The 115,343-nt window shown below is 49.6% G+C and carries 111 protein-coding genes and 1 riboswitch (1 of these 112 running past the window's edge); of the genes, 81 read left to right on the top strand and 30 right to left on the bottom strand.

Annotation, left to right across the window (positions count from 1 at the left end; translation table 11 throughout):
• Window positions 1-144 precede the first annotated feature (144 nt).
• Together BTA51_RS13840 and BTA51_RS13845 are read right to left on the bottom strand one after the other, a co-directional pair.
• Window positions 145-537: a DUF4288 domain-containing protein gene (locus BTA51_RS13840; protein ID WP_094708512.1), complete on the bottom strand. Its 393-nt coding sequence runs from the start codon at window positions 535-537 to the stop codon at window positions 145-147.
• Window positions 538-952: 415 nt separating this feature from the next.
• Window positions 953-1,246, bottom strand: a complete 294-nt coding sequence (locus BTA51_RS13845) for a hypothetical protein (RefSeq protein WP_094708150.1) — start codon at window positions 1,244-1,246, stop codon at window positions 953-955.
• Between the two features lie 392 nt (window positions 1,247-1,638).
• Between BTA51_RS13845 and BTA51_RS13850 the strand changes: the two genes are divergently transcribed.
• Window positions 1,639-2,286 carry a hypothetical protein gene (locus BTA51_RS13850; protein ID WP_094708152.1) on the top strand — a complete coding sequence of 216 codons (648 nt, stop codon included), beginning with the start codon at window positions 1,639-1,641 and terminating at the stop codon, window positions 2,284-2,286.
• A gap of 30 nt (window positions 2,287-2,316) precedes the next feature.
• Window positions 2,317-2,712: a hypothetical protein gene (locus BTA51_RS13855; protein ID WP_141215597.1), complete on the top strand. Its 396-nt coding sequence runs from the start codon at window positions 2,317-2,319 to the stop codon at window positions 2,710-2,712.
• A gap of 187 nt (window positions 2,713-2,899) precedes the next feature.
• Here BTA51_RS13855 and BTA51_RS13860 read toward each other — a convergent pair whose 3' ends face one another.
• The 3 genes from BTA51_RS13860 to BTA51_RS13870 all read right to left on the bottom strand — a co-directional run bounded on the left by BTA51_RS13860 (window position 2,900) and on the right by BTA51_RS13870 (window position 6,065).
• The gene (locus BTA51_RS13860) at window positions 2,900-3,553 is read right to left on the bottom strand and encodes a hypothetical protein (RefSeq protein ID WP_094708156.1); all 654 of its coding nucleotides are present in this window, start codon (window positions 3,551-3,553) and stop codon (window positions 2,900-2,902) included.
• 260 nt (window positions 3,554-3,813) lie between these two features.
• Window positions 3,814-4,500 carry a hypothetical protein gene (locus BTA51_RS13865; protein WP_094708158.1) on the bottom strand — a complete coding sequence of 229 codons (687 nt, stop codon included), beginning with the start codon at window positions 4,498-4,500 and terminating at the stop codon, window positions 3,814-3,816.
• 251 nt (window positions 4,501-4,751) lie between these two features.
• Window positions 4,752-6,065: a D-serine ammonia-lyase gene (locus BTA51_RS13870; RefSeq protein WP_094708160.1), complete on the bottom strand. Its 1,314-nt coding sequence runs from the start codon at window positions 6,063-6,065 to the stop codon at window positions 4,752-4,754.
• A 126-nt stretch (window positions 6,066-6,191) separates the two neighbouring features.
• Between BTA51_RS13870 and BTA51_RS13875 the strand changes: the two genes are divergently transcribed.
• The 5 genes from BTA51_RS13875 (at window position 6,192) to BTA51_RS13895 (ending at window position 9,202) form a co-directional block, all read left to right on the top strand.
• Window positions 6,192-7,091, top strand: coding sequence for a LysR substrate-binding domain-containing protein (locus tag BTA51_RS13875; RefSeq protein ID WP_246841039.1), 900 nt, complete (start codon window positions 6,192-6,194; stop codon window positions 7,089-7,091).
• Window positions 7,092-7,281: 190 nt separating this feature from the next.
• Window positions 7,282-7,602 carry a hypothetical protein gene (locus BTA51_RS13880; RefSeq protein WP_094708164.1) on the top strand — a complete coding sequence of 107 codons (321 nt, stop codon included), beginning with the start codon at window positions 7,282-7,284 and terminating at the stop codon, window positions 7,600-7,602.
• 79 nt (window positions 7,603-7,681) lie between these two features.
• Window positions 7,682-8,260: a hypothetical protein gene (locus BTA51_RS13885; protein ID WP_094708166.1), complete on the top strand. Its 579-nt coding sequence runs from the start codon at window positions 7,682-7,684 to the stop codon at window positions 8,258-8,260.
• 239 nt (window positions 8,261-8,499) lie between these two features.
• Window positions 8,500-8,976, top strand: a complete 477-nt coding sequence (locus BTA51_RS13890; RefSeq protein ID WP_094708168.1) for a hypothetical protein — start codon at window positions 8,500-8,502, stop codon at window positions 8,974-8,976.
• Window positions 8,969-9,202 (top strand): hypothetical protein, encoded by a 234-nt coding sequence (locus BTA51_RS13895; protein WP_094708170.1) that lies wholly within the window; start codon window positions 8,969-8,971, stop codon window positions 9,200-9,202. Before BTA51_RS13890 ends, BTA51_RS13895 begins: the two co-directional genes overlap by 8 nt.
• 313 nt (window positions 9,203-9,515) lie before the next feature.
• On the opposite strand, the gene BTA51_RS13900 is transcribed toward BTA51_RS13895, so the two are convergent.
• On the bottom strand, window positions 9,516-10,925 hold the full coding sequence (locus tag BTA51_RS13900) for a tetratricopeptide repeat protein (RefSeq protein ID WP_094708172.1): 1,410 nt from the start codon (window positions 10,923-10,925) through the stop codon (window positions 9,516-9,518).
• 338 nt (window positions 10,926-11,263) lie between these two features.
• Window positions 11,264-12,154, bottom strand: coding sequence for an AraC family transcriptional regulator (locus tag BTA51_RS13905; protein ID WP_094708174.1), 891 nt, complete (start codon window positions 12,152-12,154; stop codon window positions 11,264-11,266).
• A gap of 197 nt (window positions 12,155-12,351) precedes the next feature.
• On the opposite strand from BTA51_RS13905, the gene BTA51_RS13910 reads away from it, so the two are divergent.
• On the top strand, window positions 12,352-13,308 hold the full coding sequence (locus BTA51_RS13910) for an aldo/keto reductase (protein WP_094708176.1): 957 nt from the start codon (window positions 12,352-12,354) through the stop codon (window positions 13,306-13,308).
• A 496-nt stretch (window positions 13,309-13,804) separates the two neighbouring features.
• Complete coding sequence (locus BTA51_RS13915) at window positions 13,805-14,974, top strand: glycoside hydrolase family 5 protein (protein WP_094708178.1); 1,170 nt, start codon at window positions 13,805-13,807, stop codon at window positions 14,972-14,974.
• A 78-nt stretch (window positions 14,975-15,052) separates the two neighbouring features.
• Here the strand turns inward: BTA51_RS13915 and BTA51_RS13920 are convergent, their stop codons facing one another.
• On the bottom strand, window positions 15,053-15,853 hold the full coding sequence (locus BTA51_RS13920; protein ID WP_094708180.1) for a hypothetical protein: 801 nt from the start codon (window positions 15,851-15,853) through the stop codon (window positions 15,053-15,055).
• Window positions 15,854-16,180: 327 nt separating this feature from the next.
• Between BTA51_RS13920 and BTA51_RS13925 the strand changes: the two genes are divergently transcribed.
• Window positions 16,181-16,486 (top strand): hypothetical protein, encoded by a 306-nt coding sequence (locus tag BTA51_RS13925; protein ID WP_141215598.1) that lies wholly within the window; start codon window positions 16,181-16,183, stop codon window positions 16,484-16,486.
• 47 nt (window positions 16,487-16,533) lie between these two features.
• Entirely contained in the window at window positions 16,534-18,408 is a 1,875-nt protein-coding gene (locus BTA51_RS13930; protein ID WP_094708184.1) for a hypothetical protein, read from the top strand.
• A 379-nt stretch (window positions 18,409-18,787) separates the two neighbouring features.
• Here the strand turns inward: BTA51_RS13930 and BTA51_RS30850 are convergent, their stop codons facing one another.
• The 4 genes from BTA51_RS30850 to BTA51_RS13950 form a co-directional block, all read right to left on the bottom strand.
• Entirely contained in the window at window positions 18,788-20,251 is a 1,464-nt protein-coding gene (locus BTA51_RS30850) for a trypsin-like serine protease (RefSeq protein WP_094708186.1), read from the bottom strand.
• Between the two features lie 362 nt (window positions 20,252-20,613).
• Window positions 20,614-21,039 carry a hypothetical protein gene (locus BTA51_RS13940; RefSeq protein ID WP_094708187.1) on the bottom strand — a complete coding sequence of 142 codons (426 nt, stop codon included), beginning with the start codon at window positions 21,037-21,039 and terminating at the stop codon, window positions 20,614-20,616.
• A gap of 172 nt (window positions 21,040-21,211) precedes the next feature.
• Window positions 21,212-21,631 carry a hypothetical protein gene (locus BTA51_RS13945; RefSeq protein WP_094708189.1) on the bottom strand — a complete coding sequence of 140 codons (420 nt, stop codon included), beginning with the start codon at window positions 21,629-21,631 and terminating at the stop codon, window positions 21,212-21,214.
• A gap of 79 nt (window positions 21,632-21,710) precedes the next feature.
• Window positions 21,711-24,143 (bottom strand): AAA family ATPase, encoded by a 2,433-nt coding sequence (locus BTA51_RS13950; protein WP_210404835.1) that lies wholly within the window; start codon window positions 24,141-24,143, stop codon window positions 21,711-21,713.
• Between the two features lie 846 nt (window positions 24,144-24,989).
• Here BTA51_RS13950 and BTA51_RS13960 point away from each other — a divergent pair.
• Window positions 24,990-25,670 (top strand): RNA polymerase sigma factor, encoded by a 681-nt coding sequence (locus tag BTA51_RS13960; RefSeq protein ID WP_168188172.1) that lies wholly within the window; start codon window positions 24,990-24,992, stop codon window positions 25,668-25,670.
• 126 nt (window positions 25,671-25,796) lie between these two features.
• Here BTA51_RS13960 and BTA51_RS13965 read toward each other — a convergent pair whose 3' ends face one another.
• A complete protein-coding gene (locus BTA51_RS13965) occupies window positions 25,797-28,958 on the bottom strand; it encodes a hypothetical protein (protein ID WP_094708197.1) in 3,162 nt (1,053 codons plus the stop codon).
• 11 nt (window positions 28,959-28,969) lie between these two features.
• A complete protein-coding gene (locus tag BTA51_RS13970; RefSeq protein WP_094708198.1) occupies window positions 28,970-29,482 on the bottom strand; it encodes a type III secretion system chaperone in 513 nt (170 codons plus the stop codon).
• 217 nt (window positions 29,483-29,699) lie between these two features.
• Here BTA51_RS13970 and BTA51_RS13975 point away from each other — a divergent pair, with 217 nt between their 5' ends.
• The 21 genes from BTA51_RS13975 (at window position 29,700) to BTA51_RS14080 (ending at window position 44,722) form a co-directional block, all read left to right on the top strand.
• Entirely contained in the window at window positions 29,700-30,146 is a 447-nt protein-coding gene (locus tag BTA51_RS13975) for a CesT family type III secretion system chaperone (RefSeq protein WP_094708200.1), read from the top strand.
• A 65-nt stretch (window positions 30,147-30,211) separates the two neighbouring features.
• Window positions 30,212-32,062, top strand: coding sequence for a type III secretion system outer membrane ring subunit SctC (gene sctC, locus BTA51_RS13980; RefSeq protein WP_094708202.1), 1,851 nt, complete (start codon window positions 30,212-30,214; stop codon window positions 32,060-32,062).
• Between the two features lie 202 nt (window positions 32,063-32,264).
• A complete protein-coding gene (gene sctD, locus BTA51_RS13985) occupies window positions 32,265-33,452 on the top strand; it encodes a type III secretion system inner membrane ring subunit SctD (protein WP_094708204.1) in 1,188 nt (395 codons plus the stop codon).
• 2 nt (window positions 33,453-33,454) lie between these two features.
• On the top strand, window positions 33,455-33,703 hold the full coding sequence (locus BTA51_RS13990; RefSeq protein ID WP_094708206.1) for a hypothetical protein: 249 nt from the start codon (window positions 33,455-33,457) through the stop codon (window positions 33,701-33,703).
• 94 nt (window positions 33,704-33,797) lie between these two features.
• Window positions 33,798-34,001, top strand: coding sequence for a hypothetical protein (locus BTA51_RS13995; protein ID WP_094708208.1), 204 nt, complete (start codon window positions 33,798-33,800; stop codon window positions 33,999-34,001).
• 109 nt (window positions 34,002-34,110) lie between these two features.
• Window positions 34,111-34,491: a hypothetical protein gene (locus BTA51_RS14000; protein WP_094708209.1), complete on the top strand. Its 381-nt coding sequence runs from the start codon at window positions 34,111-34,113 to the stop codon at window positions 34,489-34,491.
• A 3-nt stretch (window positions 34,492-34,494) separates the two neighbouring features.
• Window positions 34,495-34,914 carry a hypothetical protein gene (locus BTA51_RS14005; RefSeq protein ID WP_094708211.1) on the top strand — a complete coding sequence of 140 codons (420 nt, stop codon included), beginning with the start codon at window positions 34,495-34,497 and terminating at the stop codon, window positions 34,912-34,914.
• A 14-nt stretch (window positions 34,915-34,928) separates the two neighbouring features.
• Window positions 34,929-35,735, top strand: a complete 807-nt coding sequence (sctJ, locus tag BTA51_RS14010; RefSeq protein WP_246841040.1) for a type III secretion system inner membrane ring lipoprotein SctJ — start codon at window positions 34,929-34,931, stop codon at window positions 35,733-35,735.
• The gene (locus BTA51_RS14015; protein WP_094708213.1) at window positions 35,732-36,415 is read left to right on the top strand and encodes a SctK family type III secretion system sorting platform protein; all 684 of its coding nucleotides are present in this window, start codon (window positions 35,732-35,734) and stop codon (window positions 36,413-36,415) included. The genes sctJ and BTA51_RS14015 overlap by 4 nt, the downstream gene beginning before the upstream one ends.
• Window positions 36,394-37,020, top strand: a complete 627-nt coding sequence (locus BTA51_RS14020; RefSeq protein ID WP_094708215.1) for an HrpE/YscL family type III secretion apparatus protein — start codon at window positions 36,394-36,396, stop codon at window positions 37,018-37,020. The genes BTA51_RS14015 and BTA51_RS14020 overlap by 22 nt, the downstream gene beginning before the upstream one ends.
• Before the next feature lie 289 nt (window positions 37,021-37,309).
• Window positions 37,310-37,993, top strand: coding sequence for a hypothetical protein (locus tag BTA51_RS14025; RefSeq protein WP_094708217.1), 684 nt, complete (start codon window positions 37,310-37,312; stop codon window positions 37,991-37,993).
• Window positions 37,994-38,276: 283 nt separating this feature from the next.
• Window positions 38,277-38,909 carry a hypothetical protein gene (locus tag BTA51_RS14030; protein WP_141215599.1) on the top strand — a complete coding sequence of 211 codons (633 nt, stop codon included), beginning with the start codon at window positions 38,277-38,279 and terminating at the stop codon, window positions 38,907-38,909.
• A 562-nt stretch (window positions 38,910-39,471) separates the two neighbouring features.
• A complete protein-coding gene (locus BTA51_RS14040; RefSeq protein ID WP_168188173.1) occupies window positions 39,472-39,915 on the top strand; it encodes a hypothetical protein in 444 nt (147 codons plus the stop codon).
• A 65-nt stretch (window positions 39,916-39,980) separates the two neighbouring features.
• Window positions 39,981-40,376, top strand: a complete 396-nt coding sequence (locus BTA51_RS14045) for a hypothetical protein (protein ID WP_094708225.1) — start codon at window positions 39,981-39,983, stop codon at window positions 40,374-40,376.
• Between the two features lie 48 nt (window positions 40,377-40,424).
• Entirely contained in the window at window positions 40,425-41,132 is a 708-nt protein-coding gene (locus BTA51_RS14050; RefSeq protein ID WP_094708226.1) for a hypothetical protein, read from the top strand.
• 6 nt (window positions 41,133-41,138) lie between these two features.
• Window positions 41,139-41,360 (top strand): hypothetical protein, encoded by a 222-nt coding sequence (locus BTA51_RS14055; RefSeq protein ID WP_141215600.1) that lies wholly within the window; start codon window positions 41,139-41,141, stop codon window positions 41,358-41,360.
• Between the two features lie 454 nt (window positions 41,361-41,814).
• A complete protein-coding gene (locus BTA51_RS14060) occupies window positions 41,815-42,255 on the top strand; it encodes an HNH endonuclease (RefSeq protein WP_094708230.1) in 441 nt (146 codons plus the stop codon).
• A gap of 388 nt (window positions 42,256-42,643) precedes the next feature.
• A complete protein-coding gene (locus BTA51_RS14065; protein ID WP_094708232.1) occupies window positions 42,644-42,943 on the top strand; it encodes a hypothetical protein in 300 nt (99 codons plus the stop codon).
• A 468-nt stretch (window positions 42,944-43,411) separates the two neighbouring features.
• A complete protein-coding gene (locus tag BTA51_RS14070; RefSeq protein ID WP_094708234.1) occupies window positions 43,412-43,630 on the top strand; it encodes a hypothetical protein in 219 nt (72 codons plus the stop codon).
• A 287-nt stretch (window positions 43,631-43,917) separates the two neighbouring features.
• Entirely contained in the window at window positions 43,918-44,367 is a 450-nt protein-coding gene (locus BTA51_RS14075; RefSeq protein ID WP_094708236.1) for a DUF695 domain-containing protein, read from the top strand.
• A gap of 67 nt (window positions 44,368-44,434) precedes the next feature.
• Window positions 44,435-44,722 (top strand): hypothetical protein, encoded by a 288-nt coding sequence (locus BTA51_RS14080; RefSeq protein WP_094708238.1) that lies wholly within the window; start codon window positions 44,435-44,437, stop codon window positions 44,720-44,722.
• A 437-nt stretch (window positions 44,723-45,159) separates the two neighbouring features.
• Here the strand turns inward: BTA51_RS14080 and BTA51_RS14095 are convergent, their stop codons facing one another.
• The 4 genes from BTA51_RS14095 to BTA51_RS14110 form a co-directional block, all read right to left on the bottom strand.
• Window positions 45,160-46,050, bottom strand: a complete 891-nt coding sequence (locus tag BTA51_RS14095; RefSeq protein WP_094708244.1) for a hypothetical protein — start codon at window positions 46,048-46,050, stop codon at window positions 45,160-45,162.
• A gap of 187 nt (window positions 46,051-46,237) precedes the next feature.
• Entirely contained in the window at window positions 46,238-47,140 is a 903-nt protein-coding gene (locus BTA51_RS14100) for a sterol desaturase family protein (protein WP_094708246.1), read from the bottom strand.
• An 11-nt stretch (window positions 47,141-47,151) separates the two neighbouring features.
• A complete protein-coding gene (locus BTA51_RS14105) occupies window positions 47,152-47,712 on the bottom strand; it encodes a hypothetical protein (RefSeq protein WP_094708248.1) in 561 nt (186 codons plus the stop codon).
• A gap of 47 nt (window positions 47,713-47,759) precedes the next feature.
• Complete coding sequence (locus BTA51_RS14110) at window positions 47,760-48,941, bottom strand: Rieske 2Fe-2S domain-containing protein (protein WP_168188174.1); 1,182 nt, start codon at window positions 48,939-48,941, stop codon at window positions 47,760-47,762.
• A 124-nt stretch (window positions 48,942-49,065) separates the two neighbouring features.
• Here BTA51_RS14110 and BTA51_RS14115 point away from each other — a divergent pair, with 124 nt between their 5' ends.
• The 4 genes from BTA51_RS14115 to BTA51_RS14130 all read left to right on the top strand — a co-directional run bounded on the left by BTA51_RS14115 (window position 49,066) and on the right by BTA51_RS14130 (window position 51,411).
• Window positions 49,066-49,620, top strand: a complete 555-nt coding sequence (locus BTA51_RS14115) for a TetR/AcrR family transcriptional regulator (protein ID WP_094708252.1) — start codon at window positions 49,066-49,068, stop codon at window positions 49,618-49,620.
• A 68-nt stretch (window positions 49,621-49,688) separates the two neighbouring features.
• A complete protein-coding gene (locus tag BTA51_RS14120) occupies window positions 49,689-50,210 on the top strand; it encodes a hypothetical protein (protein ID WP_094708254.1) in 522 nt (173 codons plus the stop codon).
• Window positions 50,211-50,572: 362 nt separating this feature from the next.
• Entirely contained in the window at window positions 50,573-51,109 is a 537-nt protein-coding gene (locus BTA51_RS14125; RefSeq protein WP_094708256.1) for a hypothetical protein, read from the top strand.
• A 53-nt stretch (window positions 51,110-51,162) separates the two neighbouring features.
• Window positions 51,163-51,411: a hypothetical protein gene (locus BTA51_RS14130; RefSeq protein WP_094708258.1), complete on the top strand. Its 249-nt coding sequence runs from the start codon at window positions 51,163-51,165 to the stop codon at window positions 51,409-51,411.
• A gap of 49 nt (window positions 51,412-51,460) precedes the next feature.
• Here BTA51_RS14130 and sctU read toward each other — a convergent pair whose 3' ends face one another.
• The 8 genes from sctU to sctN form a co-directional block, all read right to left on the bottom strand.
• Window positions 51,461-52,510 (bottom strand): type III secretion system export apparatus subunit SctU, encoded by a 1,050-nt coding sequence (gene sctU / locus BTA51_RS14135; RefSeq protein WP_094708260.1) that lies wholly within the window; start codon window positions 52,508-52,510, stop codon window positions 51,461-51,463.
• Window positions 52,507-53,286 (bottom strand): type III secretion system export apparatus subunit SctT, encoded by a 780-nt coding sequence (gene sctT / locus BTA51_RS14140; RefSeq protein ID WP_246841041.1) that lies wholly within the window; start codon window positions 53,284-53,286, stop codon window positions 52,507-52,509. Before sctT ends, sctU begins: the two co-directional genes overlap by 4 nt.
• Window positions 53,287-53,297: 11 nt before the next feature.
• Complete coding sequence (sctS, locus tag BTA51_RS14145) at window positions 53,298-53,570, bottom strand: type III secretion system export apparatus subunit SctS (RefSeq protein ID WP_094708264.1); 273 nt, start codon at window positions 53,568-53,570, stop codon at window positions 53,298-53,300.
• Window positions 53,567-54,214 (bottom strand): type III secretion system export apparatus subunit SctR, encoded by a 648-nt coding sequence (gene sctR / locus BTA51_RS14150; RefSeq protein ID WP_094708266.1) that lies wholly within the window; start codon window positions 54,212-54,214, stop codon window positions 53,567-53,569. Before sctR ends, sctS begins: the two co-directional genes overlap by 4 nt.
• The gene (gene sctQ / locus BTA51_RS14155) at window positions 54,207-55,205 is read right to left on the bottom strand and encodes a type III secretion system cytoplasmic ring protein SctQ (RefSeq protein ID WP_094708268.1); all 999 of its coding nucleotides are present in this window, start codon (window positions 55,203-55,205) and stop codon (window positions 54,207-54,209) included. Before sctQ ends, sctR begins: the two co-directional genes overlap by 8 nt.
• 41 nt (window positions 55,206-55,246) lie before the next feature.
• A complete protein-coding gene (locus BTA51_RS14160; protein ID WP_094708270.1) occupies window positions 55,247-57,952 on the bottom strand; it encodes a hypothetical protein in 2,706 nt (901 codons plus the stop codon).
• Between the two features lie 96 nt (window positions 57,953-58,048).
• On the bottom strand, window positions 58,049-58,522 hold the full coding sequence (locus BTA51_RS14165) for a type III secretion protein (RefSeq protein WP_094708272.1): 474 nt from the start codon (window positions 58,520-58,522) through the stop codon (window positions 58,049-58,051).
• 3 nt (window positions 58,523-58,525) lie between these two features.
• Window positions 58,526-59,845 carry a type III secretion system ATPase SctN gene (gene sctN, locus BTA51_RS14170; RefSeq protein ID WP_094708274.1) on the bottom strand — a complete coding sequence of 440 codons (1,320 nt, stop codon included), beginning with the start codon at window positions 59,843-59,845 and terminating at the stop codon, window positions 58,526-58,528.
• Between the two features lie 114 nt (window positions 59,846-59,959).
• Between sctN and sctW the strand changes: the two genes are divergently transcribed.
• The 11 genes from sctW (at window position 59,960) to BTA51_RS14225 (ending at window position 68,267) form a co-directional block, all read left to right on the top strand.
• Window positions 59,960-61,093 carry a type III secretion system gatekeeper subunit SctW gene (gene sctW / locus BTA51_RS14175; protein WP_168188175.1) on the top strand — a complete coding sequence of 378 codons (1,134 nt, stop codon included), beginning with the start codon at window positions 59,960-59,962 and terminating at the stop codon, window positions 61,091-61,093.
• Window positions 61,094-61,200: 107 nt separating this feature from the next.
• On the top strand, window positions 61,201-61,578 hold the full coding sequence (locus BTA51_RS14180) for a hypothetical protein (RefSeq protein ID WP_094708278.1): 378 nt from the start codon (window positions 61,201-61,203) through the stop codon (window positions 61,576-61,578).
• Window positions 61,578-61,874, top strand: coding sequence for a hypothetical protein (locus BTA51_RS14185; RefSeq protein ID WP_094708280.1), 297 nt, complete (start codon window positions 61,578-61,580; stop codon window positions 61,872-61,874). Before BTA51_RS14180 ends, BTA51_RS14185 begins: the two co-directional genes overlap by 1 nt.
• On the top strand, window positions 61,871-62,248 hold the full coding sequence (locus tag BTA51_RS14190) for a hypothetical protein (RefSeq protein WP_094708282.1): 378 nt from the start codon (window positions 61,871-61,873) through the stop codon (window positions 62,246-62,248). The genes BTA51_RS14185 and BTA51_RS14190 overlap by 4 nt, the downstream gene beginning before the upstream one ends.
• 4 nt (window positions 62,249-62,252) lie before the next feature.
• Window positions 62,253-62,609 (top strand): M48 family metallopeptidase, encoded by a 357-nt coding sequence (locus BTA51_RS14195; RefSeq protein WP_094708284.1) that lies wholly within the window; start codon window positions 62,253-62,255, stop codon window positions 62,607-62,609.
• Window positions 62,606-64,681: a type III secretion system export apparatus subunit SctV gene (sctV, locus tag BTA51_RS14200; protein WP_094708286.1), complete on the top strand. Its 2,076-nt coding sequence runs from the start codon at window positions 62,606-62,608 to the stop codon at window positions 64,679-64,681. Before BTA51_RS14195 ends, sctV begins: the two co-directional genes overlap by 4 nt.
• Before the next feature lie 276 nt (window positions 64,682-64,957).
• Window positions 64,958-65,254 (top strand): hypothetical protein, encoded by a 297-nt coding sequence (locus tag BTA51_RS14205; protein WP_094708288.1) that lies wholly within the window; start codon window positions 64,958-64,960, stop codon window positions 65,252-65,254.
• 34 nt (window positions 65,255-65,288) lie between these two features.
• On the top strand, window positions 65,289-65,840 hold the full coding sequence (locus tag BTA51_RS14210; RefSeq protein WP_094708290.1) for a hypothetical protein: 552 nt from the start codon (window positions 65,289-65,291) through the stop codon (window positions 65,838-65,840).
• A gap of 58 nt (window positions 65,841-65,898) precedes the next feature.
• Window positions 65,899-66,417, top strand: a complete 519-nt coding sequence (locus BTA51_RS14215) for a SycD/LcrH family type III secretion system chaperone (RefSeq protein ID WP_094708292.1) — start codon at window positions 65,899-65,901, stop codon at window positions 66,415-66,417.
• Complete coding sequence (gene sctE, locus BTA51_RS14220) at window positions 66,398-67,420, top strand: type III secretion system translocon subunit SctE (RefSeq protein WP_094708294.1); 1,023 nt, start codon at window positions 66,398-66,400, stop codon at window positions 67,418-67,420. Before BTA51_RS14215 ends, sctE begins: the two co-directional genes overlap by 20 nt.
• A gap of 10 nt (window positions 67,421-67,430) precedes the next feature.
• Window positions 67,431-68,267 carry a hypothetical protein gene (locus tag BTA51_RS14225; protein WP_094708296.1) on the top strand — a complete coding sequence of 279 codons (837 nt, stop codon included), beginning with the start codon at window positions 67,431-67,433 and terminating at the stop codon, window positions 68,265-68,267.
• A gap of 215 nt (window positions 68,268-68,482) precedes the next feature.
• Here BTA51_RS14225 and BTA51_RS14230 read toward each other — a convergent pair whose 3' ends face one another.
• Together BTA51_RS14230 and BTA51_RS14235 are read right to left on the bottom strand one after the other, a co-directional pair.
• Complete coding sequence (locus tag BTA51_RS14230; RefSeq protein ID WP_210404836.1) at window positions 68,483-68,977, bottom strand: thioesterase family protein; 495 nt, start codon at window positions 68,975-68,977, stop codon at window positions 68,483-68,485.
• A 27-nt stretch (window positions 68,978-69,004) separates the two neighbouring features.
• Window positions 69,005-69,316 carry a putative quinol monooxygenase gene (locus BTA51_RS14235; protein WP_094708298.1) on the bottom strand — a complete coding sequence of 104 codons (312 nt, stop codon included), beginning with the start codon at window positions 69,314-69,316 and terminating at the stop codon, window positions 69,005-69,007.
• An 89-nt stretch (window positions 69,317-69,405) separates the two neighbouring features.
• Between BTA51_RS14235 and BTA51_RS14240 the strand changes: the two genes are divergently transcribed.
• On the top strand, window positions 69,406-70,395 hold the full coding sequence (locus BTA51_RS14240) for a GlxA family transcriptional regulator (protein WP_210404837.1): 990 nt from the start codon (window positions 69,406-69,408) through the stop codon (window positions 70,393-70,395).
• Between the two features lie 108 nt (window positions 70,396-70,503).
• Window positions 70,504-70,692 carry a hypothetical protein gene (locus BTA51_RS14245; RefSeq protein WP_094708300.1) on the top strand — a complete coding sequence of 63 codons (189 nt, stop codon included), beginning with the start codon at window positions 70,504-70,506 and terminating at the stop codon, window positions 70,690-70,692.
• 33 nt (window positions 70,693-70,725) lie between these two features.
• Here the strand turns inward: BTA51_RS14245 and BTA51_RS14250 are convergent, their stop codons facing one another.
• Window positions 70,726-71,418, bottom strand: coding sequence for a hypothetical protein (locus BTA51_RS14250; protein ID WP_094708302.1), 693 nt, complete (start codon window positions 71,416-71,418; stop codon window positions 70,726-70,728).
• Window positions 71,419-71,907: 489 nt separating this feature from the next.
• Window positions 71,908-72,115: riboswitch (cobalamin riboswitch) on the top strand.
• 34 nt (window positions 72,116-72,149) lie between these two features.
• Here BTA51_RS14250 and BTA51_RS14260 point away from each other — a divergent pair.
• From BTA51_RS14260 to bluB, 20 genes are all read left to right on the top strand, one after another.
• Window positions 72,150-72,335: a CbtB domain-containing protein gene (locus BTA51_RS14260; protein WP_094708306.1), complete on the top strand. Its 186-nt coding sequence runs from the start codon at window positions 72,150-72,152 to the stop codon at window positions 72,333-72,335.
• A 152-nt stretch (window positions 72,336-72,487) separates the two neighbouring features.
• Window positions 72,488-73,405, top strand: coding sequence for a CbtA family protein (locus tag BTA51_RS14265; RefSeq protein WP_094708308.1), 918 nt, complete (start codon window positions 72,488-72,490; stop codon window positions 73,403-73,405).
• A 10-nt stretch (window positions 73,406-73,415) separates the two neighbouring features.
• On the top strand, window positions 73,416-75,152 hold the full coding sequence (locus tag BTA51_RS14270) for an AAA family ATPase (protein WP_094708310.1): 1,737 nt from the start codon (window positions 73,416-73,418) through the stop codon (window positions 75,150-75,152).
• A 19-nt stretch (window positions 75,153-75,171) separates the two neighbouring features.
• Window positions 75,172-75,813 carry a cob(I)yrinic acid a,c-diamide adenosyltransferase gene (gene cobO, locus BTA51_RS14275; RefSeq protein ID WP_094708312.1) on the top strand — a complete coding sequence of 214 codons (642 nt, stop codon included), beginning with the start codon at window positions 75,172-75,174 and terminating at the stop codon, window positions 75,811-75,813.
• Window positions 75,813-77,402: a cobyrinate a,c-diamide synthase gene (locus BTA51_RS14280; protein WP_094708314.1), complete on the top strand. Its 1,590-nt coding sequence runs from the start codon at window positions 75,813-75,815 to the stop codon at window positions 77,400-77,402. Before cobO ends, BTA51_RS14280 begins: the two co-directional genes overlap by 1 nt.
• Complete coding sequence (locus BTA51_RS14285) at window positions 77,392-78,015, top strand: hypothetical protein (protein ID WP_094708316.1); 624 nt, start codon at window positions 77,392-77,394, stop codon at window positions 78,013-78,015. Before BTA51_RS14280 ends, BTA51_RS14285 begins: the two co-directional genes overlap by 11 nt.
• A 45-nt stretch (window positions 78,016-78,060) precedes the next feature.
• Window positions 78,061-79,215, top strand: coding sequence for a cobalt-precorrin-5B (C(1))-methyltransferase (locus tag BTA51_RS14290; RefSeq protein ID WP_094708318.1), 1,155 nt, complete (start codon window positions 78,061-78,063; stop codon window positions 79,213-79,215).
• Window positions 79,208-80,047, top strand: coding sequence for a precorrin-6A/cobalt-precorrin-6A reductase (locus BTA51_RS14295; RefSeq protein ID WP_246841042.1), 840 nt, complete (start codon window positions 79,208-79,210; stop codon window positions 80,045-80,047). Before BTA51_RS14290 ends, BTA51_RS14295 begins: the two co-directional genes overlap by 8 nt.
• 37 nt (window positions 80,048-80,084) lie before the next feature.
• Complete coding sequence (locus BTA51_RS14300) at window positions 80,085-81,110, top strand: sirohydrochlorin chelatase (protein ID WP_094708320.1); 1,026 nt, start codon at window positions 80,085-80,087, stop codon at window positions 81,108-81,110.
• A gap of 86 nt (window positions 81,111-81,196) precedes the next feature.
• Window positions 81,197-81,838: a precorrin-8X methylmutase gene (locus BTA51_RS14305; protein WP_094708322.1), complete on the top strand. Its 642-nt coding sequence runs from the start codon at window positions 81,197-81,199 to the stop codon at window positions 81,836-81,838.
• Window positions 81,835-83,163, top strand: a complete 1,329-nt coding sequence (cbiE, locus tag BTA51_RS14310) for a precorrin-6y C5,15-methyltransferase (decarboxylating) subunit CbiE (RefSeq protein WP_094708520.1) — start codon at window positions 81,835-81,837, stop codon at window positions 83,161-83,163. The genes BTA51_RS14305 and cbiE overlap by 4 nt, the downstream gene beginning before the upstream one ends.
• Window positions 83,150-83,908 carry a precorrin-2 C(20)-methyltransferase gene (cobI, locus tag BTA51_RS14315; protein ID WP_094708324.1) on the top strand — a complete coding sequence of 253 codons (759 nt, stop codon included), beginning with the start codon at window positions 83,150-83,152 and terminating at the stop codon, window positions 83,906-83,908. Before cbiE ends, cobI begins: the two co-directional genes overlap by 14 nt.
• Window positions 83,909-83,975: 67 nt before the next feature.
• The gene (locus BTA51_RS14320; RefSeq protein ID WP_094708326.1) at window positions 83,976-84,767 is read left to right on the top strand and encodes a cobalt-precorrin 5A hydrolase; all 792 of its coding nucleotides are present in this window, start codon (window positions 83,976-83,978) and stop codon (window positions 84,765-84,767) included.
• 103 nt (window positions 84,768-84,870) lie between these two features.
• Window positions 84,871-85,680 carry a precorrin-3B C(17)-methyltransferase gene (gene cobJ, locus BTA51_RS14325; protein ID WP_094708328.1) on the top strand — a complete coding sequence of 270 codons (810 nt, stop codon included), beginning with the start codon at window positions 84,871-84,873 and terminating at the stop codon, window positions 85,678-85,680.
• Window positions 85,677-86,465 carry a precorrin-4 C(11)-methyltransferase gene (gene cobM, locus BTA51_RS14330; RefSeq protein WP_094708330.1) on the top strand — a complete coding sequence of 263 codons (789 nt, stop codon included), beginning with the start codon at window positions 85,677-85,679 and terminating at the stop codon, window positions 86,463-86,465. Before cobJ ends, cobM begins: the two co-directional genes overlap by 4 nt.
• An 18-nt stretch (window positions 86,466-86,483) precedes the next feature.
• The gene (gene cobW, locus BTA51_RS14335; protein WP_094708332.1) at window positions 86,484-87,620 is read left to right on the top strand and encodes a cobalamin biosynthesis protein CobW; all 1,137 of its coding nucleotides are present in this window, start codon (window positions 86,484-86,486) and stop codon (window positions 87,618-87,620) included.
• A complete protein-coding gene (gene cobN / locus BTA51_RS14340) occupies window positions 87,620-91,606 on the top strand; it encodes a cobaltochelatase subunit CobN (RefSeq protein WP_094708334.1) in 3,987 nt (1,328 codons plus the stop codon). The genes cobW and cobN overlap by 1 nt, the downstream gene beginning before the upstream one ends.
• A complete protein-coding gene (gene cbiB, locus BTA51_RS14345; protein ID WP_094708336.1) occupies window positions 91,603-92,529 on the top strand; it encodes an adenosylcobinamide-phosphate synthase CbiB in 927 nt (308 codons plus the stop codon). Before cobN ends, cbiB begins: the two co-directional genes overlap by 4 nt.
• Entirely contained in the window at window positions 92,526-93,707 is a 1,182-nt protein-coding gene (gene cobD, locus BTA51_RS14350) for a threonine-phosphate decarboxylase CobD (RefSeq protein WP_094708338.1), read from the top strand. The genes cbiB and cobD overlap by 4 nt, the downstream gene beginning before the upstream one ends.
• Complete coding sequence (gene bluB, locus BTA51_RS14355; RefSeq protein WP_094708339.1) at window positions 93,704-94,468, top strand: 5,6-dimethylbenzimidazole synthase; 765 nt, start codon at window positions 93,704-93,706, stop codon at window positions 94,466-94,468. The genes cobD and bluB overlap by 4 nt, the downstream gene beginning before the upstream one ends.
• A 100-nt stretch (window positions 94,469-94,568) precedes the next feature.
• On the opposite strand, the gene BTA51_RS14360 is transcribed toward bluB, so the two are convergent.
• Window positions 94,569-95,483, bottom strand: coding sequence for a LysR substrate-binding domain-containing protein (locus BTA51_RS14360; protein WP_094708341.1), 915 nt, complete (start codon window positions 95,481-95,483; stop codon window positions 94,569-94,571).
• Between the two features lie 266 nt (window positions 95,484-95,749).
• Between BTA51_RS14360 and BTA51_RS14365 the strand changes: the two genes are divergently transcribed.
• From BTA51_RS14365 to BTA51_RS14415, 11 genes are all read left to right on the top strand, one after another.
• Window positions 95,750-96,748 (top strand): TRAP transporter substrate-binding protein, encoded by a 999-nt coding sequence (locus BTA51_RS14365; RefSeq protein ID WP_094708343.1) that lies wholly within the window; start codon window positions 95,750-95,752, stop codon window positions 96,746-96,748.
• A gap of 39 nt (window positions 96,749-96,787) precedes the next feature.
• A complete protein-coding gene (locus BTA51_RS14370; protein WP_094708345.1) occupies window positions 96,788-97,648 on the top strand; it encodes a CoA ester lyase in 861 nt (286 codons plus the stop codon).
• Between the two features lie 7 nt (window positions 97,649-97,655).
• The gene (locus BTA51_RS14375) at window positions 97,656-98,054 is read left to right on the top strand and encodes a VOC family protein (RefSeq protein ID WP_094708347.1); all 399 of its coding nucleotides are present in this window, start codon (window positions 97,656-97,658) and stop codon (window positions 98,052-98,054) included.
• Window positions 98,055-98,615: 561 nt separating this feature from the next.
• Complete coding sequence (locus BTA51_RS14380) at window positions 98,616-99,752, top strand: CaiB/BaiF CoA-transferase family protein (RefSeq protein WP_094708349.1); 1,137 nt, start codon at window positions 98,616-98,618, stop codon at window positions 99,750-99,752.
• Between the two features lie 17 nt (window positions 99,753-99,769).
• A complete protein-coding gene (locus BTA51_RS14385) occupies window positions 99,770-100,609 on the top strand; it encodes a MaoC family dehydratase N-terminal domain-containing protein (RefSeq protein ID WP_094708522.1) in 840 nt (279 codons plus the stop codon).
• A gap of 63 nt (window positions 100,610-100,672) precedes the next feature.
• On the top strand, window positions 100,673-101,104 hold the full coding sequence (locus BTA51_RS14390) for a hypothetical protein (protein ID WP_094708350.1): 432 nt from the start codon (window positions 100,673-100,675) through the stop codon (window positions 101,102-101,104).
• Between the two features lie 850 nt (window positions 101,105-101,954).
• On the top strand, window positions 101,955-102,785 hold the full coding sequence (locus tag BTA51_RS14395; protein WP_094708352.1) for a class I fructose-bisphosphate aldolase: 831 nt from the start codon (window positions 101,955-101,957) through the stop codon (window positions 102,783-102,785).
• The gene (locus BTA51_RS14400; protein ID WP_094708354.1) at window positions 102,757-104,475 is read left to right on the top strand and encodes a class I adenylate-forming enzyme family protein; all 1,719 of its coding nucleotides are present in this window, start codon (window positions 102,757-102,759) and stop codon (window positions 104,473-104,475) included. Before BTA51_RS14395 ends, BTA51_RS14400 begins: the two co-directional genes overlap by 29 nt.
• A 55-nt stretch (window positions 104,476-104,530) precedes the next feature.
• Window positions 104,531-104,971 (top strand): OsmC family protein, encoded by a 441-nt coding sequence (locus BTA51_RS14405; RefSeq protein ID WP_094708356.1) that lies wholly within the window; start codon window positions 104,531-104,533, stop codon window positions 104,969-104,971.
• Between the two features lie 82 nt (window positions 104,972-105,053).
• A complete protein-coding gene (locus BTA51_RS14410) occupies window positions 105,054-113,387 on the top strand; it encodes a non-ribosomal peptide synthetase (protein ID WP_094708358.1) in 8,334 nt (2,777 codons plus the stop codon).
• Window positions 113,384-115,343, top strand: the start of a protein-coding gene (locus BTA51_RS14415) for an SDR family NAD(P)-dependent oxidoreductase (protein ID WP_094708360.1). 2,582 nt of this gene lie beyond the right edge of the window; only the first 1,960 of its 4,542 coding nucleotides appear in the window; its start codon is at window positions 113,384-113,386; its stop codon lies beyond the right edge, outside the window. The genes BTA51_RS14410 and BTA51_RS14415 overlap by 4 nt, the downstream gene beginning before the upstream one ends.

Raw genomic sequence — 115,343 nt, forward strand, 5'->3', positions numbered from 1 at the left:
CGAAGAAATGGACGATGCCGATCAGGAATTGGAAGTCAGCGCTGAACCGATTTATGATCGAGTTCGAAGATCGCTTAACGGAGCATCTTTAATAACCAGGCAGATACACAGAATTATTTACAGGGTCTCTGTCCTCTTTGTTCGTTATTCATTGGAAAATACTTCCAATTCCGATTTGCTTTTTACCATAGATTTAATAGTTTTTATGGCTTTATTCTCATGTTCAGTCCACATGATTTCTGAACCATGTTCGAGCTCTTCGTATATGGGTAACAAAGAAGTTAAGCCTTCAAAAACAAACTGAATCATTTCACCATCCGAGTTTTCGTAGGGTTCTCTACCTATATTTGCTTCTTCTATTGCTTTTTCGTACGCCTCATCAGGATTCGATGCTTTAATAAGAATTGTATTTTCCCATGCAACACAACGCTTATTCTCGTTGGCGTCATCTTCACCAACATACTTAGATCTCTCGATGTAAGAGGCAACATACCAACCAACTGAGCTTACATCTTTGTTACGGTATTTCTTTGGCATGTTACCCTCGTTTAAATTTAACGCCGCATTCTCGCGCAGCAGGCGAATCTGCAACGGAAAAGCTATCGCAGTGATTGGTCTTGTTAACTCTTTATAGAATTCTACGACTACCTGGCTGTTGATCGCTTATTGCTTCATTCCGAGAAATTAGGCCGAGAAGCATCATAGATTCTTTCGCTTTCTCGGATTCACTTGCATCCTCTAATGCGCTGAAAGCATCAAGTATGGGTGCGAAGGATTTGCTTAGAAACAACGTATTCCGTCTTAACTACTTCTGACTTTGCGCATAATTAAGAGAAGAGATTATCAAACGCAGTTGACCACGTCACAGTTAGATCTAAAGATTGCTGTAACCATTTATCGGTAGCCGTTCCCATGAGCCTCTCCAGTTTGAGATCAAAGTTACTCGCGTCGCTCATGATTCTTCTTCGGGGTACCAGGTTAAGCCCTGGTCTGGAGTTTCGATTCCGCCGAAATTGTCCATTTCTATAATTTCCTCTGCGTAGATCATTGGCGGATTTTCTCTCTCATTTTTTACTGAGTAAGACAGTGTTTTATTTTGTCGCAGCATTTCAACTGCTTTTTGCTCAGCATCGTTTTCGTTTTCAGCCTCCACAAATATATTTGAGAGAAAACCGAATCTGCCGATTTTACCTTCAAGTTCAACTAAAAAGTTCTGCCCGTTTAAAAGCACTTTATACTTGTTCATTTCTCACTCAATTTGATCAAATATTTTTAACTAACATTATTTGTATAACGCGCATGCGCATATATCCTATCCACTTGGCCCCGTTATTTAAATGGACCTGTATGTACAACCAAATGGACACCAGCCATCTATTAGAGAGGAAGGTGGGTGATTTTTTTGTGCGTCATTGTCTGTAGACCTCGGTGGGCGGACACATAGGTCCGCCCCTACAAGCTGCGGAATGAAACGGATCGAATTGATAGCCAGCAGTATTGGAGCGAGAGATTTATCTGAGGAAAAAATGTGGGAGTCATCTATTTCAGCTTTTATAAGTGCATAATAAATTGTGTCGCTTGAAAGCCGTAAAATGTGCCAGTTCTCTCTGGCCTTACTTTTCGATAAGGATAAAAAATATGGGGGCTAAAACCTGGATGCTGGTTTGTTCGGATGATGCTGAACCTTCCCGGATATTGAAACAAGTACCGAATCTAAATCGAGAAAAGACAGATGAATTGGTTAAAGAGCTTTTCCCTAAAGATAAGCTTGAGCCGATAGAGGATGGTAGTCTTTCTTATACGAACCCTCCTGATGACATTTTATATGCGGGTTGTTTTGAAGGGGTGACGGTACTCGCTGCAAAGGAATTTGCATTGGATTTTCCAACGAAATTGGATGCTCGTTTTGTTGGTGGTGCTTTGGGAAGGTTTGCATTCTCACATGCGATGCATAGCGCTGTTGATTGGTTAGCTTTCTCGAAATGGGAAAATGGCAAATTATTGCGTGCTTTGAGCCTCTCACCCGATAGTGACATTCTTGAAGATGTCGGTGAAAGACTTCCATTTGAAATTCCCTTTTGGGAAGGTAAGCATCCTGCTACAGATCCGGAAGATGATGAAGCCGACTACCCTTTTGCATTCCATCCTCTTGAGCTAGGGGAGGAGGCCCTTAAGGCATTTTTTGGCTATCAGCTAGAGGGTTATATTGATGAAAGCTTATTGGAACCTGAGGAAATTCCGTTAGTAGGTTATCGTCGAGTAAAGAAAAAGTGGAAGCTGTGGTGAAACATAGCCGTTTACTCAGATTCTCCAGTCATGGAATCGTTGTGGCAGATCATGAACCGTAGCCCAGATAGAGTAGAATTGAAAAAGTGTTTAGATGATTTGGCATCTGCCATGAATTTGGAGCAGATGGCCGAAGAACTTAGCCTCAGTGTAATTGATCATGTTCTGTACGATTTAGAGCTCAACGGAATCAGAGGTAAGAATGGGTGGGAGTGTTGTGCGAAAGGGCTTATCACCGAAAGAGAATTAAGAAATCTGACCATGGCTCATGCTGTATCAAAAATATCTCGCTCTAATGGTGTTAAAGAACCAGCATTCAATACTTACGCTTCTAAACATCTTTGTGAGGCATTTGAAAGATCATTGCTAGGTAGGCCGGCAATCTTAAAAGAAAGCGACGTTTTAGATCCCTGGGAAAAAAAGTAAGAAGAAAAATGGACAGCCTTCCATTGCATCGGCTAGAGAGGTGAGGGGGGCTTGTATCTGCTCTTAATGAAGGTTTTTCTTTGTGTTTTGTCTGCAAACCGCGCTGGGCGGACACATAGGTCCGCCCCTACAAGTTACGGATTGAAAGGACATTCAGCGATAGTTATATGGATGTCCCGTTAGTAATTTATGTGGAAGGCTTTACTTCTTTATTGGGCATGTGCCTTAGCGACCAGCCGAGAATTATTGAACCAAACAATCCAACAGCAGACCATCCGACCACCCATGCAGTTGAAAAAGGCGCTTGTGCAGATAATAAACCCATGCCTATAGCAAAGCCCAATGTTCCTGCGACTAGCCAGGCTATTACATTAGCTGGCACCCAAAAGTACGCTCGATTACGTTCTCGTCGCAAAACAACCCATTGAAGGATCCCAACGGCGAAACCTACCGCTGACCAACCTAAATATCCCGGTGCCTGAGCAGCTTGAAAGATAGACCAAACTGACCACCCCAAAGCACTAGCGACTGCCCAAAAGGGTCCGAAATTATTGTATCGTTTAAGAACAATCCACTGGGCAATGCCGATCGCCACACCGAAAACACTCCAATTACCGACACCCCCCGGTGTATTCAGTCCAATGAGTCCGAGAACACCACTGAGAAATCCTCCTACTCCCCCGGCAATCGTATGAGCGACACACCATCTTGTCCAAGGAAAAGCAGATACCAGATCTGTACCCGCGCCACTCTCTTGCTTTCCTTTAGCCAGCAAATGATCAAGTAGTTTTGGAACAATCCAAGCTATAATTGCTCCAATTACTGCTTGTATCAATTCCATGTTGCCACCTCCTCATCTGTGAATAGGCTTTTTTTCAGCATATAACATTTGTGTATCGCGCATGCGTGTTTTTCTTATTTTAGTTTCTGAAGATACATTCTCCTGAGGAATAAAAGGAGGAGGTGAGGAATAAAAGGACATCCTGTCGTTGTCTGTAAACCCCGAGGGGCGGACACATAGGTCCGCCCCTACAAAAGAATTGGACACCCGGCAATTATTGCAGGGTTTAGAGCAGACTCCTACAGAGCTATTTCGTCAGGTTAGATAATTTTTGTCACGACGGACCATCCTTTCATGGCCAGTTGCTTCTGTATGCTGTTTCCTCCCAAGTGGGAGAGTCCAACAGGTAGCACGGTTACGCTGGGTCCTTTGGCGCTTGAGGCTGCGCGTATCAAATGGGCGGCAATTCCCGGATTTCGTTCGTCTGACTTGGCCGCCAGATCCTGTTCGACGACTTCAACGGTATTTTCCCCTTCGGCAATGACCACGTCTTTCAAGAGCGTTGCCTTGTAATAAAACAAAGAGTGATTGATCGATCCGAGGTTTTTATCGTCAGTACCGGAAATGACAAGCTTCTCCATCTTAGTCAGTCCAGCTCCTGATCCAACGATGAATCCATTCTTGATGGGAAGTTCGATCGCTGCAATGGTCGTATGTTTGCTAGCAACTTTGCCGATGGCCGTGACCACTGCTTTGGCACCTGCAATCATCAAAGCCTGATCACTGGGTTCAAGCGGCACCACCGTATCCGTACTATGTTGTTCACCAAGCAAGACGATGAAGTTGCTATCTTTCTTTAGAATAACCCCCAGCGGCATGTCAGGATCAGGCAACATAAGCCCGATACCGTCGACAGTTAACCCTTTCTTGTTTAAAGGCAGATAATTTATCTTATAGGCGTTTAGTACCGCATCCGCGTGATTTTTCGCCTCTAACTCTCCAGACATAAGAACTCCTTCCTTTTGTCGATTCAGATATGTCTTCCACCGAATTGTTTTTTGAAAATAGCGCCAGTGGGATCACCCGTAATCTTCCTGAACGTCTGTGATACTTCGGTGAACTTATTGCCATGTTCATCATACTAAATATATCTGAAATGCCCATCACTAAATCTGACCGTTATTTTAGGGAGGGACTTCCAGTTTGGTATCCAGTCTATATACGCGGCCGGACCATGATGAGAGCCTCTATATCGTTTTCAAGTAGAGAGTTTTACAGCTTTTGCGAGATAACGTTGGTACTCCTCATCAGGAACAAAAGAGCCTCCCGTCAGCCAGGGAATATGCACGCTATTTTCCAGGCGATGGGTGAGGTGATGGGATTCTAAATACTTCTGTCCAGCCTCGGTCATCAGCATTGCCGGACCGAGGCAGCCGATGGCCGCAGAGGGTTCAACTTCGATATTTTCCAGGGTTTTTAGCAGGTATAGCTGTTGGTAAAGCTGCTCGTCTGTCGCCGTATACACACCTGACAAGAGGTTCCGCGTGGCGTCGCACACCCACTGTGATGCGGTGCCGACAGCCAGCCCATCAGCATCTGTGTCGTTCTTTAAACCGAATTCGTAGATGGATGTGGGAGCGGTATCCGGTTCACCGGCCATACCCAGCAGCATGCAGGGTGCCTGTACCGGCTCAGCAAAGAAGCAGTGAACATTGTCATTGAAAATCTTTTTAAGACCGTAGGTTATGCCGCCTGGTGCGCCGCCCACACCGGCGGGTAGATACACAAATAGGGGATGGTCGGCATCCACCTTAATGTTTAGAGCTTCCAGCTGTGCCTGGAGGCGTTTGGCCGCAACGGCGTACCCCATGAAAAGGTTGGGAGATCGTTCGTCATCAATAAAATAGCTGTTCGGGTCAGCATTGGCCTCAAGGCGCCCGGCCTCTAGCGCAGCGCCATAATCGGTGTTGTGCTCAACGACCCGTACCCCACGCCTTCTAAGACGTTCCATTTTCCATTGTTTTGCATCCGATGACATGTGTACGACTGTCTTAAAGCCCAACGCAGAGCCTATGATGCCGATGCTTAGACCCAGGTTGCCGGTACTGCCCACCGTGACGGTGTATTGTGAAAACAGTCCGCGAGCTGGCTCGGAGGCGAGCACACAATAGTCACTGTCTTTGTTCTCAAGGATTCCATGCTTTAGTGCCAGTGCTTCAGCAAAGCAAAGTACTTCATGAATACCACCGCGGGCTTTGATGGAGCCTGCCACCGGCAGGTCATGGTCAGCTTTCAGGAACAGCGAACCGCCCAGTGGATTGATCTTGCTGTTGAGTCGATCGGCTTTTATCAGTGAAGACTCAATAAGCCCGTGGCTGGGTTCGAGTTCGGGGAACAGTCTCTGTAGCAGCGGTGCACATCGCTTGAGGCGAGCTTCTGCCTCGTAGAATTCATCTACTTCCGGTGTGGCAGAAGCCGAAACAGGATTTTGATAATTTTCGTTTAGCCACACTATAGGCTGGCTACTCTGGATGATTTTACGTTCGTCTTGGGTGATACTGAGAGTTCTCATTGCTTATCCAAACTAGCTGTCATTTGTATTAAGAAGCTATGGAAATTCTGGGTTGCTGTTGCTCAGAAAGCAAACGATAGAATCTCAATAGCTGTTTAGTCTGGCTAAACAATAATTGGATGGATAATGATGTCAGGACTCGGTGTGCGTACCTTTTCCATGCTGATCTATTTTGAGGCCTGCGGCAGACTGTTAAGCTTTTCCGCTGCCGCCAGAGAGCTATATGTCACTACGGGTGCCGTGAGCCAACAAATTCGTAAGTTGGAAGAGCAGCTCGGAATTAAGCTGTTCGAGCGTCGCCCATCAGGTATCCGGTTGACAGCCAAAGGAAACGAGTTATTGACCGTGACACGGCAATCGATTGAGGCCATCAGGCAGACGGTTGAGCGTCTACAGGTGAATTCTATTGATACCGCCGTCAGGCTTACATCTACGCCTTCATTTGTTTTTAAATGGCTGATTCCTATGCTCAAGGAATTCAATCTCAACAATCCCGATATAAAGATTGAAACTTATGCAGAGGCTGCGTTGCTTAATCTGAGTACGGCGAGCTTTGACCTGGCCATTGATTACAGCAAAGGCGAGTATCAGAACTTTGATGCGACGTTGCTGGTGGAAGAAATCTTGTTGCCGGTCATCAGTCCTGAGTACATGAAGGGGGCTAACTGGCAAGACCCCAAAATCTGGGATAGCGTTTCGTTATTACATGATGCGATGCCCTGGTCAGATGCACCACGAGACGCAGAGTGGCGGTACTGGCTGGACCAGTCAGGATTGACGGATGTATCCAGCCGGCAGGGACATTATTTTAATCGGTCTGATATGGCCATAGCGGCTGCTGATGCAGGCCTTGGAGTAGCGCTTGCGCGAGGTTCCCTGGTAAAAGAAGAACTGGCCAGCGGTCGCCTCATCGCTCCACTTCCTGCGGTGCCTTCCTGTTGCAACTATTACCTGGTCACCCCTAAGGGCAAAGCGATCAGCCATAGTGTCGGCGTGTTGAGAGACTGGTTGTTGAGCAAAGTGTAGTTGCTGCTGCCACTTCAGCTTCCCGAATTGAGTGAGAATGCATGGTCAATTTTGCAAGTCAGCAGGTAGCTGAGAGCTTGCTTAGTATAAGGGGGCTTGTACTCTGTCATATAACAAGCTGCCTTATTTGTGTACGGGTGGAAGGGTAGTATTTGGATATCCCGTTAATATTTTTGGTGTCTAAAAGATTATGAATCCAGCAATAGAAAACCTAACCAGCTATCTACAACAGCTTGAGCAAATTGAAGAATTTGATTCGCTTGAAGCTAAGGCGGAGCATATCGGCAAAATCAATCTCATCAAAAATGCTATTGGCCAGCTACATTTATGCGAAATGTATGGCATCAACTCTGGGTCGCTTGTTAGTGTATTACCAGAAACGGAGAATCCAAATTTTTGCTATTTGGTGGTTCACGAAAATGAGTCTTCTAATCCTGCAGATTGGGAGGAAGTAAGGTTTGATGGGCGGCAGGTATCGCTGGCCGGAGGCGACCTTATTATTCGCAAGTAGTAAATCACAGACAGGAAGGTGTTGGGGCCTTTGCCCCAATGCTAGAGGCGTTATGCCATTACATCTAAAGGAGACAAAGATGAATTTCCCCCCACGAACCAGAGCCAGTGATGCAATTATCAGAAACTTGCATGCGCAACTGACAGCAGCAGGAGTTGCTAGTGGAGGAGCCAATCGATGCATGATAACGGTCGTTGTCACTGGAGACGTCGATGTGCCTCGGAGAGCCATTATTTCAACTTCTGGACCTAGAGTTGTTCAAGGGGCGCTTAGAACGGCCATTAATAATTTGGCTGGTCATGGTATATACGGCGGCGTGGCTTATACCATTGTTCATTTTTCCGGAGCCAATGGAGTGGTGAATCCTCTCAACTCAGGGATGGCCACACAAGATCATTATCATGTGCAGGGTGGGCGCCATTGCGCAGAACCTAAAGCTTTAGAGGCAGCCTCTGGATTTGGCGATAGGATGACTGGCATGAGCACGATATGGTGGGGAAATAATGCCAACCCATATCCCGATCCGAGCAATAACCCTGCCGGTATATTTGCCCTGCCTTGTGAAGTCTGCCAAACCAATGAAGTATGGTTTATGAAACGGGTAGAGGAGCGTCGTATGGTTAGCAAAGGTGCAGCACGAAGGGCGTTTGATATTTAAAGTGGAAAGTTGAAAAAATCTTGGGTCATCCCTCTGTATTAGAGTGAGATATAGTCAGAAGTGGTTGAGGAGGCATTCCTCAACCATTCACCAGTTTGACTGGCCAGTTATATGGATGTCCCCTTAGTATGTATGAGGCATCTTCTATGCTTTTGCAAAGCATAATGGTGAGGTAATACTCGATGCCTATGACTACGTGCGTTGAGGCACCACCACTACTAACACTAAGGAGAGTGAAAATGAAGACCATCGAAAATTTGTTGATATCAAGAGGGCAACTGGATCGGATATATGTCGGTAGTCTAAAGCTTTATCTATGGCGGTCACTTCACAAGAGCTCCAAAAGCAGGAATCCATTTTATCCGGACTTCGAGGAGCGAGAAATAAGAGCTGGGGTATTAAGGGCTCCAGATGTTGAAGTTGTAAAGCTTGAAAATGGTGTTGAAGTTGTGAAGTCTGTTTTGGGTCAGGGGACTTCGTTGTTTGATCGCCCAGGGGCATTTGGTGAGTCTAATTGGACCTACTTTGAAATACCGGAAGGCACGGAAATACCGAATGGGTTAATTATTACAAAAGACAGCTTCAATAAGCGATTTAATGCTACTCATTATTCTATTAGCCCTAACTATGACATGCCTAAACATCAATTCATTCAGCTTTTGGATATTCTCGCAAGAAACGCTGAGTCCCGTAAAAGGTTGTTGATTAATGTCTAATTTAGATTTGTCGACCATTTTGGTCTGTATACAATCCGTTCAGAAGCAAATTGAATATTTCGAAGGGCTTTTAGAGTCTGAAACGGTTAGGGATAAAGCGGAAATTCAAGAGTTACTTCTATCTTACGATCAAGCTGCCGAAAATTTAAAAGAAGCTTATATTGCTATGCGGACTCCCGGGAGTAATTACCCTGAGTACGAGTCTTTGATTAAGAAGAATTTGTGATATGCAAACAGAAACAATGAACACCCAACTGAGTTTGAAATGGGAACAGATCATATTGGTGGTGGGGGGATCTTTGACTGTGTATTTGCAGAGAGGCGGTTAAGAACTCATTCTTTAATCACTTACAGTCTGGGTGGTTTTGTGCTACTGATATTTAGTTAGCGACTTGAGGTAATCCGTGGAGCAGGCCTGCCAACCTAACGTTGCCTGTAAACCCGATGGGCGGACACATAGGTCCGCCCCTACAAGTGATAAAAATAGGATATTTTTGCTCTCTATACTCCGTTATATGCAAGAAGCGGTTATGGTCCTGTTAGAACGTGGGATAGAGCGTCAGCAGGTGGTTGATATCAAACTCTCCTGCTTTCCCAAATTCCAGCTCCAGGTGGGCTCGCATTTTACTTGCTACGTCATTTTCCACTCCGGGATTGCCGGCTATGCCATGAGCCACCCAGCCGGTGAGGCGTTCTTCGCTGTCATTGGCTTGATTTGCCAGAGCCAGCAGACCTTGCTTATGTTGGTATACCATGGACTTCAATTGATTCTCTGCGGTGGTTCGCGCCTCATTATTCAACCGTTGGGTCATCGCCTGATCGGACTCCAGGTTTGCGGATTTTCCGGCCAGGCTAATGGTTGGGTGGTCGGGGTAGTGGTCGTCTTCCGAAACCACTTCAAGGGGAACTTCCCGACGTCTGCCATCAATGTCGACAATCAATGTGGATTCAGCCGTCTTGCTCAGAATGTAGCGGGTATAGTGATAGTCTGAAATGACATCCTCCCAAATTGTTGGAGGAATGCGATCGAAGCCGGTGAGTATGTCTTCCAGCTCGCGCTCAGCATGATCGACATCCCTGCGTTGTTCATGGATTTTGTCCTTGGTCCATCTGATCCGGTCGTTCAGACCTGAAATCTTAGAACGCAGATCTTCCTGCTCCAGCTTTTTCTGCTGATACTCAGATGTTGCGGGATCAAGCTTGCTGAGTTTGTTTTCAACCACTCGAAGATCTTTTTCCAGGCTGCGACGTTCTCTGCCAAGGTCTTTTTGGTCTTGCCGGTAGGTCATCAATTGGTTGCGCTCATGTTCAACGCGATGGCGATGCATGGAGGCTTCCTGCTGTAGGCTCGCATACTCCGGATTATCCACGGGTACCTGGCCACTGACGTATTGTCCGACTTCCGGTGATTCCGTTTCCTGGTAGTGAAAACGAACAGGGCCCCGTTGAATGTACACGCTTGAGGTTTCAGGGGTATGGCTTATCGATCCATGGACGAGGGTCAGGCCATTGATTTCTTCGCCCAAGTAATTGCCAAATAAAATTGGATCTTTCTCCAGCTGAATATAGAGCTGATGATTATCTGCCATCTCCTGATGTATTTCGTTGTATCTGGTTAATGCAGTGGGGTCCTGAGTGGCATCGGCAATTTTGCCATACAGCAGCATGGCTTTCCCTCGATGGTCTTGGGCATAGGATTTATCTGCTGCTTGCCGGACGCTGGTGAGCCATTGGTTGAACCGGTCACGGCTCTGAGAAAACTGATCCATAGTTTCCTGATCGTCGGGTTCCAGCTTGAGCGCTTTCTGGTAGGCCTGCATGGCCAGCTCATAACGCCCCTGGGAAGTATAATCTTCCCCGGCCTCCATCAGGTTGTGGTGGGCGCAACCTGAGACGGTTGCAACCAGTAAAACTGACATCAGTACCCGCGATAGTTTGATTAACTGCATCTTCCTGTAACTTCTTTTCCGATTGATTTGGAGGTGGCTAAGTTATATCGAATTGTGGCTTAACCAATACTGAACGGAGTGTTTTGTCAGGGCTTTTGATCGGAATTGTGGTATCTGCTTCAAATCTTGAGAGGGCAATTCAAAAAAGGAGACAGGCAAGAAAAATGGACACTCAGTTTTTTTGGAGGTGAGCAATTGAAGATGAGCAATTGGAGGTGAGCAATTGGAACTGGTCTAACGTCAGCTAGATAGGTGAGGGTGGTTATATCGGTTCCCAGTGAGCACTCGGCCAAGCCAATAGGCCTTTTTATTGACCCTGTATAAGCAGGGCATCTATCTCATACGCTTACCCGCACACTCGCCATTTCCTCGCTTGGCGGGACTCCGAATTTACGAGAGTACTCTCGGCTGAATTGTGTGGGGCTTTCATATCCTACTTCAAATGCAACCGACGACACGGATGAATGACCATTCCGGAGTAAACGCTGCGCTTCTATTAGGCGCATCTCTTTCTGATATTGTAATGGTGTGGTTTCCGTCACCTTTTTAAAGTTCGCATAAAATGATGATTCACTCATCCCCGTATTCTTAGCCAGCATAGGCATTGAAAGCGGTTGCCTGAAATGATCTCTAAGGTGAGCTATAGCCCTGCTGATCTGGCTGGCATAACTGTCGTGCTCTAAAAGCCTGCGTAACATCTTACCGTGCGGCGCCATAAGCAACCGGAAATGAATCTCTTTAAGCAGCAGCGGTGCCATGACCTTCTTTTCAACTCCCCGGTCAGCCAGCGCCAGATAACGTGACATGGCGTTCAGCAAGTCTTCTCCTGCGGTATCCACATTCAATGCAGTTGATGACTCCTTATCTGCAGGTATCTCTTCAATCTCATGATAAAGCGCGCGCAGAATGCCGAGGTCGATCTCCAGAATCATGGCAAGGTAGGGTTCCTTGTCGCTAGCTCTGGTGATGCGTGAAATGACAGGGACTGTGTGGCTTACAATAAGTGATTCACCAGCAGCGAAACTCAGGGTTCTTTCGCCAACTGTTGTTTCTTTTGCTCCCTGGAGAATTAAGCAAATGACCGGATGATAGATTGATGCTGCCAGCTCAGTTGTCCGGCTGCTTTTTAACAGGATCAAACCCGGCATGGGCGACACCTGATCCACTGGGGTATCAGCACTAAAATCAATATATTTAGATGTCTGGGATATGATGTTTGATAGTGTCATGTATGGTTCCTCACTCGCTAAAGTATAGTGTAAGCAGATGTCGCTGTTATATATTTATCGAGTGTTCTGGAGAATTGGGCATGACTCTTGGAAGATTTGGCAGGCATGTAGAAGGCGGGATTACTTAAGATTTACCTCAGCAGATAGATTCAATGCTAACGGTTGTTAACGAGTCACGATCTTAAGAGGGCGTAACAATGAAATACCGTAAACTCGGACACAGTGATATCGAGATTTCCGCGATTGGGCTGGGTTGTATGGGAATGTCGGACTTCTATAGTTCTACAACAGAAGCTGAGCCGGTGGCGACTTTGCATCGCGCTATTGAGCTGGGGGTGAATCTTTTAGATACGGCGGATATGTATGGCCCCTGGACGAATGAAATACTGGTCGGCAATGCTATCGCTGATCGCCGTGACAAGGTGGTTCTGGCAACAAAATTTGGGGTCGTGCGTAATGAGTCTGGTGAGATTCTGGGGCTGAATGGCTGGCCTGATTATGTGCGCTCCGCTTGTGATGCTTCACTAAAACGGCTGGGAGTTGATCATATTGATCTCTATTACCAGCATCGCGTTGACCCGCAGGTTCCCATAGAGGAAACCGTGGGCGCCATGGCTGAGCTGGTACAGGCAGGAAAAGTTCGTAACCTGGGTCTGTGCGAAGTTGATTCAGATACGCTTCGCAGAGCGCACGCGGTTCATCCGATTAGCGCAGTACAAACCGAATACTCTCTATGGAGTCGAGAACCGGAGCAGGGCATTCTGCCCACAACCCGTGAGCTGGGTATCAGCTTTGTGGCCTATAGCCCCCTTGGGCGCGGTTTTTTAACGGGTCAGATTAAAACATTTGAAGACTTGGCTGAGGATGACTGGCGACGGACCAATCCACGATTCCAGGGCGAAAACTTTATTAAGAACCTGAATCTACTTGATCGAATTACAGAGATTGCCCAGCGTATGAAGGTTACACCTGCCCAGTTAGCCCTGGCGTGGGTACTGGCACAGGGCGACGACGTTATTGCTATTCCAGGAACCAAACGCCGTCGTTATCTGGAGCAGAATCTCGGTACGCTTGGTGTGACTTTAAACGACGAAGATTTACTTCTTATCAACGAAGCATTCCCGATAGATGCGGCAACGGGAACAAGGTATTAAGGACATTCGTGAAGTAGGATGGTGTTTAGGTGATACAGATGGGGGCTTTGTTTCTTTCTGGCCTCCGTTAGCTATTAACTATCAGATCGTCAATTAGCATCAAAATCCTAAAAAGTGTCAGTTGATGTAAATCAAGGACAGGACCCTCGCCGGGGACTATGGTTCTTACTGTGCCGGAATAAACCGGCCATCCATCATTGCTGAAATAATGCATGAAGATGCAGGCTAACCACCTGTCATAAAAAGGGGCTGATGGCGTCGCACGTCACCGGCCCCGTTATCATTTCGGTTATTGACCGGTTTCAATCTCTCAACGCCTGACTCTGGCAATTCTCATCGAAGTATCATGACAGTTAACTCAGACACCCTTAATAACCAAGTTTTAATAAAATATCGCAAAACAGCAGCAGAAATACCGATATTTTATTAGCGAAATTTCGCCTATCGTTCCCCCTTTGGCTGTCGCCCTATTTCAAAAATATGGAGATTTTAATTAGTGCTTCGACGCGTAGTATTTATTTCACTCATTCTATTTTCCTGTTTCATCAGAGCTGAAGCGGCGAGCTTCTGGGATTCCCCGCAGCATGGTGCAAACAGCTTTAACCGGCTTCCACCGACGCAGGAGTACTTTGATGCTCTCGCTGCCTATGGTGCTACCTGGGTGCGGTTGTCTTATGACAAATGGCCTTCTGAAGGCCGGGATTTTCTGCTCGACAATGCTGATCATTACCAGTCGTTGAACGGTGCCGATCTGGCTCAGCTTAAGGCGGTGCTGGACCGGGCGCACAAGGCAAATCTGAAAGTGGTTATTGCACCGCTGTCTTTACCCTATATGCGCTGGTCGCAGAACAATAATGGTGTTTTTGATGACCGGCTCTGGTCGGACAAGAATCATTGGAACGATGCCAATCGCTTCTGGAGAGATCTCGCAACGGCCTTGAAAGGGCATCCGGCCATTGCAGCCTTCAACCTTGTTAACGAACCCGCACCGGAACGTAAGAGCGACCTTAAAGAGCATGCCGATACTGATGAAATGGTGCAGTGGTATAAGAAGCAGCAGGGAGGTTCGCGAGACCTGCGTTTGTTCTACCAGTCATTGGTCAAAACGATACGACAGGTTGATCAGGATGTAGCGGTGATGCTGGATGCGGGCTGGTACGCTGCGGCGGATGCTTTTTCCTATTGGCCGTCAGGGCTTGAAGACACAAATCTTCTTTATTCCTTTCATATGTATGAGCCCTATGATTTCACCAGTTCTCCTAACATCAAAAGAGAAAACCGCTATGTGTACCCGGGGAATATTCCGTTCGGGGAGGAACTTATGCCTTGGGGGCGGGAGCAAGTAGATTCCTATCTTTCCATGCCTGTTGAATGGGCGAAAAAGTCGGGAGTTCCGGTCAATCGGATGGTGATGGGGGAGTTTGGTTGTGCCAGGACGATTCCAGGTTGTGGAGAATATCTGAAAGATGTTCTGGAAGCCGCTGACAGTCGTAATCTGCATTGGGCTTTCTATGCGTTTCGGGAAGACAGCTGGGACCAGATGGATTACGAACTCGGAACGAAAAAGGTGCACTGGAAATACTGGGATGCCATGGAGAATGGTGAGCCGGATCCTATAAAGCGGGAATCCAGCGAGCTCTTTGACATCATTCGTAAGCGTCTTTAGAAACCCTTATCTGTCAAAATTGCTTGTCTGAACTTGATTGCTTGTCTGAGACTGATTGCCTGCCAGGGACCGTATGACTCAGTCTCCGGCAGGCAATTCCAGATCTTCCTCATATTTTTTCAGAATGCGGTCGTAGGTGCCGTTGTCCCGGATCACCTGAAGACCTTCGTTGAAATCATCCCGAACCTGCTGGGAAAGGAACGCAAAGCGATACTCGGACGGAGGGAATATGTCGTGATAAATCACAGGACGCAGCAAGTCCTTTTGTTTGACGATATAGTCCCCGCCGAGCGTATTGGCCCGGTCATAAAGCCAGCGTCTAAAGTACAGGAAGATCCTCTTCTCCAGAATAATGACGTCTGTTCGATGTCTGAAAAGTTGTTTTACCTGTAGCGATTGGTCTGCAACCTCGTTGTAGTCGCTGTTGTATTGCACGGCAGAGGCAAAACCGTGTCCAAGTATGACGGTGGCCTTTTGAAAGGCCACGACACTGATCTGTGAAAGGTCTTCCAATCGGTTGATTGAAAGCTCCCTGTCTTTCAGGCTGACCGCCTGATTGCGAAAGGTGATGACAACGTCACTGTAGTGTCCTTTGACCATTCCCGGTTTGACGTTTAAAACACCATCCAGACTGCCCTCCTCAAAACTCATAAAGGTACGTGCAAGGGGAAGGTAGGAGGGGAGAACCGTGTACCCCTTGATAGCAAAGCTCTGACGCAGGATTTCCAATTCCAGCCCCGAATTTTCCTCCGCAATCACATAAGGCGGAATGGAAAAACTGATACCGATGATCAACTCACGTTGAGACTGTTCTTTACCTGTCGCGGTATGGCACAAAAGTACGCTGCTCAAGACCAGTAATGCGATTGGGGTTTTCATGACCATTCTTCCTGCAGTTTTGAAACAGATAGCTGCAGCCGATTGAAAAATGAACCCACTCCTTGGCCGTGTTTCCAATATGAAAATATGTCCCGATATTTCGAGTGTAGTCGTTTTTGCCTGAAACCGGGAATGGGCAGCAAAATTTCCGTTGGGGAATTTGCATCGCCGATACTAATGATCTAAACCTTAACTGTATGCACCGGTGAACGATGTCTTCATCGGTAAATAACTCCTTATCGGTAACGATGTCTTCACAGGTGGATAATGTCTTCACCGGTAAGCAAATGTGTAAACCGATAAATAGCTCGAAGCTGCAGTCGCGCCATGGAATGGAAAAAGGAAAAGACTGTCATGTGCAATGTCAGAAGGATGTATCCGCAAGGCAGTGGTAACGTTCCCAGGGAAAGTACCGCTTTCACTTCGTTGTGTGTCCAGCATTCCAAATCCAGCCAGCGCCTGAAATTCAAAAACCATATTGCTCGAACCGTAGAGCGTGACCAGGCGGACCCCTGTGGTCCGAATAGCAAGCCGGGTCCGATCTATCAATACGAAAAATACAATATGAATAATCAATACGGCATGAATAACAAGAACTCACCTTTGTCCATGAAGTCCTTGCTATTCGCCTGAGATCCATAGGATTCATCACCATCATCAGGCTGACAGGAAGCACGCTTATGAGAGATGTCGCAATAGGATTTGCCCGCGCATATGGCAAAGGTATCTACCCCAGTATCGCCACCAATACCAGTCAGATAGTTATCGATGTTCATCAGTCGCAGGCCAGCGAAACATTGTGGTATCAGGTTGGGAGTCTGGAGGGAGGCTATACGGCCTTTGGGGAGAGCAGGCAGTATGACACCGGCCGCTATCCCTGCATTACCTTGAACAATAAAGGCGTGATCGTTGAGGTCCATGAATCAGACGGATTTTCCAACAACATGTGGTATCACGTGGGTGTCGTCAATTCTGACAACATGTCCATTTCCTGGGGAGGGAGCCAGAAATACGATACAGGGAAATTTCCCCGCGTTGCCATGAATTCTTCCGGTATTGTGGTGGAAGTTCATGAGGCTGACGGCATATCCAGCAACCTGTGGTATCACGTGGGGAAAGTGAACCCCGATAATAAATCAGTGGAATGGGGCGGTAGCCGACAATACGATACCGGCCAGACCCCTTCGGTAGCGATTAACAGTCATGGCGTGCTGGTGGAGGTTCACCAGTCTGACGGATTATCCACCAATCTCTGGTACCACGTAGGCACGGTCAATCAGGATAACAAGACCATTGAATGGGGCGAGAGCTATCAATATGACTCCGGCTCACATCCATCGGTGGTTCTGACCGATGATTTCTGGGTCATCGAGATTCATCAGTCGCAGACTTTCAACACACTGTGGAAACGGATTGGGCGATTGAATCTGGGCAAGAAAACCATTGAATGGATTGGTGGGAGCGAGAAATTCAGCAATGACGGCAGTCTGCCTTGCATCGGTTTTAATGGAACACAGGTAGTGGAAAGCCATATGGATGGTACTGACCTGATGTCTTCCGCATCACTGTTCATTGACCGAAGCGATTGGATGAAGAACAGCATGCCGGTGATTGGAGGCAGGAGCCTGAAAGAAGTGATGCTACCGGCTGCCCATGACGCTTCCATGTATGAAGTCAATAACTGTACGGCGCTGGGGCCTTTTGGGGCGAACAGCTGTAACACACAGACGCAAACCGCATCCTATCTCGGGCAGCTAAATAACGGTGTCCGCTATTTTGATGTCAGGCCGGTGATATTCCAGGGGAAACTCTCCACCGGGCATTTCAATACCAATCCTTTGCTGGGGTGTGACGGACCGGGACTGGATACTGCGCTGGCGGACGTGAAGATTTTTATGGCGCGCTCCTCCGAACTGGTCATATTAAAGTTCTCTCACTATTTGAACCGGGACAAGGATGGCGCTGATTTTACCGAAGAAGAAATGGACCGGCTTTGCTCTGAAGTTCTGACCGCGTTGGATGGGCATCTATACACTGGCCCGATGCCGCTTGCGGCCACTCCGTTGAATATCATGACGGCCCGAGGGGGAAGGGTGGTGGCTGTTTTTGACAACCTCAGTGCTGCCCTACACCAGAAATACGCGGGCAAGGGGATATACAGTTACCGGGATTATCCCACCTCAGAAACAGCAGACCTGACGGTATTTGACCATTACACCGGAACGCCGGATCTGGAAGTGATGATCAACGATCAATTAGGCAAGCTGGAAAACCCAGAGAATCACGGAGGCGATCTCTTTCTTCTGTCCTGGACTCTGACTCAGGATACAGAACAGGCTATTGCCTGTGGAGCGGGGATTGGTATATCCATTCTGACGATGGCCGCCAGTGCCAATAGTGAACTCTGGAAAAACATGGAACAACTTCAGCGTGGTGGCAACATCCGCAAAGGCAGGCTTCCGAATCTTCTCTATCACGATTATGCCCAGGGATTCGCCACGGATATTGCGCTATGGCTGAACAACGGTGGCAGCTTTGAAAATAGAGAACATTGAAGATAGGGAGTTTTAAATACAGATATCTTTAAAGACCGAGATCTTTAAAGACTGAGGTCTTTAAAAACTGAGGTCTTTAAAAACTGAAAGCAGGAAAGCCTTCTCATAGACAATAGGCCCTTGTAGACAAAAAAGAACGTCTTCCGCACCAACTGATGCAGCTTATACCTAGGGGTTGTGTCAGTTGGCTTTTTTTGATTCAGCTACGGCTGATTTACAAATCAGAAAGATATACAAATTGATCAAGCGAGAATGAATCCGGGCGTTTGTCAGACGCCCGGATTGCTTTTCAGCGCATTAATTTTCAACCAAGTGAGGCTAGGCTCTGGTTTCAACTAAAATGCTGTGAGGTTACATTTTTAGCAAATTGCGGAACGGATTATTTTGAGTTCCATTCCAGGGTCACGCCACTAAAGCTGGAATAACCTCTCAGGCTCATGAACCATTCTCCGCCTTTCGGGCGTTCAATGGTGCAGGTTTCCTCATTGCCATTCTTATAGGGACGGCACTCAAATGCGTCTCTGGATGGCTCCTGACCTTGAAGTACATAGAGATCGGCATCGCCGGTACCCCCGGAAATGGTGACTGTCAGAGCTTCCACTCCATCAGGAATGGTGTCACTGAAGTGTATCCATTCGCCACCTGATGCACTGAGATCTTTTTCCATTCCACTTCCTGTACCGCCGGTGTCGCCTTTACCATCAAATGAACCGGTCAGGCTCACACCGCTATAGGCGTTGTAACCCTGAAGCATCACGTAATATTTGCCGGGGGTGACGTCCATATCTGCACAGCTCTCGTTATTGCCGTTTTTGTATGGGCGGCAATCGTAGTCAGATTCAGTGGGCTGCGAGCCAGCTTTCACATACAGGTCGGCGTCACCTGAACCACCCTCCATAACAAATGACAGATTCTGGGCATCGGCAGGAACATCAAGGACGAAATAGGTCATGCTGCCTCTTTCTCCGGAGAGATCCGTGACAGCTTGCCCGTTGGTTAATACGGAATCATCACCATCACCGTCGCCATCATCTCCATCGTCGCCACCATCATCATTTCCGATATAAGAGGCTATCCAGTCTTTAAAGGCGGGTACCGAGGTGTAGACACCATATTTGCCTGGTCTTGCACAGCCGTCACCCCAACTGACGACCCCCAACTGACGAAATTCCCCGGCCTGATTGAGGAATAGTGGGCCGCCGGAGTCTCCCTGACATGAGTCTTTACCGCCTTCCTTTAAGCCCGCGCAAACGTTGTAATCGTGAACGGCGTTACCATAAGCGCTGCGGCATTCTTCAAGAGAGACGACAGGGACGTCGACTTTTTGAAGCGCATTGGGAGAATTACCGCCTTCGGACAGATCCCCCCAACCGATGACGGTGGTCATTTGTCCGTCATAAATATCGCTAGGGTCGCCGATGCTGATCCGGGTGTATTCGTCATTCGCTTTGTCGGTGAGTTTCAGTAACGCGATATCGTACTGCGGATGATTGATGATCTCGGATACCTGGATGGTCTGTGCACTGCTGGTATCGTTCTGCTCATGAAGGCCCACAACCACCTGTAGCTGACTGGCTGATTCACCTTCGGTACAGTGTGATGCGGTTAAAGCATAATAATCACCTACCAGAGATGCACCACAGAAGTGTCCTCCGCCTTTGGCTTGTAATGAGACCATGAATGGAAACTCTCCAGGATAGGCTTCTTCGCCTCCTACAATGCTTGGAATCAATTCCCGGTACTTCTGGATAATGTCGGACTCACCGGAATCGGCGTGGACAGATCCAGCAATCGTTAATCCGGAGATGATCCCCAGGAGAGTGTTTCTTGTGTACAGTTTCATCTAAATCCCCTTTCCTTGATGAAATTATTAGAAGTCAGGGAGCACTAAAAATATTGAATGGGAGGGTGCTCCCGTTATGAATAACCACCTTTGGGGGAAGAAACTGCATACCCGGCGGTGAAAAATCAGGTGGTTATTCAAACAACATTCTATGGATAGGGAATATTCTGTATATCCGCTGTACACCCTAGACCCTGAAAGCATTGGTCTATGCCGCTAACTCAATGAATTGTCTCGTTAAATTGGAAAACGTAAACGGCAGGGCGGTGAACTCAACGGATACTTGGATCAGCCCCACGGGGGATTACAGCAGGGGCTGAAGTAATAAAGACTAGTGTTTGTTTGTCGTCATTTGACTAGCCCTAGCGCACCAATATTTCATACTCCACGCCTTTTTCAAAAACAAACACTCTCCCGGGACAACCTTGCTCATCGAATTTATACCACTTGGCGTGCAGGCTTCCATCCTGGGTGACCGTGTACCCACAGCCACGGGATTTATCAGGAGAGTTTTTGTTCCAGTAGACGTCGCATCCCTTGTTTTTAACGAATCCGGTAGAGACGGCAACATCATGGCAATCGTCCGGCCAGATACAGCTAAGAGTCCAGATAGATGAACACGTAACATCCTCATCTGCCATAACGGCATTATTAAGTTGCTCATTGACGACGGCATTTCCTTCAATGGTGCCGAAATCCTCGGCGCAGATGATGGGGCTCAATAATAAAGCGCTTGCGAATACGATTCCTTTGCTGAAAGCTGGGATTTTGTTGATAGCAGTAGTCATGTTTCCTCCTTGGTTTTTAGCTTCCATTTTGTCGTGCTAAAAGACTGCCTTGGGGGAGGCGGATACCAGTGCCTCCGCTCTCATTTCAGCGAAGCTGATCATAGTCCCAACTATCAACTACAGCCAGCTTTTATCAATTACAACCAGATTTTATCAATTACAACCAGCTTTATTACGGGTTAGCCTGTTCTCGGGGAAGATCCAGTCTCAACCACTGTTGTCCGTCCCTGCATCCAGCGTCAACAGCGTTGAAATACCATTGATAGAATTTCAGGAGCTTGTCTGGCGCGGGGACTGCGCCACCATCAAGGTGTTCGATGGCCATGGCGGTTGTAGCGAGTGTGCGAATGTCAGGCGCGCGATGCCTGATGAAGTTCAGCAGCCACTTCATGTCCATGAATGCATTGGCAAGCCCGGAAGGCCGGGAGAGGCTTCGATAGAGAATGATGATTAATGTTCCCGCGTCTTGGCGATAAGTGATTTCGCTGTTAGACAAAATGGCCGTTTCACCAATGGGGCGGCTGCCAGGTGACAGTGTATACGGGTAAATAGGAACACCTTCCCGTGACAATAATTCTGAGAGAGGGGACATGTCTTCACCTTCAGCACATCTGGATTACCGGATTATTCTTGTTGGGTAACCGGATGATGCGGAAAGTTGTCGGAAAAGATTATTTGCCTATACAGGGTTCAACCATGAAGTCGGAAAGGTTTGCTGCCCTATCACCGTAAACGACGAAAGCGGTGCGATTATTGTCATGAGTAGTGTTGCTGCTACCGGTTGAGGTTCTCTTGGCCATCTCAGAAGCAATATTGCGATATTCCTGGCTTGCCACAACCTGACCTTTGCCGAGTAGTATTTCGCTATGGAGCTTATATAGCTCAGTGCCCAGATCATGCTGGTTGTAGCGTTCAGCCAGGATCTCAGCGCAATTCAAGGCATGCAGGGCGTCTTCGGTTTTTCCCTGCCGATAATACATTTCAGCAAGTAAATGCCAGTCCCGGCTGGCTTCGCATTCGTCAGTGCAATGTTCTATGGCTGCCTGGGCAAACCTGATGCCTTTGCCGATCTCGCCCAGTGCTTTTAATGCCCATGCATGCATCCGGTAGGCGACACACTTCAATGGGGAGCTCTCCAGAAACGGTTCAGCCAGAAGCAACAGGTTTTTTGCCTGCTTGTAATGCTGGTTGTAGACCAGCCGCTCGGCAGTGGCGAGCAATTCCGGTAATGCTTCAGAGCTGCCGGATTTGGCGAGATGAACGGCATACTGAACCGGATTCTTTTCTCTGAACCATTCGGCAGCGATACCGTGCCGGCGTTGTTGAACATCTGCCGGCATGGATTGATAAACAGCTTCCCGATAAAGATTGTGAGAGAAAAAGTAATGCTCGCCGATGGGTTGCAGAATCCCCTGGCTGAGCAGACTGGCAAACCTGACGAGGGGGCCGTCCATTAGTTCTTCCAACTGAGAATGGGTGAAGCCGTCCTTGCTGACAGAAATTAACTCCAGCGCGAATTTCAGTCGTGGAGGCAGGTGCGCTGTCTTTGCCGTCATGGTATTACCGATACTGAAAGGCAGCTCATCCTCCAAATGCTCATGATGAAGCAAGTCAAGCAGATATAGTGGGTGTCCCTGGGATCTCAGTATGCTGCGTTCGAACCATTCTTCGCTGCAGATATTATCAACCCCGGCAAGTTCTCTCGATTGATTCTGGGTCAACGGAAATAGCCGTACCGTATTGATATCACAGTGCTCAAATCCGGATATGTAGTCAAAGTAGCTGGTGGTGACCAGTAACAGGGGACAATAAGGTGTCAGATCGGCTAACGCTTCAAGCGTCAGGCGCATAGCGTCGTCTGGTCGTTGGATGTCCTCAATCACCACGGCCACCTCTTCCTGTTCCAGCAAAGCCAGCAGAAGTGTTTCCAATGCCTGAAGGCAACTGTTTCTGAACAACACCGGAGAGATGCTGGGGACTTTCCAGTCCCTGGAATAGTCATCACTAAAACTGAAACCGAAAAGATGGTAGATATAGGGGTACCAGTGGCCATCAATACAAAGATCGATCAGCAGATTATGAAGTTTCAATTCAGTGACTGAACTCATGCCGATTAACCGGCATACCAGTTCGGCTCCCGGGTGAAGCCGGTGCTGGGGATCGTCATAAGGGCCACGCAAAATAACATGCTTGACGCCATGCCGTGCTGACTCCCCGGCAAAGGCAAGAGCCATGTGCGTCTTGCCGATCCCGGCAACGCCGCTGATATTACACCAGGCTCCCTGGCCTTCGTCTTTAAGTTTTGTAAGAAGTGAACCAAAGAAGTTGAGTTCCTGGTCCCGACCAACCGTACGTAGTTCCTGGGGACAATAGTCTGACAGGGAATGCCAGGGGCTGGAATCTGACAGGGAATGCCAGGGGCCGGGGGCATAATCCGGATTGGAATCATAGCTGAGTTTGAAATCGAGCCGACTGGCGTGATACAGCTCTCCATGGATCATAACGCTACCGGGAGCCTGCTGTTTGGCGAACCGCTCAATGCCAAGGCGCTCAATCATGGACAGCTTAGGCTGAAAGTGGGCCTTTTTACCCTGGAGAATAATGTCGGCGGGGATCGGTCGGATCAGCGCTACTATTTCAGGATGATGTCTGGCGATATCCCTGATCACATTGATGGCGTGGTGAGTGGGCTTCGGATTCTGAGAGCCCACGGGCATCAGCAGCACATGAAAGGATTGCGAAGAATAATGGACAGTGACGCCCCGCGCCTCCATCTGTCTGGCCATGCACTGTTCATTGACGACTCCGGCGATATAAAGGCCAAGCACTTTGCCTCTGGTCGTGGTGGTCTCATGGATCTCCGGTTCCGGCCGGGGAGGGGAGGTCTTTTGAGATATGACTTCGTCGTGTTCACAATCTTCCACCACGATCAGTTCTTCCACGGTGACATCATAAAAACGCGCCAGATTATGAGCGGTGCGGAGTAGCACCGGGCGTTGTAATTCAGCCCGCTTTAAAGATGAAACGGAAACGTAGAGTCTCCTTTGCTGACACTCGTCGGCCACCTGTTCCTGACTGAGTCCCAGTCCTTGTCTGAGCTCCAACAAGCGATTCCGGCACAAACGAACCCTCCCGGGTTTGCAACTTTGGCGCATATCGTTATCCCTTACTACGTTGAGCGATGGCATTGCCTTTGCGGGAAGAACTCCCGAAGCCAGCTCACACGCTTCCTATTTTTTGGTGAGCATACTCACCTCTGTTTCATTATTGGTGAGCATACTCACATCGTTTAATTGAAGCAGAGGTTGTTTGGTGTTCCCCCGGTTGAAGTATGAAAGCGTTTTCAATCGAAGATTACCAACTTAAGCGACACGAGAACAACAAAAACGTCATTGACATTCTTGATGACCTCATTGAACTCAACCTATCAATCTATCATCCAATCGACCTATCAATAAGGCAACCTGGCAGATTTGCACATAGGATCCAGAATCCGCAATACCATACTGAAAAGACGTCCTGATACTGCAAGCTCAGAAGTTTAAGAGCCGAAAGGTTATGGCAAGGTTACGCCGCGCAGGTTCCTGAATGACTCAAATTTAATCTGCTACAGAGCGTTGTCGTTTGGGCCATATGAATTTCGACAATACATCAGAAAAACCGCTTCGTTGCCTTAGAATCGCTCGACATTTAATCAATTGCTGTGCATTTCTTGCTTCATATAGATACATTTTTGCGCTTTTCCTCTATTTGTGCGCGAGTACAGATTTTCGCTTCTTATGTCAGGCTCAAGCGGTATCGCTCAGGTGAACCGGCAGTGTCAGATCAGTTCAGTTCACCGATTGAAGTGAAGTGCACCGGATCTGATGCTTATGTGGAGCTGGTTCAAAAGCCTTTGTGAAAGACCATCGTTTTTACCAAATAGCAACAAACAAAAGGAATTGGGAACGATGGAACTCAATATCAAAGACTCTTGTCACCTCAAAGAAAACAATCATCCAAAAAATGCCGGCCACCAAAATGAAACTGGCCACACAGAACAGATTGGGAAGATAGATGAAACCAGTCACCATAAAGCCAGACACCATAAAGAAAGCAACTGCCTGGTAGAGAATGCGAAGAACGGCTGCCCGGCTTCACTGGAAAAGCTCTTTTGTGAACAACGCCAAAAGCTGTACAAGTTTGTTCGAAACAGAGTGTCCCGTCAGGAAGACGTGGAAGATCTGGTTCAGGATACCTTCCTCTGGGCACAGCAGGGGTTAACCTCCTTTGAAGGAAAATCTCGTTTTTCCACCTGGATACTGGGTATCGCAAATAATCTGATCCGCAACTACTACAACCGGTCACCGGAGTACAAATATGACTTTGTCTCAGATGATGTTCTCGATCATGCCACCAGTGATTTCGGTAGTCCTGAAGCCAGCCTGCAGCAGGAGTATCGAATCAGACAGTTGGAGTCGGGCATTCGAACTCTGCCGGAAGATGTTCAGCGGATTATTCACTGGGTGGCTTTGGAGAATTATCCTTATCAGCGTGTGGCTGATGAGCTGGGAATCACCGTTCCCAGCGTCAAGAGCCGCCTGTTCAGGGCCAGAACTTCACTTAAGGAGACCGTTCAGCCTTTGATGTAATCTAAGCCCCTTCATTGGCATTATCAGACACATAAAATGCTTTCTGTTTGTGCCAGCACATGACCGGAATTTTGAATGGATGCCCGATCCTGTGCTGGTGTTTGTCTTGCTGGCCAAACTCCCTGGTTAACTTAACGACTTCACCGCCTTCTCGTAGTCTTTTTGAACTGAACCCTTAAATTCATAAAGGAATGTACGGAAGGCAGTTAAGGCATCCTTCTTCAGGTTCTCGACGGTTGGCTGCCCGTCTTCTCCAGGCCCCGCTTTCATTTGATCCAAAGCGCTGAAGAAATCATCCCGGGCCTGAGTGGCCTTCTCCATGTTCTCTTCTGTAGCGTGTGGTTCACAGGTTTTGAATAGCTCCTCTATTTGTTTACGCGTGGTACTGGCGGGATTTGCCATGCTGCTGAGTAAACCCTCCAGTCGCTCTCCGTATTTTTGGACCATTTCCTCCCACCCGTCGCCTTCCTTGGGTTTGTCGGTAATCGTTTTTCGAGTAACCAATCCATCAAACTGCGTCTTGAAGTAGGTCAGGTTATCGGTGCCGATCGACTCTTTGTACGGTTGCTCCCGGTTGGCTGCGATCTTTCCGGCAACGGTCACTGTGGAATCTGCCGGGATAGTGACCCCCCCACCAACTTTGGCTTCGGTACCTTGCATATGTCGGGAAAAATTCAGACGATCATCTTTGTATTCGACAATAATCACTCTCGTTGCAGCAACAGAGGTCCCGCCCTCGGCAAGCGCATCCAGGGTTTCAGAATTACTTAACTCCGGTACTTTGTTCCCCAGAATATCTCCCAGTTTGTTGAGAGAGTCGGCTCCGACATTACCTTTAAACGTCACTTTCACCTGGTTGAATGTGCCGTTGTAGTTGATATTGGCATTGTTCTTCATCGTTCGCCGGGTATACTCGACGATAGCCGTGAGAGTGGACCCCAGAGATACCTCGAAGGTTGAAGTATGGCTTCGCTCTTTGGGTTGGCTACGTTCAAGTGCCCGAATTTGTGCGAAATCCTTTTTACTGAATTTCATCTCCGGCGTCTCAAAGTGCTTCGTCATGGTTTCCAAGGCCAGAACAGTTTCAGGATCCTGCTCCCGTGCTTTTTCCAGGTCACCGTCGTAAGTCCTGACGAACTCATTAAATATATTGGCATGCCTTACGGTTAACCCTTCAACGAAAGAAGCCCGGCCTTTCACGCCGATTTGAGACTCCATATCCCGCTTGTTACCCGGTTCACTGTATTTGGGTGGCATACCGACCATTTTGCGAAACCCTTCTGTAATCTTTCCGGTCCCTTTGGTCAATGTATCGGCAGATCTAGTGGTGCTCTCGTAGGTGAGCAGCTTTTCAAAGTTTGTGGTTGCCATCTCTTTTAACTGGTTACGAACAAGATCAAATGGAGATTGGTTTTCGGAACTGGAAAGGCGACTTGTTTCACTGATGATAGAAGATTCGTCTGATGACGAGGACGAAGGGGAAGGTGGTGGAGAGGGTGAAGGAGAGGATGAAGGAGAAAATGAACGAGAAGAAGGCCACCGAATCGAGTCTGCATCATCCATTGAATAATATACGGTGGACGAAGTGACACTCTGCTCGGAAAAGCTTTCCGTTTCAGAGTTAACGGACAATGAATCGGACAGGTCCGACAAGTTGAAGTTCTCTTTTGCTGTATAGAAAGTATCCTGTGAACTAGTCGATGATCTGATACTCATGGCATCGGCAAGGGATTCCGGCGGGATAGGGGAGTTCACTGAGTTTCGATCGGAGCCTTGTGAGGAGGTATCGGAATCCGGTGTTTCTGCTTCCCGTGCCTGCTCGATTTCTTCGAGGTGGGATTTCAGGGCATCGAGTTGACTGAAGAAACCGTCCTTTGCCTTGCTTACAAAATTTTCCGTACGGGATTTAAGCAGATCCTCGTCATCCAACATCTTGCTGGTGAGAGAAGCTTCTCCCTTGATCTTGAGAAAGGTATGTTTGTGTTCATAGCTTCCTTTGATATCTCCATAAGTGAAGCCGAATTTCCCGAAGCCTCCGTAGGATATTGTCTTTGCCTTGTAGGTTGCTGAGGCTGGAACCTGCCTGGCTTCGGGTAGAGCTAGCTCGACATTGCCGTCACGCCAGTTTGATACGGTATCAATGCTGGACACTCCCTCCCCGTGAGAGCTGAGGAAGTTTTGCAGTTTCTGTTTCATCTGATCGCTCTGAAAGATGATTTCGCTATCACTGGCAACGGCTTGCTTCAGTGCTCTGGCGGACTTTGCCGCGGTCGGGGAGCTCAGGGTCAAATCCAGGACACAGTCGGTAAAATGGTCGACAAAGTCACTGACGTTATCAAAACCCCGACCAGAGGTGCGGGAAAGATTCAAACTTGCACCCACCGATGGGCCGGCCTCAATAACGGGGATTTTGATTTCAAATCCCAGTTTCCCTGCGCTACTTCTTTCTCTGAGTACACCAAGCGCTTGGGAGGTCTGTGCGACCTCTTTATGGCTCAGGTTGACGGTTGCTTTCAAAGGGGTGTTCAGAATTTCTACCCCAAGATCCATTTCCAAAGCGAGATTACTGGAAGACCCTGACTGATTCAGGAATTTGATCTTGTCCAGAATCTCATCTTTTATCTGCTGCCTTTCCTGTTGAACGATTCGATTGGCGACGTGCTTGGCCAGCGGCTTGACCACTTCGACGGCCTCTTTACTGAATTTCGACGGAGCCAGTTTATTGACCTGCTTCAGCGCGAATTTCATCTGGTTGAGGGCATCGAGATGATCGATAGCGGTTTCCTTTTCCCGGGGCGGGTTGAAGTTGGCGTTGAATACCCGTTGTTGAACGTGATCGAGCTTACTGTCCAGAATGTCTTGAATTGCCTGACTGAGTTTCCCCACTTCATGGGCAGAGGATAAGTCCACACCAGGATCTATCGGTTTTCCCATGACTTCCTGAAGATTGAGCTTTTCGAACAGCGCTTTTACTTGTGCTTCATGACCTGCCGTTGATTTGCTCTCGCTGAGAACCTCATTGAGGTTTTTGCGCTCCAGATCCTGCGCAATGATATGACTGTATTGCTCAACTTTCTGATCCGGAAAGCCGGTCAGGTTCAAGTCGTGGTTTTCTGCCCATCTCTTAAACAAATCCGGCGTTGAAAGCTCGTGCCCTGTATCGGGCGAAGCTGCTCTGATGGTGTTTTCACCCAGTCTGGCAGGGGCCGATTCGATAGATGTCCGGGCGGCTTCATGTATCTGATCCGGAGTAGCGGGGTTAGGAGCGGAGTGGCGATTGATTTCCATGGTCGGCTCCCTCAACCCTGAATCCAGTGCCCGTTGCCAGGCTCTTTACCAGCTGAGGTCCCGGGGGCAGCCTTTGGCTGTGCATCTGCGCCCCTGTTCTCTATTACCAGTGAGATGAAAGTCTTGCTGGTTTCGATATGCTGAAGGAGCCAATCAGCCAGAACCCCGGGCTGGGAAATGGTGCCGAATGAGCGCTTGTCCATCAGCCAGATCCATCCGGAATCCTGATCCAGAGAAAGGGTTCCCCCTGAGGTCCCTTGCCAGAAAAGATTGGCTCCAAGAAGGTTGCTGAGAAGCTGATTTTGGAGGCGGCCGGTGTCCTTTGTCTGGTCTTCCTTAATCGCCTCGGAAAGATTGAATAAGGGCGTAAAAATAATCAGGTGCTCATCAGCAGAGTGCCACTGCAGATTCACCACCAGAGAGTCATTCACTTCAAGGGCAAGGTAACCGTGTTCATTAAGCTGCAGTGAATCTTCCAGGTTCAACTGCTTCGCCAGATCTGCAATCAGTGTATCGATATTCATAGGTTTGGGCCTTTATTCAGCCGGACCAGGAACCTCGTGATGCCTGCCTGTCCGACCTTTCGGTGGGTTGGTAGCTTCATTCGGATAAACAACTGCATCCACTGGGTCTGTAACAGGTCGCCGGCGAAAGTTGCCGATAAAAAATTTCGAAACCGTTCGGTTTTGGCCGTTACCAATCGAGGGAAGTCAAAGGCATAACAGGAAACAGGATTGAACCATGAGTACGACACTGAACAGGCTGATGGCAGAGTTTGCAGAGAAGTACGGATCATCGAACCCGGAGCTGACTCAGGAAGGCTGCTTTGAGTGGCATGTGGACGGTAGGCCGGTGCGTTTCTTTGAATCCACCGGGAATGTCTATATGGACGCCGGGCTGCGAAAACTACCGGAGGACAAGCAGGACCGCGGAGACTGTATCAAAATTGCATTGCAGGCATCGCTGGCAAATGCGGATAGCTATGCTGATTCACTGTATATCGAAGTGGCTGACGATACTTTATGTCTATATCGCTGCGTTCCAGCGGCAAGCCTCTCATTGCATGAGTTCGAGGGGGTATTCGAATCCTTCATGCATTCCCTGGAATGTCTGGGAGAGCTGACGGGGGCGACGACCTCATATGGCTCCCGAGGACCCCAGGCCATGTTGCCCTATGGTCGTCTTTGACCCCCAAATCATACGTTTCCAAATGACTGGATCTAGCGTCTCCAAAATAAAGATGGATGTAACTCATGAAATGTAAAAGCCTCATCGCTTTAGTACTGACACTCGCATGTTCACTGGTACTGGCGGCGGAACCGCGTTGGAATGATTCTCCTTACGAGCTATATGCCAACGGCGAATCACTGACTAACGTGTTGAAGAATTTTGCCGCCAGTTATGGGATTCCCGTAACGGTCAGCCCCAGGATTGCCGGTGCTGTTAACGGAAACTTTAAGGGGGATACCCCCCGTCAGTTTTTGGAAATTCTCGGTAAGTCTTTCGAGTTCGAGTGGTACTACGACGGTTCCACAATGCATTTCTTTCGCGGTGACGAAATTGTCAGCCGCATTATTACGCTGACGAATATCAAGACTTCCCAGCTACGCAATGCTGTTGAGAAAGTCGGCATTTGGGATGACCGTTTTAGCTGGAAAGAGATGCCGGATAAGGGGCTTGTCTATGTGTCAGGTCCGACCTCAATGGTTGAGCTGATTCAGGAAACCGCCTCCGTACTGGAAAGCCAGGTCGTGACACTGCCACGGCGGGATCAGTATTCGATGCAGATGTTCCGCCTGCGCTATGCCACGGCCGCTGATCGAGTTCAGTCTTATCGGGGTAAGGAGGTGGTCGTTCCCGGACTGGCATCGGTGCTGCGCGGAGCTTTGGCCGCTGGCCAGGGGAAAAGAGGGGATACCACTCTGGGTGGCCCCGTGGGAATCCTGGAAGGGAAACAGCGTACCACATCGGTCACTTCAGAGATGCCGGGAACCGGCGAGAAAGCCTGGGTTGAGGCAGACAGCAGAACGAACTCCATCATTATCTACGATCGACTCGAACGTATGCCGATGTACAAAGCGTTGGTCCGCAACCTGGATCAGCCTTCTGAACAGGTTGAAGTCAATGTTTCCATCATCACAGTAAGTGCCACCAATCTCGAAGAACTGGGAGTGAGCTGGCAGGCACGTGATCAAAAGTATGGGGAAATTGGTTATGGCGGGGTGAATGACCAGACGCCTGCCCCCGGCAAAAACCAGGTTGCCATTCTGGGAGGAGCTGACGCAAGTTTCTCCACGGTTCTGGATTCCGGATTGGATTATTTTCTCGCCAAGGTGGATGCCCTGGTGCAAGACGGCAATGCCCAGGTGGTGTCCCGGCCTTCTGTGGTTACCAACGAACACCTTGAAGCGGTTCTGGATGACAGCACCACATTCCATGTGCGCGTGCAGGGGAACGAACAGGTGGATTTGTTCCCGGTCACCGTCGGCTCTGTATTGCGGGTGACTCCCCACATTCAGGGAGGCAATGAGCGTGAGGCCATCAATCTGGAGGTCACCATCGAGGATGGACAACAAACCGACAAGGAAGTGGACAACATCCCCGTGATCAAAACCAGCAGTATCAACACCCAGACAGTCGTGGGCCTGGGCCAGAGTCTGTTGATTGGAGGGTTTTTCCAGGACTACGAGAGTGACACCGTGGGAGGGATTCCCGTGCTCAAGGATATTCCACTGCTTGGAGTTCTGTTCCGCACCCAAAGTCATGACCGCAAAAAAATGGTCAAGCTGTTCCTGCTGACCCCGAAAATCATCACGGATATCCCCATCGGAGGCCAGGCCGCCAACGGACGTGAAGTCTATGGATATTCATTTCAGATCGGCAGCAAGGACAAAGATCGCGCCCAGGAAATACTGGAATACTTTGATTCCCGTGGCTTCGTGACTTCCATGGAAGAAGTCTCCAGCGAAGGGCAGCCATTTTATTACATCTCCATAGGAAACTATTCCCGCTGTGAGGACACTCAAAGAGTAGCCAATGCATTTCCTGCGCCGTTGAAAGGAGACGTGAGCATGATTAACAGCTGTCATCCGCTCACCCGCTAGCGTTTAGAAACAGAAGCTCTTGGAAACAGTCGCCGTGAAAGCAGCGACTGGGCTAAGACGGCTGTCAGGTAAAGCTGCTTATCAGCTAAAGCTGATTGCCAGATAAAGATGAAAAGCAAAAAGCCACGGTTGGCTTGTTGGCTTACGAGAGAAACGTGCAATAGCGATCCGGCATTAGCCGAATGATGGGTAAGAACGAGTTATGTCTGACTGGAAACTGAAAATACTCACCGGAACTCACGCAGGAAGCGAGCTGGATCTGGCTATTGGCACTTATGTCTGCGGCAGTGACGATAACGATGACCTGGTATTCCAGGAACCAAATCTGGCAGCCGCACATTTCTCGTTACAGGTGGAAGAACAACACATTCGGCTCACGCTGCTGCGGGAGGATGGTGTCTTGAGATTGAACGGGGAAGTGTCCGACAAGAATGAGTTGGTGGTAGAGGAGGTCAGCCCGGTTGATATCGACGGATTTCAGTTTGCGGTTGCCAACGGGGAGGCTGAATGGCCGGAGCCTTCTGTTTCAAAAGCCTCTGTTTCAGAAGCTTCTATTCCAAATGCCTCTAGTCCAGAAGCACAACTGCTATCTCAAGAAGAGCAACCCTCAAGTATCCCAAAAGACTCTCGTGGGAAAAGGAAGCTCGCGACTCCGTTACCAAGCCGGACTTGGACTGACACCTTCAATCGAATGAAAGTGGGGCTAGGGGTGATGGGGGCCTGTACCGGATTACTGATGATGCTGGCGGTGGGTTCCATGTCAAACGCGGAAAAGTCCAGAGAGGATTCCATCGTTGGAGACAGAATCCATCTTGAATCTGAGGTTACCCAACAACTTGGGCTTCCCAACGTCAAGGTTGTCCCACTGGCCGACGGTATCAGCTGGCTGGTGGATGGTTATGTCAACAATGTCAGCGAGCTTAACCGGCTGACCCGCTGGGTCGAGTCCAAGGGCTTGCAGGCAACTTTCAAAGTGAAAGTGACCGAAGAGCTGATCAAAGGGGCTGAGATTGCCCTGACCGCACTGGGCTATTCCAACGTTTCAGTATTTAAGAGCGACAAACCGGGGTATCTGGTGCTGAAAGGTAATGTGGATGATGACTCCGAGTGGGAGAAAAACCGCGGCAGGCTACAGGTTGATGTTCCCGGTGTCATGGGCTTCGAAGACCTGGTAACGGCGGATACCAAGATGGCGCTGGCCCCGTTACCCAACTTGGTGGTGAAAGGAATTTACATGGGCAAAACACCGTTCTTTGTCCTGAATAACGGGGAGAAATATTTTGTCGGCAGCCAGCTCAATTATGGCTACCGGGTGGAGGAAATCACCCCTCATATGTTGCAGCTCCGTAGGGGAGACAAACTGATCCAATATCGATTAGGAGTGGACTAGGCATGTTAAATCCAATGTTAAAAAACAAACCGGTAGATACCGAAATCAATGCGGAAAATATCAGTAAGGATTCCGGCGGGGTACTGCTGAGAAGCGTACTGAATGAACTGACCAACGCATCCGCCGGGGTGCAGCGCAAACTAAATTCCGGTCTGAATCAGGAAACCTTCAAACGCCACAATGCCTTCAAGGAAAGCATTGACTGCGCAATTGTTGTTCTTGAGCGGACTTGGTCCAGGCTTCAACGCTAGGCAGCCAGGAAAGGCTGTCCGTTGAAGGGTTTCCCGCCTGGAAGCGGGGGATCACTCAATTCGATACACAAACATTTTTAGTGAGGAACACACTATGGCAGAAGTAAACACCAATTTTACCAACATGAGCCTTGAGGACGCGAAGAACTTTGAAGTGCCTGATTCGCCTGAGGCAATGAATGCAATGCTGAAGGATCTCTACGCGCAGGCTGAGAAGAATGCGATGGAGAGGGAAATCCTGTCCATGATTCACAAGCTGATCATGGATGCGATCAAGAAGATCGGTCAGGCCGCATAACGTCCTGTCGGTGGTTAGGCCCAGGATCATTCCCGGGCCTGGTTATTCCCGTCGCTCCTCCTGTTTCAGAGAGCGCGGCGGGCTATCCGGTAAATCAAGAGGATTGGCTATGTTATATCCTGAACACATTATCAAGCGAGTGTCGGAAATCGGCGTTCTGGCCTGTGAGCAGGGCTGGTTGCAAGACGCGGAGCTTATTTTCAGCGGGGTTGCCGCGATTGCCGATGACGTCAACAGTCATACAGCAGCGGGTCTCGGCATGGCTGCTACCAAAATTGCAGCGGGCGATTTTGAAAGTGGGATCAGGTTGTTGTCGGATAATCTGGCTTCGCTGGACTACGACAATATGGATGCACTGGCCCTACTGGTGTACGCCATGAAGCGGTCTGGCAGGGACAAGGATGCCGAGGAACTGATTCCGAAGCTGACTAGTCACCCGCAATTCAAGGGATCTCTGGCGGAAGAAATTCTGCTGGCGGCGGAGGGCTAACCCATGGAAGCAGCAGTTGTCGCTGTAGCACCTGATCAGGCGCTACGGAAGGACTTTTCGCAACCGGTTCAGCAGGGTGCGGATGCTCATGAAATCGCTCGCTTCACCGAAGTGATGGAGGCTGGTCGTCCACATGCCGCTAATAATGTCCAGGTGGTGCATCAAACCTACGCCACCCAGAATATTGATAAGCCCTTTATCAGTCTGGGAGACACCATCCTGAATAAACTTCAGCAAATGGGGCAGGGCTACCAGGATCGTATTCGCGCACTGGAACAACGCATGAATCAGCCTGTTACGTCTCCGGCAGAAGCCAATAAGCTGTTCTTTGAAGTCAGCCAGATTTCAATTCAGCAGCAGATGGCGCTCGCGGTGACCAGCAAGGTAAACAAGAATGCGGAAAGCCTGTTAAGAGCTCAATAAACTAAAGGTGTGCCATGAAAAAGCGACATATTTGGCGGTTCGGGCTGTGTTTGCTGTTACTGCTGTTAGGTGGTTGCAAAACTGAACTGTACAGTGGATTGAGCCAGCAGGAAGGCAATGAGATGTATGCAATTCTCCGCTCAACGGGGTTTAACGTGGAGATGGAGGTGCTTGGGGCAGGTAAGGATCAGAATGTACGCCTGAAGTTGCCCGAACAGCAGGTGGCCCGCGCGATCAGCGTGCTGCAGAGACAAGGGTATCCTAAGCAGCATTTCGCCACGATGGGTGAAATTTTTGCGAAAGATGGCCTTATTTCATCACCCACTGAGGAAAAGGCACGATTCATCTACGCGATATCCCAGGAATTGTCGCACACATTGTCGAGTATTGACGGAGTTCTCGTGGCACGGGTGCATGTGGTGATGCAGGAGGGTGACAAGTTCGACAAGAACCCTAAACCCAGCACTGCGTCAGTATTCATTAAGTATGTGGAAGATGCCCCAATAGAAACGTTGACTCCAAAGATAAAAGCGCTGGTTTCCAACAGTATTCTCGGCTTGGATTACGACCAGGTCTCTGTCGCTTTATTTCCCTCAAGCCTGAAGAGGATTACTTCGCCGGATGAGGCCCAGGGCGGTTACATGATCTATTTGTGGATTAGTTTAGTCGCACTGTTGTTTCTGTTGCTGGCCGGTGGCGGTTACTACGCCTGGCGAGCCGGTTGGATTACGTTAAATCTCGGGTCTACCAAGGTGCTGCAGGTTCGGGGATCTAAAGTACAACAAGCAGCACAACAAGCAGTACAGCAAGTTTCAGTATGAACGGGGAAGCGCTTCTCAGCAGCCAATATCGCCGGCTGATACTGAAGCAGGCACATGACTTTTATCGATATCCAAGTGACTACCTCGATATCAGCTGGCTTCAGGATGATCCACATAGGGGAATTATCGAATCACTGCGGGATAAGAAGGTAAGTCGCAAGCATGTATCCGATTACATTCTGCAGATTTATGGTCTGTCCCCAATGATGGATTGCACATTCGAGCATGCTCATCAGAGGTTTTGTCTGCTCATTAGCGAGTCGTTGCAAAGACTGGTGTGTCTGGCTGGAGCCCTGGTGTATTCAGCAATGGTTCCAAGGCGGGCGGAAGACGTGGGGCTTTCACCTGATTTGCATCGGTTCGCGGTGACAAAAGCGCCGTTTCTGGCTAAGAAGCCACCAGAGTATTGTATCGATCAGCCAGTGTCTGACTGGAGCAGCAAGAAAGCCGTGGAGCAGGGCATCTGTTCTGCAGGTTTGAATATGCTGGCTTGTGCGCTGTCAGATGTGCCTCCATCGGTATACCGCCGTCTGGTATTAAAATTTCCACAGCCATTGGGAACCTTTTGTGAGCAGGCATTCCAGAAAGAAGTGCCGCCGGAATCCGTGCAGGAAACGCGTCGTCTCATTCTAAAACTATACCGGGAGGTTGATTCATCATGTTCACTGTTATTCGACTGACCGATACCGGGCTGGATCTTGATAGCGAGAAAGTCCTAAAGAGTGATGACTATCGTGTGCTGCAGGAGAAGGAACAGATTATTCAGGACGCCCGTCATTCCGCGGATATGATCGTGCAACAGGCAAGGGAAGTGTATGCCGAGGAAAAGGCTCGTGGCTATCAGGAAGGTCTGCGTGAAGCTCATAATAAACGGGTGGAATTAATGCTTGCCAATACGGCGCAGATTATCCGTTCCTATCAGGATGTCGAGCAGACCCTGACCAATCTGGTCATTGACTCGGTACGCAAGATCCTGAATGAGTTTGATAAGGAGGAACTGGCCTATCAGGTGGTGCGCAAAGCACTCTACCATATCAGTGAGGGAGCCCAGGTGACGGTCAAGATCGCGACAGATGTGGCGGCTCCAGTCAGAACCAAGATCAAGGAAGCCCTTGAGTTTTATCCGGGATTGGAAAAGTTTGAAGTAATTGCCGATCCCAATCTGGGGGACGGTGACTGTCAGATAGAAAGCAACTTCGGCGTAATTCGAGCCAACGTGGAAGATCAGGTTGAAGCATTGACCCAGGCGATGAATCATCAAATTTTGCAAGGACAGACGTCATGATTTTTCTAGCTGCTATTCAATCAAAAAATAGATCAATCAAGCCTCGCCTGAGATTTGCAGCATGGATGTACAGGAACTATAAGTTTTACATAGGAAGTTTTTACCTGATGTCGACAAGAGTCTTCTGGCATTAGCGGTAAACATGGAGGTGTTTCTCTCCTTGTAAAACGATGCCTTCGTAAGAACTCCTTTGATGAAATACACATTGCTCATACAAAGCGGCCTATTTGGGAAGTAAGCTGTCCACGTTGTGAGGCTATTAGACACGTCAATGGAACAGGTGACTGCTATGGCTGACGATCGCTCAGGGATTATCGAATTAGCGAAATATCCGGTATTGGTATTCTCAATCGTCGTTGCCCTTATCATCGCTAAATTCGCGCTTGGCCTGGAATTCGGAATGATTACCGAAGTTTCCACTGACGGACTCAAGTTTTCGGAAAAGAGCAATAAAGCCACCTTAAGTGCGCTGACAGAAATCGAAGCGAAGCTAAATGACCTGTCAGTCAGAATTGAAGCTCTGGAAACCGATGGGGGCAATAAATCCGCCGCCGCCATTTCCAACGCTCAGGCGGAAGCCTTTACAGCCTCCCAATCCGTATCAGATGCAACCGCCAATATTGCCCAGCTCAATACACAGGTTCCCGGCAATGAGGCAAGCACACTGAAAGGCTGGATATGGATTGGTAACTACGATGGCGGCTGGACCAAATCCAGTATCGCTGAGCTAGGCACCGGACAGCCACTAAGCATCGATCCAACGTCCATGCAGCCGGGAACCGAATACCGAGTACTCGGTAATATGGTTGCCCGCGACGGACTTCCCCCAAATACCAAAGAATACTACAGAGCCAGAACCAGCCTGGGCATCGTGCCAAGGGGCTCTGTGGTGACTTTGCTGGCAGAACCTGAATCGGTGGACCGTGAGTTTGCTTTGCAGTATTGGGCGAATATTGAGTTTAAGAATCATTGATGCCTCCGGATACCGTTTCCCTGAAGAATTACTCTGTAAATAGGCTCCAAGAAAGAAATTGTCATATACTCGCTCCCTCCGTGAAGTCGTCTACATGAATTGCAGACATATCAGGAAACTAGCATGCATACGCTACGCCGGATTAAGGAACTCGTTCTTTAGTGAATGAGGTTACATGGATATCTGGAACTTTTGGACTGGAATCGGTGGGCTGGAGGATATATTTTCGAAGCTTTGAAGCTGAAAGCCGCTCAACCGTGATTTATAAATGTTAGAGCTTATTATGAATAAAATTCTCATCACATTGATAGTACTTTTATCTCTGGTCGGGTGTACTACGTACCCGTCAAAGATGAAATTGAATGTATTAAGCGTCGATGTGATCGATTACGAGAGTATTAACTATTTTCAAGTAGACTATGACGGGCAAGGGCTCACTGATGTAGCTGCACCTACTTTAAAGCTTCATATTCAAAGTGAAGCTTTTCCTTACCTTTATAAAAATGATAAGCCGTTCAATTTTCTGTGCCGCTTGAAAAGAGAATTGGTTGAATTGAGTGACATAGAATTTGGTCGAGTTTATTACACTGATCCGTTAGTTGGTTTAAAAGAAGCTCCATACGCCTTCGAGGCAAAGCCGGACTTTAGAGAATTTTACGTTTATCTGTTCAGGTCTCTAAAAGCAGATTCAGAGGTTAATAGAATAGGCGATATTGATCTTTTAGATACCGATTTTAGCAGTATCGAGTGTAGTTTGGTGTCACCCGTATTTTTACTAGGGTTTCCGGTGGCATCCAAGCCAATTTATATACCTAGGAGTCAGTTTCTGCAGGCATACCGAAAGTATCAAAAAGCTCCAAAAGCAAAAGGCGTTATACAACTATCGGAATACGAGCGTAAACTTTCTAACAAATAGAGGCGATATTACCCGAGGATGGATATCCGGCCTCTTTAGGTTATAGGAAATCTACAGCCTAAATTTTGACCATGCTATATGGGAAATTCACGTCTAGGCTAATATTTTTAGCGAGTATATTAATTAAATTTGACTGCCATGGAATTCTCGAAGCTTTTCTGCTGCCTTGTTATGTATAAACTATGAGCGAAACAATTGATGGGGTGATTTTCATCACGGTCATACTGAGTTTCTTTTTAATCGTGATGCCGGTATCTGTGGTTGTAATGACAAACAGGGAAAATCAGTTCTTTTATTTCTGCAGGAAAAGGCATGCTTTTGCTGCGATATTTACAGCGGCTATTGTGGTGCATACGATGGGTAGATACGTTTCAGCGGCCTTTCACATATATCAATTGTTGGTGCTTTTCAGTTTTTATTTATGGTGCACAGTCAACTTTCCAAGAGTTATGAAGTGGCGATTAAAGAAATTCAAGAAGTATCAGCCACGGCTGAATTAAAAATATATCTATGGAAGGGAGCTGGAAGCCACTCCATCGCTGCCTCTGTTAGAAGACGTTAAATGGTAAAGAGAATGTGCAAACCTAAGGCAATAGAAGATATTACTGTCGAAGACCTAAAAGCTCATCGCTGGTGCTTTTACGAGGACGAAGAAGGATGTTTTAGTGCATTTGAGCACGTCGTCCCAGATAGTCACCCTGAGTTCTCTGAACACATCGCTGAGCTCGAACTGTCCGAGTTTAAATTTGCCAATGGCAAAGTTTTGTATGGCGTCTACGACGGATTTGAAGCATTCAATATCATTGCAGACGATGAATGGTATTCTTTTTGGTACGGTGCTGACGAACCGGAACTTGAAGATCTTGAGAGGTTAGAATCATTTCTTACTGGCAATAATCTACTACTACCTGTAGTGGCAACTGCAAAGTGGTCGGGTACCACAAAAACCTATAATGGTATCCAGTATATAAACAGCAATGGCGAAACAATTGAAAAAGTCATTTAACAAAACAGTCCGGCTAGGGTGTGCTGATGCGCACCGTATAGCTTGGCGTTGTTTAGGGTAGGTGCATGAGCACTTGGAGAGCTAATGCAATTGAGTTCTTTCCAGAATTGAAGAGGGTAGTCGAAGAATCTGAAAAACCAAGCGATCTGTATGGTCTGTGGCAGCACTCGTCAGGTACAGCAGTTTATGTTGAAATTTCCACAACTGGCGAAGCATTCCAATGCCGTATTGCTCTAAACCACAGCGTTATAAAAGCCAACGGAAATCTTGAAGGAAATACCTCGATCATATGGGAGCCGCTAACGATCGAAGATGCTAGTGGTAACCCTGTTGACTCTCAGGGCTTCGACTGGGGAGTTGATGACATAGATCTTAATAATAGCGAGCTAACACTCAAAGGAATCTATGGGGATTTTACGTACACAAGGAGTGTTACCGAGATGCCAAGAAAATGTCGTTAGTCTTCATACCTGACAAATCAAAGTAATTCCAGATAAGTAAGGAAAAACATGAAAAAAATCTGTGTAGTAGTTGCCTGCGTGCTTCTTCAAGCCTGCACCACTGTTGGATCTGTAGATCGACCTGAGAGTTACTATCAAGATGCCCCTTCGAGTTTACAAGACGGATTGGTGGAGGGCGCTATCTTTGGTGATGATAAGAAGATTGTCGAATTATTAAATTATCAGGTTGAGTTGCCCGAGAAAAACCGAATAGCGATTTTGAAGCTCAGTAGTGATAACTATTGGAGGTTTTATTCAAATGATTTTACCCAACTGAATGATTCACTAATCGAGTCGCTTATTACAAAGCTCAGAGCCTCAAGCAGGGTATATGATGCTTCATTTTTACCAGCAATGTTGGTCTCAGAAAAAAGAACAGTCCCCGTTTTAAGGGAGGCAGCCGCACGTTTTCAGGCGGATCTTCTTATGGCTTATAGAAGTTCCTGTCAGTCATACCAAAAGTATAGGTTCATTGATCCCAATGAGAGCAAATCGTATTGCTCGGTGGAAGCGGTTTTGTTGGATATTCGTTCGGGAATAGTAGTGAAATCTGTTGTCAGCACAGAGGATTTTACTGCTAGAAAATCGACTAACGACACGAACTTTAGTGAAACAATCAAGAAAGCAGAGCTTGAAGCAGTTGCAAAAGCTCTGGGAAATGTCGCTAATGAAATCGTAACCTTCTTGAAAAATGTACCAACAATCAAGCACTCATAACAAAGTATGACTGCAAGCATGCAGCCGGGAACCGAATACCGAGTGCTCGGTAATATGGTAGGCCGCGACGGACTTCCCCCCCAAATACCAAAGAAATACTACAGAGCCAGAACCAGCCTGGGCATCGTACCAAGGGGCTCTGTGGTGACTTTGCTGGCAGAACCTGAATCGGTGGACCGTGAGTTTGCTTTGCAGTATTGGGCGAATATTGAGTTTAAGAATCAATGATTCACTGATAAACGCTCTTCGTGTTTCACTCATTGTTTATGTAAATTAAACGTGTCATTGGAGTTATGGAGGTACCAACGTCGTAAGGATGATGTGTCTATAGACCTTATTAGCCCGGTACAGAAGATGAATTTTTCTGAGGAAATACTTCGAAAGAAATTTTCCGTTTACTCACTCTTGTGATGTGGTCTGTGGGGGGGGCATTTATGTTAGGAAGCTTGCGTGCTTTGCCGAATCAGTGGCTCGATTTTTCGTGAACAAGGTCGCCTGGATTTCTGGGGTTTTGACACTGGAATCAATGAGCTAGATGGTATATCTTCGGAGTTCTGAGCTTGAAAAATACGCATCTTTGATATGCAAAATTTTTCGGCTTTCAGTTGTAAATTATGAGTGAAATAACTCCTATCCGTATTCAGGAGAAAGAGCTTAATAAATTGCAGGATAAGGAATTGATATGCCTAGTTACACGGATATGTATGGAAACACATATGCTCTGAACGATTGGAATAATGACTCACATAGGGGGCGTGTTATTAACAATGCCCGAGCGAATAGAAATTTTAGATATGTACCTAAAGATGGATTCATCCAAGATGAATACCAATGTTTTTACTGCAAGTATTGGTATGTTCCTGCTGCCTTAGAAGGTGATCATGTGGCAGGTCAGGCGTTAGGAAGGTCTAGTGACAAAGAGCTAAAAAGACTTTTTAGGGATGCGGAACGCGCTGAGAATTCTGATGGAACTCCGTGGAATTTAGTCATTTCCTGTCAGCGTTGTAACGCCAGTTCTAGAAATAGAGACAAAATATATACCCGTTCTATGTATAAAAAAGATAGAGATGATGAAAGACCTCAAGGAGGTGGAGCGGGGTTGGGGCCTATGTTTGTTAAGTAGCCAAGAGAACCCCATCGTTGCATGAGTGCTTGGAGAGCCAAAGCCGCCTCGCTCTATTAGTTAAAAAGGAAAGTGCATAAATGCTGAATATATCTAAACCACACTTGTCTTTACTCGGTCTGCTGTGAACGATGCAATAAAGTACAACGAAAAATTTCTAGAAAGCGAGACAATAGCAGACGTAAGTGATAACGAAGATCATCTCTTGTATGCCTGGAAAACTTTCAGGCGTGGCTCGAGGAAGAATACAAGAAGCTAGAATCCAGTAACCCTGATCTTATCCCCTATGACCGCATAGTAAGGAAAGAGCATAACATCGGCAGGTGATGCAAATCATCATACAAACCAGCGTTAGTGCGATACAGGTTTCATTAAAGGAGTGCAAGATATGGAGAGTAATCGTCTAAAAGAATCTACTGCTACTATTCAAAATGGTGTTGCCAGGGCAGATGGAAAGCTCTGCGTAACTGAAAGCCATATTCACTTTGAACCATACAACAAGGAATTTGGTCTTGGCCCTTATGAGCTGGAACGCAAAACAGTATCAAAGGTAGAGAAATGCTGGGGTAAGGGTGGAGGTATTCTTCCCATAACATCCGAAGCGATAAAAATTACCCTGATTGACGGAACTGAGTATCAATTTATTCTGGCTAATCCGGAAGAGTGGATAAGCTTACTTGGCAAATAATCAGGTAATAAGGGGCTGCAAAGGATATTTATTCGTCCATTTTGTATCTCGTTGTTCTACCCGAAATACGCCTAAGTGTGTAATGTACCATTCGAGGAGCTATAAATTTATCGCTCAGATGTTGTTCTAAGAGTCGTTGCATTAATATTTTTCTATCTGGAGACAGATCGTGGTAAAGATTACCAAAAAATTCGTAGTCTCTGATGTGGAGAGCGAACTTTATAGTCAGCAGCCTGGCTCGCAACTATTAAAGTTACTGTGCACGGGGGCCAGGGCCATAATGGGCGTGTTACCGGAAAAATGAAGATGGGGCAAAAGCCATCCTAAAAAGGTTCTCGGCAACATTTCCTTTGGGAGGTACAGTCAATCTTGGTGGTGAAGTTTGGGCTCTAACTATTGACCAAAATTATTGCTCCTTCGGGGCTGCATCTCGAAATGCTCGGATGCTGCAGGCAGCATTATGTATAAATGAAAAAATTCATCGATATTAAGATGCTACTTCTCATGCTTGTTGCAGGTGTCCTTATCGCATTTGGAGTGTCGTATTTTACTCAGTTTAGCTTTGGGTTGACGCTGGGGAGCATTATTCTGGTGTTTCTCGTTAATGGGCTCATCGCCGCATGGGAAGATGAACATCATGGTGGATTTAATAATCCAAACCAGACGGATTCTAAAGATGATAAATGAGTGCTGAACATTGTCTAATTCATCAGAAAACTACTCTCTATGCCTGAGTATTCGTTTCTCTAAGCGTTGAGGTTGTAGGAAAATAAGTCCAAATTTTGGATATTGCTTTGATAAATTTTTGGAGAACATCAAAGAGCTCAATTAGTGAAGAAGTCATATAGATGCGTACTTTTTCAGAATTGTTTTTCGATCAAATTCGAAAGCTGTGGATATCTTGGGGCTTTTCTACAATCTCGTTATGTATTATGAACAGAATAATCGTTGGGCTATTAGGAACACTATTCTCGATGACGTCAGATGCTGAAGAAGGGAAGGGAGTAATTGGACGCGCATACGAAGACGGTGCGCCCGTAATATACAGATTTGTTAACGAAGTTCCTGAAGAAGCCGTTAGATCAAATTTAACTTGGTTAACGGTGATTTCTTGGAAGTACGATGGTTCAACAAATAACGGGATGCCTCAGAGTGACGAAAATCAAAGAATGATCACGCTAGAAGACGCTATTGAAGATCATATTGAGAGCGATGGAGTTCTTCGTCATGTGTATAGCCGAACAGGCAACAACCTAAAAGAGCTGGTTTACTATATCAATGATCGAGAGCAGTTCCTGGAGGTTTTTAACAAAACACTAAGTGGTCATCCGCGCTATCCAATTGAAATAAATTTCTATCAGGATTCTGATTGGGGAGATTTTAAGAGGATATTAAATGACTTCTCAAATGCTATTAACAAGTGACTTCACTGGAAACTATTCCCACTGCACCTCAGCTTTTCGGTGTGCCGGGCGTTATGGCAACACGTGAATGGTTGGTCAAGAAAAGGAAAACGGGACAGACCTAAATCCAGTATCCAGATGGATACTGGCAATTTTTTCTATTTTATTTGGTTTAGTGATGCTTCTATGGGCACAGGGTCAGGAAGCGTGGAAAGTTATACCGGCTATCTTTTGCTTTATCATCGCTGGCGTTTGTATTCTTCCTCAGCCTATTAAAGGTTGGCGCGGCAACATCATAGGATACTACAAAGAACATTCTGAAATTGGCGGAGTTCTATACGGATGCACTGAGTACCTGTGGGAGGATGCGTTGTGAGTGGTTTCTTTATCTATTTGCTGCTGTTCGGATTGATGATTCTGTTCGCCAATGAAATATGGTACCTATATAAGAGTATTCGTGCGAAATCCTGGAAAAAAGTACAGGGGCAGCTACTCCAGTGGGATTTTCAATGCGAACAGGACTCCGAAGATAGTCGTCGTTATGTCAAATTTTTGAAGTATAAATTATACGCTTAACAACAGAGAGTATACGTCTTCGACTCTGGGATTTGGCTTTCCTCAGGGGATGAGTGTTTTATACAGCGATAAAGCCTTGGATAATCTTTTTGCCAACGCACCAGAAGTTACGGTGTACTATGATCCAGCCGACATGGGGAATAGCGTCCTAGTTGTTGGAATGCAGCTTTATCACTTGGGAAAATTGGTATTTATTTTGTTCTCTATTGTCTGGTTGGCAGGTTTTCTGCCTCAAGTTTAGGGATGCAAGGTAATCAGATACAGATACTTCTTAAAGCTATCAGAATCCTCATAACGCTGGTCAGACAGATACTTCACTTTGCCGAGGCCGAGTTTTTCCATGTCAGCCAGTGTAAAGCTCCATCCACGCTTGTCACTGGCCTCATAGGCTGCAAGATACTCAGGCATTAACCCATAAACGGTAAACTTGCCATCAAGGCCAAGTTCGTTGAAAAACTGTCGTTCATCCTGGAGCGATTGCATGGATTGTTCGAATTGACGGGATATTTCAGCTTTCAGTTCTGGGGTTCCATCCAGCTCCGGGAAGGCGCTGATTAAAGCGTCTTTGATCTCGGCCCCAAAAATGTCCTCGCCGGTTTGATTCGGTTGACTCAACGCCAGTACTTCAAACTGGGCTTCAGATCCGTGCCACCCGACAAATGCGCCTTCTTGGATACGCTTTTCTCTGGCGGCCGGGAAAATGTAATTGGCGCAGGAAGAAAAGCATCCACCCTGAACCTCAATGATGTCGATATTTTCCTTGACCCAACGGCCGAGCAGGCGGCCGTAACGCGTATCTCCGCCGCCGGAGTTGATCAGTAGTCGGGAAACTTTTGTGGTATCGATATCTGCGACAAAGGACTGAAAGTTAGCCCAGCTTACCTCGGAAATCTCACCGTAATAGAATAGAGTATTTCCTTCCAGACGAATCGTGGCCGGTGAGTCCTGTCTTATATCAGACTCAGCATCCTCAGTTGAATGTTCATCCTGGCTGGGGGGAGCTTTGATTTCCGTGCTTGATCCTGTTGGGCTGCTAAGGGGTATGAGTATTTGTTCAGCTTGATGAAATTTTAGCAGGCCAGCGAAACAAAATATGACGACGCTTAAGAAGATACCCAAGTTGATCAACGTTAATACTCCATACACATTGGGACCACAGTCTGAATTTATCCATGGTTCAGAACATGCTGAGGTCGAGAAAAGCACGGCATTAAAGCAGAGTCAGGTTCTTTTTGCACTGTCCATCTGCTATCAACCTGGTATTTGATATTTACCTGATGGCTGCGATCAGCATTGTCATTAGAAGGGCTAAATTCTAAGAATCAGCTGCCTGCAGCTTTTGTTCCTGGTCCCATGCCCACTTTGGCGAGTTTGCCAGTAACCGCCATCGGTATGACCAGTTCGGAGCACTATAGATTTGCCTGGCTAGCTTCAAAAAGCCATGAAAGAACACTTTAACGGGATTAAGGCTGTTCAGGCGTGGATACACCCCATATCTGACGGTTTCCTGTTCTTCCGCGAAGGTACCGAACATACGGTCCCAGATGATCAGAATTCCCGCGTAATTCTTGTCTAGGTACTCTGTGTTGGTGGCGTGATGCACTCTATGGTGAGAAGGTGTATTCAATACAGCTTCGATAGGCTTCGGAAGTTTCTTAACGACTTCTGTATGAAGCAGGGTCTGATAGATCTGAACCAGCATCTCACACAGGAAAATCATTAATGGGTGAAAGCCCAGAAATGCTAACGGCAAATAAAAGAATAGAGGAAAAAGTCCATCCAGCGGACCGAATCTGTAAGCGACCGAGATATTAAAGTTTGGCGAGCTGTGATGTACCGTATGGGTTGCCCAGCCAATACCACAGGAGTGAAGAAAACGATGCTCCCAATAGTAAGCCAGATCAGCCAGCAGCAGGCAGGCCAGGATGCTCCAACAGGTCATTGGTAAATGGGTCAGGGAAAAGTGCTCATATACATACATAAACACACCTAAATAGAACCCGGCAATGACGGTGGAAGTAATACCGATATAGGCTGCCAGGGTCACAAAATTGGTTGCAGAGTCACCCAGAAGGTTCCAACTGATCTGCTTCCTAACCGAATAGCAAACCAACTCAAGAAAGAACAAACCCAGCGCCAGGATAAAAAACCAGTCTCCGATCCAGGATTCCATGTCAAACAGCTGCTCAGGGGTGAATGCCCAGTTTAAAAACTCCATAAAGAAGACCTCTACTTATAAAGTACAAATAGTTTAGGGGCATTCAACTCCCCGGACGGCGACAGCCTGAATTGCTCAATGACGGCTAAAGGCTTGCGATTAAAATCAATCTGGCTCCAGGCCTTGGTGATATCCCCATCAGGAGCTGGAAGGGGGTGGTAGATTCCTGCAGGAATGTAGGTTGTTCTATCTTCGGAGTCTTCAAGTTCTGTTTGTTTATAGCCAATAGTGATCCGAGCTTGGGTGAAATCTTCGCTGAATTGACGATAAAGCACATATACGTCCGGGGAGGGAGTGTTCAGATGCTGATGAAGTCTCTCCTGGCGGGTGAATCGATCCCAAAGAATTGTTACATCCTTTAAGGGAAGCGCTGCGGTTATGCCGGATAACTTTATCAGTTGGAAACGCTGCTCAATTTCAGTGGCTGAATAAAGAGTGCTTTCTGCTGTATTTTGGGGGGCTCGAGGCTCTGTTCCAGCAGGAACACCAGCGTTGCCCGGTTGCACATAAGCTCCCAACCATACAACGAAAGCGATAAATAATGTGGTGACGATAGAGTACGGGAGGTTCATTGATACTGTTCCTGTGTCCTGTCCTGTCCTGTCCTGAATGATATTGATTACGACTGAGAGCAAGACAAAAATTGCTGCGCCCGGTCACTTTCGAAAAATCCTGAACAGGTTGAACCAAACAAGCGGGAGGCCAGGAACTGATGGAAGTCCACGACCACACGCTCTATTTCGAACAACTGGCCGCCCGCGGTGAGGCGGGAATGCATACCTCGTTGTACCCGTTCACAGATCTCTCTGTCTTCCTTGAAAAAGGCATCTGTAAAAGCCTTTGCATGGCTATTCTGGTCAGGGTTTAGTGATATTCCGCCGGAACGAATTTGGCTCTGAACAGCAGAGACTGGCAGGACCTGGATCCAGTCAAAGGAGTCGTAAGTGAGGATTCCCACAAAAGAAGGAGGGAAGGAAACCAGAATGAAGTGGTTATACACTTCGGGATATTGCCGGCTGAACATCCTGACAAGTGTGTTACGGTAGTCCACCATCTTTCCTCCGGTGAGTGTCCACTCAGAGCTGCCGGCAATATAGTATGTATCGCGTGTAGGAGTCGTTGTCTCCAAGGTAGGCTTATGTACCTGAAACAGATGATAGCTCTCCATGGCATTTTCCATGACCAATTTCCAATTGCCGTGCCAGACTTCTGGGCTACTGTTATTTGAATGGCGAAATGAATCGATATCAAACAACTGTAGATAACGATCAATTCCCAATAACCTCTTGCTGAGTGGTTCCGGTCTGGCGGCCAGGTTTATAAATACCAGACCTTTCCAGGTTTCCAGATGAAAAGACGGCAGGCAATGCTTTTGGGTATCGAAACTCGCATCTTTCATTGGCGCGGCTTTTAAATGCCCTTGATCGTTGTAGGTCCAGGCATGGTAGGGGCAAATAATATTTTTATTGATCGATCCAAAGCCGGGATCCAGCAGAGGCGTTCCCCGGTGTCGGCAGATGTTGGAGAGAGCACGTAATTGACTGTCCTGCCCCCGAATAACAGCAATTGCCTCGCCGGCTACTTCAATCGCAAGATAGTCCCCGATGGCCGCTATTTCCTGCTCACTACAGACAAATATCCATTCACTTAAGAACAGGCTTTCCATTTCCCGTTGGTAGACCTCCGGGTCATGGTACACGGCGAACGGTAATGATCTGGCCGCATCCAAAGATTGGGATGCGCCCTGTTTATACTCTTCTAATATGAGAGACTGGGTGCGAGATTGCTTTGAAGACGTCACGTCACTCTCCAGGTTTGTGAGACATATGTGTATCATATAGTGTGTTTTGATATGATACAATCCTGTCTCATAAATTTTGAAAACATATTTAGAATAGATTGAAAGTATATTAAGAGTAGATCGAATGGACGCCCGAGCCCTGAAATCCAGAAATGCATTGACAGAAGCTGGAATAGAACTGTTGTCGCTAAACCCTTCTGCGAGCCTGAAAGAAATCGCAGCCTATGCGGGAGTTGGCCGGGCCACGTTATATCGGCACTTTGAAAGTCGCGAACAGCTGATTCACGAAATTGCCGTTGAAACTCTCTGCATGATGGGGGAGCTGCTAAAGCCCTCATATGATTCTGCCGCTACGGCGGTCGAAGCGATTAAGCGAACCTTTTGTGCATTATTGCCCCTGGGTAACCGCTACCACTTTTTGCTTTTGCTTTGGGATGTCATTGAACAAAGTGACGAAGCGATGCAGGTTTACAACAGTCAGCTAAGTTCGCTTCACACCTTGATAGAACAGGCGAAAAAGGAAGGGACTGTTAACCCGGAGCTGTCTACGGACTGGGTTGTGTCACTGATTGACAGCATGCTGTATATCGGTTGGACATCCATTGCAAAAGGGCAAATGACAGCAGAAGAGGTCATCGAACAGGCTTTGCATAGTTTAATGCACGGGATCGCCAGATAACCTGAATCCGCTATTCAGCCTAGATTAATTTTTACGTCGTAAGATGCTCTTTATGGAGGATCATTTCGATGAAGTACATTTTTTTTATCTGTTTATCCCTCATCCTGGCCGGCTGTAAAGTCACCGTAGACGATACCGATCATCGCATCAGGATAACCCAGTTCAATATGGAAGATAGCTATGGCCATTGGTATGACCTCTCGGATCGGAACATCGCCAAGGGAGTAAACGCCACTATTCATGGAGGAGAGTTTGATGTGGAATGGACAACAGAGCCCTACCGGTCTGAATACTATGCCTCTCTCAGGCTGAGTCACGATCGATACGGTCATGACTCTATCCGTATTTGGGATGACATCTGCGGCGAAACCGGGAGTGAGTGCGCCAGGCATACCGATATCAGCTGTCGTTTTACGATGGATCTTCTCATGTCCTGCGGGTGGGTGGGAGAACCCTATCCAAAAAACTCTGAAGTGTATGTGGGTGATATGGTGGACTATCTTCCTCAGCGTTTTTATCTGGTCTTGGAAACCTGTGAAAGGGATGTGAGTTCATGTGACAGTGAATATCATCTGATAGAATTACAATGACGCGAGAGCCTGTTTAGCAGGCTCGTCTTATGAGCGATTGATTTGTGTGCAAACCTTGGCAGTAAGGCAATCGCTCATAATATTGAAACTGTAATCCATAGGTAGTTCATGCCCTTCACCCCAGTACACACTCTGGCCATTATTCCCATATTCGTCTGGTTCAACAGGTTATCGCAGATAAAGCGGATCATCTTATGGAGGATGAGGCTATCTAAATAGGTCTCTAGATCAGATAGTTGCCGGTCATGCCTGGAAATGCTATTGAATATCGAATAATGACTATACTGTAGTGATGGGGATTCACCATTCAAAGATCAGGCAACCTTGTCTGATGAAATATAGGATCCTCAATGGGATAAAAAATGAAAAAAGCAATAGCAGCAATTCTGTTGTCTTTGAGCTTGGCCACAGCTGCTTCCTCCCATGCAGAGGAGCAGATGGCCACGTCGCAAGAGCTCAGGGAAATGGTTTTTTCTATCAGTGCTGCCGATATTGGAATAGATAGAGAGAACTACCCATTGCCGGTGTGGGGAACTGTTATGGAAACAGGTTTCTCGGATTCCGGGTATTACACACTTGTGGTTCTGGCAGATGGGACTGTCAGCCTGTATCTGAGCAATGGTGGTGGCATTATCGGCGCGGGAACGCACGAAAATGTTCAGCAACCCGCAGGCCGGTTTCTGGTCTTTTCAAAGGATTTCTACGATCTGGCGCAGCCGTCTGGCTCTCACGCTGTACCTGAGGCCAATCACGTAAATTTCTACTTCCTGACTGACGAAGGAATATACAAATACGGCGCGCCGGAAGAGACTCTCTGGAAAGGCGAAGACCCTTTTTCACCGCTGTTTTTAGCAGGGCATGCTGTCATATCTGAGATCAGGTCTATCCAGCAAAAGTAGGCCAGAAGCGAAATTTTTCCAATCTTTTTCTAATTCAAATCCGAGACAGAAGTATGGTCGACAAAGAAACGCTTAAGGTTCTTTCTGAAATAAGAGATGAAATGAAGGAAATGAATGCCCAGTTCAAGTGGCTGATAGAAAAGGCTTCAACAGCGATGGAAAAAGAAGAAACTTCTGGAGGTTTACAGTTAAAAGAAATTGAGTTCCAGAATAAAAAATCCAGGAGGGAAATGATATTGATGTTGCTCTTTGGAGCTGGTTTATTGGCTGCGATTGTGTTGGAGAAATACGGATATATTTAAGTGTAGTAGCTCAGGTCTAAGCTACTACTGTGGTCTGCTGGAGTGTAAATCATCTGCTTTGATTCTCCAGGCTCTCAACCCATTGAAGTACCGCAGCCACAGCCTCGAATAGATCCGGCGGGACATACTCATTCACCTGGGTTCGTTTCCACAGACCCCGAGCCAGGGGAACGTTTTCCATCATGGGGATACCTTCTTCCTCGGCTATCTTGCGGATAATCTTGGCCATCTGATCAGCGCCTTTAACAAGCACTCTGGGAATGTCCTCAACCCCTTTTTCGTAATAAATACCAATCGATAGATGGGTGGGGTTATTGATAATGGCGGAGCATTTCTTGACCTGGGCCGGTACAGAAGTGTTCATCATTTCCCGATGGATCTGCTTTCGTTTGCCCTTGATCTCAGGACTGCCTTCCATTTGCTTGTGTTCCCGTTTGACCTCGTCCTTGCTCATTTTCTGTTGCTTGATGAATTGCTGTTTCTGGATAAAAAAGTCGGCGGCAGCCAGGGCAATGAAGGTTATGGAAGAATAGATAATTAATTGTTTTAACAGGGTGCCGACAAAGTAGGGAATGCACTCGACTTCGCAATAGTGCAGTCTGGCCGAGTCGTTGAGATTGTCCTTGATCAGCATGTACACCAGATAGGACAGCACGACCACTTTGACCAGAGATTTAATAAACTCGATCAGGTTTTTTACGGCAAAGATCTTTTTGAATCCTTCCACCGGATTCAGCTTTTTAAGATCGGGCTTCAGCGACTCCGTGGCAAACAGGGCGCCGACCTGTAGGAAATTTGCCAGTATGGCAGAAGCCATGATGGTTCCAATGGGCATGAGCGTCAGGTAGATCAACTCATAAATGACATCGTCCAGTACCTGGGGAAGCGCTTGTAAAAAAGGTTTATCGATATATCTGGCGGGTAGCTCTATCAGCACGCTCAAATGGGAAAGGTAGATGTCAGACGTTGCCAGTAACAACAGAAACATGGAACAAATGGTCGCGGTGGATACCACATCCTTACTATGGGCTACCTGACCTTTTTTGCGGGCATCCCGTAGTTTCTTCGGGGTGGGTTTTTCGGTTTTTTCGTCACTCATGGGTTACCGATCCATAGCACATTCAGTTGCTTGAAAAGGTCAAAAACAAGTAGATAACGATCGTCGAAAATCCGCATCAGTACGCCGATATAGAATGTCAGCATGACCATGCAAACCAGGCTTTTAACCGGCATAGATAGGAAGAAAACATTCAATTGGGGGGCAAAACGGCTCACCAGGCCCAGACCAAACTCAGCGAGAAACATACAGGCAATCAGCGGAGCTGCGAAAAGCACGACGATGCCCATAAAGTAATCGAGCTGGGCAAAGAAGAAGGTGGCAGATGACAGTTCAAATTTTGGAAAGAATGAAAATATCGGCCAGGAATGGTAGCTGGTGTAGATAGCGCCCAACAGGGTGATGAAATTTCCCCCGAGAAAAAATAAAGTGGTAAAGGTCTGAACGAACAGTATTCCCACCGGTGAAGCCTGGGATCCGGTCAGAGGGTTCATGGCACTGGCCATGGTGGAACCCCGCTGGTTATCAATAAAGAACCCCACTGCTTCAAGCGCCCAAAAGGGAAGGGCTGCCAACCATCCAAGACAAAATCCGATGATGACCTCTTTTACAATGATAATGGCATACATGATCGGCGCCATGGTTTCCGGTTTATAGCCTTCGTCCACGATGGGAAACAAAAATATCGATAGACATAACACCACGCCATTACGGATCAGCGTGCCGCCGAAGAAGCTTTTGCTCAGAAACGGCATGACCGACATGGCCGCCAGCAGACGCGGGACAGTGAACATCATCAGCGTCAGCGAATCGCTCATTAAGTGGGTCATCATGACGGGCCGATCAACTCTATATGGTCAAGGATATTCATGGAGAAATGGAAGATCTCGATACCCAGCCAACGGGCAGTCAGCATGATGGTGAATGACACCGCAATCAGCTTAATGGCAAAAGACAATGTCTGGTCCTGAATCTGGGTCAGAGACTGCAAGAGACTCACCAGGGTTCCAACCACCGCCGCCACAATGACCGTAGGCATGGATAACACCAGCACCAGCATCAGCAGCTGGCTGGCATAATGAATAACTTCGGATTCGTTCATTGGTAACTCAACACCAGGCCGTGGGTAAGACGAGTCCAACCGTCCAGAAGAACAAACAGCAGGAGTTTGAACGGAAGAGATATGGTCATGGGGGAAACCATCATCATGCCCATCGCCAGCAAGATATTGGAGACGATCAGGTCAATGGCAATAAAGGGCAGGTACAGCAGAAACCCCGTTTCGAAGGCGGACTTCAGTTCACTGATGGTAAAGGAGGGCACCAGCACCAGCATGCTGTCGGTATCCAGGCGCCCAGCGTATTCCTTGGGCCATAGAGTCTCGGCACTTTCCAGAAAGAATCCCCGTTCTTTCTCGGAAGAATGCTTGGTCAGGAATTCAGACATGGGATCAATGGCACTGCTGGCCAAATCTTTCAGCGACTCCACATGATTCAGGTCGACCCCTTTCTCGGTGACGGTATCCGCGATCTGGTAGCCCACCGGAGCCATGATGTAAATGGACAGAACAATGGCCAATCCGTACAGCGCCATATTCGGAGGTATCTGCTGAATGCCCAACGCATTCCGCAGCAGACTGAATACCACCGCGAGTTTGATGAACGAGGTGGTCATAATGGCCAGGAATGGAATCAAAGACAGCAGAACCAATGTACCGATCAGTGGAATTGCCTGGATATCAGTCATTGCCGGATACCCCGCTGGTCGCGCTGGTTAAGCGTACAATACGAACTCCCAGGCGGCCGTCGATTTCAACCAGTTCACAGCGGGCAACAGTCTGGCCGTTAATTTTCGCCGAAACAGGCGCTTCCAAACCGAGGTCAAGGTCGAGCGTGGTTCCTTCCGCTAATTCGGTCAGCTCCGCCAGAGTCAGTTTCAGTGAGCCGAGATGAAATTCCATGGTCAGTTCGATATTACCCAGGTCTGAAGGAGCATCGGGATGTTCGGAAATGTTTTGGATTTGGGAAGTCATAGGGGTTACCAATACTAATTTGTGGTCATCCAGGCGTGCGCGGCAGGCGCCATACCCGGTAATACGCAGCGTTACCTGATCAGCGGATGTGTCTGGCGGCAGCATCAGCACGTCACCAGTTTCCAAGTAGTTGAGGTCTTTGCATGAAAGTCTCATTTCTGAGAGCAGAACCTGAATGACAATGGGAGGTTGAACAGGGACAGTAGAAGGGGACACCGGAAGCTCGGCGATTAATCCGGCGACTTTTTCAGTGATATTGGAGGGCAGTTTTATGAAACCCCGGCCGACGGCTGCTTCTTTGCTTAGGTGAAAGCCGATACAAAGATCGTTGCTTTCAAGCTTATCCGTTCTCTGAATGTCGTCCATTTCAAGTTCAGTCTCCAGCATGGAGGACAGGCCATGCATAACAGCGTGGAGCTGTGAGGTAACAAGGGCTGCTAATAAGGGGGGGGGATAGACCGATGGGTCCTGGTCTTCACCCAGCAGTGCAGCAACAGCCCGTTCCTCAAGATAGACACATCCTGGTCGTCCCTCGGCGTAGAAAGCCAATCTGAGATAGGGTGTGATCATCTCTTGAGACTGAAGCCGGAGCTGAATCTGGTGCTCCGGCAAGTCAATTGCTATCGCCTGTTTTCTGGAGCAGATCAGATTACAGATCGCAACCTGAACCCGCGATAGCTGGGGTAATGACAGGGCCTTAGTCATGGTGAAGTCCTTTTATGGGAGGATTCACCACAATCCCGGTTTTAGCTTCCTCGTCCTTTATTCGCCCTTCGTACAGGTCCTTTTCCGGATAGTGTGGACTTTTTGCCTTCTTGAATGCGCACTTCAAAACGTTCATTGGGCAGCTTGCTCCTCAGGTATGTACTCATCTCTCCTTTTAGTGACGTCAACAACGCCTGAGTTTCGGGGCCGGGGGTATTAAAATTTAAATGGATGTCACCGTGCTGACGCATGATGGAAATTTCTGTCCCTTTTAACGGGCCGTTGCTCAACATAAGCCGTAGTTCATCCGGCTGGCCAGCTCCGGGTTTGGTAACCAGAACACGGCTGACGATCTGGTCAACGACCTTCTGCATTTCCGCTACTTTTTCCTGTGTGGAAACTTTGTTTGTTTCTGCGGAGCTGGTGTTAGCCACAGCCGTATCCCTGCTTTGGTTCTGAAGGGGCTGTACCTGGAACATTTCAACAGCGCCTTCGCGCTTCTCTGTCTCTGAGCGGGACGGTTTCTCATGCTCCGGGTGTGAGGACGAGTGATTGTCTTTGGCGTGATGATCTTTGACGCGATGATCTTTGACGTGATGACCGGAAGACGTGGAGGGCTTGGAAGAGGCGAAGGTTTTATCCTGTACCTTGCGTAAGTCTGAAGGCATCTGCCTCTGATGGATACCGGCCGTTGAATCAGGCCAGACAGATTCCGGTTTCGTCGAAGTGGCATTTTTCCTGTGGTTCGCCACTTCTCCTGGTGCCTTTGCCGGTATGGCGGCATTAGAAGGCGTCATCTGACCTTTCCCGGGTATTCTGTCTGAGGCTGAAGCAAATGTGGCTGGAGCCGAACCATGAACAGAGGATGTGGATAAGGCTGTCTTGGCTTCATGACTGATCTGATGAGTCTGAGAAGCCATATGTGTGGGATCTTTGCCGTTGTCTGGTACTGAGGTTTTAGCGCGTCCTGAAAATGCTCCTTGAGAAATATCCTGTCTTCCGGCTTTTTTGTCAGTCATAGCGTGAGATGGTCTGGATTGTATTGATTCCTTGCCGCCATCTGTGCCGCTCATACTGTCATCAGGGGTCCGATGGATAGACATCTTTGGAGCTGGATGATCGGTTGTTCCCGGGGGCTTCTTTGTGGCGATGAATTGGGATACGGGTTGTGGGCTGGGCTCGGATGAAGGCTGGGATGTGGTCCGGGATGGGGAGGACAACTTCTGTTCGATATCCGGCTTGGAGCGATCAGATTCCCCGTAACTGCGAGTGGTCTCAGAGTTTGGTGAAACATTCATCGGCTTGCTGTATTCCTTATTCCGAGGTGTTTCCCTATTTTCGGCCTCCGGATTTTGTCTTGGGGTATTTTCACCCTTGATCTGAGGAGCAGGTGTTTCGGCTTGTGGACCGCTTGTCTTTGCAGGAGTTTGCGTGGCCTCGGCTTTTGCCGGTAAATCTTCAGTCGAAGGACTTAACTTGCTTGTCGTTGACTGGGTTGTTTCCGGGGTAGCTTCCTGCTTTTTAGGTTGAGAGTCAGGCATCAAATCCGATGTTTCATGCGATGAGGGACTTGTTGTCTGCTGGTTTTGATTCACGTTCTGCTGCTTCTGATCCACATCGTGCCGACTTTGATTCAACTGTGGATCAGCCTCTGTTTCCTGGGGCTTGGTTTGTGCCTGAGCAGGTTTCTGCAGCGCATTGTCCGGTTTAGGGGCGTTTTCCTTGTGATCGGACAAGGGTTGTCGATCGTCGGTTTTGTCAGGTGAAGGATGAACGTCATCTGAGCTTCTCAGGAGGGAGTCAGCGGATGCCTGGCTGGCCTCGGGTGTGGATTGCTGTGTCTCCGGTTTGGATTTGCCCGGGGTCTGGTCCCCCGGGGATTCGCCTGACTTGGGCTGGCTCGTTTCAGAGGCAGGATAATTACCTCCTGTCGACTTTTGAATATCGTCATGCTGGGGCAGATCCTTCTCCGGATTTGAGCGATGGCTTTTTGCTTCCTCCTGGTGGACGCCGGAGGGCGAACCATTTCCCTTACCATTACTTGTGAGCGGCTTGCCTGGAGTGAGTTCCGCTTGTTTCTGTGATGATTCAGGTGCCGACCCTTTTCCTGATTCCAGAGTCTTAGCAGTAGTTTCTGGTAGAGCCGGTTGGGGGACTTCCTTCGAAATGGGGGGCGGGGTCTTCTTCGTTGCATCTTCCGCCCGTTTATCCCGAACAAAATCCTGATTGGGAATGGTCTGTTCCAAGTGTCGGTTATCTATTGATGAGGTCATGTTGCCAGAGAGGTTTTGCCGTACCTTTGTTTCAGGTAAAAACTCACGGGTAGCTGACTGGGGCTCTGCATTTTGAGTGTTCTTCTTTTGAAAGGCAGCGTTCTGAGCAGCCGGTTTCTGGACCGCTGAGCTTTGAGTGGCCGATTTATTGGATTCTTGTTGACCCGATAAAGGGGCCTGCAGAGTTTTAAGGGCTGGTTTTTCCGATAGATCCCCGAAGGTGGTGGATTTCTGAGTAAATGTCTGGGTCAGGGATGGCAGTGACATTTTTCCATCCGCCAGAAGGGTGGTGGACTGTTCACGGATGCCACCTTTTTGAAGTGAGGCATTGCTCTTGTTGAGCATGTTCCTGACGATTTTGATCAGTGTCTCCCGATCTTTCTCCGGCACGGGTTCCTCTTTCCTGAATTCTTCTGATTCCTTGTGCCTATCCGGATTGGCCCCTTTTGTCTCCATCAATCTACTGAATTGCATAGAGGAAGTCTTTGATACGGAATCCGGGGTATCTTCCCGGTCTGACGAATCTGATGTAGTGCGATTGGAAATTCTCATAGTGGCCTGACTGTTTCTCTAGTTTTTGGAAATCATAAATCTTGATTCGCTGGCTTCCTCCAGCTCGAGGTCTTCATTTCGCTGGGCTTCAACGGAGGCATCCGCGTTAATTCTGTCGATGAGCATCTGGCATTTTTCGACGGCTTTGCCTGCCTCTGCCAATGCAAGATCTGCCTGCACAAGAGCGGCTTCAGCCTGTTTCAGTTCCTGTTTGGACTGCTCGAATTTCTCTGCCAGCGAAACTTCTTTCAGCCGTAACAGGCCAATTTGGTGTTTCACGTTGTCTATCTCCTTTAAACCGACCTCTGATCCCATGATTTCGTCATACAATCGATGTTCTTCCTGAATTCTCCAGTTTTCGAACCGCTGCAGTTCCTGTTTTGCCTGTGCCAGATCCTCCTGTCTCTGCATGACTGACCGACGCTTTTTGAATACTTCCGCCTGGGCGTTCTTTTCACGTAGCTTTTTAATATCGGAAAGGGCAGACAGCATGATTTACACCGTCTGTTCCAATGCATTCAAAGTCGCTTCGAATTCACATTTCTCATCTGTCGCCTGACGCAGGAATCTACGAATAGAATCGACTTTCGCTATAGCCTCATCCGCCAAGGGATCGCTGCCGCGCTGGTATTCACCGATTTTTACCAGTAGCTCGACTTCCTCATATTTCGCCATCAGTTCACGAATTTTTCCGGCAGCATTGCGGTGATTCGAACTGGTGATTGAGTTCATGACACGGCTGGTACTGGCCAGGACATCAATAGCGGGATAGTGATTGGCTGAAGCCAGTTTTCGCGACAGCACGATATGACCATCAAGAATGGATCGGACTTCGTCAGCGATAGGTTCAGACATGTCATCGCCTTCCACCAGAACCGTATACAAAGCGGTAATCGAACCTTTGTCATTGAATCCCACCCGTTCCAACAGCTTCGGCAGCGTGGCAAATACCGATGGAGGAAAGCCCCGCCGGGTAGGCGGCTCACCGGCGGCCAGTCCGATTTCCCGCTGGGCACGGGCAAAGCGGGTAACAGAGTCCATCAGCAGCAGGACCTTTTGACCCTGGTCGCGAAAATATTCGGCGATGGTGGTTGCCACATAGGCGGCTTTGGCTCTTTCCATCGAGGGACGGTCCGAGGTGGAGACCACCAGGACTGAGCGGGCGAGCCCCTCAGGCCCCAGGTTATGTTCGATAAATTCCCGCACCTCCCGGCCACGTTCACCGATCAGGGCTATCACAATGACATCGACGTCAGCCCCCATGACCAACATGGACAATAGGGTACTCTTACCTCCACCGGCTGCGGCGAATACCCCCATACGCTGCCCCTCGCCACAAGTGAGCAAGCCATCGAGAGCCCGGACCCCAAGACTGAGAGGTTCACTGATCATTCTCCGGGACATGGGAGAAGGTGCGTCGTTGTATACCGGATAATGCTTGAGATCCGAGGGGAAATCGGTGCTTTTACCGTCGAGCGGGTTACCCATGCCGTCGAGCACCCGGCCCAACAGGTGGGGGCCGACAGCGATTTGATGGGACTGTCCGGTGGTGACCACTTCGGTCGAGGTGGATACACCCAGCATATCTCCCATTGGCGTCAGCAGTGCCTCTTTCTCTTGAAAACCGACCACTTCCGCAAGAAGACGGGGAGCTCCCGCGGATTCCAGAAAGCAAAGCTCACCGATCTGGGCGCCAGGCACGATGGCGCGAATGATGGTGCCGACGACATTGGTTACCCGGCCGCGCAGTCGTACCGGCTGTACCGCGGTGATCGCTGAGTGCAGATCTGATAACACATGGCTCAACTGGCTCACATTTGACTCCTTTCGAATCTTGCTGATGGCGAAATGATCTTTTGCAGAACTTTCCTCATATGGGTGTTACCAACAGGGAGAAAGTTGCATGTTCAATTGCCGGAGATCGCAAACTTGAGCGACCAGATCATCAACCGAAGCAGTGCTCCCGTTCAAACGGGTGGAGTGACACCTATATCTGACACTGTCACCCATCAGGCAAAGCTGCATGGGGAAAAAGTGCAGGTACAACAAAGCGCCTCATCTTTAATGGAAGATGCCAAAGAGGAAGTGTCCTTATTGTTTAAGGAACGGATGGAAAAAACGCTGGCGCGGCGGGTGATGTCTACCGATAAGAAGGAGAATCATCAGCAGATTTTGATTGAAAAAATCAGAGAGATGATGGATCAGGTTCCAGACCTGTTGAAGAACGTCAAGATGAAAGCGCTGATCGAGCGCATGAGCTCTGATTTTCCGGCAACCCCTCAGCAACTGATGCGCAAGCTTGAGGAATTTACCAAAGATCCCACACTGCAGTTTGCCGCATTGCAGCTTCTGGAATTGGAAGCCCGGACGGCAGGGGGAACGGATAAAGAGGCGCAGCTTGAGGTGATCAGGAATGCCTCCGCTGAGTTGATGGAGACCCAGGGAGAAGCCGTACGGGCCGGATTGAATATATCCGTCACGGCCAACGACTTTGCCTCAAAACTGAATACTGATAACCAGGGCCTGAGAGACTTTTATCGGGATGCGGTTCTGGATTACGGCGGTATCGCGGACACTTACCGGGCAATTATCAATCAGCATGGTGAAGATTCCTTCGAAACCGCACGCAAATTCACCATGAAAGCCTTGAGTGCTGATTACAACGCCCAGGGCCCCTCCATCGAGCCTCAAAGGCTGAAAGCCATTATGGATGATATGTATGCGCTCAAGCTGTTGGGCGGGGTTCACGAACACTGCAGCAATATCATGGAGACCATGCGCAATGTCTATGGCCAGTCAGGCTGTGGAAGCGGTCAGGAGTTGATGGGCAAGGCTCTGGACATCAAGGAAATGGACTGGGCACAACCGTCCCATATTGTGTCGGTTGCGCAGGAGATGAATGTGTACGGTATCGAAAATCAGATCTATCTGCTTCGTGAACTGGACACCGTATTCCATGAGTTTCCCGAAAAATCCTATAAGGATCCGGTCGATCGGGATCGGTTGCTGGATGTTTCCAGGGAGGCGCTCGGACAAATGTTTCTTCGCGAGCAGGAAGAATAGTCTCCTGCAGTCTGTCGGACGATAGACTGCCCAAAGAAACGAATAGATCGAAAAACAGCAACCTAAGGATCGAAACACTGTACAGAGGTAAGGAGTAGGTGAGAACGATGAACGCAATATTCAACACGCTTGATGCGTACGGCCGCAGTATGGGAATCAATGGCTTCGGTCAGGGGAATTCCACTCTGAAGTATGAGTCAGGTGAAAGGATCACGCTTGATCATCGGGAGGATTACCTTCTGGTTTCATTGAGCTATGAGTTGCCGGAGTACGAACTGGGGGAAATGGCGGAAAAACTGTTGCATCTGAGCCACTTTCGTCACTCCACTGACTACCGGATACAGCCCGGTATTCTGGGGGAGCGACAGTTGATACTCAGCGTTCGGATAAATCCGGAAGAAGCCTCAATTCATTATCTGGATGGGGCGATTCGTAGACTGCGCAGCCGTTATCAGGAACTGACCGGCGGCATAGGGAAATCCTGATGGATATTGTGCTCGATTTGCCCTGGCCGTTGTATCCGGATATCGAAAACGAATTCCTCATGCGTTGTCGTGAGCTGGTTGCCCAAAAGGAAGAGTGCGTTTTGATCCGGTGCCGAAAAACTCCGCATCCGTCCACCCGAGTTCTGACACTGTTGTTGAGCATTGCCCGACTGGCACCTGACGGCCAGCCGGAGTGGCGTGTGATCGAGGCGCAAGACAACCTTGTCGAGGCACTCAGGCTCACCGGGCTTGATTTGTGGTTCAAGACTGATTCAAACAGAGTAACCTCCGAATGACCAATATATCCCTGCGTTCGAACATTGAAGCGCTATCACTCTATAACGCTGAAAATGAACGACAACTGCCGTCGCGGAAAAAATTCACCCCGGCGGGTGGGCAAGTGGTATCGCATCTTAAGCAGTTGTACAGCAAGAGCGATGAATCATCCCTGCTGGAAACATTTGTCAAACCCAGGATCAGTTCAGACAGCCTGCTGTCACCGGCAGACTTCGAGCGTCAGTACGGTGAGGTCCGCAATGTATTTAAGCAGCTTGCCGTCCAGTCACCGGAAAATCGTGACTTGTTCGATAAGGCAGAAAAAATCCTGCGGGATAATCAGGAAGACATTCGCTGCCTCAATCAATATCGCAATGCTCTGATAGAGGCTTAGGGGAATGACTGAACAAAATGCACTCAGCCCGGGAAATCGCGAATGGCTTCTGACACTGGCTTTTGTTTACCTGCAGCAGAATCACCATAAGAAAGCCCTAGTCCTGCTCCAAGCGACCGCCAGACTTTGCCCGGAGGACATTTATGTTATTCGGGGATTGGCTTTTGCCTGCCTGAAAGCGGGACGTTTCAAGGACGCATTGTCGCTGTGTGATCAAAGCTTGAGGAAGCAGGGCATTCATTTGGAATCCGCACCATTTCTACTGATTCGCAGTCATGCCTTGTGGTCTCTCGAACGCAGGGAAGAGGCTACTAAAAGCCTGAAAAAATATCATCAACTCACAAGGAATTCCGTCGTATGAACCGGGGCGCAAGTATCCTGAGTACCCTGAGCCAGCGAAATGATGTGGTGCTGGCAATTTTCCTGGTAGGCATCATCTTTATGATGATTCTGCCCATGCCGACCATGCTGGTGGACATTATGATCGCCATCAATATGGGGGTATCCGTCATCCTGTTGATGTTGGCGCTGTACATCAAATCGCCACTGGATTTTTCTGTATTTCCCTCGATGTTGTTGATCACCACCATGTTCCGCCTGGCGTTGTCGATCACCACCACCCGATTGATCCTGTTGCAGGCGGATGCGGGCCAGATCGTATACACCTTTGGAAATTTTGTGGTTGGTGGCAATCTCGTGGTCGGCGGGGTCATCTTTCTTATCCTCACCATTGTCCAATTTCTGGTGATCACCAAAGGATCTGAACGTGTGGCCGAGGTCAGTGCACGTTTTTCCCTGGATTCCATGCCAGGCAAACAGATGAGTATCGACGGCGATATGCGAGCCGGAGTCATCGATATGGAAGAGGCCAGGGTGCGACGTGCCAAGGTGGAAAAGGAAAGTCAGTTATACGGTTCCATGGACGGTGCCATGAAATTCGTCAAAGGGGATGCGATTGCCGGTCTGATTATCACTGCGGTCAATATCCTCGGGGGCATTCTGGTAGGCACCACGCAGAATGACATGAGCGCAGGTGATGCTGCGGCAGTTTATTCTGTATTAACCATCGGTGATGGGCTGGTGGCACAGATTCCCGCGTTGTTTATTTCCATCACGGCCGGTTTTATCGTTACTCGGGTATCTACCGACGAATCGGAAAACCTTGGTCGCGATATTGGCGGCCAGATAGGCGCTCAACCTAAAGCGCTGTTTATTGGAGGCGCGCTCTTGTTGGGCTTTGCCATGATTCCGGGCTTTCCCACCATGACGTTTCTGGTTCTGGCCGGGCTGATAGGATCTGTAGGTTTTATCATGAGTCGAAAGGCTTCGCGCCCGGACAACGAAGATGATGACATTCCTGCTCTGGCGGCGGCAGGGCAGACAAAAGCTCCCGGCCCAAAGTCAGCGGAGAAGGATGATTTTTCACCCACCGTTCCACTGTTGCTGGATGTGGCGGCATCATGCCAGGAGGTGTTGAAGCCTTCAGAACTCAATACAGAGCTATACCGCGTGAGACGGGCTTTGTACCTGGACCTGGGCGTTCCCTTTCCGGGCATACATCTGCGTTTTAATGAGAATATGAAAGACGGCGACTACACCATACTGATGCACGAAGTTCCCGTCGCTCAGGGACGTCTTTCCGCAGACAAAGTGGTGGTGCTTCAGGATCAGGAGCAGCTGGAAATTCTTGGCATTCCCCATCAAAAAGGTGAGTTGGCGCTGTCAGCCAACCCCTATTGGGTGGAGAAGTCCCATGCTGTTGATATGGACAATGCGGGGATTGAATACCTGGATGCCACCCGTTTGCTGATCTATCACTTGTCGTTTGTGCTGAAACGCTACGCCGGTGAGTTTATCGGGTTACAGGAGTGCCGCTATCTGTTGGATCAGATGGAAGGCCAGTATGCGGACCTGGTGAAAGAAGTACAGAGAGTTGTGCCCATTCAGCGAATCGCAGAAATTCTTCAGCGCCTGGTTTCCGAGGATGTATCAATCCGTAATCTGAGGGCCATCATGGAGGCGCTCGTGGAATGGGGCCAAAAAGAAAAGGACACCGTTTTGTTAACCGAGTACGTACGAAAAAGCCTGAGCCGGTATATCAGCTACAAATTTTGCAACGGACAGAATGTGCTGCCGGCCTATATGCTGGATCAGGATCTGGAGGAATCCATTCGTAACGGCATCCGGCAGACGTCTTCAGGTGCCTATCTGGCATTGGATCCCGATACCACGCAGAACTTCCTCCATGAGTTGCAGCGGGAAGTGGGTGATCTGGAGACACTTCAACACAAACCCGTTCTACTGGTTTCCATGGATATCCGTCGTTATGTCAGAAAAATGATCGAGAGGGATTTCTTTGAACTCTGTGTATTGTCCTATCAGGAACTCACCCAGGACATTACGGTGCAACCCATCAGCCGAATCTGTCTCTAGAATAGTCTCAGGACTCTTTCGGTCTCTTCTCTTAACAACCTTAAGAACCTTAACCACTGCCAACAGCGTCAGTTGACTGACGTTGTTGGATCGCCTCTTCACTCAGTCGCAATAGTTTCTGGATCTTGTCGTTGGAATATCCTGCGGTCATAGCGACTTTTCCTCCTCAACGGTTACTCAACTAGTGGCCCTTTCCGTATTTGACGCCTTCCAACGGGCGCCGATATCGGAGAGCAGGCTTCGCAATACATCATTAAATCAAACGAGGTGAAAGCTATGAATCAGGAACTTGCGGACTCGGACGTGGAGAAAACGCTCGCGGAATCCGAAGCGTTAATCCGAAAAGCAGAGGATATGTCTGAACAGGGAAACAGGGTTTTCCAATCCCTGGGAATTCCCCGTGGCAGTGCCCGGAAAATTCTCGACCATCCTCTGGCTTCCGATGCATTGAAAAAACAGGGTTTGGAACAGTTGCGGCAATGGCAGGAGGAAGTGGCGGACGTCATGAAATCAGGTAGCCGAACCGTCGTGGTCAAGCGCAGAAAATCAAACCGTAACCTCCTGGCGATATAGCCGAGCCTTATTTTTTCCTAAAGAGGAACAACTTATGAACACAGTAAATCCAACCCCGAACACACCTTCCTACCCGGTTGATCAGTCTTCTGAGACAACGACGACGCCTACCGACGGCACTACCAAGCCCAGTTTCGGCGGCGCGGATATGGACCCGTTTACCCTGATCATGATGCTTCAGGAGGAGCGTGTGGGTCTGTTGGACGGTCAGGTGAAATCCCAGAGCGAGCGTATGCAAGGTATCAACACTGAAATCAAGGACTACGGCAAAACCATCACCATGGTCAATGACAAGTCATCCAAATTGAAAGAGGGGGATAGCAAGGTCACGTTGACGGATCAGGAGGTCGCTGAACTGAAATCCAAAGGGGTGAAAGTCGAAGGAAATGAAGTCAGTAAGGATCAGCTTAACTCTTTTGCGGAAACCCTGAAGCAAAAGCGGGATGGGCTGAACAATGATTCCCAAATGGAGATGATCCGGCTTCAGGGGCTGATCAACAAACAGCAGCAGGCTTATCAGCTGATGACCAATATCCAGAAGAAAGAACACGACACCATTATGGCGACCATCAATAAGATTAACTAACGGCACTGTTAGTGGTCTTTAACCAGGTTGCCATATCAATTCAGTAAAGGAGATATCCGTGACTGAGTCAGCACAAACCAATCAATCCGACGTGGACGCTCGATTCGAAGCGTTGGTGGAGTCTGTGGTAAACGGACATTCCACCCTCGGGGATATTAAGGGGATTTCCGACAGGGAGCTGGAGGCGGTCTATACGGTCGCCTATAACCTGTATCGGCAGAACCGTAATGGAGAATCAGAAAAGCTGTTCCGTTTTCTGTGCCTGTACAGCCATCTGGACAAGCGGTTCTGGATGGGGCTGGGAGCCTGCCTGCAGCAGCAACAGAAGTATGAAGAGGCGGTACAGGCATATTCCTATATGGCGGTTCTTGATGTGGAGAATCCGCACCCGCCGTTACATGCGGCTTATTGTTATCTGGCCCTGCATGACCTGGAGAAGGCGGAAAGTGGCATTGAAGCGGCGCTTCACTGGTCAGGAGAACAGGAAAAATATGCCCAGGTTCGCGTCAAGGCCGAATACCTGCAATCGGTTCTCACACAGAAAAAGGAGGGCATAAATGATGGTCGCATCCGTTGAACAGCAGCCATACAGCTATCCCATTACCCACACGGAAAATGAGGAAGTACAGGTTCCCGGACAAAGAGCGACAAAGCCGTCGGGAATCAATCCGGGGGGGGATATACCTCCGGCATCGAACGGCCAGTCACCGGGCAATCAATTTGCCCCGGAACTGGAGAAGCCACAACCTCGTTCTTCAGATGAGCTGGTGGCACTGTTGCTGGAGATCAAATCCAAGTCCAGCAACGAGCAGATCGCGTCCTCCCAGCAGGATATCCAGCTAAGCCGGACCAAGCAGAATCAGAAGCATGATGAGATGCTTGAACAGATAGAGAAATCCATTAAAGCCGGGGAGAAAGCCAAAAAGGGCGGTCTGTTCGGCAAGATATTCGGATGGATCGCCAATATAGCGACAGCCATTGCCGGGGCCGTCATGATTGCCACCGGAGTGGGGGCAATTGCGGGGGCTGCCATGTTGGCTCTTGCGGTGGACTCCATGGTTGGAGCTGCCACGGGTCACAGCCTGATGGGTGAGTTGACCAAAGGGATCGCCAAGGGCCTGCAGGCGGCGGGAGTAAGCGAAGATATTGCCAATATCGTCGCTGCGGTGACCACGACGGTAATGGCAATCGCCGTGACTGTGGGAGCCGGCATGGCTTCTGCGGCCAAGGCCGGCGGAGGCCTGATCAGCAAGTTGGCCTCATCGACCGCCCAGGCTCAGAAGTTTCAGGCGGTGGGGACCCAGGTCAAGAATGTGGCACTGATAACATCAGCAACTTCGGAAGTCGGCAGTGGAGCTGCGAAGGTGACCACAGGGGTGTACAACAAGCAGGCGGCAGACGCGCGGGCTAATCAGATGGATATGAAGAAAGAGCTCGCAAAACTGCAGGCGGCCATGGAGGCTGAGCAGGATCGCCTGAAAGAAGTGATTGCCCAGTTAAACGAAGGAGTCAGCCGTATCCTGCAAATCATGGGGAATGACCACAACACCCGCATGCAGATAAGCAGGAACATGGTCTAGGAGGCCTTTTATGAGCATTAATACAACTAATGAAACATCCAATAATCCCTATATTACCAACAGTCCAAGTATCACCAGCAATCCGGCTCTGGACGATACCGGGTCGGTACAGGAGGGGCGTCACCAACCATCGCTGGTGGTGATGAAATCTGAGCAGGAACCCTTATCGATCAGATTTAACAATGAATCCTATCGGCCCAAGCTGGACAAGCCTGATGCATCTGTTGAGGGACCGGGTAAAAGCTTCGACGGTAAGATGTCTGAGGCCGGTCAAAGCCTTGAGGCAGACATTTTCGCCATTATGGCGATGATTCAGGAGCTGGCTCACACCCAGAAGAAAGGGGCGCTTGAAATCCGTAACGGCGAATACAAGCTGAAATGGAAATCACTGGAAAATGCCGGAAAGGAAATGAGGGAGTCTGCGGGCAAGGAGTTTGCGGCGGCTTTGATTCAGGGGGCGGTGCAAATCGTCAGTGGAGCGGTTTCTGCGAAGATCACCATAAAATCCTCGACGCAAACCCATGCGCTGATGAAGGATACCAAGCTGTCTCCAACCGAGTTCCAGGGCAAGATCCAGATTCAGCAGAATATGGGGAATATCGGCCAGACCTATACCCAGTTGGGACAGGGGGTTGGAACTATCGCCGCGGCACCGCTGACCTATTCTTCGAAGCTGGACCAGGAAGAACAGAAGCAGTACGAAGCAGAGTCGGAGAAGCATTCGGCCAACATCGACTCGGCCAAGGACTTTATTCAAACGATGAAGGATATCATGGCGGACGTCAGGGCCAAGTTATCCGCTATGGAACAATCCCGGCACGAGACCAGGCAGAAGATTTTCTCCTGATCTGGTATTCCCGGGTAAGTGTCCAATGCAATAACCCCTTTAATGATATAAACGTTGCAATGAAGTAAACGTTGTAATGAAAAAAACGTTGTAATGAAACAAACGCTGTACGGCTGGCCCTCACAGGTCAGCCGGTATATGCCGGAAAAGTCCGAAAGCTAAAGTGCTTGAACGCGAGGAATCCAGGGGCAGGGAATCAAAAGATAGCATGCCCCTTAGCTTGTACTGTTGGGAAGCTCGACAAAATCCTCACTTTTGCTAATCGATTGCAGAGCCTTCTTCAGTGCTTCAGGAGGACTGGTCAACTTTCGCAGGTTCAAGTCCATCCATCCGACTTTTGACGTGACTCTTGCCGCAAGTTTGCCCTTGTGGAAAAACTCGTTTCGCAGTGCCATTCGGCTTCCATCCTCCGAAAGACCCGCAAGACAAAGAGACACGGTCATTTCCTCCAATAAATGAATCTCTCTGAAATACTCTATTTCATCCCTCATCACCACGGGCCCAAGCCTGAGCCGCATGAATTCGGACATTGGGAAACCGTTTTCGGAAAAATACATCATTCGTACATCTGCAGATCTGTCCAGATACGCCGTATTTCTCATATGAGAGTTGAAATCCATATCGCCCCATCCGGCGAGAAACGTTTGTTGGTACATATCGAAGGCCTGAATTCCTGGTGAGTAGGGTAGGAGGCCGATGGATTCCGTCATCCATCAGCCGCCCGTTGGTTTAGTGGTCTAGCCGTTTAATGCCGCATTTTTCAGTCCCAGTACATCAATCGGCTCGATAACCGGAGGCTGGGAAAACAGCCTCTCGGCATTTGCCATCAGTGCTTCGGCGATTGGTCCGTTAAGGTGGGCCTGGCGTCCTTCTTCTGTTTCAAAAGCGTCAAACACCCCGAAAGTGGTCGGAGAAAGACGAAGGGCGAACCAGATTGGCGTCGTTGTCTCTTGATTGGCAAGTGCGAGGCCTGTCTCCAGAAAGTCCATCACCTCCTGCTCTTTGCCGGGTTTGGCTTCGAGGCGGGCAAAAAAAGCATACTTAATCATGACGTGTCTCCACTTTACAGTTGGTTAAAATTTCAATGGCCGCGCGGTAAAGAGCACTTTACAAAAGCCTCGCAGAGGAAAATACTGTCGTGATTGACAACTATGTAATCAATCGTGCCATGAATATTTCAATTCTTGCTCTCGAAGGTGTATTTGATACGGGATTGGCCACTGTTCTGGATGCTTTTGCCACGGCTAATGAACTCTCCCAGATGGCGAACATCCAGTCGCCTGGATATAACATTTCAGTGGTGGGTGTACGCCCACAAGTTCACAGCTCCTTGGGAATGACTGTACCGGTCATCGCAACCACGGAAGGACCGTCTCCGGATTGGGTGATCATCCCCGCTATTGGCTACAAGATGCCAGATCCTCTGTTGGAGGCTCTCGCACGGGAGGATGTCCAGGAATCCTGCCACATTATCCGGGAATGGTCCGAGGCCGGTGCGGGAATAGCGGCAGCCTGTATCGGGACTTTTGTATTGGCGGAGAGTGGTGTACTGAACCAGTTTGAAGCGACCACCACCTGGTGGCTTACGCCACTCTTCAGGCAGCGCTATCCGGAAGTCAGGCTGGATTCGAACCGTATCATTGTCCCCAGCGGGAAATTTCTGACCGCAGGTGCCGGTTTAAGTCATATAGACTTGGCGTTATGGATGATCAGACAGAACAATCCAGAGTTGGCCTCGCTGGTGGCCAAATATTTGATCGTGGATTCCCGGCCGTCCCAATCGGTCTATATCATTTCAGATCATCTTGCTCATACTGACCCTATGGTAGAGCGATTTGACCACTGGGTCCGAGATAATCTGAACAGATCCCTGACCCTTGATGAAGCCGCTGCAGAACTGGCAACCAGTAAGCGGACGCTGTCCAGGCGCATGAGTGAAGTCGTGGGTAAAACACCCATTGCCTACATCCAGGACCTGAGGGTGGAGCGGGCCGTCCATCTGCTGAAAACCAGTAATCATAGCGTAGACCGTATTGCAGAAATGGTGGGGTATAACGATGGAGTTACCCTGCGGACGCTGTTGCGTCGTCGTCTTGGAAAAGGTGTTCGTGAGTTGAGAGATGCCTGACAATGGTGATCATGATGATCGAAAATTTGATTTGAGATTCATTTTTTAAGGCTCGAAACACTGTCAACCTGCTTGTAATATGGCTGAAACATAGCTAAGGAGAAGACTATGAGCTCAGGCATATCTACAATAATCGATGAGATCTACCAGCTTACCCAAGACGTCGGTGATCCCCATAATCTGCACACCGGGCTTGACGACGAAAAGCTGGAAAAAATGAATGCCCTCTGGGAACAGCTGGCAGATCTGGTGGTCGAAACACCTGAGGAGCCTGTGAATGATTTATTGAACCGGTGAGGCTCCTTCTTCACGGCACTAGGGGCTCCGTTTTCACGGTACCAAATCGTATTTCGCTTCACTGGCTGCTTTTCGATAGAAATCGGGCAAGGAGTCATCGCCTGTTGAACTTCCTCCGGGGAAAGAGACATTTCTTAGAAATGCGAGTTCTTCAGGTGTCTCCGCCAGTGCTTCAAGTATGTCGTCCTGAAATTCTTCATATTCGCTGAAATTCAGCTTTCCGAAAGCCGTTTCTTCATCAAAGTCGGTATAGAAGTCAAATTGACAGGCCGAATCGCGTTGCACATTGAATGGCCAGCGATCAAGAACCCTTGTTACAGCGCAGACTAAAATCATCATCTGGTAGTCAGTTTCAAGGCGTTCCATCAAATCCATCCATTCATATTCTTCGTCCGAATCCTCTTCAATATGGGATGGCTGGTTGACCTTTAACGGGACGGCTAAAGCAATCCTTTCAAGTGCCTGGGGGACTGTGATGTCGAGTTTTTTCCATTCAGAAATAGTGCAAAGTGCGTAATGAGGATATCCGTCGTCGTATTCCTTTGTTTGATCGCCACAGCTGTATTTGAATAAACCTATTCCACTGTGACTAACGCCAAAAGAAAGCTGCGTCAAAGTATCGGGTGTTGACCAATATACGCTGTGGTTAGTATTTAGAGGCAGAAGATCAGATAGAAAGGTCACAATAGCCTTTTCGATGGTCTCTACATCCTGTTTAATACTCATCCTCGGATTCTCTCTGTTTATACTGGTTCGCTTTCTTTAGGTAGTTTTCGTCAGGTTACAAGAATTGATGCTCTCCGAAAATGTTCTTGATCTTTTTAGGCGGGTGCTTAACAGTGACCCCGTAACCATTAAAAGGGTGCATGATTTCAACGGTGATGTGCACGTTATGGACACGGAGGTTTGTCTTGTCTTCAGCCTCAAGGGATTATACAAGTTTATCGGCGCTTCTGAATCCGGGAGCTACGCTGGATTTCGAAAGGGTCTTTACCAAAGTGATTTAAACCAACAATTACAGGATGCAGGTGCCGTCATTGAAATTTTTCAATCGACGGGAAAGATTGAAAGTAATCTCTATTGCCTGAAGCGGCTCCAGGACACATAGTCCATTAACCCTCTATTTACCCTCTATCTCTACTTACCCTCGACCTCTAAGAGGTCTTTCCATTTAATGAATTCTCAGGGTTGATAATATAATCCATTACATTTAGCATTATTCGCTTCCAGACAGGTGCCCAGATGTATTGGGATAATCGGGAAGTATGGTAAGCCCCAGGCGAATTCCATCGCTGCCCCCGCATCGGTAATAAAGAGTAGTTTACGAATGCCACTGGTTGTGACAGTTAACAGCCGGGAAGGTGTAAACGAAGGTTGTATCCCTCTTTGAGCCCGAAGACCGGCCTGCTAAGTTCATTTCTCCTTAACGGGTACGGTGGGTGCCAGAGGTAATCGGTATGTCTATTCAGTCAGTCTCAAGTCAGCAGTCCGTCTCCAGGTCTGCCAGTTTTACTCTTCTGCAAACAATCAGCGCTTTTGTGTTTGGCGCAGTGATTGTGTATGCCGTTGGTTTCCTGCCAATGGGAGCAGCACATAATGCTGCCCATGATACGCGTCACTCCCTGGCATTTCCCTGCCACTAAAACGTTTTCAATCAACCGATCATGATCGGAACGATCAGGCTGTTGCCTGTGGTGACTCATCTCGCCTAACCGTGGTTTGAACCGGTTTGGGGGAGGCATCGCTGTGTCCATCTAGACACTGTGCCCACGAAGAAAACGATAAAGAGGCTGTCATGCTATTTCGTAGAATTATATTAAATGCGCTATTCGTCGGGCTATTGGCCGGACTCCTGTTGACCGCCGCCCAAACGATCGGCGTCACCCCCATCATATTTGCAGCTGAGGTCTATGAAACCGCTGACGAAGCACCGGTAGCCGACCACGACCATCAGGCCATGACCGATCACGATCATGAATCGTCTGTCGACAGCCATGAGCATGGGATAAATGAAAACCATGAGCATGGGCTGGATGACAGCCTTGAGCTAGGTTTAGTTGAAAACCATGAGCATGGGACATCTGAAAATCACAACCATCAGCAGGCCGCCACTGAAGGCCACAGCCACGAACATGATTCAGAAGCCTGGGCTCCTGAAGACGGCGCTGAACGTACCTTGTATACCCTTGTATCCAACATCCTGGCGAGCATTGGCTTCTCCGCGCTATTGCTGTCTTTGATGGCTCAGGCTCAGGCCATGGGCATTACCAACATCAATATATCCAGAGGCGCTGCCTGGGGCATCGCAGGATTTATCGTCTGTTTTGCCGCTCCAGGTATCGGTCTACCTCCGGAGATTCCTGGCATAGAGGCGGCTCCACTTGAATACCGCCAGGAGTGGTGGTTGCTGGCGGTGGTTGCCTCTGCAACAGGTCTGGCGGTGCTGGCATTTTCTCCGATTAAGTATAAGGCGCTGGGGCTGTTGGCCATTGCTGTTCCATACGTCATCGGTGCCCCTCAGCACCAAGGTCCTGAATTCGGTCACCCTGACGCGAACGCCGTAGCAGCGCTGAGCAGCCTGCATCACGATTTCATTATCGCCAGCAGTGTGGCCAACCTGATTTTCTGGGTGGCAATGGGCATTCTGAGTGCCTGGGTATTAAAACGTTGGGTACTTAATAGCTCCTCGCAAGCCCTTGCATCCGGGGCTTGAGACACCAGCTATGGATTACCCCTTCTCGGCAATTACCGGTCAGTCCCTGTTCAAACAGGCCCTGATTCTGGCAGCGATTAACCCCTCGATCGGCGGTGTGCTGATCAGTGGGCCGAGAGGCTGCGCCAAATCGACCCTGGCCCGAGGTCTGGCAGATGTGTTACCGGGAAGTCCATCCTTTGTGACGCTGCCATTGGGTGCGACGGAAGATATGCTGGTGGGCACATTAAACCTACAGCAAGTGCTGAATGACCGTGAGGTTGCTTTCCATCCCGGCATACTGGCTAAGGCCCACGAAGGTGTTCTCTATGTGGATGAAGTGAACCTGCTGGCAGATCCGTTGGTGGATCTGCTTCTGGACGTTTCAGCCAGTTGCGTCAATCGTGTAGAAAGGGATGGGATCAGCCACACCCATGCAGCGGAATTTCTTTTGATCGGTACGATGAATCCTGATGAAGGAGAGCTTCGGCCACAGTTGCGTGACCGTTTCGGCTTGATGGTGGAACTGGATAACCATTTCTCGATTGAGGAACGCATTGAGATAGTGCGCCGTAGGGAAGCGTTTGATCGGAATCCTTCCGCATTTTGCGATGCTTACAACAGTGAGCAGCAGAGTCTGCGAAGCAATATTGCCCGGGCGAGGCAAGATATATCCGGCGTCAGCTGCGCGGATCGTTTACGGGTCGAGATTGCCGAGAGGTGTCATGCGGCACAGGTGGATGGTATGCGTGCGGACATCGTCTGGTATCGTGCGGCGCTGGCCAACGCGGCTTGGAATGGGCGTAGTGAAATAGACATCGAGGACATTGATGCGGTTGAAGCGTTAGTGCTGGCCCATCGAAGAAATCAGGTTCGCTCACCTAAGCCACCTGCCGGTGGACAGAATAACTTTTCAAGACCTTCAGCTTCGAAAAACACCGGTGCGGATAACGAAAATATTCAATCCGGCAATGATTCGAAAGTCAGTGGCAATGTCGGTCAATGGGGAGATATGCCCCCACAGTTCCAGGAAACAGAAAGCCTGGAAGAGGGGATTATCCCACCTAATCAAGATGCCGAGTCCAGGATAGAAAAATCACTTCAAAAGCCTTCCACGAAAATATTGACCGGCGGTAAGTCCAAAGGAAACAGCCAGGGAGCCGGTCGATCAAGAGTTTTCAGGAAGAACGTGCCTGATTGGTTCAGGACGTTGTTAACGTCTGCCGGACAGTGGCCCCCCGCGTCGATTCGCTTTCGTCAAAGAAGTGGGGGCTGCTCAAAGCTGCACCTTGTTCTGCTGGATACCTCCGGCTCCACATTGAAAAACCAGTTGTTTGGTAAGGCCAAGGGAGTGGTTGCGAGCATTGCCGAGCAGGCTTATCTGGAGCGAAACCAGTTGGTCATATTGGGGTTTGGCAATGATCGGGTGCAAACCATACTCAGCAGGCGATTTCGTTCTCCCAAAGATATTCGTGAATTATTGGATGATCTGCCAGGCGGAGGCGGAACCCCCCTCAGAGACGTGTTGCTGGAAGCGCGCTCTTATTTGCATAAGCTGCAGCAACAGGAACCTGACACTCACATTCATACTTATTTGTTGACCGATGGCCGCACCCGTCAGGACCTTTCTGATATTCGATTGATGGGCGAGTGCACTGTGATCGATATTGAACTTTCACCGGTCAAGAGGGGAAGAGCAGAAGACATCGCCAGGGAGCTGGGCGCAGGTTATCTGTCACTGTTTTTCAATGAATCGGTCACCGCATAATCAGGAGTTCCAGAATACGATGAGCAATGACGACAAGACCCTGGAAAGCAAGGATCTGGAAAGTAAGCACCTGGAAAATAAGCACCGAGAGAGAATGGCGGCCCGCAAAGCGGTAATGGATGCCAAGATTGCGCAGGCGGTGGAAGAGCGGGGCGTCCTGATTTTGCTCAAGGGGAACGGCAAAGGTAAGAGCAGTTCTGCCTTCGGGACGATGCTTCGCTCGGTGGGGCATGGCAAGCGCTGTGCCGTTATCCAGTTTATCAAGGGGCGCACGGAGACTGGCGAATACAAGTTCTTCAAAGATCATCCGCAAGTTGACTGGCATGTCATGGGACACGGCTTTACCTGGGAAACTCAGGACCGTGAGCAGGACATAGAAGCCGCTAAGAAGGCTTGGGCTCTGGCTGAAGAATTACTGAAAGATCCGACATACGACATGTTGGTTTTCGATGAGATGAGCTACATGTTCAAGTACGGCTATCTTGATGTGGAACCCGTTGTAGTGGCGCTTGAACACCGTCCGTTGGCGCAGAATGTGATCATTACCGGGCGCACCATGGCTCTTCCGTTACAGGAAGTCGCTGACACGATCAGTGTCGTTCAGGATGAACGCCACGCGTTCCGTCTCGGCGTTAAAGCTCAGCCAGGAATCGAATACTGATGAGCGATCTGTCTGCCAAAAGCAATCAGACTATAAAAAGCCATCTGTCTGTAAAAAGTCATCTGTCTGTAAAAAGCAAAGCAGCTCCAATTACCTGTCCGGCCCTGTTCCTGACGGCTCCGGCTTCCGGTCAGGGCAAGACCACTGTGACCGCGGCACTGGCACGTTATCTTCGCAACCGGGGCAAGAGTGTCAGGATCTTCAAGACCGGACCCGATTATCTGGATCCCCAGATTCTGGAACAGGCTTCAGGCAACCCGGTTGAACAGCTCGATATGTGGATGGCTGGCGAGTCGTACTGCCAACAGGCACTTTATGAGGCGGCCAGAGTATCTGACGTGATTCTCGTTGAAGGTGCCATGGGTATGTTCGATGGTGAACCTTCCAGTGCTGATCTGGCTGAACGCTTTGGCATTCCCATCCTTCTGGTGATGGATGTGAAAGGCATGGCTCAGACAGTTGCAGCTTTGGCAACGGGTCTGGCCGGGTTCCGCAAAGGGATCAATGTCGTCGGGATGATTGCCAATCATTGTGGTAGCGAGCGCCATGCGGAACTCATCAGGGGTGCGCTCCCGGACACACTGCCTCTGCTGGCCACCATGCCGCGAGATCCGTCACTGGCCTTGCCCGAAAGACATCTTGGTCTGGTGCAAGCGAGCGAAGTGCGCGATGAACTGGAAGACAAATTCGAAGTCGGCGCTAAGGCATTGGCTGCCGGAGGGCTGGATAGCTGCGGGTTGCTTGGTATTGGTGACATGGAGGGTGGCCAAACCGAAAATAAGAAATCTAGCGCAACAGGTGTTTCTGGTTTTTCACCAGTGACCTTTTATCCTGCCGAGACTAGCGCATTATCAATCTTCACCGAGACTCTGCCAAACCACACCGAGACTCTATCAAACCACTCTGACGCGCTATCAAACCAAACAGATGCTCTATCTCAAAACAAGGGAAAACCTTTGGAAGGATTAAGCATCGGAATCGCCAGGGATGCTGCCTTCAGTTTTATCTATGCTGCCAATATCCGATTGCTGGAATATCTTGGAGCGGAATGCCGATTTTTTTCGCCACTGGAAGATGAATCTCCGGGAGTCGTGGATGCGCTTTGGTTGCCCGGGGGGTATCCGGAGTTATATTCCCAGGCGCTGTCGAGAAATGAACCCATGAAGGCCGCAATTAAGGCGCTCTTCCTGAGCAATAAGCCCATCCTGGCCGAATGCGGAGGTTTCCTGTATTGCCTGGATACGCTGACGGATCTTGAAGAGCGAACCTTCCCCATGCTGGGCCTGTTGCCGGGTCAAGGCATGATGAGAGGCAAGCGCGGTTGTCAGGGTATGCAGACGGCCGTGTTGCCTGAGGGCGAAATACAGGCTCATGCGCATCATCGTTCCCGTAGTTTTGAAACCCCTGAACCGATCAGCTATGGCCGACGGCAACGGCATCCTGCTCCTGGCGAAGCGATCTATCGAAGCCGGGGACTCACGGCGACCTATCTGCATATGTTTTTTCCCTCGAATCCTAATGCCGTTGCAGGCCTGTTTAAACTGAAACATTCCACATCCGAACACCAGGAGGTGAGTCGTGTTGTCTAGTTCTTTTGCCCTGATTGGTGCCGGCTTCTCCCTCGGTTTTATTCATGCCCTGGATCCGGATCATGTGATGGCCGTATCCGCATTAAGCAGTGAGAAAGCGGGTGTTCGCCGAACTCTTAAGTACTGTGCCAGTTGGGCGCTGGGGCACGGAGGCGTGCTATTGGCCTGCGGGTTGTTACTGTTTGGTCTGGGCTTCCGGTTGCCCGAGCCTTTGCAGATTTCCGCTGAGGCCAGTGTCGGGGTCCTGCTGATTGCTATTGGAATGATGTGCTTCTATCGCCATCGCCATGGCGCTCGCCCGTCCCACCATGAGCCTCGGCCTGGTGGCAGAAAAGCGCCATTGCTGGTGGGAATGTTACACGGTCTGGCCGGGAGTGCCTCCGCCTTGGCGTTGGTGCCGGTCATTACCCAGGGGCAACTATCCGTTGCGATTGCATACATCCTCGTTTTCTCGATGGGGGTTTTGCTGTCCATGCTTTGTTTCGGTCTTGGGTTGGGAGCCATTCAGGTCAAATTGAAGACGCTCAGCGAGCGCTTGTTCAGGTGGAATCAATATCTGATCGCGTCGGCATCCGTTGTGCTCGGAAGCTATTGGCTAAGTCAGGCTGTTTAGGCAGCTCAAAAGTTGAGACGGACAAGCTGATACGGACAAGCTGATATGTGGCCGGAAAGCAGTGAACAGCCGAAGCGGTTAAGGACCGGATTAACGACCGGTACCTGTGCAACGGCCTGTTGTGTCGCCGCCGTACAATCTCTGTTAGCCCCGAAAGGAATCGAGGAAAAGACAAAGTCTCAACAGGAAAATAATGCCGAGCTGAAGTCGCCTCTTGTGACGGTTAAATTGCCCAGGGGGAAGCTGGTTAAACTCAAAATAGTTGAACGAGTCAGATTGGATGACGGTCGCGTAAAGGCGACGACAGTCAAGGATGCCGGAGACGACCCTGATGTCACTCACGGGGCCAGGGTATTTGTCATTCTGGGACTGTCCCCGACACCAGGAATAAGGTTCAAAGCTGGACAAGGCGTGGGAACAGTCACCCGAGATGGTCTTAGTCTCGGAATTGGAGAACCGGCCATCAATCCGGTACCTAGGCAGATGATACGGGACCATCTGGACCAATCTGCCGAGGAGTTCGGTTATCAGGGAGGCTTCGAAGTGGAAGTCGGCGTCGAAACCGGACAGGAACTGGCCCTGAAAACCATGAATCCCCGATTGGGGATCTTGGGAGGACTGTCGATACTGGGAACCACAGGTATTGTCAGACCCTTTTCCTGTGCGGCCTATATCGCATCTATTCATCAGGGAATTGATGTGGCTCGGGCAAACGGCATTGATCACATTGCGGCGACCACCGGAAGTAGTAGTGAGGCGGCCATCCGTGCTCACTATCAATTGTCTGACATGGCGCTGATAGAGATGGGTGATTTTGTCGGCGCGGTACTGAAGTATCTGAAGAAAGTAAAAATAGCGAAGGTCAGCCTGTGTGGCGGCTTCGGAAAAATAACCAAGTTGGCTAACGGGCACCTTGATCTGCACAGCAAGGCCTCGTCTATCGACTTTCAGCAGATGGCAGACATGGCGAAGGCTCTGGGTGGAAATGCCGAGTTAATCAACGGGATTCAGAACGCCAACACCAGTATTGAGGTGTTGAAGTTATGCCAGGAAAACGCCATTCCCCTGGCCGATGCAGTGTGTGAAGCCGCGTTGAAAAGAGCGAGGGCGATTGTCCCCAAGGATATCGAGCTTGAGGTATGGACCATTGACCGGCAAGGCAATTTTGTTGGCTCAGCCGGGCAGGCTTTTCATGACTGATAGAAGCGTAGCGAATGAAAACAGACTGATGACTGGTCGAGACCAGTCCACTGATCCAAAAACGCTCTTGCTGTTAGGGGGTACAGCTGATGCCCGGCGTCTGGCAGGTATTTTGTCAGCACAAGGCATCAAGTTGATTTACAGCATTGCCGGTCTGGTCCGGATACCGGATGTTCCATGTGAGGTGTTCAGTGGTGGCTTCTCACAGGTGGGTGGTTTGCCGGCATTTATCAATGACAGAAATATCAATGCGATTCTGGATGTCACTCATCCCTATGCAAGCACCATGAGTGAAACCGCAGTGCAGGCCGCTGCTGCATGCAAGATACCGTATTGGCGATTCCAGCGACTGGCTTGGATGCCGCAGGACGGCGATGACTGGACATCGTTCTCCGATTGGAACGCATTGCTTCAGGCCCTAAAGGGAAAAAAGTCCGTGTTTTTAACAGCGGGGCAACCCGACAGGGAAAGCCTGGATACATTGGCTGGTTATCAGCAGCAAGGGCAACGTCAGCTGTTGCGAACCGCGGTGTATCCCCATTTCGAGCTCCCGGGAACCATGAAATGGGTAAAAGCCATTGGGCCGTTTGCGGTCGAAGAAGAGCGAAAAATGCTGCAGGAGCATGGGATCGACGTGCTGGTCAGCAAGAACAGCGGCGGTGATTCCACCGTTGCCAAGATCACGGCGGCCAGAGAGATGGGAATACCGGTCTATATGCTGGAAAGGCCGGTCCTGACGCCGGTGGAATATGAATTTGGCGAGATTGCCGAGGCGGCAAGCTTTGTGGTCGGGCAGTTTATGTCCGGGCAGGTCACAAAGCACTGCGAATAACAATATTAAATGAATACTGAGATGCAGAGGTTAAGTAATGACGACTTCACCCGATAAGCCAGCGATCCTGTTTGTGGGTCATGGTTCGCGCGATGTGGAAGCGGTGGAAGAATTCTATCAGTTGGCAGACCATTTCCGGCAGAGATTTCCTGACCGGTTGGTGGAGACAGGTTTTTTGGAATTCGTCCGTCCGATCATTGCACAGGGCGTGGAAAAGCTGGTCGAGCAGGGAGCCAGACACATCCAGGCCATTCCCGGAATGTTGATGGCGGGAGGTCATGCAAAGAATGATATTCCCAGCGAGCTGAATGCTTTGCAGTTGGAATACGGTATCAAGATCGATTACGGGGCCGAACTGGGAGTAAATCCCAAGATGTTGCAGGCTGCTCAGGCCCGGATTGAACAAGCGGAAGAAGAACTCAAAGATAAGATCGGGGCCGGATATCAGCGTAAGGATACCTTGCTGGTGGTGGTCGGTCGTGGGGCTTCAGATGCGGACGCCAATTCCAATATCTGTAAGATCACCCGCTTCCTGGAAGAAGGCATGGGCTTTGGTTGGGCGACTACCTGTTATAGCGGTGTGACCACTCCACTGGTGCCTGATTGCCTGGAACGTGCCCATGGTCTGGGCTTTAAACAGGTGATTGTGTTCCCTTATTTCCTGTTTACCGGCCGCCTGGTGAAAAAAATCTATGCCTGGACCGATGAATATGCCCAGGCTCATCCGGACGTCACGGTGGTGAAAGCTCCCTACCTGAATGATCACGAGAAGGTGATCGATACCTTTGTGGAAAAGCTGGAAGAAATAGAAGCCGGCAATCCCAATATGAACTGCCAGCTTTGCCAGTACCGGGTGCAGATTGTCGGTGCGGAACATAAAGTCGGTCGTCCTCAGGAGAGTCATCATCACCATGTCCAGGGCATTGGGACGGATGCTGACCACCATCATCACCATCACAGCCATGACCATCATCACGGACACGATCACCACCATCATCATGATCATCACCATCAGGATCATGAGCACAGCCACGCACATGATCCTGACAGATCCGAACAGTGACAGTTAGGAATAGTGGCAGATCTGACTAGTGACTGATGTGAATAGCGACTGATCCTAATGACAACAGAATAAAGCTGACGGTAACCATGCCTTTTCATTACGAAACCGACCCGAAACGCATAGAGCAGGAAAGTTTCCGGCAAATCCGGGAACTGACGGACCTGTCCGGCTTATCGCCTGAGCAGGAACAGGTGGTCATGAGGGTCGTTCATAGTATCGGTATGCCTGAGGTTGCCGGACAGATCCGGTTTAGTGATCAAGCCTGTGAAAGCGGGCTGGCCGCTCTGGCCGGAAATACGCCGATTCTGTGCGATGCTGAAATGGTGAAGCAGGGGTTAACCAAACGGATGCTGACATCGGAACCCTTGTGTTTTCTGAATGCTCCTGAGGTGCCGGAAATCGCCGCTGAGCTGGGGGAAACCCGTTCCATGGCGGCTCTGCAATTGTGGAAACCCATATTGCAGGATGCCATTGTGATTATCGGTAATGCACCCACGGCACTGTTTCGCTTGCTTGAAATGCTGGAGCAGGGAGCGCCCAGGCCTGCGTTGATCATCGGTATGCCGGTCGGGTTCGTCGGTGCGGCAGAATCCAAACAGGCGTTATGGGAGTGTCATCGTTCTTTGGAAATCGAATGCATCACGTTATTGGGCAGACAAGGTGGTAGTGCGGTGTCATCAGCGACCTGTAATGCGTTGCTGAGATGCCAGCGGGGGGAATGGTATTGAACCCGATCCACATTATCGGTCTTGGCGTCAGTGAGCAGCCGGAATTAAGTTCCGCAGCTTTAAGCGCGCTGAATCGCGCCGGATGGGTGATTGGATCGTCCCGTCAGTTAAAAATCGTTGAGAGCCTGCTACAGGATCAACAGACTCTGATACTGCCGCCACTGGTTGAACTACCGCGCCATCTGGACGAACTGGAACAGGTGGAAGCATTGGCTCAGGCGGAAAAAATGGCCCAGGATAAAACTGCTAGACCCATCGTTGTATTAGCGTCAGGTGATCCTCTCTATTATGGCATCGGTAAATGGTTCAAGCGTCATTTTCCCTCGGAGAGGTTACGCTTTTATCCTGCCGTTTCCAGTATCCAGGCGGCTTGCCATGCTCTTGGACTTGCCTTGCAGGATGTTGAAGTACTTAGCCTTCACGGCAGACCGTTGCAAGGTATTCGGACGGCACTGAAAGCAAACAAGACGCTGGTGGTGTTGACTGATAAACACAGTCAGCCATCCATTCTGGCCCAGGAGTGTATCGCCGCGGGCTTTGATGAATCACATCTTAGTGTCTGCGAATCTCTCGGGTATTCCGAGCAGCGTATTCGTCATTTTACCGCCAGAGAGCTGGCAGTTATGGATGAGGCATTCGACCCTTTGCATGTCACCGTCATTAATTGTCAGGGACGAGGAGGTTTCCTGCCGGAATTTCCCGGCATACAGGACGATCGATTTATCACGGGTGAAGAGCCGGGCAAAGGCATGATCACGAAGAGAGAGGTACGTCTTAATATTCTCTCTCTTCTGCAGCCGGGTAACGATGATGTTATATGGGATATCGGGGCGGGCTGTGGATCTGTAGCCATTGAGTTGGCCTATTGGAATGAACGATGCAGAGTGTTTGCCATTGAGCATCACCCCGAACGGCTACAACATCTGGAAGCGAACCGTCAGCGTTTCGGGGTGGTCAGCAACCTGAAGATTCAGGCGGGTCATGCGCCGGAAGTACTGACAGATCTGCCTTCACCAAGCAAAGTCTTCATTGGTGGCAGTGATGGAAGGTTGTCCGAATTATTGGCGCTGTGTTGGGACCAGTTACCCGTTGGCGGAATACTGGCAGCCTCTGCGGTAACAGAAAACACCCGGTATCAATTGATTGAGTTCATGGAGCAGAGAAACCTGATTCATGACGCACACATGGAAACGCTACAGATTGCGGTAAGCCGGGGTGGCTCGCTCGCTGGACAGTTGCTTTATCGGCCTGCACTACCGGTCACATTGTTCCGCTTTGTTAAATCCGCAGACACAAAAAATAGGCTCGGAAATGACCCAGAATAATCACGTTAACGGGTGCCTCTACGGCGTTGGTGTCGGACCCGGAGATCCAGAGCTGTTAACGCTGAAGGCCGCTCGCTTGATCAGAGAGGCCGATGTGGTCACCTATCTGACCAATGATAAGGGTGAATCACAGGCGCGCTTTATCGCCAGGCAGATTCTGGAAGAAGTCGACAGGTCGCAACTGGAACTTCCGATAGAGCTTCCCATGTGCGAGGACCGCAGCATTGCCAATGCGGTGTACGACGAAGCGTCCATTCTTATTCGGAAGCATGTCTCAGAAGGAAAGAAAGTCGTATTCCTGTGTGAAGGGGATCCGCTTTTTTTCGGTTCATTTTCCTATCTTCTCCAGCGTCTGCAGCCTGACTGTCGCTGTGAAGCGGTGCCCGGCATCGCGTCAACCCATGCCGCTTCGGCAGCGCTCGCGATGCCTTTGACCCTGCTGAAGGAATCCTATGCGGTGATTAGTGGTCGCCATCCTGACGACATGATTCTGGACACACTAAAACGCCACAGCAGCGTGGTGATTATGAAAGCGGGAAGGGCACGGCAACGGATTCTAAGACTGCTGGAGGAAAGCGGCAGGGCGGGACAGGCTCGTTACCTGGAATACATCGGACGGGACAATCAACGCATCGTGTCAGACGTTGCCATGCTGAATGAAGAAACTCCTGGTGAACCGGGCCCCTATTTTTCTCTGTTTGTCGTCACGCCTGATCGAACAGCGAAAAAAGCTACGAACGAGTAACTAAAGAGTAAATACCGAGCAAATATCGAGTGAATAGAGAGCAACGAATGAGCTTAGCGGGTTTGAATTGATACGAATTATCGCTCTTACAGACGCGGGAAAAAGACTCGGTAGCCGACTGGCACAGCAGTTGGCGGACAGTGAGTTCTGGTATAAGCCGCAACCCTTTACGGAGAAGGTTCAGCAAGCGTTCTCCGGGGGTGACAGGTTGATTCTGATATGTGCCATGGGGATCGCCGTCAGGACATTAGCGCCCGTCATCCGCTCAAAATATGAAGACCCTGCCGTATTGGTACTGGATGAAGCCGGTCGATTCGTTGTGCCTCTGTTGTCCGGACACGAAGGTGGGGCCAATCACTGGGGGCAGGAAATTGCAGAACTATTAGGTTCTGAACTGGTGGTGACAACGGCAAAGCCCTATTTGAACCCCGTCTACACAGTGGGGATGGGGTGTGAGAGGGATTGTCCTAAAGAGGAGCTTGAGGCTTTGTTGATCCAATGCCTGAATCAGGCTGGTCTATCGATTGAGGATATCGACTCCATCCACAGTATCGATATCAAGGCTGATGAAGCGGGCCTGATGGCGTTGGCGGAGCAGTTAGGTAAGCCTTTTTGTACCTGGAATAAGGATCATTTGAGTAGCGTTGAAGACTTGCTGAGTACCCGATCTGAATACGTGTTCAAGACTGTTGGTGTATACGGAGTGGCTGAGTCCGCCGCTTTGTACGGGGCAGAAAATCTTACCGGGGAGAGTTCTGAATTACTGCTGCCCAAACAGAAGAACAGAAGGGCGACCTGTGCCATCGCACGAAGCTATGCCTCGGCAAGCACCGATTCCAAAGATAAAAGCACGAGCTAAGCACTGAGATTCGGTAATTAAACTGAATAAACCGAACTTGCAAATTGATAGAACTGAGCACTCGACAGATTGAAGAAAAATGTCCCAATGAGACCTGGCATTCATGAGTAAATTATTTGTTATTGGATCAGGCCCCGGCGATGCTGAATTGCTGACCCCCAAGGCCCTGAAAGCGATTCAGGCTTCCACGGATCTGGTGGCCTACGGCCTGTATCTGGATCTTCTGGGGACCATGTGTGCCGGTAAACACCATCATGAACTCCCGCTGGGCGAAGAAACCGGTCGTGCCCGCCTGGCCCTTGATTTGGCTGCCTCAGGCAAAACCACGGCGTTGATTTCCAGTGGTGATATCGGCATCTATGCGATGGCGACACTGGTATTCGAGTTACTGGATCAACAGCTTCTTGGTAAAGAAAACCACCCGGAGTGGTTGAATGTAGAGATAGAGGTCATTCCCGGCATATCTGCAATGCAGGCTGGAGCCAGCCGTGTCGGAGCCTTATTGGGCCATGATTTCTGTACTATATCCCTGTCAGATCTGCTGACTCCCTGGGATACGATAATGAATCGAATCCATCATGCTGGGGCTGGAGACTTTGTGGTCTCATTCTACAACCCGGTGTCAAAAAAACGCGACTGGCAGCTCAATACGGCTAGGGACATTTTATTGCAATATCGCCCCGCTCAAACGCCGGTTCTTATCGGCCGCCAACTTACCCGTCCGGATGAATCCATCAATATTGTGACGCTGGAAAAACTGGATGCCAGAGACGTGGACATGTTTACCCTGGTCTCCGTCGGAAACAGTGAATCGAGGCATATTGTCAACGGATCCAAAGAATGGGTTTATACCCCTCGGGGCTACAAAAAGCGTTGGGTCCGAGACACTGAAATGCAGCAGGTGCAGGCATGAAAGTCTATTTTATCGGAGCCGGTCCTGGGGACCCTGAGTTGATTACGGTTAAAGGGCAACGTTTGATCGGTCAATGTCCGGTGGTTCTCTATGCCGGATCCCTGGTGCCAAGGGAAATACTGCAGCCGGTGGAATCTCAGGCGGAGAAGATCATCGATACCGCTTCGCTGGACCTGGAAGCCATTATTGAACACATCCTTGATGCACAGTCGCGGGACCAGGATGTGGCTCGGGTTCACTCGGGAGATCCTTCCGTCTACGGCGCTATTGGCGAACAAATTCGGCGCCTGGAGGCCCTTGGGATCGACTATGAAGTGATTCCCGGCGTGACGGCAACCTCAGCATCAGCCGCCTGGTTGGGCAAGGAACTGACACTGTCCGGTGTATCCCAGACCATCATCATGACCCGCTACGAGGGAAAAACGCCGTTTCCTGAGCGGGAGCGTCTGCCTGAGCTGGCCAAAAGTGGCGCCACCCTGGCTATTCATCTGGGAGTCACCAGGATTCACAAGATTGTCGAGGAACTGATTCCACACTATGGGGAAGATTGCCCGGTGGCGGTCTGTTACCGCACTTCGTGGCCGGATCAGGATAAAGTCACAGGTACCCTCGGTGATATTGTCGAAAAAGTTCGCGCCAGAAAATTCACCCGCACCTCACTGATTCTGGTGGGACGGGTACTGGATACAGATCAGTTCCGGGATTCCTATCTCTACGATCAGGACCAGGCGCATATCTATCGTCCCAAGGTCAAACCCGCCACTCCCAGAACTGTTAAACGATAAGGAAACCAGGAATTTACTATGCAACTGAAAAAGATACCCGCCACCATCGTTACCGGTTTTCTGGGTAGCGGAAAAACCACCTTGCTGTCCAATATCCTGAAACAGGCTGCGGGGAAAAGAATCGCTGTTATTGTCAATGAATTCGGTGAACTGGATATCGATGCGGATCTGTTGCGCAGCTGTCCTCTTGATTGCGAAGAGCCAGTGGATAGCGAAGATCCGTCTGGTGAAAGAAAGGGGGCGTCAGTCGCAGCCTCCGAGAACGGTATCTATGAACTGGCCAACGGCTGTATCTGTTGCACCGTGGAAGAAGAATTTCTGCCCGTCATGCAACAATTGGTGGCGCGCCGGGATGACATTGATCACATACTGATTGAAACCAGTGGGTTGGCACTGCCCAAGCCTTTGGTTCAGGCATTTAACTGGCCTGAAATCAAACAGCATTGCACCGTGGATGCGGTAATTACACTGATCGACGGGCCCGCGGTTGCCGCCGGGCGTTTTGCTCATGATGAGGATAAGGTCCAGGCACAAAGGCTGGCGGATGATAGCCTGGATCATGATCCTACGCTTCAGGAACTGCTTGATGACCAGCTCAGTGCCGCCGATTTGGTTTTGGTCGGCAAGAATGATCTGTTGGGCGACGAAGAACGCAAGCAGGTCAGGGACACCGTAAGCCGCCGGGTACCTGCGGCGGTAAAAACCGTATACGTTAGCAATGGTGAATTCATCAATGATGAATTGCCGTTGGAGATGTTGCTGGGGATTGAGGCGGCCACCGAATCCCGCATCAAAGATGTTCATAATCATCACGACCACCATCATGCCCATGGCGAGCATCACGAGCACGCTCACGATCACTTTGATTCCTGTGTAATTACACTGGGTGAAGTGGACGCGGCACAGTTGCAAAATTATCTGCAGGATTTGCTCAAACAATATGATATCTACCGGGCCAAAGGGTTTGCTGCGTTGCCAGGCAAACCCATGCGTCAGGTGCTGCAGGCCGTTGGTGAGCGCCTTGATGTTCACTTTGACCGACTTTGGCAGAGCGACGAGGCCCGCCACACCCGCCTGGTGTTTATCGGTAAAAACCTGGATGCCGGTATTCTGACGGAAGCTCTGAAACAGGCCGAATTGGAAAGCGTTGCCTGATGCATCTCTTTGCGGCCAAGCCAGGCGGTTTCGTCGACGACGAAGGCATTATCGATCTAAATCAGTCACCGGCGGATATCATTATTCTGTCGGCGGCTGACAGCAGCCTGTCGGCCTTGGCTCACGCCGCAGAAGATCTACCGGATGACTATCCTTCCATTCGCCTGGCGAACTGGACACACTTGCTGAAACCCGCGGCTTTTGACCTCTACCAGGATAAGGTTCTGGATCGGGCCAGAGTCGTAGTCCTGTCTTTGCTTGGAGGGCAGGGATATTGGGAATATGGCTATGAAAGACTCCTTGAATGGGCGCAGCGAAGAGGCCACAACCGACAATTGATCCTGGTGCCGGGTGACGATGCCCCGGATGAATCACTGTTTGCGGCTTCGACCTCCAACCGCGAGGATACTTTACGAGTCTGGCGTTACCTGCGTGAGAGCGGGACGCATAATTCCCGTCAACTGTTCAACTTTTTGGCCGCAAGCTATTTTGATTATCCCGGCTCCTGGCTTGAGCCCAGGTCCTTGGCTCCCTGTGCGATTTATTTTCCCTCTGGGAGCGGGGCATCTCCCGATAAAAGCCTGAAGTCGGATTATTTGTCGATTCTGGAATCTCTGGATTGGTGGCAAACCCGTTGGAATTCACGTTGCAGCGATCGCCTACAGGTACAAGGCAAGAATCAAGATCGACAATCGGTCAACACGGTTGTGTTGCTCTTGTTCTATCGCAGCCATCTGCAAAGTGCCAATACCCGGATGTTCGACGAGTTGATCGAGCAAATGGAAGTTCAGGGACTTTGCCCGCTCCCTGTTTCAGTGGCATCCCTGAAAGATGAGGCGACGCTGAAACAGTTAAACGCCCTGATCGCCGCCACAGGGGCGGTTTTGATTGTAAATACCACAGGGTTCGCCGTGAATCGGGTATCCAGCCCGGATCTGGCATCAGAACCCACATCATTCAATTCGCCGTTCGAAAAACCGCTACCGGTTCTGCAGCTGATACTATCAAGCACCACGGAACAGGACTGGGAAGACTACAGCCAGGGATTGCGTAGTCGTGATATTGCCATGCAGGTGGTTCTTCCTGAAATGGACGGTCGCATTATTACCCGTGCCATCAGCTTCAAGACGGAGAACTACTATAGCCGGCGCTGCGAAACCTCTATTGTTCGCTATCACCTGAATCAGGAGCGTGCCCGTTTTGTCAGTCAGCTGGCCTACCGATATTGCCAACTGGCGTGTAAGCCCAATGAGGAAAAACGCATTGCCCTGATCCTGGCCAATTATCCGACCAAAGACGGGCGCATAGGGAATGGTGTAGGGTTGGATACTCCCGCATCGACCGTGAATATCCTGAAAGCACTCCAACAATCCGGATATCCTGTAACGGACGTTCCGGAGACAGGGACGGCACTCATTGAGACCTTGCTGGAAGCTGTCACCAATAATCCCAATACGTTGAATTTCCTGCCGTGCTGGCAAAGCCTGGCACTGGAGGAGTACCAGCGCTATTTTCAGGCGTTGCCTGAAGCCTGCCGCGAGGCGGTTCTGGCGCAATGGGGGGAGCCTGAACAGGATCCTAAATACCGACAGGGAAGAATCATACTGGCAGGGATCCGGCTGGGTGAAACCTTTATCGGGATTCAGCCGGCGCGTGGGTTCGACCGGGATCTGGCTGCGAACTACCACGATCCGGATCTGATCCCCCCGCACAGTTATCTGGCGTTCTATTTCTGGCTGCGACACACCTATCAGGTGGACGCAGTTATCCATGTGGGGAAGCACGGAAACCTGGAATGGCTTCCGGGCAAAGGCACGGCACTGTCTTCAGGATGCTGGCCGGATATAGCACTGGGACCCATGCCGCATTTTTACCCGTTCATTGTGAATGATCCGGGAGAGGGAGCCCAGGCCAAACGGCGGACCCAGGCGGTGATTATCGATCATTTGATGCCGCCGATGACCCGGGCGGAAACCTATGGGGAATTGTCCGAACTCGAAGGTTTGGTGGATGAATATTATCAGGCTTCCGGGATGGACAAGCGCAGGGAAAACTGGCTTAAGGAGTCAATTCTCAATCTGGTTCGTAACACAGGAGTGATCAACGAATTGGGTATAGGAGGCGACCTTGAAAGCGTTTCCGATGATGAGCAACTTCTAACGGAACTCGATGCCTATCTATGTGATATCAAGGAAGCGCAGATCCGGCATGGCCTGCATATTCTAGGTGAGCTGCCGCCAACGGATAAACTGGCAGACACCCTGGTAGCGCTACTCCGGTTGCCGCGGGGAGATACTGCTGAAAGCCGCGGGATTCTGCATAACCTGGCACAGGATCTGGAACTGTGTCCCAGAACTGAAGATTTCAATCCGCTCGCGGCCGGAGCGGAAGAATGGAACGGCCCTCGTCCGGATATTCTAAAGAGAGTGTCTGATGCTCCCTGGCGGACGGCGGCCGATACTAGAGAAAGACTGGAAATTCTGGCCCGCGAGTGGATTCATCGTTATGTACTGGATGATGAAACTGGTGAAGGTATTGATGGGGGGAAAGGAATATTAGGAATAGAAGCTCTCGAAGGAAGAGAAAGAATAGAAGCCATTGCCCGTCAATTTCCCTCAACATTCAGGCAGTTGATCTATACCAGAGAGCGACTAAAACCGGCGCTAGAGCAAAGTGCCGGATTAGAGATTGCGTCTTTGCTACGGGGGCTGGAGGGAGAATTCATACCGCCCGGCCCGAGTGGTGCGCCAACTCGGGGAAGGCTGGATACCTTGCCCACCGGCCGCAACTTCTTTTCCGTGGATTGTCGTTCTATTCCGTCTCCTGCTGCCTGGGCCATTGGTGAACGTTCGGCCCAGTCGCTGATTGAACGACACCTGCAGGAGCATGGAGATTATCCCCGTGAACTCGGACTTTCCGTTTGGGGTACCGCCACTATGCGGACCGGCGGAGATGATATTGCGCAGGCGTTTGCCCTGATGGGCATCAAACCCGTCTGGGCGCAAGGCTCGCACCGGGTGGTCGACTTTGAGATTGTACCTACCATGCTGCTGAAGCGGCCCAGAGTAGATGTAACACTCCGGGTTTCCGGCTTCTTCCGGGATGCCTTTCCCAATGTGATCAGGCTTTATGATGCCGCGGTACAGGCCATTGCCCGCCTGGAAGAACCCGGTAACGACAACACCATCCAGCAGCATATTCTTTCGCGGCAGAGTGCTTTACAGGGGACCGGGCTGAGCCAGGAAGATGCATTCCGTCAGGCAAGTTTCCGGGTCTTCGGCAGTAAGCCCGGTGCCTATGGAGCCGGTTTGCAGGGTTTGATTGACGAACGATGCTGGGAGCAGAAGGGTGACCTGGCAGAAGCCTATGTGAACTGGGGCGGGTACGCCTATGGCCAGATTCAGGGAGACGGCATTCAGGCCAGGGAAGAGTTTCAGCATCGTTTATCCCGGCTCGATGTTGTAGTGCAGAATCAGGACAACCGTGAACATGATCTGCTGGATTCCGATGACTATTACCAATTCCAGGGCGGTATGAGCAACGCGGTCAAAGTCTTCAGCGGGGAAATGCCCACCATATACCATGGTGACCACTCCAATCCTGCTGCCCCCAAAATTCGCACTTTAAAGGAAGAGTTGAACCGGGTGATCCGATCACGGGTGCTGAATCCGAAGTGGATCTCGGCTATGCGCGAGCATGGCTATAAGGGGGCCTTTGAAATGGCTGCGACGGTTGATTATCTGTTCGCCTACGACGCTACCACGGATCTGATCGACGACTATCAATATGCCCAAGTCACACAAGCGCTGGTCCTGGACGATCTCAACCAGAACTTTCTGAAGCAACATAATCTTTCCGCACTGGAAGAGATGGCTGAGCGTATGCTGGAAGCCACTCAAAGAGGGATGTGGCAGGATCCGGGTGAGCATGCACAGGCCTTACAGGATCTGTTGTTGGATATCGATGCACAGCGGGAAACCCAATGATGTCTCCTTTGAGTTTTTTCATCGGTCTGGGGCTGGATCGTTTACTGGGCGAGCCCCGCAAATATCACCCTCTGGTTGGATTTGGAACACTCGCTGGTTGGATAGAGAATCAGGCCCGCAGGCTTTTCGAAGGTTATCTGGCAGGTGTCCTGGCCCTGGTTGGCGCTGTGATGCCGCTGACACTGGCTGCCTGGTGGCTGGACTCGGCGCTTGAGGAATTCCACTGGATTCACGCTCTGTTCGCCGGAGGGATTTTATATTTGGCGATCGGTTGGCAAAGTCTGCTGCAACATGCAGAAGCCATAGCCAGGCCCCTGGCTTTAGGGGATCTGGAAACAGCACGTCAGGCAGTATCGATGATCGTCAGCCGCGATACACGCGATCTCGATGAGGCAGGAATTGCCACGGCTGCAACGGAATCGGTGCTGGAAAACGGTGCCGACGCCATATTTTCAGCCCTGTTCTGGTTTTTGGTCGCCGGAGTCCCCGGTGTTGTGTTGTATCGCCTGAGTAACACTCTGGACGCAATGTGGGGATATAAGAATGAGCGTTATCTGGTGTTCGGCTGGGCGGCGGCACGTTTCGATGACCTACTGAACTTTATCCCGGCACGGCTGACGGCGTTAACCTATGCCCTTGCAGGGGAAACAAGCGTTGCTATGGCGTGCTGGAAACAGCAGGCACCGACGTGGAAAAGCCCCAATGCCGGACCGGTGATGGCCGCAGGAGCGGGTGCATTGAATGTCAGCCTCGGGGGTGGGGCACAGTACCATGGTCGTTGGCAGGAGCGGCCGCCATTGGGGCCGCTGCCCGGTGTGGGAATGCAAGCCTCATCAGCTTCGATCCACAACGCTTGCCGATTGCTCAATAAATCCCTGGTGATCTGGACGGTCGCAGTGTTAATCGTCGCAGGAGTGGCATGACAATGCAGGAATGTTCCAACTTTCGCTGGTCTTCAGACTGTGCTGGAAAAGAAAGCGCCGAAAAAAGCACAAGAGATAAAAGCGCAAGAGAGAAAAACTCAGGAGAAAAATCAAAAACGATATTGCACGGTGGCGATATTTTCACCGCAAGTCGGCGCTATGGCATCCCCGTCAATCAATGGATTGATCTTTCCACAGGTATCAATCCAGATCCCTATCCGGTAAGGGACATCCCTTCAACAGCGTTTCAAAGTTTGCCCTACGAATCGCCAGAGTTTCTGGAGCAAGCTTCGGCCTATTACGGCAACGCTTCTCTGCTGCCGGTCTGTGGTACTCAGATGGCCATACAGGCTTTGCCATACTGTCTGCCGTCGGCGCCGGTACTGATTCCTGAAATCGGCTATCAGGAACATGCTGCTCAGTGGATTAAATCCGGGGCGGAGGTGAGCCGTTATCCGTCCTTCGATGTACAAGTATGTCGTCGTTGGATCGAGCAAAGAATCAACGAGAACAGTCGCTGTCATTTGGTGATCATTAATCCGAATAACCCGACAGGCCTGCGCTTTTCCCCGGAACAACTCAAACAATGGGCTGAACGTCTCGATCAGGGCGGATTTCTGATTGTGGATGAAGCATTTATGGATCTGACACCTGGAGACAGTGTGTTATCCCATCACTTCAGCTCGAATATGATTGTTCTCCGATCCTTTGGAAAATTCTTCGGCCTGGCAGGCTTGCGCTTAGGCTTCGTATTTGCACAGGAGGCCATTCTCCGGCGGCTCAGGGAGCATTGTGGTGTCTGGACCGTCAACGGACCGGCTCAGGCTATCGCTGCGGAAGCATTTGCCGACACTGCCTGGCAACAGAATGCCCGTGAAAGGATCGCTATCGCCGCCGAATATACCGAATCCTTAATGCGCCCCATTGTGGACAGGATGGAGCCGTTACAAAGGATTCGGGAAGGCCTGTTCTCAAGTTATCTGGTTAAAACCGACGTGGCGCTGGAAGCACAGAATTTTCTGGCACAAAAAGGGATTCTGGTGCGGGTCGTTGATGTGGATGAATCCTACAGCCTTCTCAGAACAGGTCTGCTTAACCCGGAGCACATGCATAAATGCCAAAGGGTAGAGCAGGCAGCCTCCACTTTTACTTTATCCTTTGAAGAGGACCGACGTTGAAAATTCATTCCCAGACAGCGACACAGGAAGTCGAATTTTCAGAGAAGGATCGAGAAAGTCTCTACAAAACCATCTTTAACCGACGAGATGTTCGCGGGCAGTTTCTGCCAGATCCCATTCCGCATGATAAGATCGCGAGGGTTTTACAGGCCGCCCACCATGCGCCCTCTGTCGGTTTCATGCAGCCCTGGAACTTCGTTCTGGTTCAGTCTGAAGCCGTTAGAAAAAGAATTCATCGGGCTTTCATGGACGCGAATGAAGAAGCTGCCCGGATGTTTGAGGAGGGAAAACAAAGCACCTACCGTTCATTGAAACTGGAAGGAATTCTGGAATCTCCTATGAACATCTGCGTAACTTGTGATCGTTCCCGATGCGGACCTGTGGTGCTGGGCCGTACCCATATCAAAACCGTGGATCTCTACAGCACGGTCTGCGCTGTACAAAACCTCTGGTTGGCTGCGAGGGCAGAAGGGTTAGGTGTCGGCTGGGTCAGTATTATCCGGCAGGAAGCCTTACACGATATTCTGAATATCCCCGAAGACATTGTTCCAATCGCGTATTTATGTATTGGCAAAGTCTCCCATTTCAATGCCGCGCCGGACCTGCAAACCGCAGGATGGCGCGAACGTTTACCCCTGGAGGATCTGGTGTATTTTGATGGATGGCAGCAACAGGAAAGAGATCAGCACCAGAGCCTGACTGACCAGATACGGGCACATTCTGGATGGGTGGACGGACATAGGTTGGTGGATGGATGGTAAGTAGGTTGGTGGATGGTAAATAGGTCCAATCAAACTTAAAACGTCCTGCCAGGATCTGCCATAGCCATGATCTGCCTTAGCCAAGATCTGCTAAAGACAGTCATGACTCGACCGGAGGCTCAGCCACATCAGCTGCCAGTTCGATAATCCAGTCTCGCAGCACTTCCACTTTTTGGCTCAGTTGGTTCTGCATACTGGTAACGAAGTAATAGCCCGGCTGGTGGCCCGGTTCTCTGGGTAGTTCAAACGGGATGACCAGATCGCCCTTACGCAGATATTCAGCCGCAAACATTCGATTAACCAGGGCAACCCCCAGCCCGTCCAGTGCGGCCTGGAAGGTATGGATCGAGTTCAAAAACCATAATTGTCCACGGGCCTTGATATGTCCGTAGCCGCCTCCGGCAAGATAATTGTCCCATTGGACAAGTCTTCTTTCGGTATAGATTAATCTGAATTGGGCCAGATCTTCAGGCCCGTTCAGGGCCTTCCCACCGGCAAGAAGATCTGGACTGCAGACCGGGCACATGTCTTCGTGGAACAGAAACTCACTGTGAACACCTTCCCAGCCGCCAAACCCATAACGAACGGCGGCATCGATGTGGTCCTTGTCAAAATCCAGGAACTTTAACGTGTCCACCAGGCGCAGTTTCAACTGAGGATTGGTGTCGTAAAACGAGGCCAGACGGGGAATCAACCAACTCCTCAACAGCATGGGAGGGACTGCCAGGGAGATCAGCTCACCGTCACCCCGTTGTACCAGGTCTCTGGTGGCGTCTTCGATATCATCAAAGGCCAGTCCCAGTCTGCCCAGGTATTTCGCACCGGAATCCGTCAGTGCTACCCGGCGGTTAAAGCGGCGGAAAAGAGGTGTTTGCAGCTCTTCTTCAAGCTTTTGGATCTGGTGACTCACTGCAGCAGGGGTTACGCAAAGTTCGTCTGCGGCATCCTTAAAACTTAACAACCTGGCCGCCGCTTCGAAGGCCCTCAACGCTGACATGGAAGGGATTTTTCTCATCTTTTCCGCATGACCTCTCACGCTTGCTTATTCGCCCATTATTTTCTGTCAGATTATCAGGAATAATCTGACGCCCCAAATATAACTCGTTTGTCATTGAATGAGTAAAGTTTAATTATTCTCAAAGGCAAACTTTGTTGTGACTGTTGCCCTGACTAAGCAGTAACTGTGGCACCGCCTTTTGCGGAGACTACAGCCAAAACACAGATGTTTTTCAGGCTGCAGCCGGCAAAGAATTTCAAGAACAATAAGTAGAGGTGATCCAAATGTCGCGAAATTTAATTCAACTGATCTCGCTTCTTGCGATGGTCTTCCTTCCCTTCACCGAAGCGGCTGCTTCTGAGCAGATTACACTGAAGTTTTCACATGTTGTGGCGGAAAATACGCCGAAAGGATTGATGGCCAATAAATTCAAGGAGCTGGTTGAATCGCGGCTTGGCGACAGAGTCAAAGTGGAGGTGTTCCCCAACAGCCAGCTGTTTAATGACGACATGGCCCTTGAGGCCCTGTTGCTGGGCGATATTCAATTCGCAGCGCCCACGCTGTCCAAGTTTTCCCACTATACCCGCAAGCTTCAGGTCTATGATCTTCCTTTCCTTTTCAGGGACATGGCGGCAGTCGAGCGTTTTCAGAAAAGTCCCACCGGCCAACAGTTACTGAAGTCGATGGAGCCTCTGGGATTGACGGGATTGGGCTATCTCCACAACGGATTGAAGCAGATCTCAGCTGACAGTCCGCTCAGGGTGCCGGCGGATGCCATGGGGAAGAAATTCAGAATCATGTCGTCAGACGTATTAAGGGCGCAGTTTGACGCACTGGATGCCATATCTATCAAGAAGCCTTTTTCCGAGGTGTTTACCCTGCTGCAAACCAAAGCTATCGATGGGCAGGAAAACAGCTGGTCGAATATTTACTCCAAAAAATTCCACGAAGTACAGCCCTTTATTACAGAGTCAAATCATGGGTTGGTGGACTATATGGTGGTCACATCAACGGAGTTCTGGAACGGACTCGATAATGATCTGAGGGCTGGGCTCAAGCAGGCCATGGAGGATGCGATAACCTACGGAAATCAGATGGCGGAGCAGAAGTCCGTTCATGACAGACAGGCGATCATCGATTCTGAAAGATCTGAAGTTCTGCAGCTTAGCGATCGGGAAAGAGATCAGTGGGTCAATGTGATGGAACCTGTCTGGCACAAATTTGAGAGTGATATCGGTAAGTCTGTCATTGAAGCCGCTCTAGCATCAAACAACACCCCCTGAACCGTAACGACTGAGTTTAATCCTTCGGAGAGCTCCATCATGGAATCACAATACATCAGTGCAAAAAGCTATTTGTTTGTTCCGGCCAATCGGCAGGACTTTATTCGAAAAGCCGTAAATGTGGCAGCGGACGTCATCATTATTGATCTGGAAGACAGTGTTCCCATGGCTGCCAAGGCAGAAGCCCGTGGAGGGATACTCGAAACTGCACAGAGGTTGTTCTCTGAAGGTAAACGTGTCGCGGTGAGGGTGAATAATGATCTTGGCAATCTGGCGGCAGACCTTCAGTCTCTGCCGCTATCGATCCTGCACAGTATTCTGCTGCCCAAAGCCCAGAACGCGGGGATCATTCAGATGATCGACCAATATCTGGTGGATCTTGAGCTCCAGCAATCCTGGGGGATAGGAAGCACCTCATTGATTCCGATGATTGAAAGCTGCACCGGTGTGTTGAACTTGCGCTCAATTGCGAAGTCCTCCCCCCGAGTCAGGGCGTTAGCGCTGGGTTCTGAGGACCTGGCTGCGGATCTGGGTGTACCAGCCGTGCCGGAAAGTTTGCTGGCCACCTGCCAACACATGGCGCTTGTCGCGGGTGAAGCTCGCTTGGATGCTCTGGGTTTTCCCGGATCGATTGGAGAATTCAATGATCTCGACCAACTAGGCCGGAACCTGATGCAGGCCAAGTCCCTGGGATTTGGCGGGGCTCTGTGTATTCATCCCACTCAGGTTCCTATTGTTAATCAGGCCTTCGCCTATCCATTGGAACAACAGGTATGGGCACGGCGGGTGATCGATGCGATGGCTGTTGCGCAAAGTCACGGGCAGGGTACGGCCAAGCTTGACGGACGCATGTTGGATGCGCCGGTGGTTGCACTAGCCAATCGTATACTTGGCCAATAAGGAAAATATGATGATTGTGACGCATTTGGATCACTTGGTCCTGACGGTGAAGGACATCGAGAACACCTGTGATTTTTATTCCAGGATTCTTGGAATGGAGGTTGTGACCTTCGGTGATAATCGGAGAGCACTGCGTTTTGGTGAGCAGAAGATCAACCTTCATAGCAGCCAATCCCCTTTGCGGCCTCATGCCCGGGTACCGATGTCCGGCTCCGCGGACCTCTGTTTTATCAGTACAACACCTGTGGAAGACCTGAAGTTATTCATAGAGCAGCAGGGGGTGATTATCGAGGAAGGCCCGGTTCCCAGGACGGGGGCCACCGGTGCGATCAGATCGATTTACTTTCGCGATCCTGACGGCAATCTGATTGAAGTGTCGAACTATGTGGATGCTGCTATAGGCTAGTCCACCGTTGCAGGTACTGAAGGTGATGGCGGTTTCAGGAAAGCCTGCCACAGGGGTGCCTGCCACAGGAATGCCTGCCACAAAAAAGCTTTTTCTTCTTCTGACTGACGACTCTCGTCATTTGGTGCCTATGCCATGACCCCTATGGCTGTCAGGCACCTCTTTTTCTTTCTGTTTCCCGCTCCAAGCTCTTTGATTTTCTGCTCTAAGCCTGCTGATTTTTCGATACAGACCTTCGGTTGTTTTTTGCAAATTCACTTTGCTATGTGAATTTTTGGTTGAAAATATCAGTTTAGAAATACTAATTCGACAGCGTCATTTTTTATCGTTTGCGGTGACTTTGATAAAGATTAATTATTCTCAAACAGGTGTCGAGCAAATCAAAGCACCCTGTGTTGGGCCAAACCGCAAGTAGCAGGTATTAGCAAAAGCGAACCTGACAGGTCCAAGCAAAACTGGCAGGTCTAAGCAAAACTGGCAGGTCTAAGAAAAAAGTGACACTGGTCTCAACAAGAACGAAAACGGGTCTTAACAAAACATAAACAAAGGGTGGAGACGTAGATGCCCAATAAAACATTCAACAAGCCCCTGCAAGGGCTATTAGTCGTATCCATAGAACAGGCGCTGGCGGCACCTCTGTGTACAAGTCGGTTGGCGGATGCAGGTGCGAGGGTGATCAAGATAGAAAGGGAAGAGGGGGACTTCGCCAGAGGGTATGACAGTGTGGTGAATGGTGAATCCTCATACTTCGTATGGACAAACCGTGGTAAGGAATCGGTCGTGCTGGATCTGAAATCTGATCAGGGGTTGGCGACATTGAGAAAGCTGCTGGAGAGAGCCGATGTGTTTATTCATAACCTGGCACCCGGTGCGACAAAGCGATTGGGGGTTGATTCGGCAACTATACGCAAGGAGTTGCCGCGTCTGATTACCTGTGACATATCGGGCTACGGTGACGAAGGTGAGTATCGGGATATGAAAGCCTACGATCTCCTGATCCAATCGGAAAGCGGGCTGGTGTCAGTGAGTGGGGCTGCCGAAGGATACGGAAGGATCGGTGTATCAATCTGCGATATCGGAGCCGGTATGAACGCGCTGATCGGTATCCAGCAAGCATTACTTAAACGGGATAGAACGGGGCAGGGCAGCTCGGTGAAGGTTTCTCTATTTGATGGTGCTGTCGACTGGATGTCGGTGCCGATACTGCATCAGAAATATGCAGGCAAAGGACCAGAAAGAGTGGGATTGAAACATCCCTCCATCGCACCCTACGGGGAATTTATGAGCCAGGACGGTAAGGCGATTGTGCTGTCGATTCAGAATAACCGTGAGTGGGCGATATTTTGCGCAAATGTGTTGGAAGCGCCGGAATTGGCTCTCGATGAGCGCTTTGCCACCAACAATCAACGTGTGGAGCATCGGCAGGAACTGGATCGTTTGATTTCCGATCGATTCGCCCAAATCAAATCCAATGATCTTCGGGAACTCCTGAGAAGAAACGGCATTGCCTTCGGCTCCGTCAATTCGACAGCAGATCTGATGTCCCATCCGCAGATTCGCTATACCACGGTGTCCACACCTTCCGGTCCCGCAGAAATTATTGCACCACCGGTGGTTTTTGCTGGAGAGCCGATTGACCTGGGTGCGGTTCCGGCGCTGGGAGAACATACGCAGCAGATTCTGGAAGAGTTTCAATAATGAGGGGAGAAGGTTTGATGAAAGCGCAAAATTATCTGGCTTGGGTGGGGCGAACAGAAGAGTCTGTTGACCAGATTTATCCTGAGCGGGTTAATGCTCTGGCAGCGACGTTGGATGTGGATATGCAACAGGAATCTCTTCCTCCGTTGTGGCATTGGATATTCTTTAATCCCGTTCACAGGCATAGCGAGCTGGCAGTTGACGGCCACGCCAAAAAGGGCGGTTTCCTGCCACCAATCGATCTTCCCCGCAGAATGTGGGCTGGAGGGAGGTTCAGATTTATTAGTCCGATATCTATTGGTGATCGGGTTAAGAGGACCTCAACGATACGTCAGGTTATAGAAAAAGAAGGGAAGACCGGGTCGTTGGCCTTTGTCACCGTGGAGCATGACATTACGTCTGAAAACGGAGGGCACTGGGTTGAAGAGCACGATATCGTGTACCGGGAGGCACCTGATGCTGCCTGGACGCCCCCTTCGTCACCGGTGCCGGATCAATCTCCTGCAGACTGGTCTGAGACGATAACACCCGACCCGGTTCTCCTGTTCCGTTATTCCGCGCTGACGTTCAACGGGCATCGGATTCACTATGACCGGGAATATTGTCAACAGCAGGAAGGCTATCCTGGATTGATCTTTCATGGGCCATTAACAGCGACACTATTGATGGAGTCTTTGAGAAAGCATCATCCCGATCTCAGAGTGTCTCAGTTCAGGTTCCGGGCATTGAACCCGCTTTTTGATCATTTGACTTTCACTATTCATGGAAAGCTGGAAGGGCAACGAATATTGCTATGGGCCAAGGATTTCTATGGTCAGAGAGCAATGGATGCAGAGGCTCTGATCGAGTCGATATAACTGGACTAACCCCTAATTTTCCGAGTGGCGTTGGTTGACCCAATCGCCACTGGAGGCACTCAAATGCAGCGACTGATTCTGGAAAAGAAAGCTCCCGAGGATATGTTGTCTTCATTGCTCAGGGAGATGATGGCGATAGCGGTGTTGGTAAAAATCGTTATTGGATGCCTTCAAGGTGAAACTTTCGGCAGGTACCAGGACATCAGGTATCAGGAAATAGTGCTGATGCTTTTTGGGTGGGGGTTATTAATCGCTCTGATGAAAGGGCATGCTCTTCTGGGAAGGGTGTCTATGGCAGCGTGGCTTATCTATAACCTGATACTTATGGCAGGCGTATTCGTCTATGTCATGTGTCTATATGACATTTCAAATCCTATTGACCTGTCTGCACTTCCTGTCTGGGTCGCATCCAGCATTCTGCTTGCAGGTGCCGTCATGGTGCCTATCCGACTATTGGAATCGCTGGTGCTCGGTTGTTCGTTTAAGAGATTATAAAACCGTGTTTCTCCTGGATTATTAGGCTCTACAGGCGACCCCGAAATCGGTTTTCAGAAAATTTTTGAGACCTGGTTTTTGGAGGTGCATTGAATAGAAAAGATCACTCATACAAGTATTAAATACGCAACCTTACCTAGCATTAAAAATCGATAATTGTTGTAGTGTTTCAGATTTGAAATATCGAGCCGGTAATCAAAGGCGATAGGTAACACTGTGTAGATATCGGCCTGAGAGTGAGAACTTTCTCTATAGCTGATGAGAGATGTCACGTTCTGATTGATGGATATCCAAATAGTCTAATCCAAAAATATCAATAGGTTATAAAACCTTTATGAATTGGTGCGTAAAACATGGAAACTGCACTATTCAGTTTTTAAAATATAGGAACAGATAATCACGTACATATGGATTAGGCTATTTGATAATTTGTCAATTTCAACCTTTGAGTAAACCTAGGGTATTCCCTAGGTTTACTTACCCGTTTAACTCTCTAACATAACGAAACGTTTTGAGGCGTTTGAATATGGAGGGTTCAATGTATCGAATGAGTTCAAAAATATAGCCGGTTATAGCGAGAGTTATTTGGCTGTCTTTGATTAACCAGATTGGATAAGTTGTAAATCAAAGAATATCCGCTCGAATATCTTCTCCTGAAATTGCGGCTCCTACATAAAACTATCAAGCATTGAATGGGTTCTTTCGGTAAAGGCTTGTCCTCGTTGACAATAAATCGAGCCTTTCCCAGGGGGACTTTTTGTCTGAAAAAAGCTGTCTTTTGTGATTGGGTCAATCACTTTCAGCCTGCAACACAGTGTTGATGCTGCAAGTGTGACTAGGGAGGGAACACATGGAAACCGGAATAATAAGACGCTGGCAAAGGTTTACCAATATTGCTCACGGCAATTCGTTAATTGTACCTCTGGATCATGGTTTTACCATGGGGCCTATAGAAGGTATCAGCAGTTTTAGTGAGGTGGATCACTGGCTTAGAAATCCTGCGATAGACGGTGTTATTGTCCATAAAGGCCTGATGAAACACCTGGTTGTCAACAAAGTCATCAAGCACACCGCTGTGTGTCTTCATATCAACGGGACAAGCACTTTGTCCTCTGATGTCAGCGAGAAGCCGCTTCTCCTAGATGCGGAGATGGCCGTCCGATACGGTGCCGATGCCATAAGTCTCGATCTGATTTTCTCCCCTGAAAATACTGCCAGGAATTTTGCCTTGCTCGGAACCATTGTCCGCCAGGCGAATCATTACGGCCTGCCGATTCTGGTCATGCTGAACCTGAAGGAAGGCACTTATGACCCTGCCAATCTTGTTAACCTGCAGCGGCAATACATAAGAAGTTTATGTGAGCTTGGGGTCACCACGGTCAAGCTGAAGCGGCCGGAAAGTACCGAACTGATGCATAACCTGCTGCGTGGCATCTGCCAGGACATCAATATCGTCTTTGCCGGTGGAGCTTACTGTAACGAACAGACCATCATAGACATGACGGCGGCCGCCATCGATGCAGGCGCGAAAGGAATCTGCGTTGGTCGCAACATCTTTCAGCACCCGCGCCCGGAAGAGTTGTTGAGAAAACTGAAAAGCGCCTTATTCGGCAGCACAGCAAAACTTCAAATTTCTCAGAGGGAGCAAAACAATGAATTCTCAGGACAACCTGTTCTCTGATAAGCAGAGAAAACAACTTCTGTTAAACCCCTATCTGGGTGCTGGCAATTTTCTTCAGTTTGCCGCCCCGATTTACCCGGTGGACTGTCAGGACAGCATTCTGACAGATATGCAAACCACGATATGTGAGGGGGAATCCATACAAAGCCTGTCGGTGCACAGTCTGGCTACGCTGGCCGGCCGTTGGGCTCTATGGTATCGGCAACAAGGTGTCGAAAGTGCAGAACCGGTTGCCGTCTATTGCGATGACGGGTTGAACTATATCATTCATTTTGTCGCGTTAACGGCGATTGGAGCCGTACCTGCGCTGACCAACGGCAAAATGCCGGTGCCGATTGCCGCGGCACATTTTAACAACATCTCGGTAAAGTATGTGATCTGCGATACAGATCGTTGTACAGAAATCCGGGAGCGTCTGAATCCAGGGATCGAAGCGGTCGACCTTGCCACGGTTTCTCTGGGAAAAGAGGAACTGGAGAAAGAGCATTATTTTGTTCATAGTGCCCGATCACCCGTCATGATTACCCATAGCTCGGGAACCACGGGAATTCCAAAGGCCGTCATTCTGCATCATGAACAGTGGTTTCATGGTATACGGGACCTGCTGAAGAAGCCCCACGCCCAGGGGCTGGATAAGTACCTGAATGCACTTCCGACGTCCCATAATTCCTCAATTGCTTTCCTGATCCACTGTATGTTGTCCGGCAGCCAGATCATGCTGGCTTCCCAGAGGGACGGAAAATCGGTTGCAAACCTGATTGAGGAGTACTCTCCCTCTACGGTTGTCGCCTTTCCTCAAACCTACGTTGAACTGGCTATCAAGCATGCGGATGAGCGAACGTTTTCCAGCGTCAATACCTGGGTAAACAGCGGAGATGCCGCCCACGAAGTGCATATCCGAAAACTCGTGAAACATGGCTATCACTTCCGCGGCAGTAAGAAAATCGAAGGCTCTCAATTTGTGGACGGATTGGGATCCTCTGAGATGGGGCATATCAGCTTCCATGTCATCCATACCCCCTACACCGCCAATTATGGCCGTTGTGTCGGCTTCCCCCAACCCTGGGTACATGCCAAGGCCTTTCAGAAGGACGGCAAGGAAGTGCCTACAGGAGACGTGGGCATGTTGGGAGTGAAATCTCCCAGCATTACACCCGGATACTGGAATAACTCAAACCTGACCTACAAGAGCCGCATTGGCGACTATTGGTTGACCGGCGATATGGTCTCCATCGATAAGGACGGGCGTGTATTCCACGTGGACAGAATTTCCGATGTTATATCCACCGAAGCCGGTCCCTGCTACAGCCTGCTCACGGAAGAATACATACTCGCCGGAATCCCGGAACTGGAAGAGTGTACCGTCGTAGGAATTCCCGCTGGAGCGGACAGCCCTTTTTCTGTTCCCGTGGCGTTGGTGGTTTGTTCCGACAGCCGTGCCACCGAAAAAGATCTCTTGTCTGCCATCAATCAGCATCTTACTGATCAGGGTTTGCCTGCTGTGACAGAGGTTCGAATTGTCGATCACCAGGATATTCCTAAAGGTATTACTGGAAAGGTGCTTAAGCGCACGTTACGTGAGCAGTTGCTAAATCCAGCCAAGTCGAGCAGACCGGCCGCCAAGCCGGCTTCCAGATCAAAGTCCCGGCGGGCATCTTCAAGATCCGCCAAAAGCAAATCGACGGCATAACCGTCAATTGGATAGTAAATGGTTAGTAAATGGATAGTAAACGGAGAGTACAAATATGAATATCACTACCTATAAATCCAGCGGAACCTGGCAGGGAACTCTGAGCGACGGCCAGGGAAATCTGGCATTTGGACCTATCGAGACCCAGCACTCTGTCCCTCAGGATCTGGGTGGAAAGGGAATCGGTACCAATCCTGAAGAGCTGATTGTCAGCGCCGCCTCTTCCTGTTTCCTGATCACCCTGGGAGCCATCTTCCAGTTCAAAAATGTCAGTTACAAGAGCCTTCAGGTGAATAGCGAAGCTGACTTTGAGGTGACTCAAATGGGGCCTCAAATGCGAGCTATCCGTCACCACGTCAAAGTCTTTGTGGATGCCAATGGTGAAGCGGCTGACGTTGAAAGCTACATCAAGGATGCGGAGAAAGGCTGCATGATCAGTGCCGCATTATCCGGAAATGTGTCGGTCAGCGCTTCCGGCACCATCATCCAGGAATAAGACCACAGGTCGCCGGTATACCAGGACTTTACTGGCCTTTACTCAAGCCAGAAACTCTCTTTCAGGACGAGACTAGCGAGATATGGAAAAAGTACGCATTGGGCTGGAATCCAAGAACTACTATTTGACATCCGTTCCCAGGCTGTTTGACAAGGCATGTCGTCAACATGCCGAAAATCCGGCCGTTATCTGGGGTGAAGACGGTGAGCAATCCATGACTTTTGGGCAATTGCACTCACTTGTCGGAAAAATCGTCGCAGCACTTGACGAACTCCACCTCCAGAAGGGAGATCATATTGGAGTTCACTGCAGCAAAGGGCCGCTCCTGGTGGCGTCTATTATCGCGTTGTGGCATATCGAGCTGGTATACGTTCCCATTGAGAAGAGTTTGCCTGCGGAATACCGGCGCTCGCTGGCAGAATCCGCTGATGTAAGCGCCATCCTGCATGATGGAGACGCTTCTGCTGTATTTTCAGGGGAGAGACTTATCTCCTATGACCGGATTACCTCATACGATGAGAAAAGAGATCTGGTCCTGGACGGTAGTTCCCTGAATCGCCCGGCGATTCTGATGTATACGTCAGGGTCCACCAATAAACCCAAAGGGGTCGTTCACAGCCAGAGACAGGTGCTCAATCGACTGGTGTGGATGTGGAATGAATATTCGTCCTATCGGGATGACGTCGCCTCCTCCCGTTCATTGATGAGTGTGATGCCGTCAATGTGGGAGCTGTTGGGAGGGCTGCTGCTCGGTCTGCCAACGGTGATGATTCCCCCGGCATTACTACAGTCTCCCGCTGCATTGCTGGAGTATCTGGCTAAACATGGAATCTCCTGGATCACCATTACTCCTTCAATCCTGCGTCTTCTTTTGAAACATCAAACGACTCAGGAACCCGTGAGGGGTATATGCCTCAGAAGAGTGACCATCGGCGGCGAGATCCTCCGCGATTCAGACGTCACTGGATTCCATTCGGTTTTTCCTGAAGCACTGTTGCTTGAAGACTACGGTGCCACCGAAGTTAACACGATAGGATTTGGTGAGAGAGCGCCCGGCCAGCTCCATTGGTTTAAGTCAATTGGCAATGTACAGGTTGAAGTTCGTGACGACGAACTGGGGTTAGTGAAGGACGGCGAAGAAGGGGAAATCTGTGTCTGCGGTCATTCGCTGGCTCTTTATTATCATCAGTTGCCGGATATTACCGCCCAACAATTTGTCGAGTTGGATAACGACACGGTAAACGGGCACCGGTTCTATCGTACAGGTGACTATGGCTATCGGGATCAGCAAGGCCGATTCATCCTGAAGGGAAGGCGGGATAACAAGGTAAAGATCAACGGACAGACCGTTGAACTCAGTGCAGTTGAAGCACTTCTTTCTGAAAATTCCGCGGTTCGCGAAGTCATTGTGACACACAGGGTAACCAGTGAAGGTCGTGGACAACTGATTGCCTGGTATACCGAAAACAGTGGTTCGGAAGTGTCTCCGCGTGAGTTGAAGTCGGATCTCAGGGCAAAGGCTCCGGCCAGTATGGTACCGCATCAAATTATCCGCCTGGATCAACTACCCAAGCTGGCAAATGGCAAGATCGACCGTCGAGCACTTGCCGAACGCCCGCTCGATCAGATATCTGTCGAACCAGAAACGCCCGCAGCATCGCGACTTTATGCAGAGCAAGTGCAATCGGTGATCGTCAGCACAGCCCAGAGCATCCTGGAGCGGGAGTTGGGCCGTGACGAATTCAATGATGACTGGAATGACCTGGGGTTTGATTCAGTTACTCTCGTGGAGTTAAAAGAGACACTGGCTGCGCAGCAGGGATGGCCATTGGATATTGCGGATTTCTTTAATCATCCGAGTATTCATGAATTATGTGCGCAGCTGACCAGCAGAGGCCTGAGTGAATCCACGGCAGTACGCAATGACAGGTCCAGCAACGCGAGTGATTCTTTGGTAGCAGTTGACCGCGGGGTAACCGTTGACAGCGCGGTAACAGATGGCGGCTCGGTAACAGGCAATCGTCGTGCGGAAACTGATGACATCGCTGTAATAGGCATGGCCGGTGAATTTCCCGGTGCCGAATCCATCCAGGCACTATGGAAACTGGTCGTCAACAGTGAAGGCAGCATTGGGGAAATTCCGTCCGACCGGTGGTCGCTGGACCAGTTCTATGACGCGGATGGTTCCCGGGCCGACCGCTCCTCAAGCAAATGGGGAGGTTTTCTCTCCGATCCCTTCAGCTTTGATGAATCCCGCTACGGGGTAACCCCGAACGACGCATTTTACCTGGATCCCCAGCACCGACTCTGTCTGCGTACTGTAAGACAGGTCATGCAGGATGCAGGCTATTGTCGCAAGGATCTGGCCGGTCAGTCGGTGGGTGTGTTTATCGGTGCCCGCCAGCCGGAATATCCTGAAATGCTGAAACAAGCTGGAAAATACAGCGGTGCAGCGGCATTTCTTGGCAGTGATAATGCTTTGATGGCAGGAAGGATTTCTCACTTACTGGGAATTCATGGGCCATCGCTTGTATTGGATACGGCGTGTTCTTCGTCCATGGTTGCTTTGCACATGGCCTGCTCAAGCATCCGCCAGGGTGAATCAACCATGGCCTTTGCCGGTGGCATATCGCTGACTTTCGATTCCGGGTTCTACGTCAATACTTCCGGGTTGGGAGTATTTTCTCCCACCGGAAAATGTACGCCATTTGATGATGAAGCCAACGGCTTCGTGCATGGGGAAGGGGTTGCCTTTGTCCTGCTGAAACGTTTGTCGGATGCTGTCGCGGACGGGGACCAGATATACGGCGTTATTAAGGGAAGTGCTGTAAATCACGACGGCCGTTCGAATTCTGTAACTGCGCCCAATGGTGACTCTCAGGCTGCGTTGTTACGGGATATGTTGAAAAAATCAGGCGTTAACCCCGAAACCATTGGCTATGTGGAAACCCACGGCACAGGGACCAAACTGGGTGATCCCATTGAGGCTGGTGCGTTGCTGCAGGTTTTTGACAGTCCTCAAAGGGATCGAAAATGTGCCATTGGTTCCATTAAGGCCAACATCGGTCACCTGACAGCGGCGGCTGGTGTAACCTCACTGATTAAAACATTGTATGCCCTGAAACAAGGGGTGCTTCCGCCGCAAAAAAACTATTCATCCCTGAACAGGCATATAAATCCGGTATTTTCCGATACCTTCCAGGTACCAACGCATGCACAACCCTGGACACAGTCCCTGCGCAGAGCCTGTGTCAGCTCGTTCGGTTTGAGTGGAACCAACGGGGCATGTGTCGTTGAGTCCTGGCATCAAGGTCAGAATAAGCAGAAGGTACTGACAGGAAGACGAGTCAATGAAAGTGCATGGATCGTCTGTATTACAGCAGGTAACCCTGAATCACTGACACACTACCTGACATCGCTGCTGAACCATCTGGAGCATTCGGAGGACTCTTTTGATTCCGTTGTATTTACCCTGGCGCACCGGGAAATCGAACCTTATGGCTGGATTTTCGCTGTCTCTTCTATTGGAACACTTAAAGCTGCCATCAGATCTGCCAGGGAAAGGTCAGGTAACCTGGATAAGGGGATACATCTGCTGGGGGAACATTCTGCAGCATTGGAATCCGCAGTAAGACAACTCCCTATCCATGGCAACAGTGGAATTCAGGACCAGTTTCGCGGCAAGGCGCTTCGTAAAGTAACCCTGCCGGTAAGCCGGGATTTTGGTCAACGATACCGGCCGGAGATACCTGCAGGCAGTCAGGGAGTGAACCTGGATGAGACGCGTCCCTTGCAGAGCAGCCATTCCCGCCCGGATGCCGTGACGCTCGAAGCTTGCGATCAGGGGAATGTTATTGACGTAGACATCGAGGTAGCGCTGTCGAAAATTTTCCGGCAGATGATTGGTATTGAATACGACTCTTCCTTAAGCCATGAATCGATCGCTGACCATGGTCTCGACTCACTCAAGGCTCTGTCACTAAAGAAAGCCGTTCAGGACCAATTTGACCTGGATATTGAGCTTTCAGATTTGATGGGAGGTATGAGCTTTGGAGAATTGGCTGACCTGGTCAAATCAGCCGATCGCACATCACCGCAGGCTTCCTCTGATAGTCACGCCGATCAGCAACTCCAGGTTTCAGATATCACGCCAGGCATGGAGTGGCCATTAACCGATCTGCAGACCAGCAATCTGGTCAGTAAGCTGTCGGGCAAAGGCATGGAGGCAATAGGAAGTTGCGTCTACATGGAGTTTGCATTTCCCAGCCTCTCAGTTGAACGGTTAGAAAAAGCCTGGAACAGGCTCGTTGCCCTTCACCCCATGCTGAGAGTCAGGATCAAGCGCAATGGAAAGCAGGTTCTGGCCGAAGAGGGGACCGGGTACAAGATTAAGTTTAAACCGCTTCACCTGACGGGTGAGGATGTCGAGTCTCATCTTGATCAAGTGTACGACTCCATGACCCGTCGTGTGTACGCGGTCGACAGTTATCCCCTGTACGAGATTTATGTATCACTCATTAATGCTGACTCGGGCATCGTGCATATGCACATGGATGCCTCCATTATCGATGCTCACAGTGCCCAGCTGTTGCTCAGGCAATGGTACGCTCTGTATCAGGACGAGCACCATGTGCCGGATCTTCCTCAGATCAGCTTCTTTGATTTTCTCAATTATCAGGTGAAGGACAAAGCGACTGAGGGGTACCAGAAGGCACTGTCGTACTGGACTGACAAACTAAACGGAGACTGGCTGCCCGCCGTTTTACCTGAAGAACCAGCGATAAAAAGCTCGCCTGATGAAGGATCGGCAAAAGCGCGATCTGCGCACAATTCGGCGGAAGATCAAAGAAGAGTATCCAGTTTTCTGCGGCTGCATAAACCTTTGTCGTCAGAGACGGTTCGTCGAATCAGGGGCTTATTGAAAGCCTCCGGTGTGGCTATTTCCAGTGGATTATTTGCGGTATTCCTTGACTGGCTTTCCCGATACCAGCGGGAGAAACCGTTTGCCGTATCAATGACTCTGAAAAACCGACCTCCGATTCATCCGGATATCGATAAGGTGGTCGGCCCGTTCACGTCCAGTAGTGTGTATATCGCAGAGGCTCGAAAGGGCGGCACTTTCCCGGACTTTGCCAAAGCCGTTCAAAGTAACCTTTATCGTGATCTTGAACATAGTCAGGTAAGCAATGTTGCGGCGATGCGCAACAGCCACCGAAGCAATCCTGTGTCCATTGTTTATTCAGGATTACAGCGAAACCCTGCCGAACCGAGCCTGATCAATGACGTCAATGAAGAGCTTGGAATGACCAGCGGGGTCAAGCTTCATTGCCATATCATCGAGAACGGGGAAGAGGTTTCTCTGGACTGGGATATCGACCAGCGATACCTCTCGGCCGAATTGGCGAAACAGTTGATGACAGAGCTGGCCGAGTATTTCGAGTGGCTGTGTGCAAGTGAAGATTTTACAAACAAAGATAGGGCTCCTGAGGTCAGTGGGCCAGTAATTTCTGCACCTCTAACATCTACACCTCTAACCGCACTCATGCAAAGCTATGTGACGCAGGGGCTGATGAAACCTGAGTCTTTGCCTTCCTATGTCATCCGTACATACGAAGTTTCGAGTCTGAATATTCATCGACTCAGTGCGGTCTTGAAGGAATTGGGAGACCGTCATGCCATCTTCACGACGTTGATCAATCCCAAAGGCCAGTCCTGCTTTCAGGGATCCTCAGCATCTTATCCCTTATTTCGTATTAACTGGGCCGGGCGCCGTCCTGAAAATCTCGAATCCGCCTGCCGGGAAGTAGAGCAGCGATTGGTATCGGAGATGTCCAAGTCCCGGAATCAATGGCCTGGTTACTTCATTGGGCTGATGGAATACGGCGGTCGTTACTTCCTGCAGTTTCTTTTCAAATGTCTGTATTTCGACGGTCTATCAACATTGAAGTTCCCTGACGAGCTGATTTCTGCCTATGAATCGGAATCAATGGGAATAACTGACATAGACACCACACAGACCGACGTGTCACGTGTGGCAGCGCTGGATTATGCCGCGATGCAACACTCTCTGACTAAAAGCAAGGTGGGGAAAGTCGCTGAAAAATACTGGACCCGGAAGCTTGAAAGTATCTTTTCAAATGCCCCCAGGGCTTCGCTTCCTGCGCACAGTAAATCCAAGAACACTTTAAGTGCTGAACTGGATGATCTGGACAAGCTGATTACCTCCGCAGGCGAACAGCGGGTAGGTCTGGATGTATTGATCATCCAGGCTCTCAGAACGGTGCTGCCGCAAGTCGTCGGTGTGGAAGGTTCGCCGTTACTGGTCGTGGAATATATACATCGCCAATTCCAGAAAGAGTGGGCTGATTCCCTGGGAGATTTCAGTACCTTTGGAGTACTACCGGGGCAGTCGATGTCCTGTGCCCAAGTGCAGCAAATGCTGGAACGGGACAGGGCAAACAGTTTCTGTAATCTGTTTACCTGTCTGCCGGCTGCGGTGAAGTCTGACAACGGAGTGTTCCCACTGGTATTTACCAATGCTTTGAATGCAGAGCTGGTCAGCACCTCCGAAAACCCCTGCGTTTACTGTAACTCCAACACTCAGGGAGTGGTGCTTGACTGTTTTGTCTACCGCCGCGGAAACCGCTTATGTGTGGAATGGACCTATCCGTTGGACAGTGATTTCGCGGGGGCTGCGCCCCGGCTGTTCAAGCAGTTTACGACCCTGATCAAAGCGGAAACCCATAAGGCTGAAGTAGGCGGCTTGCCTGCCAAACTTCTTTCCAATTCGGCCGCACCAGTCAAATCTGACAATGCAGATCCCCGTGATCTGTTGCAGGCACTCAACCAGACCAGGACAGACTTCAGTCGTGACAAAACCATGGTCAGCATATTTGATGAAGCTGCGCTGCGGGGACCACTGAATCTGGCAACGATTGATGAGGATCAGGCGTTTACCTACCGCCAGTTACAGTATTTAAGTTGCTGTTATGCGCAATACCTCCGGACTGAGTGCCGGGTATCCGCCGGTGATGTGGTGGCGGTCAAAATGCGGCGCTCAGGTCATATGCTGGCGGTTCTCTATGGGATTCTGCGGTTAGGCGCGGTGTTTGTTCCCCTGAACGATAACGATCCCACGGACAGGCAGGAAAAGGTTCTGCTGCGGGCCAGGGCGGTCCTGCTGATCGGAGATCGTTCGTTGATTGAGCCTTTTAGCTGTCCCGGTACACAAAAGCTGGCCACGGAATCATTTCTGAAATGGGACGATCTGGATAACGATTTTGACATCATTGACCACTCCCAGGCCGATGAGTTGGCCTATGTCATATTTACCAGTGGCAGTACCGGAGAGCCCAAAGGGGTTATGGTTAAACATCGTCCCGTCATTAATCTGGTTGAATGGATGGAGAAGGAGTACCGGTTTGATCATACGGACCGGGTTCTCTGGGTAAACGCGGTAGGTTTTGATCTTTCCATATTCGATATATTCGGATTCCTGGCATACGGGGCCAGCATTCGCGTGATTTCCAATGAACAGCGAAAAGACGCGCTGGTGGTCAAGAAAATACTGTGTAGTGAGCCTATTACGTTCTGGAATTCAGCACCGGCGTATCTTCAGATGATCGCCCCGTTTCTGATGAAGAAGGACACTGCCGGCCAGTTGAGGCTCAGGTTGATCTTCCTCAGTGGAGACTGGATTCCCCTGAGTCTCGCTGACCAGATTCTGAGTTATCTGCCTGAGACCCAACTGGTGTCATTGGGCGGCGCCACTGAAGCGACAGTGTGGTCGAACTATTTCAATGTACAGACGATAGACCCCGACTGGGACAGCATTCCATACGGTAAACCGATTCAGAATTCCCGCTACTACATACTCAACGATGACGGCGAGCCATGTGGTATCAACGAAAAGGGCAGGCTGTTTATTGCCGGCGAGTGCCTGAGTGAAGGCTATATCAATGCGGAAGACCTGACGTCAAAAGCCTTTGTGCGGGATCCTTTTTGGCCTGGGGATAATCTTCGGATGTACGACACCGGTGATATGGCGCGTTACTTTGCAGACGGCAACATCGAGTTCCTGGGCCGTGCCGATACCCAGGTCAAGGTCAGGGGCTACCGCGTGGAGCTGGGTGAAATCGCGGCGGTCATGTCCACGCTCGGATTTATTGATCCTGTGGTTCTGGTGGACAACCACAATCCGTCATCCGCGCTGCTGATCGCCTTCTGCCTGGGGACTTCCGATAACGGTTCACAGGTGTTATCTCAGCATATGGAACTGCTCAGGAAGAAACTTCCTGAATACATGGTTCCCAATCAGGTGGTCCTGATTGATCAATATCCGGTCACAGAAAACGGAAAAGTCGATAGGAAAGCATTGCTTGCCGAGCTAAGGAAGACTAAGGAGAAAGTATCATGACGGGCAAGTCCAGTCTGCATGCACAGCGATTACAGGAACTAAGAACAGAAATTCGTGATGCGGTTTCAGACATCGCGGAGATCCCTCAAAGCCAGATCGAGGACGACATCGGATTAGGTCAGCTGGGTTTTAATTCGCTCCACTATACCATTCTGAGTGCGCAGCTGGGGGACATGCTCAATCGTGAAGTCAGCCCAACGTCGCTGTTTGACCTGCCGACACTGAACCACCTGGTGGATTTTGTCGCAAAAGAATTGCCTGAGAATTCAGAACCGTCGGCTGATGGCAATACGATCGGGTCCTCTGTTGAAAATTTCCAAGCAGACCACTGGGCGCAACGAGAAGAGGTGATTCCACGTCTCTCAGAGCAGCATGACGCCGCGGAACATCTTGGAGCATCCGGAAAGCAAAGCTACAAAGATGCTCTGGCCATTGTCGGTATTCATTGCCGCATGCCCAAAGCCGGCAACCTGGATGAATTCTGGGCCAACCTGGCACAGGGGAAAGACTGCGTTGAAGAGGTTCCTGAAAGCCGCTGGAACTGGGAACAGATCTACGGTCGCGACGGCAATACCACCTATGCGAATGAAGGCGGATTTTTAGAAGACATTGACCAGTTTGATGCGGGATTTTTCAGACTGTCGCCGCGGGAAGCGGAGCTTATGGATCCCAAGCAGCGGCTGCTGCTTCAGGGCGTATGGCATACGCTGGAGGATGCGGGCTATCGGCCCTCAGAACTCAAGGGGAGCGATGTGGGCGTGTTTATCGGCTCTACAGGCGATGAATATGCCAACCTCTTGATCCAGGCCAGACACAAAGTCGACAGCTTCACTCTGACGGGTACCGGCCGGGCCTTTATCAGTAATCGGGTGAGTTACTTTTTTGATTGGAGCGGACCCAGTGAGGTTATCGACACCACCTGTTCAAGCTCCCTGGTAGCACTCCATAGTGCACAGCGGGCGATCAATAACGGTGATTGCTCGGCGGCTATTGTGGGAGGTATCAGCCTGCTGATGGATCCGTATCCTCAGATCAGTCTATCCAAGGTCAATGTGCTGGCGGATGACTGTCGTTGTAAAACCTTTGACTCCCGGGCCAACGGCTATGTGAGAAGTGAAGGATTGGGCCTGGTGATGGTCAAGCCGTATGCCAAAGCGATCGAGGATAATGACCACATTTATGCGGTTATCCGGGGCTCGGCGGTCAATCACGGCGGACACTCGTCAGCATTGACGGCCCCCAATTCAAGAGCCCAGTCAGCGCTGATTCAAAAAGCCTTCCGGGACTATCAGGTAGAGCTTGACGGACTTGGTTATTGCGAAGCCCATGGAACCGGAACCCAACTTGGGGATCCGATTGAAATTGAAGGCCTGAAAAATGCCATTGCCGGTATCGCCGGTGAGCAGGGGCTGACAGCGCTTCCTCCACAAAGTGTTTCTGTGGGTTCGGCGAAAACCAGTATCGGCCATTGTGAGGCAGCTGCAGGCATTGCCGGGCTATTGAAGGTGGTGATGTGCCTGAGGAATCAGTCGATTCCACCTGTCGTTCATCTCAATACGGTAAATGACAAAATTAAGCTGGAAGGCAGTCCGCTGTATCTCTCCAGAACAAACCAATCCTGGAGCGTCACATCCACACAAAATGCGGCGAGAAAGGCGACGGTCAGTGCATTTGGATTTGGTGGTGTTAATGCCCATGTGATCGCCCAGGAATTCAATGATTTACGACTCGGCGCTCGAGCCAGAACGCTGGTTCTGCCGGTCGCAGCCAGGGACAGAGAGCAGTTGGTTCAATATGTACGACTCGTTCGCGATGCGGTCGCCGGGGCGGATGAGAACAGGTTGGCGGACTTGCTCTACACCTTCCAGACGGGTCGCGAACAGTTAAACGAAAAAGTCGTATTCATTGCCGGTGAAAAGAATACGCTGCTCGACTCGATGGACGGTTTCTGCCGAG

Source organism: Hahella sp. CCB-MM4, from assembly GCF_002260525.1.
In the GTDB taxonomy this organism is placed as follows: Bacteria; Pseudomonadota; Gammaproteobacteria; order Pseudomonadales; family Oleiphilaceae; genus Hahella.

Bases quoted from the DNA above. Each gene is read 5' to 3' on its own strand.
- BTA51_RS13840 (WP_094708512.1), bottom strand. From the start codon at position 537: ATGCCAAAGAAATACCGTAACAAAGATGTAAGCTCAGTTGGTTGGTAT.
- BTA51_RS13845 (WP_094708150.1), bottom strand. From the start codon at position 1,246: ATGAACAAGTATAAAGTGCTTTTAAACGGGCAGAACTTTTTAGTTGAA.
- BTA51_RS13850 (WP_094708152.1), top strand. From the start codon at position 1,639: ATGGGGGCTAAAACCTGGATGCTGGTTTGTTCGGATGATGCTGAACCT.
- BTA51_RS13855 (WP_141215597.1), top strand. From the start codon at position 2,317: ATGGAATCGTTGTGGCAGATCATGAACCGTAGCCCAGATAGAGTAGAA.
- BTA51_RS13860 (WP_094708156.1), bottom strand. From the start codon at position 3,553: ATGGAATTGATACAAGCAGTAATTGGAGCAATTATAGCTTGGATTGTT.
- BTA51_RS13865 (WP_094708158.1), bottom strand. From the start codon at position 4,500: ATGTCTGGAGAGTTAGAGGCGAAAAATCACGCGGATGCGGTACTAAAC.
- BTA51_RS13870 (WP_094708160.1), bottom strand. From the start codon at position 6,065: ATGAGAACTCTCAGTATCACCCAAGACGAACGTAAAATCATCCAGAGT.
- BTA51_RS13875 (WP_246841039.1), top strand. From the start codon at position 6,192: ATGATGTCAGGACTCGGTGTGCGTACCTTTTCCATGCTGATCTATTTT.
- BTA51_RS13880 (WP_094708164.1), top strand. From the start codon at position 7,282: ATGAATCCAGCAATAGAAAACCTAACCAGCTATCTACAACAGCTTGAG.
- BTA51_RS13885 (WP_094708166.1), top strand. From the start codon at position 7,682: ATGAATTTCCCCCCACGAACCAGAGCCAGTGATGCAATTATCAGAAAC.
- BTA51_RS13890 (WP_094708168.1), top strand. From the start codon at position 8,500: ATGAAGACCATCGAAAATTTGTTGATATCAAGAGGGCAACTGGATCGG.
- BTA51_RS13895 (WP_094708170.1), top strand. From the start codon at position 8,969: ATGTCTAATTTAGATTTGTCGACCATTTTGGTCTGTATACAATCCGTT.
- BTA51_RS13900 (WP_094708172.1), bottom strand. From the start codon at position 10,925: ATGCAGTTAATCAAACTATCGCGGGTACTGATGTCAGTTTTACTGGTT.
- BTA51_RS13905 (WP_094708174.1), bottom strand. From the start codon at position 12,154: ATGACACTATCAAACATCATATCCCAGACATCTAAATATATTGATTTT.
- BTA51_RS13910 (WP_094708176.1), top strand. From the start codon at position 12,352: ATGAAATACCGTAAACTCGGACACAGTGATATCGAGATTTCCGCGATT.
- BTA51_RS13920 (WP_094708180.1), bottom strand. From the start codon at position 15,853: ATGAAAACCCCAATCGCATTACTGGTCTTGAGCAGCGTACTTTTGTGC.
- BTA51_RS13925 (WP_141215598.1), top strand. From the start codon at position 16,181: ATGGAATGGAAAAAGGAAAAGACTGTCATGTGCAATGTCAGAAGGATG.
- BTA51_RS13930 (WP_094708184.1), top strand. From the start codon at position 16,534: ATGAGAGATGTCGCAATAGGATTTGCCCGCGCATATGGCAAAGGTATC.
- BTA51_RS30850 (WP_094708186.1), bottom strand. From the start codon at position 20,251: ATGAAACTGTACACAAGAAACACTCTCCTGGGGATCATCTCCGGATTA.
- BTA51_RS13940 (WP_094708187.1), bottom strand. From the start codon at position 21,039: ATGACTACTGCTATCAACAAAATCCCAGCTTTCAGCAAAGGAATCGTA.
- BTA51_RS13945 (WP_094708189.1), bottom strand. From the start codon at position 21,631: ATGTCCCCTCTCTCAGAATTATTGTCACGGGAAGGTGTTCCTATTTAC.
- BTA51_RS13960 (WP_168188172.1), top strand. From the start codon at position 24,990: ATGGAACTCAATATCAAAGACTCTTGTCACCTCAAAGAAAACAATCAT.
- BTA51_RS13965 (WP_094708197.1), bottom strand. From the start codon at position 28,958: ATGGAAATCAATCGCCACTCCGCTCCTAACCCCGCTACTCCGGATCAG.
- BTA51_RS13970 (WP_094708198.1), bottom strand. From the start codon at position 29,482: ATGAATATCGATACACTGATTGCAGATCTGGCGAAGCAGTTGAACCTG.
- BTA51_RS13975 (WP_094708200.1), top strand. From the start codon at position 29,700: ATGAGTACGACACTGAACAGGCTGATGGCAGAGTTTGCAGAGAAGTAC.
- sctC (WP_094708202.1), top strand. From the start codon at position 30,212: ATGAAATGTAAAAGCCTCATCGCTTTAGTACTGACACTCGCATGTTCA.
- sctD (WP_094708204.1), top strand. From the start codon at position 32,265: ATGTCTGACTGGAAACTGAAAATACTCACCGGAACTCACGCAGGAAGC.
- BTA51_RS13990 (WP_094708206.1), top strand. From the start codon at position 33,455: ATGTTAAATCCAATGTTAAAAAACAAACCGGTAGATACCGAAATCAAT.
- BTA51_RS13995 (WP_094708208.1), top strand. From the start codon at position 33,798: ATGGCAGAAGTAAACACCAATTTTACCAACATGAGCCTTGAGGACGCG.
- BTA51_RS14000 (WP_094708209.1), top strand. From the start codon at position 34,111: ATGTTATATCCTGAACACATTATCAAGCGAGTGTCGGAAATCGGCGTT.
- BTA51_RS14005 (WP_094708211.1), top strand. From the start codon at position 34,495: ATGGAAGCAGCAGTTGTCGCTGTAGCACCTGATCAGGCGCTACGGAAG.
- sctJ (WP_246841040.1), top strand. From the start codon at position 34,929: ATGAAAAAGCGACATATTTGGCGGTTCGGGCTGTGTTTGCTGTTACTG.
- BTA51_RS14015 (WP_094708213.1), top strand. From the start codon at position 35,732: ATGAACGGGGAAGCGCTTCTCAGCAGCCAATATCGCCGGCTGATACTG.
- BTA51_RS14020 (WP_094708215.1), top strand. From the start codon at position 36,394: ATGTTCACTGTTATTCGACTGACCGATACCGGGCTGGATCTTGATAGC.
- BTA51_RS14025 (WP_094708217.1), top strand. From the start codon at position 37,310: ATGGCTGACGATCGCTCAGGGATTATCGAATTAGCGAAATATCCGGTA.
- BTA51_RS14030 (WP_141215599.1), top strand. From the start codon at position 38,277: ATGAATAAAATTCTCATCACATTGATAGTACTTTTATCTCTGGTCGGG.
- BTA51_RS14040 (WP_168188173.1), top strand. From the start codon at position 39,472: ATGGTAAAGAGAATGTGCAAACCTAAGGCAATAGAAGATATTACTGTC.
- BTA51_RS14045 (WP_094708225.1), top strand. From the start codon at position 39,981: ATGAGCACTTGGAGAGCTAATGCAATTGAGTTCTTTCCAGAATTGAAG.
- BTA51_RS14050 (WP_094708226.1), top strand. From the start codon at position 40,425: ATGAAAAAAATCTGTGTAGTAGTTGCCTGCGTGCTTCTTCAAGCCTGC.
- BTA51_RS14055 (WP_141215600.1), top strand. From the start codon at position 41,139: ATGACTGCAAGCATGCAGCCGGGAACCGAATACCGAGTGCTCGGTAAT.
- BTA51_RS14060 (WP_094708230.1), top strand. From the start codon at position 41,815: ATGCCTAGTTACACGGATATGTATGGAAACACATATGCTCTGAACGAT.
- BTA51_RS14065 (WP_094708232.1), top strand. From the start codon at position 42,644: ATGGAGAGTAATCGTCTAAAAGAATCTACTGCTACTATTCAAAATGGT.
- BTA51_RS14070 (WP_094708234.1), top strand. From the start codon at position 43,412: ATGAAAAAATTCATCGATATTAAGATGCTACTTCTCATGCTTGTTGCA.
- BTA51_RS14075 (WP_094708236.1), top strand. From the start codon at position 43,918: ATGACGTCAGATGCTGAAGAAGGGAAGGGAGTAATTGGACGCGCATAC.
- BTA51_RS14080 (WP_094708238.1), top strand. From the start codon at position 44,435: ATGGTTGGTCAAGAAAAGGAAAACGGGACAGACCTAAATCCAGTATCC.
- BTA51_RS14100 (WP_094708246.1), bottom strand. From the start codon at position 47,140: ATGGAGTTTTTAAACTGGGCATTCACCCCTGAGCAGCTGTTTGACATG.
- BTA51_RS14105 (WP_094708248.1), bottom strand. From the start codon at position 47,712: ATGAACCTCCCGTACTCTATCGTCACCACATTATTTATCGCTTTCGTT.
- BTA51_RS14115 (WP_094708252.1), top strand. From the start codon at position 49,066: ATGGACGCCCGAGCCCTGAAATCCAGAAATGCATTGACAGAAGCTGGA.
- BTA51_RS14120 (WP_094708254.1), top strand. From the start codon at position 49,689: ATGAAGTACATTTTTTTTATCTGTTTATCCCTCATCCTGGCCGGCTGT.
- BTA51_RS14125 (WP_094708256.1), top strand. From the start codon at position 50,573: ATGAAAAAAGCAATAGCAGCAATTCTGTTGTCTTTGAGCTTGGCCACA.
- BTA51_RS14130 (WP_094708258.1), top strand. From the start codon at position 51,163: ATGGTCGACAAAGAAACGCTTAAGGTTCTTTCTGAAATAAGAGATGAA.
- sctU (WP_094708260.1), bottom strand. From the start codon at position 52,510: ATGAGTGACGAAAAAACCGAAAAACCCACCCCGAAGAAACTACGGGAT.
- sctT (WP_246841041.1), bottom strand. From the start codon at position 53,286: ATGAGCGATTCGCTGACGCTGATGATGTTCACTGTCCCGCGTCTGCTG.
- sctS (WP_094708264.1), bottom strand. From the start codon at position 53,570: ATGAACGAATCCGAAGTTATTCATTATGCCAGCCAGCTGCTGATGCTG.
- sctR (WP_094708266.1), bottom strand. From the start codon at position 54,214: ATGACTGATATCCAGGCAATTCCACTGATCGGTACATTGGTTCTGCTG.
- sctQ (WP_094708268.1), bottom strand. From the start codon at position 55,205: ATGACTAAGGCCCTGTCATTACCCCAGCTATCGCGGGTTCAGGTTGCG.
- BTA51_RS14160 (WP_094708270.1), bottom strand. From the start codon at position 57,952: ATGCAATTCAGTAGATTGATGGAGACAAAAGGGGCCAATCCGGATAGG.
- BTA51_RS14165 (WP_094708272.1), bottom strand. From the start codon at position 58,522: ATGCTGTCTGCCCTTTCCGATATTAAAAAGCTACGTGAAAAGAACGCC.
- BTA51_RS14180 (WP_094708278.1), top strand. From the start codon at position 61,201: ATGAACGCAATATTCAACACGCTTGATGCGTACGGCCGCAGTATGGGA.
- BTA51_RS14185 (WP_094708280.1), top strand. From the start codon at position 61,578: ATGGATATTGTGCTCGATTTGCCCTGGCCGTTGTATCCGGATATCGAA.
- BTA51_RS14190 (WP_094708282.1), top strand. From the start codon at position 61,871: ATGACCAATATATCCCTGCGTTCGAACATTGAAGCGCTATCACTCTAT.
- BTA51_RS14195 (WP_094708284.1), top strand. From the start codon at position 62,253: ATGACTGAACAAAATGCACTCAGCCCGGGAAATCGCGAATGGCTTCTG.
- sctV (WP_094708286.1), top strand. From the start codon at position 62,606: ATGAACCGGGGCGCAAGTATCCTGAGTACCCTGAGCCAGCGAAATGAT.
- BTA51_RS14205 (WP_094708288.1), top strand. From the start codon at position 64,958: ATGAATCAGGAACTTGCGGACTCGGACGTGGAGAAAACGCTCGCGGAA.
- BTA51_RS14210 (WP_094708290.1), top strand. From the start codon at position 65,289: ATGAACACAGTAAATCCAACCCCGAACACACCTTCCTACCCGGTTGAT.
- sctE (WP_094708294.1), top strand. From the start codon at position 66,398: ATGATGGTCGCATCCGTTGAACAGCAGCCATACAGCTATCCCATTACC.
- BTA51_RS14225 (WP_094708296.1), top strand. From the start codon at position 67,431: ATGAGCATTAATACAACTAATGAAACATCCAATAATCCCTATATTACC.
- BTA51_RS14230 (WP_210404836.1), bottom strand. From the start codon at position 68,977: ATGACGGAATCCATCGGCCTCCTACCCTACTCACCAGGAATTCAGGCC.
- BTA51_RS14235 (WP_094708298.1), bottom strand. From the start codon at position 69,316: ATGATTAAGTATGCTTTTTTTGCCCGCCTCGAAGCCAAACCCGGCAAA.
- BTA51_RS14245 (WP_094708300.1), top strand. From the start codon at position 70,504: ATGAGCTCAGGCATATCTACAATAATCGATGAGATCTACCAGCTTACC.
- BTA51_RS14250 (WP_094708302.1), bottom strand. From the start codon at position 71,418: ATGAGTATTAAACAGGATGTAGAGACCATCGAAAAGGCTATTGTGACC.
- BTA51_RS14260 (WP_094708306.1), top strand. From the start codon at position 72,150: ATGTCTATTCAGTCAGTCTCAAGTCAGCAGTCCGTCTCCAGGTCTGCC.
- BTA51_RS14265 (WP_094708308.1), top strand. From the start codon at position 72,488: ATGCTATTTCGTAGAATTATATTAAATGCGCTATTCGTCGGGCTATTG.
- BTA51_RS14270 (WP_094708310.1), top strand. From the start codon at position 73,416: ATGGATTACCCCTTCTCGGCAATTACCGGTCAGTCCCTGTTCAAACAG.
- cobO (WP_094708312.1), top strand. From the start codon at position 75,172: ATGAGCAATGACGACAAGACCCTGGAAAGCAAGGATCTGGAAAGTAAG.
- BTA51_RS14280 (WP_094708314.1), top strand. From the start codon at position 75,813: ATGAGCGATCTGTCTGCCAAAAGCAATCAGACTATAAAAAGCCATCTG.
- BTA51_RS14290 (WP_094708318.1), top strand. From the start codon at position 78,061: ATGTGGCCGGAAAGCAGTGAACAGCCGAAGCGGTTAAGGACCGGATTA.
- BTA51_RS14295 (WP_246841042.1), top strand. From the start codon at position 79,208: ATGACTGATAGAAGCGTAGCGAATGAAAACAGACTGATGACTGGTCGA.
- BTA51_RS14300 (WP_094708320.1), top strand. From the start codon at position 80,085: ATGACGACTTCACCCGATAAGCCAGCGATCCTGTTTGTGGGTCATGGT.
- BTA51_RS14305 (WP_094708322.1), top strand. From the start codon at position 81,197: ATGCCTTTTCATTACGAAACCGACCCGAAACGCATAGAGCAGGAAAGT.
- cobI (WP_094708324.1), top strand. From the start codon at position 83,150: ATGACCCAGAATAATCACGTTAACGGGTGCCTCTACGGCGTTGGTGTC.
- cobJ (WP_094708328.1), top strand. From the start codon at position 84,871: ATGAGTAAATTATTTGTTATTGGATCAGGCCCCGGCGATGCTGAATTG.
- cobM (WP_094708330.1), top strand. From the start codon at position 85,677: ATGAAAGTCTATTTTATCGGAGCCGGTCCTGGGGACCCTGAGTTGATT.
- cobW (WP_094708332.1), top strand. From the start codon at position 86,484: ATGCAACTGAAAAAGATACCCGCCACCATCGTTACCGGTTTTCTGGGT.
- cobN (WP_094708334.1), top strand. From the start codon at position 87,620: ATGCATCTCTTTGCGGCCAAGCCAGGCGGTTTCGTCGACGACGAAGGC.
- cbiB (WP_094708336.1), top strand. From the start codon at position 91,603: ATGATGTCTCCTTTGAGTTTTTTCATCGGTCTGGGGCTGGATCGTTTA.
- cobD (WP_094708338.1), top strand. From the start codon at position 92,526: ATGACAATGCAGGAATGTTCCAACTTTCGCTGGTCTTCAGACTGTGCT.
- BTA51_RS14360 (WP_094708341.1), bottom strand. From the start codon at position 95,483: ATGAGAAAAATCCCTTCCATGTCAGCGTTGAGGGCCTTCGAAGCGGCG.
- BTA51_RS14365 (WP_094708343.1), top strand. From the start codon at position 95,750: ATGTCGCGAAATTTAATTCAACTGATCTCGCTTCTTGCGATGGTCTTC.
- BTA51_RS14370 (WP_094708345.1), top strand. From the start codon at position 96,788: ATGGAATCACAATACATCAGTGCAAAAAGCTATTTGTTTGTTCCGGCC.
- BTA51_RS14375 (WP_094708347.1), top strand. From the start codon at position 97,656: ATGATGATTGTGACGCATTTGGATCACTTGGTCCTGACGGTGAAGGAC.
- BTA51_RS14380 (WP_094708349.1), top strand. From the start codon at position 98,616: ATGCCCAATAAAACATTCAACAAGCCCCTGCAAGGGCTATTAGTCGTA.
- BTA51_RS14385 (WP_094708522.1), top strand. From the start codon at position 99,770: ATGAAAGCGCAAAATTATCTGGCTTGGGTGGGGCGAACAGAAGAGTCT.
- BTA51_RS14390 (WP_094708350.1), top strand. From the start codon at position 100,673: ATGCAGCGACTGATTCTGGAAAAGAAAGCTCCCGAGGATATGTTGTCT.
- BTA51_RS14395 (WP_094708352.1), top strand. From the start codon at position 101,955: ATGGAAACCGGAATAATAAGACGCTGGCAAAGGTTTACCAATATTGCT.
- BTA51_RS14400 (WP_094708354.1), top strand. From the start codon at position 102,757: ATGAATTCTCAGGACAACCTGTTCTCTGATAAGCAGAGAAAACAACTT.
- BTA51_RS14405 (WP_094708356.1), top strand. From the start codon at position 104,531: ATGAATATCACTACCTATAAATCCAGCGGAACCTGGCAGGGAACTCTG.
- BTA51_RS14410 (WP_094708358.1), top strand. From the start codon at position 105,054: ATGGAAAAAGTACGCATTGGGCTGGAATCCAAGAACTACTATTTGACA.